94 protein-coding genes, 2 other RNA genes and 2 pseudogenes (1 of these 98 running past the window's edge) are annotated in these 115,343 nt (G+C 65.4%); 54 read left to right on the top strand and 44 right to left on the bottom strand.

The window, feature by feature from the left end:
- On the bottom strand, positions 1-86 hold the 5' end (the start) of the coding sequence (locus tag ACDH77_RS00490) for a TonB-dependent receptor family protein (RefSeq protein WP_372353662.1). Its footprint begins 2,053 nt before the window's first position; the window shows 86 of its 2,139 coding nt (coding positions 1-86); it begins with the start codon at positions 84-86; the stop codon falls past the left edge of the window.
- A 156-nt stretch (positions 87-242) separates the two neighbouring features.
- Between ACDH77_RS00490 and ACDH77_RS00485 the strand changes: the two genes are divergently transcribed.
- From ACDH77_RS00485 to ACDH77_RS00415, 15 genes are all read left to right on the top strand, one after another.
- Entirely contained in the window at positions 243-1,445 is a 1,203-nt protein-coding gene (locus ACDH77_RS00485) for an amino acid aminotransferase (RefSeq protein ID WP_277575496.1), read from the top strand.
- Between the two features lie 267 nt (positions 1,446-1,712).
- Positions 1,713-2,723 carry a class 1 fructose-bisphosphatase gene (locus ACDH77_RS00480; protein ID WP_008573980.1) on the top strand — a complete coding sequence of 337 codons (1,011 nt, stop codon included), beginning with the start codon at positions 1,713-1,715 and terminating at the stop codon, positions 2,721-2,723.
- Positions 2,724-3,045: 322 nt separating this feature from the next.
- A complete protein-coding gene (locus ACDH77_RS00475) occupies positions 3,046-3,513 on the top strand; it encodes a hypothetical protein (RefSeq protein WP_029818163.1) in 468 nt (155 codons plus the stop codon).
- Positions 3,514-3,598: 85 nt separating this feature from the next.
- Complete coding sequence (locus ACDH77_RS00470) at positions 3,599-3,985, top strand: hypothetical protein (RefSeq protein WP_372164839.1); 387 nt, start codon at positions 3,599-3,601, stop codon at positions 3,983-3,985.
- Between the two features lie 147 nt (positions 3,986-4,132).
- Complete coding sequence (locus tag ACDH77_RS00465) at positions 4,133-4,357, top strand: DUF2164 domain-containing protein (RefSeq protein ID WP_011345844.1); 225 nt, start codon at positions 4,133-4,135, stop codon at positions 4,355-4,357.
- 65 nt (positions 4,358-4,422) lie between these two features.
- Positions 4,423-4,812, top strand: a complete 390-nt coding sequence (locus ACDH77_RS00460; RefSeq protein ID WP_011345843.1) for a hypothetical protein — start codon at positions 4,423-4,425, stop codon at positions 4,810-4,812.
- Between the two features lie 376 nt (positions 4,813-5,188).
- Positions 5,189-6,817 (top strand): TldD/PmbA family protein, encoded by a 1,629-nt coding sequence (locus ACDH77_RS00455; protein ID WP_372353661.1) that lies wholly within the window; start codon positions 5,189-5,191, stop codon positions 6,815-6,817.
- Positions 6,818-7,535: 718 nt separating this feature from the next.
- A complete protein-coding gene (locus ACDH77_RS00450) occupies positions 7,536-9,170 on the top strand; it encodes a TldD/PmbA family protein (protein WP_031420524.1) in 1,635 nt (544 codons plus the stop codon).
- Positions 9,171-9,184: 14 nt separating this feature from the next.
- A complete protein-coding gene (locus ACDH77_RS00445) occupies positions 9,185-10,519 on the top strand; it encodes a TldD/PmbA family protein (RefSeq protein WP_008573991.1) in 1,335 nt (444 codons plus the stop codon).
- The gene (locus ACDH77_RS00440; RefSeq protein WP_042841180.1) at positions 10,516-11,334 is read left to right on the top strand and encodes a DUF4159 domain-containing protein; all 819 of its coding nucleotides are present in this window, start codon (positions 10,516-10,518) and stop codon (positions 11,332-11,334) included. The genes ACDH77_RS00445 and ACDH77_RS00440 overlap by 4 nt, the downstream gene beginning before the upstream one ends.
- 112 nt (positions 11,335-11,446) lie before the next feature.
- On the top strand, positions 11,447-12,439 hold the full coding sequence (locus ACDH77_RS00435; protein ID WP_029818155.1) for an AAA family ATPase: 993 nt from the start codon (positions 11,447-11,449) through the stop codon (positions 12,437-12,439).
- A 13-nt stretch (positions 12,440-12,452) separates the two neighbouring features.
- The gene (locus ACDH77_RS00430; RefSeq protein WP_031420521.1) at positions 12,453-13,349 is read left to right on the top strand and encodes a DUF58 domain-containing protein; all 897 of its coding nucleotides are present in this window, start codon (positions 12,453-12,455) and stop codon (positions 13,347-13,349) included.
- A 43-nt stretch (positions 13,350-13,392) separates the two neighbouring features.
- Positions 13,393-14,592: a BatA domain-containing protein gene (locus ACDH77_RS00425; protein WP_372353660.1), complete on the top strand. Its 1,200-nt coding sequence runs from the start codon at positions 13,393-13,395 to the stop codon at positions 14,590-14,592.
- A complete protein-coding gene (locus ACDH77_RS00420) occupies positions 14,589-16,862 on the top strand; it encodes a hypothetical protein (protein WP_031420519.1) in 2,274 nt (757 codons plus the stop codon). The genes ACDH77_RS00425 and ACDH77_RS00420 overlap by 4 nt, the downstream gene beginning before the upstream one ends.
- A gap of 157 nt (positions 16,863-17,019) precedes the next feature.
- A complete protein-coding gene (locus tag ACDH77_RS00415) occupies positions 17,020-18,801 on the top strand; it encodes a carboxypeptidase-like regulatory domain-containing protein (protein ID WP_218488953.1) in 1,782 nt (593 codons plus the stop codon).
- 259 nt (positions 18,802-19,060) lie between these two features.
- Here ACDH77_RS00415 and ACDH77_RS00410 read toward each other — a convergent pair whose 3' ends face one another.
- Together ACDH77_RS00410 and ACDH77_RS00405 are read right to left on the bottom strand one after the other, a co-directional pair.
- A complete protein-coding gene (locus ACDH77_RS00410; protein WP_122272045.1) occupies positions 19,061-19,717 on the bottom strand; it encodes a DUF938 domain-containing protein in 657 nt (218 codons plus the stop codon).
- 190 nt (positions 19,718-19,907) lie between these two features.
- Positions 19,908-20,702: an EcsC family protein gene (locus ACDH77_RS00405; RefSeq protein ID WP_017157982.1), complete on the bottom strand. Its 795-nt coding sequence runs from the start codon at positions 20,700-20,702 to the stop codon at positions 19,908-19,910.
- Positions 20,703-20,872: 170 nt separating this feature from the next.
- Here ACDH77_RS00405 and ACDH77_RS00400 point away from each other — a divergent pair, with 170 nt between their 5' ends.
- Complete coding sequence (locus ACDH77_RS00400) at positions 20,873-21,346, top strand: SRPBCC family protein (protein ID WP_008577858.1); 474 nt, start codon at positions 20,873-20,875, stop codon at positions 21,344-21,346.
- A 342-nt stretch (positions 21,347-21,688) separates the two neighbouring features.
- On the opposite strand, the gene proP is transcribed toward ACDH77_RS00400, so the two are convergent.
- From proP to ACDH77_RS00375, 5 genes are all read right to left on the bottom strand, one after another.
- On the bottom strand, positions 21,689-23,179 hold the full coding sequence (proP, locus tag ACDH77_RS00395; RefSeq protein ID WP_014088919.1) for a glycine betaine/L-proline transporter ProP: 1,491 nt from the start codon (positions 23,177-23,179) through the stop codon (positions 21,689-21,691).
- A 532-nt stretch (positions 23,180-23,711) separates the two neighbouring features.
- Complete coding sequence (locus ACDH77_RS00390) at positions 23,712-24,041, bottom strand: thioredoxin family protein (RefSeq protein WP_008577855.1); 330 nt, start codon at positions 24,039-24,041, stop codon at positions 23,712-23,714.
- Positions 24,042-24,061: 20 nt separating this feature from the next.
- On the bottom strand, positions 24,062-24,460 hold the full coding sequence (locus ACDH77_RS00385; RefSeq protein ID WP_008577854.1) for a host attachment family protein: 399 nt from the start codon (positions 24,458-24,460) through the stop codon (positions 24,062-24,064).
- Between the two features lie 383 nt (positions 24,461-24,843).
- Complete coding sequence (locus ACDH77_RS00380) at positions 24,844-28,587, bottom strand: M48 family metallopeptidase (RefSeq protein ID WP_372353876.1); 3,744 nt, start codon at positions 28,585-28,587, stop codon at positions 24,844-24,846.
- A 283-nt stretch (positions 28,588-28,870) separates the two neighbouring features.
- Positions 28,871-29,314, bottom strand: coding sequence for an NUDIX domain-containing protein (locus ACDH77_RS00375; RefSeq protein WP_008573866.1), 444 nt, complete (start codon positions 29,312-29,314; stop codon positions 28,871-28,873).
- A gap of 258 nt (positions 29,315-29,572) precedes the next feature.
- Here ACDH77_RS00375 and ACDH77_RS00370 point away from each other — a divergent pair, with 258 nt between their 5' ends.
- The 3 genes from ACDH77_RS00370 (at position 29,573) to ACDH77_RS00360 (ending at position 31,717) form a co-directional block, all read left to right on the top strand.
- On the top strand, positions 29,573-30,229 hold the full coding sequence (locus ACDH77_RS00370) for an SDR family oxidoreductase (RefSeq protein WP_011345828.1): 657 nt from the start codon (positions 29,573-29,575) through the stop codon (positions 30,227-30,229).
- A 109-nt stretch (positions 30,230-30,338) separates the two neighbouring features.
- Positions 30,339-31,409, top strand: coding sequence for a M4 family metallopeptidase (locus ACDH77_RS00365; protein WP_218488954.1), 1,071 nt, complete (start codon positions 30,339-30,341; stop codon positions 31,407-31,409).
- Positions 31,406-31,717 carry a protealysin inhibitor emfourin gene (locus tag ACDH77_RS00360; RefSeq protein WP_005917446.1) on the top strand — a complete coding sequence of 104 codons (312 nt, stop codon included), beginning with the start codon at positions 31,406-31,408 and terminating at the stop codon, positions 31,715-31,717. The genes ACDH77_RS00365 and ACDH77_RS00360 overlap by 4 nt, the downstream gene beginning before the upstream one ends.
- A 300-nt stretch (positions 31,718-32,017) precedes the next feature.
- Here the strand turns inward: ACDH77_RS00360 and ACDH77_RS00355 are convergent, their stop codons facing one another.
- On the bottom strand, positions 32,018-32,548 hold the full coding sequence (locus ACDH77_RS00355; RefSeq protein ID WP_031420509.1) for an SRPBCC family protein: 531 nt from the start codon (positions 32,546-32,548) through the stop codon (positions 32,018-32,020).
- Between the two features lie 213 nt (positions 32,549-32,761).
- On the opposite strand from ACDH77_RS00355, the gene ACDH77_RS00350 reads away from it, so the two are divergent.
- The 7 genes from ACDH77_RS00350 (at position 32,762) to ACDH77_RS00320 (ending at position 40,032) form a co-directional block, all read left to right on the top strand.
- Positions 32,762-33,931: an HDOD domain-containing protein gene (locus ACDH77_RS00350; RefSeq protein WP_046935366.1), complete on the top strand. Its 1,170-nt coding sequence runs from the start codon at positions 32,762-32,764 to the stop codon at positions 33,929-33,931.
- Positions 33,932-34,167: 236 nt separating this feature from the next.
- On the top strand, positions 34,168-34,356 hold the full coding sequence (locus tag ACDH77_RS00345; RefSeq protein WP_008575250.1) for a CsbD family protein: 189 nt from the start codon (positions 34,168-34,170) through the stop codon (positions 34,354-34,356).
- 945 nt (positions 34,357-35,301) lie between these two features.
- Entirely contained in the window at positions 35,302-35,949 is a 648-nt protein-coding gene (locus tag ACDH77_RS00340; RefSeq protein WP_228729097.1) for a hypothetical protein, read from the top strand.
- Between the two features lie 117 nt (positions 35,950-36,066).
- Entirely contained in the window at positions 36,067-36,705 is a 639-nt protein-coding gene (locus ACDH77_RS00335; protein ID WP_031420504.1) for a hypothetical protein, read from the top strand.
- A gap of 77 nt (positions 36,706-36,782) precedes the next feature.
- The gene (locus tag ACDH77_RS00330; protein ID WP_372353875.1) at positions 36,783-38,615 is read left to right on the top strand and encodes an XVIPCD domain-containing protein; all 1,833 of its coding nucleotides are present in this window, start codon (positions 36,783-36,785) and stop codon (positions 38,613-38,615) included.
- 398 nt (positions 38,616-39,013) lie between these two features.
- The gene (locus ACDH77_RS00325) at positions 39,014-39,235 is read left to right on the top strand and encodes an XAC0095 family protein (RefSeq protein ID WP_209261964.1); all 222 of its coding nucleotides are present in this window, start codon (positions 39,014-39,016) and stop codon (positions 39,233-39,235) included.
- Between the two features lie 188 nt (positions 39,236-39,423).
- On the top strand, positions 39,424-40,032 hold the full coding sequence (locus ACDH77_RS00320) for an NAD(P)H-dependent oxidoreductase (RefSeq protein WP_014088904.1): 609 nt from the start codon (positions 39,424-39,426) through the stop codon (positions 40,030-40,032).
- Positions 40,033-40,261: 229 nt separating this feature from the next.
- Here the strand turns inward: ACDH77_RS00320 and ACDH77_RS00315 are convergent.
- Positions 40,262-40,940, bottom strand: a pseudogene (locus ACDH77_RS00315) (hypothetical protein).
- Positions 40,941-41,499: 559 nt separating this feature from the next.
- Here ACDH77_RS00315 and ACDH77_RS00310 point away from each other — a divergent pair.
- Positions 41,500-42,594, top strand: a complete 1,095-nt coding sequence (locus tag ACDH77_RS00310; protein ID WP_071117541.1) for an ATP-grasp fold amidoligase family protein — start codon at positions 41,500-41,502, stop codon at positions 42,592-42,594.
- Positions 42,595-42,648: 54 nt separating this feature from the next.
- Here ACDH77_RS00310 and ACDH77_RS00305 read toward each other — a convergent pair whose 3' ends face one another.
- Positions 42,649-43,560: a LysR family transcriptional regulator gene (locus ACDH77_RS00305; protein ID WP_372353659.1), complete on the bottom strand. Its 912-nt coding sequence runs from the start codon at positions 43,558-43,560 to the stop codon at positions 42,649-42,651.
- 125 nt (positions 43,561-43,685) lie between these two features.
- Here ACDH77_RS00305 and ACDH77_RS00300 point away from each other — a divergent pair, with 125 nt between their 5' ends.
- Both ACDH77_RS00300 and ACDH77_RS00295 read left to right on the top strand, forming a co-directional pair.
- Entirely contained in the window at positions 43,686-44,423 is a 738-nt protein-coding gene (locus ACDH77_RS00300; protein ID WP_008574050.1) for an SDR family oxidoreductase, read from the top strand.
- 58 nt (positions 44,424-44,481) lie between these two features.
- Positions 44,482-45,381, top strand: a complete 900-nt coding sequence (locus ACDH77_RS00295; RefSeq protein ID WP_372353658.1) for an SDR family NAD(P)-dependent oxidoreductase — start codon at positions 44,482-44,484, stop codon at positions 45,379-45,381.
- 42 nt (positions 45,382-45,423) lie between these two features.
- On the opposite strand, the gene ACDH77_RS00290 is transcribed toward ACDH77_RS00295, so the two are convergent.
- The 4 genes from ACDH77_RS00290 to trhA form a co-directional block, all read right to left on the bottom strand.
- A non-coding RNA gene (locus ACDH77_RS00290) (sX9 sRNA) lies at positions 45,424-45,500 on the bottom strand.
- Positions 45,501-45,559: 59 nt separating this feature from the next.
- Positions 45,560-45,862, bottom strand: coding sequence for a type II toxin-antitoxin system RelE/ParE family toxin (locus ACDH77_RS00285; protein WP_372353657.1), 303 nt, complete (start codon positions 45,860-45,862; stop codon positions 45,560-45,562).
- Positions 45,850-46,107 (bottom strand): type II toxin-antitoxin system prevent-host-death family antitoxin, encoded by a 258-nt coding sequence (locus tag ACDH77_RS00280; RefSeq protein ID WP_184423124.1) that lies wholly within the window; start codon positions 46,105-46,107, stop codon positions 45,850-45,852. The genes ACDH77_RS00285 and ACDH77_RS00280 overlap by 13 nt, the downstream gene beginning before the upstream one ends.
- Before the next feature lie 65 nt (positions 46,108-46,172).
- Entirely contained in the window at positions 46,173-46,835 is a 663-nt protein-coding gene (trhA, locus tag ACDH77_RS00275) for a PAQR family membrane homeostasis protein TrhA (RefSeq protein WP_011345814.1), read from the bottom strand.
- Positions 46,836-47,012: 177 nt separating this feature from the next.
- Here trhA and ACDH77_RS00270 point away from each other — a divergent pair, with 177 nt between their 5' ends.
- On the top strand, positions 47,013-49,508 hold the full coding sequence (locus ACDH77_RS00270) for a DEAD/DEAH box helicase (protein ID WP_372353656.1): 2,496 nt from the start codon (positions 47,013-47,015) through the stop codon (positions 49,506-49,508).
- Complete coding sequence (locus ACDH77_RS00265) at positions 49,505-51,022, top strand: ribonuclease H-like domain-containing protein (RefSeq protein ID WP_372353655.1); 1,518 nt, start codon at positions 49,505-49,507, stop codon at positions 51,020-51,022. Before ACDH77_RS00270 ends, ACDH77_RS00265 begins: the two co-directional genes overlap by 4 nt.
- Positions 51,023-51,349: 327 nt before the next feature.
- Here the strand turns inward: ACDH77_RS00265 and avrBs2 are convergent, their stop codons facing one another.
- Together avrBs2 and ACDH77_RS00255 are read right to left on the bottom strand one after the other, a co-directional pair.
- The gene (avrBs2, locus tag ACDH77_RS00260) at positions 51,350-53,542 is read right to left on the bottom strand and encodes a type III secretion system effector avirulence protein AvrBs2 (RefSeq protein ID WP_372353654.1); all 2,193 of its coding nucleotides are present in this window, start codon (positions 53,540-53,542) and stop codon (positions 51,350-51,352) included.
- Positions 53,543-53,677: 135 nt separating this feature from the next.
- Complete coding sequence (locus tag ACDH77_RS00255) at positions 53,678-54,835, bottom strand: ROK family protein (protein WP_109290588.1); 1,158 nt, start codon at positions 54,833-54,835, stop codon at positions 53,678-53,680.
- 102 nt (positions 54,836-54,937) lie between these two features.
- Between ACDH77_RS00255 and ACDH77_RS00250 the strand changes: the two genes are divergently transcribed.
- On the top strand, positions 54,938-57,595 hold the full coding sequence (locus ACDH77_RS00250) for a TonB-dependent receptor (RefSeq protein WP_372353653.1): 2,658 nt from the start codon (positions 54,938-54,940) through the stop codon (positions 57,593-57,595).
- A gap of 10 nt (positions 57,596-57,605) precedes the next feature.
- Positions 57,606-58,391: a DUF1868 domain-containing protein gene (locus ACDH77_RS00245; RefSeq protein ID WP_008574064.1), complete on the top strand. Its 786-nt coding sequence runs from the start codon at positions 57,606-57,608 to the stop codon at positions 58,389-58,391.
- A gap of 140 nt (positions 58,392-58,531) precedes the next feature.
- Here the strand turns inward: ACDH77_RS00245 and ACDH77_RS00240 are convergent, their stop codons facing one another.
- Together ACDH77_RS00240 and ACDH77_RS00235 are read right to left on the bottom strand one after the other, a co-directional pair.
- Positions 58,532-59,713: a saccharopine dehydrogenase family protein gene (locus ACDH77_RS00240; protein ID WP_169306447.1), complete on the bottom strand. Its 1,182-nt coding sequence runs from the start codon at positions 59,711-59,713 to the stop codon at positions 58,532-58,534.
- 36 nt (positions 59,714-59,749) lie between these two features.
- Positions 59,750-60,316 carry a hypothetical protein gene (locus ACDH77_RS00235; protein WP_218488963.1) on the bottom strand — a complete coding sequence of 189 codons (567 nt, stop codon included), beginning with the start codon at positions 60,314-60,316 and terminating at the stop codon, positions 59,750-59,752.
- Positions 60,317-61,056: 740 nt separating this feature from the next.
- Between ACDH77_RS00235 and ACDH77_RS00230 the strand changes: the two genes are divergently transcribed.
- Positions 61,057-61,133, top strand: a non-coding RNA gene (locus ACDH77_RS00230) — sX9 sRNA.
- Positions 61,134-61,453: 320 nt separating this feature from the next.
- Here ACDH77_RS00230 and ACDH77_RS00225 read toward each other — a convergent pair.
- From ACDH77_RS00225 to ACDH77_RS00215, 3 genes are all read right to left on the bottom strand, one after another.
- Positions 61,454-63,193: a M56 family metallopeptidase gene (locus tag ACDH77_RS00225; RefSeq protein ID WP_218488964.1), complete on the bottom strand. Its 1,740-nt coding sequence runs from the start codon at positions 63,191-63,193 to the stop codon at positions 61,454-61,456.
- A 3-nt stretch (positions 63,194-63,196) separates the two neighbouring features.
- Entirely contained in the window at positions 63,197-63,595 is a 399-nt protein-coding gene (locus ACDH77_RS00220; RefSeq protein WP_008572904.1) for a BlaI/MecI/CopY family transcriptional regulator, read from the bottom strand.
- Positions 63,596-63,785: 190 nt separating this feature from the next.
- Complete coding sequence (locus tag ACDH77_RS00215; protein ID WP_014088886.1) at positions 63,786-64,661, bottom strand: LysR family transcriptional regulator; 876 nt, start codon at positions 64,659-64,661, stop codon at positions 63,786-63,788.
- 164 nt (positions 64,662-64,825) lie between these two features.
- On the opposite strand from ACDH77_RS00215, the gene ACDH77_RS00210 reads away from it, so the two are divergent.
- Positions 64,826-65,695 carry an NmrA family NAD(P)-binding protein gene (locus ACDH77_RS00210; RefSeq protein ID WP_338338963.1) on the top strand — a complete coding sequence of 290 codons (870 nt, stop codon included), beginning with the start codon at positions 64,826-64,828 and terminating at the stop codon, positions 65,693-65,695.
- Between the two features lie 79 nt (positions 65,696-65,774).
- Here the strand turns inward: ACDH77_RS00210 and ACDH77_RS00205 are convergent, their stop codons facing one another.
- Complete coding sequence (locus ACDH77_RS00205) at positions 65,775-68,174, bottom strand: penicillin acylase family protein (protein ID WP_218488966.1); 2,400 nt, start codon at positions 68,172-68,174, stop codon at positions 65,775-65,777.
- A 248-nt stretch (positions 68,175-68,422) separates the two neighbouring features.
- Here ACDH77_RS00205 and ACDH77_RS00200 point away from each other — a divergent pair, with 248 nt between their 5' ends.
- On the top strand, positions 68,423-68,767 hold the full coding sequence (locus tag ACDH77_RS00200) for a hypothetical protein (RefSeq protein WP_031420473.1): 345 nt from the start codon (positions 68,423-68,425) through the stop codon (positions 68,765-68,767).
- Positions 68,768-68,983: 216 nt separating this feature from the next.
- Here the strand turns inward: ACDH77_RS00200 and ACDH77_RS00195 are convergent, their stop codons facing one another.
- A complete protein-coding gene (locus ACDH77_RS00195; protein ID WP_014088883.1) occupies positions 68,984-70,261 on the bottom strand; it encodes a DNA topoisomerase IB in 1,278 nt (425 codons plus the stop codon).
- Positions 70,262-70,317: 56 nt separating this feature from the next.
- Here ACDH77_RS00195 and ACDH77_RS00190 point away from each other — a divergent pair, with 56 nt between their 5' ends.
- The 4 genes from ACDH77_RS00190 (at position 70,318) to ACDH77_RS00175 (ending at position 77,900) form a co-directional block, all read left to right on the top strand.
- Complete coding sequence (locus ACDH77_RS00190; RefSeq protein WP_011345797.1) at positions 70,318-70,698, top strand: I78 family peptidase inhibitor; 381 nt, start codon at positions 70,318-70,320, stop codon at positions 70,696-70,698.
- 202 nt (positions 70,699-70,900) lie between these two features.
- Entirely contained in the window at positions 70,901-75,373 is a 4,473-nt protein-coding gene (gene gltB, locus ACDH77_RS00185; RefSeq protein ID WP_338338964.1) for a glutamate synthase large subunit, read from the top strand.
- 181 nt (positions 75,374-75,554) lie between these two features.
- On the top strand, positions 75,555-77,036 hold the full coding sequence (locus tag ACDH77_RS00180; RefSeq protein WP_011345795.1) for an FAD-dependent oxidoreductase: 1,482 nt from the start codon (positions 75,555-75,557) through the stop codon (positions 77,034-77,036).
- 462 nt (positions 77,037-77,498) lie between these two features.
- Positions 77,499-77,900 (top strand): hypothetical protein, encoded by a 402-nt coding sequence (locus tag ACDH77_RS00175; RefSeq protein WP_126952716.1) that lies wholly within the window; start codon positions 77,499-77,501, stop codon positions 77,898-77,900.
- An 84-nt stretch (positions 77,901-77,984) separates the two neighbouring features.
- Here ACDH77_RS00175 and ACDH77_RS00170 read toward each other — a convergent pair whose 3' ends face one another.
- Complete coding sequence (locus tag ACDH77_RS00170) at positions 77,985-79,043, bottom strand: NAD(P)-dependent alcohol dehydrogenase (RefSeq protein ID WP_008572924.1); 1,059 nt, start codon at positions 79,041-79,043, stop codon at positions 77,985-77,987.
- A 309-nt stretch (positions 79,044-79,352) separates the two neighbouring features.
- On the opposite strand from ACDH77_RS00170, the gene ACDH77_RS00165 reads away from it, so the two are divergent.
- The 6 genes and pseudogenes from ACDH77_RS00165 (at position 79,353) to ACDH77_RS00140 (ending at position 84,744) form a co-directional block, all read left to right on the top strand.
- Entirely contained in the window at positions 79,353-80,426 is a 1,074-nt protein-coding gene (locus tag ACDH77_RS00165; protein WP_372353652.1) for a glycoside hydrolase family 5 protein, read from the top strand.
- 233 nt (positions 80,427-80,659) lie between these two features.
- Positions 80,660-81,061: pseudogene (locus ACDH77_RS00160) on the top strand (hypothetical protein); the annotation flags it as partial.
- Between the two features lie 132 nt (positions 81,062-81,193).
- Positions 81,194-82,246, top strand: coding sequence for a glycoside hydrolase family 5 protein (locus ACDH77_RS00155; protein ID WP_109290582.1), 1,053 nt, complete (start codon positions 81,194-81,196; stop codon positions 82,244-82,246).
- A gap of 66 nt (positions 82,247-82,312) precedes the next feature.
- Positions 82,313-82,600 carry a hypothetical protein gene (locus tag ACDH77_RS00150; protein ID WP_146200096.1) on the top strand — a complete coding sequence of 96 codons (288 nt, stop codon included), beginning with the start codon at positions 82,313-82,315 and terminating at the stop codon, positions 82,598-82,600.
- 274 nt (positions 82,601-82,874) lie between these two features.
- Positions 82,875-84,008: a glycoside hydrolase family 5 protein gene (locus ACDH77_RS00145; RefSeq protein ID WP_127166456.1), complete on the top strand. Its 1,134-nt coding sequence runs from the start codon at positions 82,875-82,877 to the stop codon at positions 84,006-84,008.
- Positions 84,009-84,300: 292 nt separating this feature from the next.
- Positions 84,301-84,744: a PepSY domain-containing protein gene (locus ACDH77_RS00140; protein WP_014088878.1), complete on the top strand. Its 444-nt coding sequence runs from the start codon at positions 84,301-84,303 to the stop codon at positions 84,742-84,744.
- 313 nt (positions 84,745-85,057) lie between these two features.
- Here the strand turns inward: ACDH77_RS00140 and ACDH77_RS00135 are convergent, their stop codons facing one another.
- Together ACDH77_RS00135 and ACDH77_RS00130 are read right to left on the bottom strand one after the other, a co-directional pair.
- Positions 85,058-86,854 carry a M28 family metallopeptidase gene (locus ACDH77_RS00135; protein ID WP_031420466.1) on the bottom strand — a complete coding sequence of 599 codons (1,797 nt, stop codon included), beginning with the start codon at positions 86,852-86,854 and terminating at the stop codon, positions 85,058-85,060.
- 161 nt (positions 86,855-87,015) lie between these two features.
- Positions 87,016-87,672, bottom strand: coding sequence for a hypothetical protein (locus ACDH77_RS00130; RefSeq protein ID WP_008572935.1), 657 nt, complete (start codon positions 87,670-87,672; stop codon positions 87,016-87,018).
- Positions 87,673-87,769: 97 nt separating this feature from the next.
- On the opposite strand from ACDH77_RS00130, the gene ACDH77_RS00125 reads away from it, so the two are divergent.
- Together ACDH77_RS00125 and ACDH77_RS00120 are read left to right on the top strand one after the other, a co-directional pair.
- Positions 87,770-89,053, top strand: coding sequence for a murein hydrolase activator EnvC family protein (locus tag ACDH77_RS00125; protein WP_031420465.1), 1,284 nt, complete (start codon positions 87,770-87,772; stop codon positions 89,051-89,053).
- A gap of 104 nt (positions 89,054-89,157) precedes the next feature.
- Complete coding sequence (locus ACDH77_RS00120; RefSeq protein ID WP_031420464.1) at positions 89,158-90,687, top strand: S41 family peptidase; 1,530 nt, start codon at positions 89,158-89,160, stop codon at positions 90,685-90,687.
- Positions 90,688-90,856: 169 nt separating this feature from the next.
- Here the strand turns inward: ACDH77_RS00120 and ACDH77_RS00115 are convergent, their stop codons facing one another.
- The 3 genes from ACDH77_RS00115 to ACDH77_RS00105 form a co-directional block, all read right to left on the bottom strand.
- The gene (locus ACDH77_RS00115) at positions 90,857-91,849 is read right to left on the bottom strand and encodes a D-2-hydroxyacid dehydrogenase family protein (protein ID WP_011345784.1); all 993 of its coding nucleotides are present in this window, start codon (positions 91,847-91,849) and stop codon (positions 90,857-90,859) included.
- Complete coding sequence (locus ACDH77_RS00110; protein WP_008572943.1) at positions 91,849-92,169, bottom strand: DUF1820 family protein; 321 nt, start codon at positions 92,167-92,169, stop codon at positions 91,849-91,851. The genes ACDH77_RS00115 and ACDH77_RS00110 overlap by 1 nt, the downstream gene beginning before the upstream one ends.
- Positions 92,170-92,277: 108 nt before the next feature.
- Positions 92,278-92,970 carry a rhomboid family intramembrane serine protease gene (locus ACDH77_RS00105; protein WP_003482177.1) on the bottom strand — a complete coding sequence of 231 codons (693 nt, stop codon included), beginning with the start codon at positions 92,968-92,970 and terminating at the stop codon, positions 92,278-92,280.
- Positions 92,971-93,188: 218 nt separating this feature from the next.
- On the opposite strand from ACDH77_RS00105, the gene ACDH77_RS00100 reads away from it, so the two are divergent.
- The 3 genes from ACDH77_RS00100 (at position 93,189) to ACDH77_RS00090 (ending at position 96,839) form a co-directional block, all read left to right on the top strand.
- The gene (locus ACDH77_RS00100; RefSeq protein ID WP_011345782.1) at positions 93,189-94,529 is read left to right on the top strand and encodes an outer membrane protein transport protein; all 1,341 of its coding nucleotides are present in this window, start codon (positions 93,189-93,191) and stop codon (positions 94,527-94,529) included.
- A gap of 273 nt (positions 94,530-94,802) precedes the next feature.
- Complete coding sequence (locus ACDH77_RS00095) at positions 94,803-95,504, top strand: 2OG-Fe(II) oxygenase (RefSeq protein WP_031420463.1); 702 nt, start codon at positions 94,803-94,805, stop codon at positions 95,502-95,504.
- Between the two features lie 207 nt (positions 95,505-95,711).
- On the top strand, positions 95,712-96,839 hold the full coding sequence (locus ACDH77_RS00090) for a PA0069 family radical SAM protein (RefSeq protein ID WP_031420462.1): 1,128 nt from the start codon (positions 95,712-95,714) through the stop codon (positions 96,837-96,839).
- 117 nt (positions 96,840-96,956) lie between these two features.
- Here the strand turns inward: ACDH77_RS00090 and ACDH77_RS00085 are convergent, their stop codons facing one another.
- Positions 96,957-97,322, bottom strand: a complete 366-nt coding sequence (locus tag ACDH77_RS00085; RefSeq protein WP_003482184.1) for a DUF1330 domain-containing protein — start codon at positions 97,320-97,322, stop codon at positions 96,957-96,959.
- Between the two features lie 49 nt (positions 97,323-97,371).
- The gene (locus tag ACDH77_RS00080; protein WP_029818094.1) at positions 97,372-98,097 is read right to left on the bottom strand and encodes a helix-turn-helix transcriptional regulator; all 726 of its coding nucleotides are present in this window, start codon (positions 98,095-98,097) and stop codon (positions 97,372-97,374) included.
- Between the two features lie 408 nt (positions 98,098-98,505).
- Here ACDH77_RS00080 and cls point away from each other — a divergent pair, with 408 nt between their 5' ends.
- The 3 genes from cls to ACDH77_RS00065 all read left to right on the top strand — a co-directional run bounded on the left by cls (position 98,506) and on the right by ACDH77_RS00065 (position 101,086).
- Positions 98,506-99,966, top strand: a complete 1,461-nt coding sequence (gene cls, locus ACDH77_RS00075; protein WP_011345777.1) for a cardiolipin synthase — start codon at positions 98,506-98,508, stop codon at positions 99,964-99,966.
- Between the two features lie 75 nt (positions 99,967-100,041).
- Positions 100,042-100,311 (top strand): hypothetical protein, encoded by a 270-nt coding sequence (locus ACDH77_RS00070; RefSeq protein WP_008572960.1) that lies wholly within the window; start codon positions 100,042-100,044, stop codon positions 100,309-100,311.
- Between the two features lie 7 nt (positions 100,312-100,318).
- Positions 100,319-101,086, top strand: coding sequence for a pyridoxine 5'-phosphate synthase (locus ACDH77_RS00065; protein WP_218507381.1), 768 nt, complete (start codon positions 100,319-100,321; stop codon positions 101,084-101,086).
- Between the two features lie 280 nt (positions 101,087-101,366).
- On the opposite strand, the gene ACDH77_RS00060 is transcribed toward ACDH77_RS00065, so the two are convergent.
- The 12 genes from ACDH77_RS00060 to dnaA all read right to left on the bottom strand — a co-directional run bounded on the left by ACDH77_RS00060 (position 101,367) and on the right by dnaA (position 115,343).
- A complete protein-coding gene (locus tag ACDH77_RS00060) occupies positions 101,367-101,747 on the bottom strand; it encodes a biopolymer transporter ExbD (RefSeq protein ID WP_029818092.1) in 381 nt (126 codons plus the stop codon).
- A gap of 251 nt (positions 101,748-101,998) precedes the next feature.
- Entirely contained in the window at positions 101,999-102,412 is a 414-nt protein-coding gene (locus ACDH77_RS00055; protein ID WP_005912449.1) for an ExbD/TolR family protein, read from the bottom strand.
- Between the two features lie 3 nt (positions 102,413-102,415).
- The gene (locus tag ACDH77_RS00050; RefSeq protein WP_005912447.1) at positions 102,416-102,838 is read right to left on the bottom strand and encodes an ExbD/TolR family protein; all 423 of its coding nucleotides are present in this window, start codon (positions 102,836-102,838) and stop codon (positions 102,416-102,418) included.
- A 46-nt stretch (positions 102,839-102,884) separates the two neighbouring features.
- The gene (gene exbB, locus ACDH77_RS00045; RefSeq protein ID WP_005912445.1) at positions 102,885-103,646 is read right to left on the bottom strand and encodes a TonB-system energizer ExbB; all 762 of its coding nucleotides are present in this window, start codon (positions 103,644-103,646) and stop codon (positions 102,885-102,887) included.
- Positions 103,647-103,731: 85 nt separating this feature from the next.
- Positions 103,732-104,403 carry an energy transducer TonB gene (locus ACDH77_RS00040; RefSeq protein ID WP_005912443.1) on the bottom strand — a complete coding sequence of 224 codons (672 nt, stop codon included), beginning with the start codon at positions 104,401-104,403 and terminating at the stop codon, positions 103,732-103,734.
- 153 nt (positions 104,404-104,556) lie between these two features.
- The gene (locus tag ACDH77_RS00035) at positions 104,557-105,750 is read right to left on the bottom strand and encodes a tetratricopeptide repeat protein (RefSeq protein ID WP_372353651.1); all 1,194 of its coding nucleotides are present in this window, start codon (positions 105,748-105,750) and stop codon (positions 104,557-104,559) included.
- Positions 105,751-106,027: 277 nt separating this feature from the next.
- Positions 106,028-106,834, bottom strand: coding sequence for a M48 family metallopeptidase (locus tag ACDH77_RS00030; RefSeq protein ID WP_071117765.1), 807 nt, complete (start codon positions 106,832-106,834; stop codon positions 106,028-106,030).
- Positions 106,835-107,017: 183 nt separating this feature from the next.
- Positions 107,018-107,854 (bottom strand): CPBP family intramembrane glutamic endopeptidase, encoded by an 837-nt coding sequence (locus ACDH77_RS00025; RefSeq protein WP_031420453.1) that lies wholly within the window; start codon positions 107,852-107,854, stop codon positions 107,018-107,020.
- Between the two features lie 68 nt (positions 107,855-107,922).
- Positions 107,923-110,367 carry a DNA topoisomerase (ATP-hydrolyzing) subunit B gene (gyrB, locus tag ACDH77_RS00020; RefSeq protein ID WP_029818088.1) on the bottom strand — a complete coding sequence of 815 codons (2,445 nt, stop codon included), beginning with the start codon at positions 110,365-110,367 and terminating at the stop codon, positions 107,923-107,925.
- Between the two features lie 114 nt (positions 110,368-110,481).
- Positions 110,482-111,588, bottom strand: coding sequence for a DNA replication/repair protein RecF (gene recF, locus ACDH77_RS00015; RefSeq protein ID WP_372353650.1), 1,107 nt, complete (start codon positions 111,586-111,588; stop codon positions 110,482-110,484).
- Positions 111,589-112,637: 1,049 nt separating this feature from the next.
- Entirely contained in the window at positions 112,638-113,738 is a 1,101-nt protein-coding gene (gene dnaN, locus ACDH77_RS00010; protein ID WP_372353649.1) for a DNA polymerase III subunit beta, read from the bottom strand.
- A gap of 276 nt (positions 113,739-114,014) precedes the next feature.
- On the bottom strand, positions 114,015-115,343 hold the full coding sequence (dnaA, locus tag ACDH77_RS00005; RefSeq protein ID WP_136733101.1) for a chromosomal replication initiator protein DnaA: 1,329 nt from the start codon (positions 115,341-115,343) through the stop codon (positions 114,015-114,017).

Below are 115,343 nucleotides of genomic sequence, written 5' to 3'. Positions count from 1 at the left end.
GGCGCCGGATCGGCGGCCAGGACGGGCGATGTGGCGCCCGTGGCGAACAGGCCGCAGGCGGCGGCCAACAAGGTGAGTCTGGACATGCAGGTAGTGTCCCTCATCCGTACTGGCAGTGCATTGTTGCGTACGGAACGAAGCATGCTACGCCGGCCATGGGCTGCTACGATGAAGTGGTTTGGCCCAGCAGCGGTCAACGATCCGGAAGTACCCCACTCTTTCGTCCTTCAGCGAGTCATGCCGTGTCCTTCTTTGCAAACGTGGAACAGGTTCCAGGCGACCCCATCCTGGGCCTGACCGAGGCCTACAACGCCGACAGCCGCCCCAACAAGGTCAACCTGGGCGTGGGCATCTATTACGACGAAAACGGACGCATCCCGCTGTTGCGCGCCGTGCACCAGATCGAGCAGCAGCTCGCGCAGGACGCCAAACCGCGCGGTTACCTGCCCATCGACGGCCTGGCCGCGTACGACAAGGCCACCCAGGAGCTGCTGTTCGGCGCCGACTCTGCGCTGGTGACCTCCGGCCGCGTGGCGACCTCGCAGACCGTCGGCGGCAGCGGTGCATTGCGCGTGGGCGCGGACCTGCTCAAGAAGCTGCTGCCCACCGCCACCATCGCCATCAGCAACCCCAGCTGGGAAAACCATCGCGCGGTGTTCGGCGCGGCCGGCTTCGAGGTTGTCGATTACACCTATTTCGATGCCGCCAGCCATGGCCTGAACTTCGACGGCATGCTCGCCGACCTGGCCAAGCTGGAGCCGGGCACCGTGGTGCTGCTGCACGCCTGCTGCCACAACCCCACCGGCGCAGACCTGAGCCGCGAACAGTGGAAGCAGGTGGCGGGGCTGTTGAAGGAACGCAACCTGTTCCCGTTCGTCGACATCGCCTACCAGGGCTTCGACCAGGGCATCGAGGCCGATGCCTATGCGGTGCGCCTGCTGGCTGCCGAAGGCATCGACAGCTACGTGGTCGCCAGCTCCTACTCCAAGTCGTTCTCGCTGTATGGCGAGCGCGTGGGCGCGCTGTCGGTGGTCTCGGCCACCGCCGCCGAAGCCAAGGCCGTGCAGTCGCAGGTCAAGCGCATCATCCGCACGATCTACTCCAGCCCGTCCACGCACGGCGCCGCGCTGGTGGCCGGCGTGCTGACCAGCCCGGAGCTGCGCGATCTGTGGGAGCAGGAACTGACCGAAATGCGCGAGCGCATCCATTCCCTGCGCGCCGGGCTGGTGGAAAAACTCGCCACGCTGGGCGCGCCGGAGTTCGACTTCATCCAGCGCCAGGCCGGCATGTTCTCGTACTCGGGCCTGACCCGGACCCAGGTGGACCGCCTGCGCGACGAGTTCGCGATCTACGCCGTCGGCACCGGCCGCATCTGCGTGGCCGCACTGAGCCAGCGCAACCTGGACTACGTGGCCCAGGCCGTGGCCACTGTCAGCCGGGTGTAATGCAGCGCGGAGCGCCATCGGCGACAGCGGCTGAAGTCATAAGCCGGGAGCGCGCAAGCCTCCCGGCTTTTTCGTGCTTGCTGCTGCTCCCTCGCCCCGACGACGCACGGCGTGCTGGATGCGATGGCGCGGGACAACCCCCCGCTTATCACACGCCATCCGCACATATTCGATCACCGGCGATGCAAACCGCGCATCAAGTGATCGAAATCTAACGCGGCAATGGCGACAATGGCGGCCCACTTCCTACACAGGCTGCCCGTTCCCATGTCGCGTCCCTCGCTGACCCGCTTCCTGATCGAAGAGCAACACGCCGGCCGTATCGATGCGGAATTGCGCCAGCTGATCACCATCGTCTCGCGCGCCTGCAAGCGCATTTCCATCGCCGTGAGCAAGGGCGCCCTGGGCGGCGTGCTCGGCGATGCCGGCACCGGCAACGTACAGGGCGAAGCACAGAAAAAGCTCGATGTGCTCAGCAACGACATCCTGCTCGAAGCCAACGCCTGGGGCGGCCATCTGGCCGCGTGCGCGTCCGAAGAAATGGACCACAGCCAGCCGGTGCCCGACCAATACCCCAGCGGCGATTTCCTGCTGTTGTTCGATCCTTTGGACGGCAGTTCCAACATCGACGTCAATGTCTCGGTCGGCACCATCTTCTCGGTGCTGCGCGCACCCAAGGGCACCGAAAAGCCGGGCGATGAGCACTTCCTGCAGCCGGGCACCCAACAGGTCGCCGCCGGCTACTGTATCTACGGCCCCAGCACCATGCTGGTGCTCACGCTGGGCCACGGTACCCACGCCTTCACCCTGGAGCGCGAAGAAGGCAGCTTCCTGCTGACCCAGGCCAACATGCGCGTGCCCGAAGACACCGCCGAATACGCCATCAACATGTCCAACCAGCGCCACTGGGAACCGGCGATGCAGGCCTACGTGGGCGACCTGCTGGCCGGCAAGGACGGCGCACGCGGCAAGGATTTCAACATGCGCTGGATCGCCAGCATGGTGGCCGACGTGCACCGCATCCTCACCCGCGGCGGCATCTTCATCTACCCCTGGGACAAGAAGGATCCGGGCAAGCCGGGCAAGCTGCGCCTGATGTACGAAGCCAACCCGATGAGCATGCTGGTGGAACAGGCCGGCGGCGCCGCCACCACCGGACGCGAACGCATTCTGGACATCCAGCCGACACAACTGCACCAGCGCGTACCGGTGTTCCTGGGCTCGAAGAACGAAGTGGCCGAAGCGACGCGATATCACCTGGATGCCGATAAGGCGTAAGGCAGCGGGTGCAGCTTGCAAGGCACGCAAACTGGATTCCACAAGACACCCGCCTAGTGCGGGTGTCTTGGTTCATGGCGCCCGCTGATTGCAGCGCTCATTAGACGATGGCAAACGAGGGCCGCCGGCGCGACATGTCTTCATGGGTCGTCATTTGACTCCACGTGTGGCAGCAGTGAGTATCGCCCTCGGGCCGGAGCCGGAGTGGGACGGTCTACGCGAAGTCGATTCCAATCGCACTGCCTTGCACCAGTCGGCCGACTGACCGCAAGGATCACGTCTGGATCAGGGAGTTCTCATGAAGACCGCACGCGTTGCACTGGTGGCTGCCGTCCTGTTGCAGGCCACCCCCGCCTTCTCCGCATCAACCACGCCATCGCCACTGGTCGGAACCTGGCTGCTGGACACCAGCAGCCTGCCGATGCCGGAAGCTGTACGCCCCAAACGTGTCGTCCTGCAGTTCAAGCAGGTTCCGGGTAACAAATGGGCAACCACTGCCGAAATCGTCGAACACGACGACACGAAGTTGCAGGCGCAATCCACGCTACTGCTGGACGGCACACCGGGTCAGGCGTCGGGCACCTACCTGGTGGACCGTGCCGCGGTCAAAATGCCCGAGCCCGGCGTGTTGGTGATGCAGTTGATGTATCAAGGCGTCCCGGCCTCCACCCGCACCTATACGGTCAGTGCCGACGGCAAGGTCATGACCGAAATCGAAGCGTATTTCAAGGACGGCAACCCGATGATGCGCACGGCCTATTTCAAGCGCGCGGCAAGTCAGTCCAAGTAAGCACAATCGAGCCGACGCCGCATCGCGGCGCGGCGCGGCTCGATTTACTTGAGGAGCAACGGCAATTTGAAGGCAGGGAGCCCGTATGCGACATCTTTTGCCGATCGATATTCCAGCCACATTAGGGCGCAGCACGTCGGTCGAGCAATTTCTCGGAAAAAGCCCAGTCGATGCAGCATACGTTCGCCATGTCGAGCTACGGCCGGCAAACGATTGCATCGAGGTATGGATGTATGACGTCGAGGACATTGGCAGCGAAGACTATTCGGATCTGCATGACTTCGCATATTTCGAGCCAGACGGGCCTTGTGCCCCTGCCGCCATCTTTGCGGACGCTGCCGCTGCCGTGAAGTATGCCAGCACATTCCTGGCGGCGGACCCTACTCGCTGGACTAACCTCGGGATTGCCGAGTCCGAATACCTTGACTACATTCGGGCAGGGCGGCCTTCCCGCTGGCCGGTTGCCATCTGACCCTTCATCTCGATGCCGACCAGCAAGTGATTGGGTTCAACCGCCGGCAATCGCCCCAAGTTGCCGGTGTGGCAACGCAAATCGCCCCGATACCGTGGTTGAGCCAACCAGAGCATCCATGACCGAGATCAAATTCAGCGAAGGCGAGTGGGCGGCATCACGCGCAAGATCCAGCTGTATTTCACCGAGGAACTGAAGCAGCAGATAGGACGCTTCGATGCGGAGTTTCTGCTGGATTTCTTCACCGAAGAGGTGGGAGCCTATTTCTACAATCGGGGTATCTGCGATGCGCAGGCCATCGTTGCCAAGAAGCTGGACGACTTGGGCGAATCGATATTCCAGCTGGAACGACCCACCGATTTCATAAGGTAGGACCCTCTCCGGTTCACGCGCATGCGCTAGCGTTTCCTCTTGAACGACAGATAGGGAAGACTGCAATGACTTTAGCGAGTGCCCGCTTCCTGCTCGTGATCGCCGGCGTGGTGCTGCCGTATGCGGCACGCCTGCCATTCGGACTGGGGTGGTTGCGCCAGTACACGGATGTCGGCCTCGGTGGTTGGCTGTTGTTGGGTGGATTCAATGCGATCGCCTGGGGTGCGCTGCTGTGCATCAGCTTTTTGTACCGGCGTCCGATTGCATTGTTGGTGCCGTGCCTGCTTGGCTTTGGTGTGCTCGCCTGGGCGCATGCAACCCTCGATTTACGCGCCGATGCACAGTCGGCATTGGCGCTGATCTTCATTCCGATTTACGCGTTGCTACCGATCACATTGGGCGGCGTACTCGGCTATGTACTGGACCGAAAGCTCCGCCGTAGCGGGACGCCCTGAGACTGCGCTGAAGTGCCGGCTTCAACATCCCGTCCGACACTGTCCGACACTGTCCGGTAGTGCGCCTGCGCCCAGATGCAGTGCAGTGCAGTGATTCGAGGGTGTCGTCGAATTTCCCTGCGTACGATAGACAGCGCACGCCCCGCTGGAGCGCTGGTACATCCGCAGCCGAGTCAAGGTTGCGTCGTCGCGGCCCACCGCCATGCGCACGATTCACGCTTGCTCGCGTTCGCTTATGCGGGCCACGTTCGGTTTGCATTGCAGGGAACTGTTTGGATCGAACACCGCTAGCACTTGACCAAATCGGTGTACGCGGTAACGCTCGGATGCCGGTGTGCGCCTCTCGCGCTGCACGCATCGATTGGAGAGACCGCACGTGGACCGTCGTACCTTCCTCACCCTGTCCGGCATCGGCGCCGCCGGGCTGCTACTCCCCAACACGCGGCTAATCGCCGCCGAGCAGCTGCTTGCCCCAGTGGATGCAGCACGCAACCGGCGCCTTTCAGATGCCGCGCTCACCACCGCCAAGGCGGCCGGTGCCAGCTATTGCGACGTACGCGTGGGGCGCTATCTGCGTCAATTCGTGATCACCCGCGAGGCGCAGGTGGAAAACGTGGTCAATGCCGAATCCATCGGGGTGGGCGTGCGCGTGCTGGCCGATGGCGCCTGGGGGTTTGCGGCCACCAATACGTTGACCAGCGATGGCGTGGCCACCGCCACGCGGCAGGCGGTGGCCATTGCCAAGGCGAATGCGCGCTTGGGCGGCACGCCGGTGCAGCTGGCGCCGGTGACGCCGGCCGGACAGGTCAGCTGGAAGACGCCGATCAGGAAGAACGCCATGGAAGTGCCGCTGCAGGACAAGGTGGCACTGCTGATGGACGTCAATGCAGCTGCGCTCAATGCCGGGGCCACCTTCGTGACCTCGCGCATGTTTGCGATCAATGAGCAAAAATATTTCGCCAGCAGCGATGGCTCCTACATCGATCAGGACGTGCACCGGTTGTGGCTGCCCTTCACCGTCACTGCAGTGGACAAGGCCAGCGGCAAGTTCCGCACCCGCGATGGGCTGTCCTCGCCCATGGGCATGGGCTACGAATACCTGGATGGCGATGCCGGCCAGAAGCACCAGCTGCCAGGCGGGCTGATCGGTTACGGGCACAGCTACGATGCGCGCGAAGATGCGATCGCCGCGGCCAGGCAGGCGCGCGCCAAACTCACCGCGCCGTCGGTGAAGGCAGGCAAGTACGATCTGGTGATCGACCCGAGCAATCTGTTCCTCACCATCCATGAGTCGGTCGGGCACCCGCTGGAGCTCGATCGCGTGCTGGGTTACGAGGCCAACTACGCCGGCACCAGTTTCGCCACCCTGGACAAGCGCGATGCAGGTTACCGCTGGGGCAGCGATGCGGTGACCTTCGTCGCCGACAAGACCCAGCCGGGCAGCCTGGGTGCGGTGGGGTACGACGATGAGGGCGTCAAGACCAAACAATGGGAGCTGGTGAAGGACGGCATCCTGGTCGACTACCAATGCACGCGCGATCAGGCGCACCTGCTCGGCAAGACTGCGTCCGATGGCTGTAGCTACGCCGATTCGTGGTCGAACGTGCAATTCCAGCGCATGCCCAATGTGTCGTTGGCGCCAGGCAGGACGCCGTTGGCGGTTGCCGACATGATCAGGAACGTGGAGCACGGCTTGTACATCCATGGGCGCGGTTCGTATTCGATCGACCAGCAGCGCTACAACGCGCAGTTCGGCGGGCAGCTGTTCTACGAGATCGAAAACGGCCAGGTCACCCGCTTGGTGGAAGACGGCGCCTACCAGATCCGCACGCCGGAATTCTGGAATGCCTGTAGCGCCGTGTGCGACCAGCGCGACTTCCGCCTGGGTGGCTCGTTCTTCGATGGCAAGGGCCAGCCGAGCCAGGTCTCGGCGGTGTCGCATGGCGCGTCCACCGCGCGCTTCGATGGCATCAACGTGATCAATACCGCGCGTTCGTTGGGTTGAGGGTTGGTGGATCGACTGCGTGGTGATTGAGTTGTCTGCGTTGGCTCAGCACATTTAGGCACTGAGATTGTGTTTGTTGCGGTCGCTTAACTATCTTCAAGCTTGGTCAGTCGAGCGCGCGGTGCCCTCACCGCTCGCGGGACACGCCGTGAACCCGTCCATGGGGGCTCGATGGCGGCATCCATGCCGCCAACGGTCCCGCAATCGGCGAGGACACTGCACCAGAAAGTCCGCTGGTTGCTTGTTGAAGAACAGAGAGCACCGCGCGAGACCATTGCTGTTTGCTTGCTGAAAACTTTGCACACCGACCAACTTGACTGGTCCTTGCCTGCTCACCGTCGCGGGACCCTTGGCGGCATGGATGCCGCCACGGAGCTTACAGGGACGTACTTGCAGCGTGTGCTGCGATGGTGGGCGGGCAAGGACCCTGCAGTGAGCGCGCAGAGCATGCGCTCTGCACCTGATTTAAGGAATGGATCTGCGCATCCAACGTACAGCGATAGTCATCGCACACCGCCAGCCGCGCTCGCCATCCACTCGATGCACGCCGGTTGTGCCACGCCATCGGCCTGCGCACAACGTTTGCACACGCACCCCTGCCGAAAGTCATTTGACGCAGCATTCATCGCCCGGCAAGAATCGGCCGATACCGCGCGCAGAGCCATGTGCGTGTCACCACACCACCTGCGCGCCGCGCGGGACTATTGGGGAGTTGCCCGTGCAGCGACGTGATTTCCTGGCCCTCACCGGGCTGACCATGGGCGGGCTGATCGTGCCTGCCTACTTCGGCAAGGCCATTGCCGCCGAGCAGTTGCTCACGCCCTTCGATGTGGGCCGCAAGAAGCGTCTGGCCGATGCCGGCTTGAACGCGGCGCGCCAGGCCGGAGCGAGCTATTGCGATGTGCGCATCGGCCGCTACCTGCGCCAGTTCGTGATCACCCGCGAAGACAAGGTGCAGAACGTGGTCAACACCGAGTCCATCGGCGCCGGCATCCGCGTCATCGTGGGCGGCGCGTGGGGCTTTGCCGCCACCAACGAGCTCACCGAGCAGGGCGTGGCCAAGGCCGCCGCGCAGGCGGCGGCGATCGCCAAGGCCAATGCCAAGGTGCAGGGCACGCCTGTGCAACTGGCGCCGACGCCGGGCGTGGGCGAGGTGAGCTGGAAGACGCCGATCAAGAAAAACGCCATGGAAGTGCCGATCAAGGACAAGGTGGACCTGCTGCTCGGCGTCAATGCCGCCGCCACGGCCGCCGGGGCCAATTTCGTCAACTCGATGCTGTTCGTGGTCAATGAGCAGAAGTATTTCGCCAGCACCGACGGCTCCTACATCGACCAGGACGTGCACCGCATCTGGGCGCCGATGAGCGTGACGGCCATCGACAAGGCCAGCGGCAAGTTCCGCACCCGCGATGGGTTGTCCGCGCCGATGGGGCTGGGCTATGAATATCTCGATGGCGCCGCCTCCGGCAAGTTCGTCTCGCCCAACGGCGTGGTCAATTACGGCCTGTCCTACGACATGAAGGAAGATGCGATTGCGGCAGCCAAGCAGGCGCAGGAAAAGCTCAAGGCGCCGTCGGTCAAACCGGGCAAGTACGACCTGGTGCTGGATCCCTCGCACACCTGGCTCACCATCCACGAGTCGGTGGGCCACCCGCTGGAGCTGGACCGCGTGCTTGGCTACGAAGCCAACTACGCAGGCACCAGTTTCGCCACGCTGGACAAGCTCAAGGCCGGTTTCCAGTACGGCAGCGACAAGGTGCATATCCTCGCCGACAAGACCCAACCCGGTAGCCTCGGTGCGGTGGGCTACGACGATGAAGGCGTCAAGACCAAGCAGTGGGACCTGATCCGCGACGGCAAGCTGGTGGACTACCAGGCCATCCGCGATCAGGCGCATATCCTGGGCAAGACCGCCTCCGATGGCTGCTGCTATGCAGACTCGTGGTCGAGCGTGCAGTTCCAGCGCATGGCCAATGTGTCGCTGGCCGCCGGCAAGACGCCGCTGAGCGTGAGCGATCTGATCAAGAACGTGGAAAACGGCATCTACATCATCGGCGACGGCTCGTTCTCCATCGACCAGCAGCGTTACAACGCGCAGTTCGGTGGCCAGCTGTTCTACGAAATCAAGAACGGCGCCATCACCCGCATGCTCGAGGACGTGGCCTACCAGATCCGCACCCCGGAGTTCTGGAATGCCTGCAGCGCCGTGGCCGATCAACGCGACTACCGGCTGGGCGGCTCGTTCTTCGACGGCAAGGGCCAGCCGAGCCAGGTCTCGGCGGTCTCGCACGGTTCGTCCACCGCCCGCTTCGATGGCATCAACGTCATCAGCACCGCCCGCTCGCTCGGCTGACAGGAGAAACCCACATGAGCATCCTTACCGAAGCGCAGGCCAAGGCCATCCTGGACAAGGTCATCAAGCTGTCCAAGGCCGACGAGTGCACCGCCACGCTCACCGGCTCGATCGACGGCAATATCCGTTTTGCGCTCAACAACGTGTCCACCAGCGGCATCGTCGACAACACCGACCTGCAGGTGCAGGTGGCGTTCGGCAAGCGCGTGGGCGTTGCCACCATCAACGCGTTCGACGACGCCTCGCTGGAGCGCGTGGTGCGCCGTGCCGAAGACCTCGCACGGCTGGCGCCGGAAAACCCGGAATTCATGCCGGCGGTCGACAAGCAGACCTACAGGCCCAGCCCGACCTTCAGCGAATCCACGGCAGCGGTTGATCCGGCGTTCCGCGCGCAGGTGGCGGCCGACTCGATCGCCCCATGCAAGGGCAAGGGGCTGATCGCCGCAGGCTTCCTCGAAGACGGCCAGAGCTTTACCGCATTCGCCAACAGCAAGGGCAACTTCGGCTATCAGCGCGGTGCGCGCTTCGACTACACCTGCACCGTGCGCACCGAAGATGGTCGCGGCTCGGGCTGGGTGGGCCGCAATCTGAAGGATGCAGCCGACTTCAAGGCCGAGCAGGACATCCGCATCGCGATGCGCAAGGCCAGCGATTCGGCCGAAGCCAAGGCGCTGGAGCCGGGCAAATACACGGTGATCCTGGAGCCGGCGGCGGCCGCAGGACTGATCTCGTTCATGATGAATTTCTTCGACGCGCGCATGGCCGATGAGGGGCGCAGCTTCCTGTCCAAGAAAGGTGGCGGCAACAAGCTCGGCGAACAGGTCTACGACCCGCGCGTGAACATCACCGCCGACCCGTGGGACCCGCGTGCGGCAGTGATGCCGTGGGACGAGGAAGGCCTGCCGCGCGAGAAGATGTCCATCGTGGAGAACGGCAAGATCGCCAACCTGCAGTATTCGCGCTTCTGGGCGCAGAAAAACGGCAAGCGTGCGGTCGGCGAGCCGGGCAACCTGCTGATGGCCGGCGGCGACAAGAACATCGCCGAGCTGGTGCGTGGTACCGAGAAGGGCATCCTGGTCACGCGCACCTGGTATATCCGCATGGTCGACCCGCAGACCGTGCTGCTGACCGGGCTCACCCGCGACGGCACGTTCTACATCGAGAACGGCCAGATCAAATACCCGGTGAAGAATTTCCGCTTCAACGAATCGCCGGTGATCATGCTCAACAACATCGACGAGCTGGGCAAGCCGGTGCGCGTGGCTGGCGATGAATCCAACTTCGTGATGATGATTCCGCCGATGCGGCTGCGGGACTTTACGTTTACTTCGTTATCGGATGCGGTGTGAGTAGGAGCCGGGAATCGGGAGTCGGGATTCGAGAATGGGAGAGCACAGCAGGCTCTCTGCATCCTGATACTTTTCCTGCACCTCCCGTTTCCGGTCTATGTCACTTGGCGGCGCCTGCGACGCGCCGCCACTTTCTCGGCCTGTTGCTCGGTAGCGTCGCTGCGTTGGCGCTGCCGCAGCGCGTGCGGGCGGCCGGCAATTACGATTTCTGGTTCACCCGGTTGCGCTACGACTCCGGCGATTGGGATGTGGACGCGCGCATGCCGTCCAATCTGATTACCTCGCTGATCGACTACACCCAGCTGCGGGTGGACCCGCAGGAACATGTGCTGGATCTGGCCGACCCGCGCATGTTGCAGGCGCCGTTCTGCTATCTGTCCGGTCACAAGCTGGTGGAGTTCAACCCGGCCGAGCGGCGCAACTTCGAGCGCTATGTGCGTAACGGCGGCTTCGTGTTCGTGGACGATTGCAACCACGATATCGACGGTTTGTTCGCCACCTCGTTCGAAGCGCAGATGACCTCGATCTTCGGCAAGACGGCGTTGCAGAAACTGCCAAAGAACCATCGACTCTACAGCGCCTTCTTCACCTTCCCCGACGGCCCGCCGGCCACCGGTTTCGAACTCAATGGCTGGGGCGACGACCTGGTGCACGATTATCTCAAAGGCATCAGCATCGATGGCCGGCTCGGGGTGCTCTACAGCAACAAGGATTACGGTTGCGAATGGGATTACGACTGGCGCAACAAGCGTTTTCTGGCCGAAGACAACACCAAGTTCGGCGTCAACATCGTGATGTATGCATTGACCAATTGATCGCCGCAGGGTGCTCGCCATGTCGAACCAGGCTTGCGCAATCAAGAATCACCGCTGAGGCCTCGTGCGCAAGCGCGCCGCGCATCAGCAACCATCCAACGAGAATTCGCGCATGACCTCCCCCAACGACGACATCCTCACCGCGCAGCTCTCCCAGCTGGGCACGTTGCGCGCCGCCCTGGCCCGGGCCGTGGTGGGCCAGGACGCGGTGGTGGAGCAATTGCTGATCGGCCTGCTCGCCGGCGGCCATTGCCTGCTGGAAGGCGCGCCGGGCCTGGGCAAGACGCTGCTGGTGCGCTCGCTGGGGCAGGCGCTGGAACTGCAGTTTCGCCGCGTGCAATTCACCCCCGACCTGATGCCTAGCGACATCCTGGGGACCGAGTTGCTGGAAGAAGACCACGGCACCGGGCATCGGCATTTTCGCTTTCAGCAAGGGCCGATCTTTACCAATCTGCTGCTGGCCGACGAACTCAATCGCACCCCGCCCAAGACCCAGGCCGCATTACTGGAAGCGATGAGCGAACGCACGGTGAGTTATGCCGGCACCACCTATGCGCTGCCGGCGCCGTTCTTCGTGCTGGCCACGCAAAACCCGATCGAACAGGCCGGCACCTACCCGTTGCCCGAGGCGCAGCTGGATCGCTTCCTGCTGCATGTGCGGGTGGATTATCCCAGCGAGCAGGAAGAGCGCGACATCCTTAGCCAGACCACCGGCAGCGCAATCGCGCAGGTACCCAAGGTGATGGACGCGGCCAGCGTGCAGGCGCTGCAACAGCATGTGCGGCAGGTGCATGTGGGCGCGGAGTTGCTGACCTGGATCAACCGTCTGGTGCGTGCCAGCCGTCCTGGCCCGCAGGCCAGCGACGAGGTGCGTCAGTGGATCAAATGGGGCGCCGGCCCGCGCGCCGGGCAGTCGCTGGTGCTGGCGTCCAAGGCGCGCGCACTGCTGCATGGACGCTTTGCAGCCACCCGCGAAGACGTGGTGGCGCTTGCGGCGCCGGTGATGCGCCACCGCCTGTTGCTCTCGTTCGCGGCCGAGGCCGAACAACGCACAGCCGACGACGTGGTCGCCGCATTGCTGCGCGCCGTGCCATTCCCTACCTGAGGCGTCGCGCGGCGTGAGTGTGGACGTGCCGGCATTGATTCCCAGCGACGTACGCAGCCGCCTGCGTGGCCTGCAGCTGCGTGCGCGTCACGCACAGGGTGCGCACGGCATCGGCCAACATGCCAGCCGTAGCCGCGGCGCTGGACTGGAATTTGCGCAATACCGCGCCTACGAACCGGGCGATGCGCTGCGCCAGATCGACTGGAAACTCTACGCGCGCTCGGACCGCTTCTTCGTGCGCGAAGCCGAGCGCGAAAGCCCGCTGACGCTGTGGCTGTTGCTCGATGCCACCGCCTCTGCCGGCCAGGCCGATCACGCGCGGCCCGGCAGTACGCGCCTGCAGGCGATGGCAACCCTGGCCGCCTGCGCTGCAGAAATCGCGCTGCAGCAGGGCGATCAGGTCGGTCTGTTCGCCGTGCATGGCGGCGGGTTGGTGGCAGTGCCGGCCGGCGCCGGGCCGCGGCAACGCGACCGGCTATGGCTGGCCCTGCATGGACTGCGCGCCGGTGGGCGTTGGCCGGGCATGGCCGCCGTGCGCCCGTTGTGGGAACGCATCGCCACACATGCGCTGGTGCTGTCGATCGGCGATGGCTTCGACGAAGACCTCAACGCTGCACTGGAAAAACTCGCCGCCGCACGCCGCCAGGTCATGCAACTGCAGGTGCTGACCTGCGACGAACGCGATTTCAGTTTCAGCGGCGGGCACCGGTTTCGCGACCCGGAAACCGGCGAACAATTGCTGGGCGATGGCGCGGCGATGCGCGCCGATTATCTGCAACGCTTCGGCGCGGCACAGCGCGCGCAGCAGGCGCGCTGGCAGGCCGCCGGCATCGCGCACGCAGTGCAGTATCTGGACGCAGCGCCCGAGGTGGCATTACGCCAGTTGTTCGGGCAAGGCGCGCGGCGATGAGCTGGCAGGTCGGCTGCGCGCATGTCGCCAGGCGGGTACCGCGATGAACCTGCTGTTGCTTTTCCCTGCGGGACTGGCCGCGTTGGCCGCGTTGCTGCTGCCGCTGCTGATCCATCTGGCCCGGCGCAGCGAACACCGGCCGACCGACTTCGCCGCGTTGCGCTGGTTGCGTGCGCTGCCGCGCCCACGCCACCGCGTGCGTCTGGACGAATGGCCGCTGCTGCTGGCGCGCTTGTTGCTGCTGGTTGCGGTGGCGCTGCTGCTGGCCGAACCGGCCGTGCGCGATCACGACGATGCACGCCCACGCATTGCGCTCAGCCCGGGAGTCGATGTGGCCGCCGCACGCCAGCTGCGCCACGTCGCGGACGCGCGGTGGGTATGGCTGGCGCCGGGCTTCCCGCCGGTCGATGCCGATGCCAATGCCAAGACCCCCAAGACTCTCGCCACGCCTGCGGGCGCGACGCAACCGGTCTCCAGCCTGTTGCGCGAGCTCGATGCCAGCCTGCCGCCAGATGCGGCGCTCAGCGTGATCGTGCCGGCCCAGTGGGGCCCGCTGGATGCGCAACGGCTGCAGTTGTCGCATCAGGTGCGCTGGCAGGTCGTGCCCGGTCAGTCGCCGCTTGCGGCGCCCGTTGCTGCCGCGCCGCTACGACTGCAGGCGATTGCCGACGACAGCACCACGCCGGCCCTGCGCTATCTGCGCGCCGTACATGCCGCCTGGGCGCTGCCGGGCAGCTTGCCGATAAGCACGCCGGCCAACGCACAGCCTTCGCGCTGGGGTCCCGGCACCGTGGTGGCGTGGCTGTCGCGCAGTGCCCCGCCGGCGCCGGTGATGGCCTGGGTCGCAGCCGGTGGGCAGTTGCTGGTGGATGCGCAGACACCTCTCCCGCCCAACCTCGCCGCGACGCTGCAGCCCGTGCATCAGACCGCCTCTGGCGCGCCATGGCTCGATGCCGCAGCGCTCGGCCGCGGACGCGTGCTGCGCTGGGCCGCACCATTGCAACCGCAGCAACTGCCGGCACTGCTGGATGCCGGCTTCCCCACCCGTTTGCACGACGCTCTGCAACCAGCACCCACACCGCAGCGCGCACTGGCGCAGACCCAGCACCCGCAGCGCGGTGCCGCCGCCCGCCTGACGACCACCCCGCGACCGCTGGCGCCGTGGCTGATCGGCCTGGTGCTGCTGCTGTTCGCGCTCGAACGCTGGCTGGCCACCGCGCTGCGCCGGGCCACTCCCGCATGAGCACGCCGGCACTGCAGCGGGCGTGGCAGGCGGCACGGCGGCGACAGGCCGCAGGCGTGCTGTTGTTCGGGCTGCCGTGGGCAGCTCTGCCGGCGGCGCTGGCGTGGCGCGCCGGTGCGCAGGTCGCCATCGTGGTGCTGCTGCTTCTGGGCCTGCTGGCACTGGGCGGCGTGGCGCTGCTGGCCGCGCGGCGTCTTGACCAGGCCTGGCTGATCCGCCGGCTGGACCGCGATGCAGATCTGGAGGACAGCAGCGACTTACTGTTCGCGCCGATCGCTCAACTCGGTCCGCTGCAGACCCTGCAACGGCAACGACTGGAGCAGCGCCTGCGCAGCACCTCGCGCGATCTGCGCCCGGCCTGGCCGTGGCGCCGCGCCTGGCCCTGGAGCGTGCTGGGTGCGCTCGCCTGCGGTGCGCTGCTGCTGTGGCCGCAACCGGCCACCCAACGCACTCCGCCAACCGACCGCGTTGCCGCCGCGCGTGCCAGCAGTGGCGCCCCCACGCTGCGGCAGGCGCAGCTACGCAGCAGCCCGCCGGCCTACACCGGTCTGCCGGCCGCGCGCCTGCCCGGCCTGGATGCGAAGGTGCCGGCCGGCACCCGGCTGGACTGGCAACTGCAGGTCAGCCCGGCGCCGCGCAGCGTGGCCCTGCGGCTTACCGACGGCCGCACCGTCGCGCTGGCGCGAGAAGGCAGCAGCGAGACGTGGCAAGGCCATTGGGTCGCCGAGCGCGCCACCCTGTACCGCATCCTCATCGACGGCGCGCCGGCCGACCGCCAGCTGCATCGGCTGGACGTGCTGCCCGACCGCCCACCGCAGGTGCGTGTGCTTGCCCCCGAACAGAGCCTGGTGCTGTGGTCCCCGGCCAACCGCAGCTGGACGCTACGTTTCGAAGCCAGCGACGACTACGCCGTGGCCGCCAGCGCCGAGCTGCGCCTGACCCTGGCCCAGGGCAGCGGCGAGAACATCACCTTCAGCACCCAGCGCCGCACGCTCACCGGCAGCGGCCCGGCCCGGCAACGCGGCTTCGCCGCCACCGTGCAGCCGCAGGCGCTGGGCATGGCCGCGGGCGACGACCTGATTGCCCAGCTCATCGTCCACGACACCCGCCAGCCCGGCCCGCAGGAAGGCCGCAGCGCCAGTGTGATCCTGCGCTGGCCGCCGCCCGAACAGACCATGGCCGCCGGCCTGGAAGCCAGCGTCAAGCAGACCTTGCCGGCCTACTTCCGCAGCCAGCGCCAGATCATCATCGACGCGCAGGCACTGCTGAAGGAGAAACCGCGCCTGGACGCGGCCAGCTTCCTCAAGCGCTCCGATGCCATCGGCGTGGACCAGCGCCTGTTGCGGCTGCGCTATGGCCAATTCCTCGGCGAAGAGAGCGAAGGCGCGCCGCAAGGTCCGCCGACTGCCGACGCGCCACCCACCAGCGACGCCCCGGCCGACGATTTACCCACCGCCGACATGCCCACCGCCGATGCGCCAAGCGCGCCGGCCGCTGCTTCGGACACGCACGCCGCGCATGACCACGACGCTCACGATCACGCTCACGACGCCCACGCCAGCGAGCCCGGCGCCGCCGCACTGGACGACCACGACCATGGCGGCAGCAACGGCCGGCCCGAGCGCAGCAGCTTCGGCCAGGCAGAGAACGTGCTGGCCGAATTCGGCCATACCCACGACCACGCCGAAGCCGCCACCCTGCTCGACCCGCAAACCCGCGCCCTGCTGCGCGCCGCGCTGGACCAGATGTGGCAATCCGAAGGCGAGCTGCGCCAGGGCCACCCCGAGCGCGCGCTGCCGTACGCCAACAAGGCGCTGGGTTTCATCAAACAGGTGCAGCAAGCCGAACGCATCTACCTGGCGCGCGTGGGCACGCAGTTGCCGCCGATCGACCCCGGCCGGCGGCTGAGCGGCGATCGCGCCGGCCTGGGCGACCGTGCCGCCGGGTTGGACACCCGCCCGGCCCCGGACCCGTCCGCGCTGCAGCTGTGGGACGCGTTGGGCGAGGCAGCCCCAGTGCCCGACGCCACCCTGGCCCGCTACGCGCAGTGGCTGCAGACCCAGCACGACCGCCTGCACGACCCGCTGGGCCTGGCCGCCGCCGTGGAAACCCTGCGCGCCGAACCCGATTGCGCCCGCTGCCGCACCCAGCTGCGCGCCCAGGTCTGGCGCACCCTGCTCGCCCCGCCGGCAGCACCGCATCGCCGCGCCGCGCCCGACCCGCGCGGCCAGCGCTACCTGGATGCGCTGCGGCAGGAGATGCAGCCGTGAGTCCCGCCCTGATCCGCCTGCTCCCGGTGCACCGCTCGATCGGACCGAGGTGGTCTGTAGACCTGGCAGCAGGCTGTCCGCCGTCGTGGGCGCGGACCGCATCGACAAGGCTGTACGGCGGGCGCTTTCAGGATGCATCGCGCCCGGAGCACCAACCATGACACCCTCCTTGCCCTGGTTGGTCGGTGCGGCATTGCTGCTGATCGCCGTCATCGGCTGCGTGCGCCTGCTGCGGGCGCACCACCGGCAGCCGTATGCGCGCACCCGGCTCTGGCTGCTGTTCGCCGCCCAACCGTTGCTCGCGGCACTGCTCTATCCGGTGCTGCTGCCCCCGCCGCGCGCCGGTACCGGTGGGGAACTGCATGTCGCCACCGCCGGCACCGCCGCCGGGCAGATCTCCACCGGCGACCTCGCGCGCTGGGTCGCCCTGCCCGAGGCGCCCGCATTACCCGGCGTGATGCGCGTGCCGGACCTGGCCACCGCACTGCGGCGCGCACCCGGCACCACGGCGCTGGTGGTGCATGGCAGCGGCCTGCCCGCGCGCGACCGTGAGGGCCTGAACATTCCGCTGCGGCTGAAGCTCAGCCCCGCCCCACGCGGCGTGGTCGCGGTCTCGCCCCCACCGCCAGTCGCCCCGGGCGACACCATTGCGGTGTCTGCGCAGGTGCAGGGCCTTCCCGACGCGCGCGTGGAACTGCTCGATCCGGCCGGGCAGGTGGTGGACAGCGCCGTGGCCGACCGCGCCGGCCGCGTGCGCCTGCGCGGCCTGGCGCGCGCGCCGGGCCAGGTGCTGTTCGCCGTGCGTGCACGCGATGCCGCCGGTGCAGAACGCAGCCGCGTGGAGGTACCGGTGCTGATCGCTGCCATGGCGCCGATGCGCGTGCTGCTCCTGGCCGGCGCGCCGCAGCCGGAGCTGAAATACCTGCGCCGCTGGGCCAGCGATGCCGGGCTGGACGTGCGTAGCCAGATCGCGGTCGGCGCTGGCGTGCAACTCGGCGAGGGCGCCGCGCTGGATGCGGCCAGCCTGGACCGGCTGGACCTGCTGATCGTCGACCCGCGCCGCCTGGTCGCACTGGGTGCTGCGCAGCGCCAGACCTTACGCGCCGCGATCCAGCGCGGCCTGGGTGTCTTGGTGCGCACCGACGGGCCGCTGGACGCCAACACCCGCGCTGCGCTGGCCGCGCTCGGCCTCGGCGTCAGCGGCGGCAGCACCAGCAGCCCGGTGCCCGCACCGCAGCGACTCTCGCCGCCGGCCGCGCCCGCGAATCCTGCCGGCGGCCCCGGCGACGCCCTGACGCTGGCACCGCTGCAACGTCGCGACCTGCAACCGCAAGCCACCGACGCCCTGGTCACCGCACGCGCCGACGATGGCAGCGCCCTGGGCTGGTGGCGCGCCCAGGGCCGCGGGCGCATCGGCATCGGCCTGGTGGAAGACAGCTTCGCGCTGGTGCTGGCCGGCCGCAGCGATCTGCACGCCGCGCTCTGGGCGCAGTTGTCCGGCGCCGTCGCCCGCCCAGGCGGCGCGCTGCCCACCCCGGTGCAAGAAGGCTGGTCGCAACACCGCATGCCGCTGTGCGACCTGCACGCCGACGCCTTGGTGACCGACCCTGACCGGGCTCGCCACCCACTACTGCCGGAACGCAACGGCAATGGGCCGCGTTGCGCCGGCTACTGGCCGGCAACCCCCGGCTGGCATCGCCTGGAGAGCGGCAACACGCAACGCTGGCTCCATGTCCGCGCGCCCAATGAAGCGCCGGCCCTGTACGCACAGCAAAGCCGCCTCGCCACCATCGCCCTGGCGACCGGCGCTGCCTCCGCACCCGTTGCACACCCTGCTACCCAACCCGGCGCGCGCTGGCCGTGGCTGCTGGTCTGGCTCGGCGCGGCCGCCGCGTTGTGGTGGTTTGAGCGAAAGCGACCTTCGCAACGGGTGCCGTAACAAGCGCTTGAACGACCTAGGAAAGGCGGCGTTGCAGATCGACGTTGCCAAGGGCGGAATGGCCCGCTGCACAGAGTCGCGCGTGGTCTTGAATCCCGCGGTGCGATTCGCAGCAGACGGCTCACCGGTGCGTCATTTGCGCCTCGCGACGCAGCACGCGTTGGATTCCACACGCAAATGCGCAGGCTTGTCGCTACACGGTGAGACTTCGCGCCGAACCAACAACATGCCCATCAAGTCCGCCCAGCAGTGCCGGTGATTAACTCGCCGCCGTCAGGCGCCGCCACACCCGGCAATGATTGTTCGCCGGCAAGGCCACGTCATCGATCAACTGCAACCCCACCGATGCCGCCAACGCATCCACCGCTTCGGCATCGCGAATACCCGAGGCAGGGTCGCGCTCGCGCAGCATGGTGTCGAAGGCGCGATTGCTGTCGCTGGTGAATTGCCCATCGCGGTTGAACGGCCCGTAGATCGCCAGCACCACATCGGGCGCCATCACCGCGGGCAATCCGGCGAACAAGGCCTGCACCTGCAGCCAGCCCATGATGTGCAAGGTATTGGCGCTGTAGATCGCATCGAAGCCGCGCTGGCCGCCACGCAGCACCGGCAGGCTGGGCGGCGGTGCGAGCCCGGGCGTGGGCGTGGGCACGGCCTGCAGTGCAATCGGTGGCGGCGTGTTCGGCAGCGCCGCCTCGTCCAGCCATTGCCGCATGCCGGCAAGATGATCGAGGTGATCGCTGGCCTGCCACTGCAACCATGGCATCGCCGCAGCGAAATGCACTGCGTGTTGCCCGGTGCCCGCACCGATTTCCAGCACCTGCTGCCGGTCGGCGAAATGCGTGCGCAGTACCTCGAGAATGGGGTCGCGGTTGCGTGCGGACGCTGGCGAAAACGGTTTGGGCATCATCGGCATCTGTCGTGGTTGCGGCGATTATCGCGCCCAAGCATCGCTTGGCGGCAACCGTTCGGTGAACCGGATGCCGCGGCCCTTCGCCCGCAGCGCGTTTCGTTGCGTTGCGTTGGGCCAGCGTCACCCGTGGCTGCGACACCTACTGCACGATGACCTTGCAGTCATCTGCGACCTTCGCATGCAGCGGCACGCATCACCGCGGCGGCGGCAATGCCTCGTACGCGCGCCGCACCGCATCTTCGCCGAAGCGACGCTCCAGCCGACGCACGATGAAATGTCCGCGCGCCATCGCCTGGAAGTGGCGCATGAACACGGTATTGAGCGTGGCGCCGCTGACTGCGCCGACCAGCGGCACTGCCTGCACGGCGAGTTTTTCGCCCACGTTGACCGAAAATTTCGCCGCGATGCGCGAGACCAGCGAGACCAACGCCGGTGCGCCCTTGCTGGCAAAACCGTGTGCGGCCACGTAGCTGGCCGCCGCACTCAATTGCTGCGCCATCGCCGCACGTACTGCGAAGTAGCCGGATTCGGCGCCGTCGTCGCTGGCGCTGCGCCCGCCATGCGCCAGCACTTCCAGGCACGCCAGCGCGGTGTCGGGGTCGTGCAGCGATTCACCTTCGGCACGGGCGATATCGGCGATGGAGCGCAGCATCACCGTGGTGGTCACCGGCAGCTCCACCATCAAGCCCGGCAGGCCGAAAAACCCGCCTGCACCGCCGGAAACCGCCACCGCCAGCGTATGCCGCGTCGTGGATGCCGGTTGCTGCGCATCGGCCTTGCCGCGCAGGCTCAGCAACGCCGATTTCATCGCCACCTGAAGTGCGCGACGGGTCACGCCGTCGATGCTGCGGGTCACTACTTTGGGAAGCCGTTTGGTGATCAGGCTCTCGATCGGCGCGCCCAGCGCATTGGCCAGTTGCGCTGCCACGCCGGGGTTTTCCAGCAATGCGTGGGCCGTGGCCAGATCGCGCTGCGCGGCAGCGTCCATCACCGGTATCGGAAGCGTCGTCATGCCTGCTCATCATGGTTGGGACCTGGCCGATGGTACCCAGCGCGATGTGAGTGCCGCACAAGCGAACCGGACCCTGTTGGGCCTGCAGCGCAATTGGCTGTTAAAATGCGGCAATCATCGGCGTCCAAGCAGCGAATGCTCACCAGATGAATTGCGAGATCCGCCACAGCATCGTCATTGCCGCCGCGCCGGAAGTGGTCTGCGCCGCGTTGTCCGAGCCCAGGCAGCTTGCGCGTTGGTGGACCCGTGAAGTGAGCCTGGCCGACGATCTGGTGCGCCTGGACTGGAGCCGGCAGGGCTGGCGTGTGGAACTGAGCATCGACGAAGGCGCCGATCACCAACTGGTGTGCTGGCGCTGCCACGACTCCAACATGCTCGACACCGACGCCTGGAAAGGCACGGTGATGCGCTTTGAGCTGCGCTCCATCAGCCAGGGCACGCAGGTGGATTTCGTGCAGTCCGGGTATCGCGATTCGCCGTGCAAGGAGGCCTGCGCGCGTGGCTGGCGCTTCTTTCTCGGCAGCAGCCTCAAACGCTATGTGGAAACCGGCGAAGGCGCGCCATCGGCCGATATGCGCATGCCCGTGTTGCCAGAGCACAACCCGTACACCGCACGCTAAAGGCAGCAGCGGCGAACTGCAGCATCGTGCAACGCGCTGCGTCGATCACGGGCAACAGCATGTGGACCTGAAACTTGGCGAAGCGAAGTTTCCACCCATCCTGTGCGTGACGAACAAGCACAGCCAACACCGCTACTACGCAAACCGCCAAGCGGTTGCTGGCGACGGTTTGCTAGCCCGCCGACCGTCACCTTCGAAGGTTCCGGCCGTCGCCTGCCTTCACATTGGCGGCGATGCGCAGCGTCATCGCCCGCATCGCCTCTGGCGTGATCTCACCGGTTGCTGCAACAGCACCACATGCGCCTGAAGCCACAAATGCATGCCATGCGAATCGCCGACAACTCACGCCGTGCGCGGTTGGCCCATCGACGCTGTGGTGGTGACCGGCAATTGCGCATCCACCGTCACCGGGCTGTCGGCCTGCAGCAAGGCGCGCGCTTCGGCATCGCTGGCCACCGCCGGCGGCGAGCCGCGTAGCGGCAATCCCGCGGTTTCGCGCACGAACAGCATCGTCAGCAAGCCGATCGCCGCTGCGCCCATCAGGTAGTACGCCGGCACCAGCGGGTCGCCGGTACGCTCCACCAGCCAGGCGGTGACCAGCGGCGTGGTGCCGCCAAACAACGACACCGACACGTTGAAGGCAATCGACAACGCGCTGTAGCGCACCGGCGTGTAGAACAGCGCCGGCAAGGTGGACGGCATCGAGCTGGTGAAGCACACCAGGGCCAGGCCAAGCAGCATCAGCCCGGCGAAAATCAGCCCGTCGTTGCCGCTACCGACCAGCAACAGGCACGGGATCGCCAACGCAAACAACGCGATGCAGGCACCGATGATCATCGGCCGCCGGCCCAGTTTGTCGCTGAACATGCCGCCGACGATGTTGAGCGGCATCATCACCAGCATCACCAGGATGATCAGCAACAAGCCCTTGCTCTCGGCGTAACCCATCGTGACGCTGAGATAGCTGGGCATGTAGGTCAGCAGCATGTAGTCGGTGACGTTGAACACCAGCACCAGGCCCACGCACTTGAGCAGTTGCGGCCAATGCAGGCGCAGCAGCGTGGTCAGGCCCTGCGCGGCGGTCTGCCGTTCGCGCTGCTCGGATTGTTCGGTATAGGCGCGAAATGCCGGGGTCTCTTCCAGCTTCATGCGCATGTACAGGCCCAGCAACCCCAACGGCCCGGCGATCAGGAAGGGCACGCGCCAGCCCCAATCGAGCATCTGCGCCGGAGTCACGCTCATGTGCAAGGCGGTCACGGTGGCGGCGCCGGCGATGTAGCCACCCAGCGTGCCGAACTCCAGCCAGCTGCCCATCAGGCCGCGATTGCGGTCGGTGGCGTATTCGGCAATGAAGGTGGCCGCGCCGCCGTATTCGCCGCCGGTGGAAAATCCCTGCAGCAAACGCGCCAGCAACAGCAGTGCAGGCGCCCATAAGCCAATGCGCTCGTAAGCCGGAATCAGGCCGATACTGAAGGTGCCCAGCGCCATCAGGATCATCGTGGCGGCCAGGACTTTCTGGCGCCCGTAACGGTCGCCGAGCGGTCCGAAGACCATGCCGCCGATCGGCCGCACCAGAAAGGCCACGGTGAAGGTGGCGAAGGTCGCGATCAATTGTGCGGTGGGGTTGCTTGCCGGGAAGAACACCTGGCCCAGCGTCACCGCCAAATAGCCGTATACGCCGAAGTCGAACCACTCCATTGCATTACCGAGCGCCGCAGCGCCGACGGCCTTGCGCAGCATGCTGCGGTCCACCACGGTGACGTCATCCAGTTGCAGCTGGCGGCGGCGTTTGAACCAGCCAAAGTGCGAACGCATCGCGCGGGCATCGTGCATTTATGGTCTCCGTAAGTTGCGCCCGGGATATCTCGTCGGGCGCAGGCCGTCGCTACCCACACGCCCTGGCAACGCACAGGACACGGCACATCACGCAAGTACGGCAACGCATTGCACTTAGATGACACCGGAGGCATTCCCGGACGGCCGCGTGGATTCAACGACGCTGCGGGACAGACGACCAAGGGATGGGCATTGCCCAAGGGCTTGATCAGTGCGCTATGTTACTACAGCCGGCCGATCGATGCAGGCGCGACGGCGCCAGGCGCGCAAAACACCTTGTTTTCTGGCCGATTCATCTGCACTGGTGCGCGATGCGTACGCGCCCGTCCGCTGTGTACGCATCCGCTGCGACGATGTCGCGCACGCCCTGCGTGACGCAGCACCTGCAGCAGCACGATGCATCGCAAGCCCGCTTTTTACAGAGAATGAAAACCTGCTGCGCCTGCGTCAGGCGACCGCACGCCAACGTTCGTCAGCGATGCTCAGCGCCGTGCAAGCGCATCTCAAGGCGATGCGATGTTGCGTGCAATCAGGCTGCATCCAGCAGCGACAACAGGTCTTGCAGGTCCTCACGCGTTTGCGGTCTGACTGCGCGTGCCAGTTCCTGCCCGTCGCGCAGCAGGATAATGGTGGGCCACAGTTTGACGCGAAAAGAGCGGCCCAGCGGCCGCCCTTTCCCGTCTTCGATCTTGCGGTAGTCGATCGCTTCGTATCCGCCCAACAGCTTTTGCAGCAGCGGCTGCGCGGCAATGCAGTGGCCGCACCAGTCGGTACCGAATTCCAGAACCTGCAAACCGGTCTGTGCCTCCACTGCGCTGCGTTCCGGGGCCTGGGAGGCGTACTGGCGAACGAAGCCCATCGTCTGGATGCTCCGCTTGATTACGACAAGGCGCGCTGGATATCTTCCAGCGGCAGGTTGGTCAGATCCTTGGCCAGGTCGCCCACCAGGCGCTGCTGGGTTTCCTTGTGCAGCAACGGGCGCACGCGGCCCAAGGTGGTCGGGTCGGCCACCAGCACCAGGTGCGTGTACTCGTGCTTCAAGGCGCCATCGTTCAAGGCGTGCGAGAGCTGCTTGGCGAATGTCATTTCGTCCAGGTCTGTTTCGGTGAGATCTTGCGGCGCCTTGCCGGCCGGGCCGTCGTCATCGACGTTCTGCACGTCGGTGCGCGCGTGCTGGCGCAACACCACCTTGGATTCGTTGCCGGTGTTGGTGAACCAGCGGGCTTCGCCGCCGTCGGCCACCACTACCAAGGCGCCCTGAGGAATTTGCAGACTCATCCCATTTCTCCTGATCGATGTTGACACTGCCACTGCAGCGCCAGTCGGTCTCAACCTAGGCGAGAAGATGTAAGGATTGCGCCTAGCCGGTGTCAGCAGCGCGTTAGGGCTGCGCGTCGAACTTCGGCAACGGCAGCTGCGCTGCCTGCTGAAAAAAACGCGCGATGGCGCGTAGCGCCTGCTGGCTTTTTCCGTGGGGCGTGGGAAATGGAAGCTGTGCCGCGGCCGGCCCGCACCCGCACGGCGGCGAGCGCAGGTGTTGTTCGTTGCTGGGCATCCGCTCGGCAACGCGGCGTCATCGCGTGCGCTACGCCGGCAGTGTCCGAGCGAGGGACGTGGCGCCCTCACCTGAGCGATTGCATCGTCGTACACCGGGCACTGCATCAGCCCAGATAGGGGCGCTCGCTGGCAAACAACAGCTGCTGGGCGCCACGCCGCCATGCATCCGGGCAGCGCTGGCCCAGTAGGACCGCCGCCATCGTGTAGGCCAGGCCGCGGCCGACCAGGCTCACGCCGCCCAACGCCGCTTCGGCCTGCTGCTGGCTGCCGCCGGCCTGTACCGCGTCGAAGAACCGGGCGATGTAGGCGCCATCTTCGCCGGTCCCTTGCAGGGTTGCCGCACGCAACGCATCCGTCTGCCAGCCCTCGCGCGCGGCCAGTGCCCAGGCGCTCGGTGCAGTGATCGGGTCGAGCCCGGCGCTTTCGGGTAGCACGCGTGCCTGCTGCAGCAATGCGGCGCTGGCGCCATGGGACGCGGCCGCGAGCCGGACGATGCGCGCCTGCACGTCGGCATCGGCGGCCGCCTCTGTCACTGCCGTGTCCAGTTGCCCGTGGGCCAGGGCGTAATAGCTGTGGTACGGCGTGCCCTGGGTGCGCTCACCGCCCTCCAGTGCCACGATCGATGCCAGTGATGGCGACTGCTGCGCCATGCCTGGCAGGTCCGTCGCCAGGCCGCGGTAGCGCTGCAAACGCGCCAGCAGCGGCAGCACTTCATCGGCCAGTGCCGGCGCGCGCGCTGCCTGTTCGTACAGCGCCTGGGCTTGCGGCAGATGCAGCTGACCGACCTGCACGGCCGCTGCAGCGCGCTGCAGCCACGGGTCATTCGGCCAGCGCGCCTGTGCGGCGACAAACGCCTGGTCGCGTTCGGGGGTATCGCTGCGGCAGCGGATCGCCGCGTACTGCAATGCAGGCGCATCCGGATGCGCCTGCGCAGCGGTAGTCTGCTGGCCGCACACCTGCGCCCGTTGCTCGGGCGTGGCGATGTCCTGCTGCATCCGCAGCGCCACCACGTCTTGCCGGTTGCGCTGCAGGCGCTCGGTCAAAATGGCGGGCAAGGCCTGTGGCGCTGCGCTGCGCAATTGCTCCATCCACTGCTCCAGATACGCCGAGTCCGCAGCGTCCCAGCGCGCATGCGCGGTGATCAGCGCCAGATCGCGCTCCGGTCCCAGCTCGCCCAACAGCTCGTGGGGCGAACGCCCGGACACGGCCGTGAGCACGTCGCGGTACTGGCCGCCCTTGCCGCTGACCTTCTGCGGCGGCTCGCTGAAGATGTCCTGCGCCTGGGTGCGTTGCCAGCGTGTGGTGCTCAGGCTGCGCGTGGTGTCTTCGCTGGCCGAGCCGTAGCTGGCACGCCAGTTCAGCAGCAGCGCGGCACCGGCCACGTTGTAGGCGAACTGGCCGCCGTGGCCGCCGCTGGGCGCATCGAAACGTTCGATCGCCGCGCCGTTGGCGGTGCGGGTTTCCACATGATGGGTCGAACGCTCTGACAGGCGAAACACATGGCGCTCATTGGCCGGGATGGTGGCCGACTGCCCGTCGATAGCCACCGTCACGGTCTGCTGCAAACCGTTGTAGGCGACCACTTCGGCCATGCCCACCGCGCCGCCGGCCCACAACACGCCAGCCACGATCGATGCGGCCACCGCCACCCGCGCCACCGACGGAAACACGCCGTCGGCGGCCAGAAAGCGCTGCCACAGGTTCTGCCGCAGATCGCGTTGGCGCATCTCGCCCGGCAGGCGGATCGGGTAGTCGGTCGGTGCCGCCGGAGGGGTGGCGTCGGTTGGCGAGGTGTCGCCGCTGCGCAGTCGCTCGGCCACGGCGTTTTCTGCACGCAGCAACTCTTCCAGGCTGGCATCGCGCAATGTGCCCAGGGCGTCCAGGGTGACTTGCACCCAGCTGCCGGCGGCCTTCATCCAGGCATTGATGTTGTTCTCGTCGGCCTCGACCAGACCAAATTCCGGCAGGCACTGCGACCACTGCGGCTTGCCCAGGGCCTGCGCCAGCGGCGCGTTCATCTGCACCTGGCCGGCTTGCGCATACACCTGGCCGGCTTGCGCATACACCTGACCCAGCGCGCGTTGCACCTGATTGCAGGCCGCCACCAGCTTGCGCAATTCCTTGGACGAGACGCGGCCATCGGCGATCACGCTCTGGAAGGTCTGCAGGTACAGCAGATTGGCGTCTTCCAGATCGGCGATGGTGTGGTCGGTGTAATGCAGCACGGCCAGATAGCCACGCAGCAGCGCCGGCCAGCCGCCGCCGATACGGTTGGCTGCCGCCAGGTGCACGCTGCGGCAACGTTGATCATGGCCGCTGACGCGCGCACGCAGCACCCGCAGCTCGTCGTCCAGCTCGGCGATCACCGCCGGCAGCTGCGTGCGCGACAACGTGGTGCCCTTCCAGGTCACCACCCCGCCGGCGGCGCGCAACCCGCCATCCATCAGGCCTTGCAAGGTGGCGCGTTGGCGCTCGCGCTCGCGCAGTTGTTCGATCGCCTGGCCATCGTCGGGCAGGTACAGGCCGTCCAGCGCCTGCAGCAGGTCGCCGGACGGCAGCGGCGTGGCATACAGCTCGTCCAGGGTGCGCGCGGTACGCGTGCACGAGCGCCCCAGGTACAGCCCTTGGTAGCGCCGCGACAACGACAACGCGGCGAAGTCGCGTTCCAACTGCTCCAGCGAAACGGCAGTGTCCACGCAGGTGGGCGCCTGGCCGTTGAACATGCCCAGCGAGACGCGTTCACGCAGCGCCTGGGCGTCATGCAGCAGCTCCATGGCCGGGCGCGCATCGATGGGGCAGGCGATGTAGCGGCGCTTGAGATTCTCCTCGCGTGCGGCGCTGGGCGGATGCGTGGCCCACATCTGCGAGGGCTGTGCGATTTCGCCATGAAACAGCCGGTGCATCGGCGCTGTCTCGGTCGGTACCGCCGGCACCGCCCCATGGCCGGGGTCGTTCAACACCACGCGCATGTGTTCGATGATGCGCGACTGGATGGCGAACAGATCCTTGACCGGGCGGTCCTGGGCGAATTCGCGCGCGGCAAAGCGCAGCGCGCGCTGGAAGCCGTCATCGGCCGCTTCCAGCTTGTGCAGTGCATGCACCAGCGCATCGCTGCCGGTGAGCGATGCGGCGACCAGGTCGGCCTGGTATTCCATCTCGCGCGAAAGTGCGCGCTGTGCCAGCACCACGCCGCGGAAGGTGATTTCGACCAGCGAGCGGATCGACCACACGATCAACGACAGCCCCCAGCCAATCCACGCCACGCGCAGGTCGATGCGCGACAGCGTGGCCAGTATGCGGTCCAGCGCATCGCGCTTGCCCACGATGTGCGCGGCGATCTGCTGGGCGATATACACCCAACGGCCGACCGCCATGGTGCGCTGGGCGAAATGCCCGAATTCATGGGCCAGCACCGCCTTCAATTCGCCCAGGTTGAGCACATTGACCAGGCCCAGCCCGATATCCAGATTCTTGCGCGAGGGCAGCAGCAGATTGATCAGCGACAGGTCGTAGAACACCCCGGCGTTGACCTGCGCCGACAGGTACACCTTGTGCGGGCGCGGTGCCCCGGCATCGTCGGCCAGCCGGTACAGGAAGGCGAACAGCGCCGGCTGCTCGGCGGGGGTGAGTTCCAGCGCGCGGGTGTCGCGTTCGGCGCGCTTGTTGAACACCAGCGCCTTGGCCATGAACACCGCCAGAAACGCCGCGCCGGCGGCCACCACCCATTGCCAGAATGCCTGCTCGCCACCGGAGCCCTGCAGCAAGCCGGCGACCAGCCGGTAGGCGGTCCAGCCGAACCACACCAGCAAGCCCAGGTACACGGCGATGAAACCGCCCAGGCCGAGCATGGCCAGCCAGGCGTTGCGACGATAGTTGCTGCTGGGCGCAGTGAGCTGTTCCGGCACCACGGCCGGGCCTTGCGGATAGAGCGATTCCATTCGTGTCCCCTGATGAGTGGCCGGGCGCCACGCAGTCGTTCGGCATCCCGGCCGTGCGATTCGATCCGCCGGGCGCGCTGTCCCCTCGCCCCGGCAGCGCAGAAAATAGCCGAGCGCGGCGACAAAATCCATGTGACCTGCGCGGCGCAGCACATGCCCGCCGCACGAGAGCCGCAGCGCGGCTGTCAGGCAGTCATGCCCGGGCTGCGGCGTGCTCGGCCTGCACCTGCTGCACCGCCTGCATGGCCGAGCGGGTCAGTGGCGTGGGCAGGGCATCGAGTGCGAACCAGCCGAGTTCCAGCAGCACCTGCGGTTCGCGCAGCACCGCCTGTTCCGGGCCCTGGATGCTGGCCAGATACACCGGCGCCACCCAATGCTGCGGCGGGTCCATGTCCGGCTCGAAGTGGCTGACCACGCAGAGCACGCGCTGCGGGTGCACCTGCAGGCCGGTCTCTTCGAGCACTTCGCGCACCACCGTGGCTTCCACGGTTTCCATCCAGTCCACCTTGCCGCCGGGCAGCCCCCAATGGCCTTGCTCGGGCGCACGCCCGCGCAGCACCAGCAACAGGCGGCCATCGGCGCGCTGGATGAAGGCACCGCAGCCAACGCGCGGGCGTAACTCGGAAGACATCGGCATCAGCAACTCTCGCAGACTCTGGCCCGTCAGTGTCCTAGATGTGGTGGCTGCGGGGAATGCTGGCCGGAATGTTCGATCGCCACGCCTTGGCACTGAGGAGCACCACCCAGGAAGCAACAGCGGCGGCGAGCAACTGCGGAAGGCATGCGCTTATCGCGGTATGGCAGGGCCGGTGCGCGATTACACCGCCTTAGCACCGCGTTGGCGAGGATGGCCGCCTTTCCGCGCCATGTCGGCGCGCAGCTGTTGGAGAGGTACATGTCTCGAATTCTCGTCATCGGTGGCCACGGCAAGGTGGCGCGCCTGCTCACGCCGCTGTTGGTGCAAGGCGGGCATCAGGTCACCGCGCTGTTCCGCAACCCTGCACACGAAGACGACGTGATGGCCGATGGCGCCACGCCGGTGGTGTTCGATATCGAACACGCACAGACCGATGCCATCGCCGCGCAACTGGCCGGTCACGATGCGGTGGTGTGGTCGGCCGGGGCGGGCGGCGGCGATGCGGCGCGCACCTACGCGGTGGATCGCGATGCGGCCATTCGCTCCATGCATGCGGCCGAGCAGGCGCGCGTGCGTCGCTATGTGATGGTGTCCTATCTCGGCGCCGGGCTGGAACACGGCATCGGGCCGGACGATGCCTTCTTCGCCTATGCGCAGGCCAAGGCCGCTGCCGATGCGCACCTGCGCAGTACCACGCTGGACTGGACCGTGCTCGGCCCCGGCCGGCTCACGCTGGACCCACCCTCGGGCCGCATCACCCGCGACCCGGGCAGCGATGCCGAAGGCGGCGTCTCGCGTGCCAACGTGGCGCAGGTGATCGCCGCCGCACTGGCAACGCCGGGCAGCATCGGCAAAACGATCGGCTTCATCGACGGGCAGACCCCCATTGCGCAGGCGCTGTCGCAGCTGGAATGAACGCAACACCCCATGCGATCCGCACTGCACGCGGCCACCGGCGCCGGCTAACGAATTCCTAAAGCCGGCGCCCGCATAGTCGCTGGCGCAGCCATTGTGGAGGTCGCTTATGTCCGCGTTTGTCAGCGCGCGCCGCGCCGGGATCCTGCCGCCGTATCTGCTCGAACATGTGGCGCAGGCTGCGCCCGCACACGCGCGCCAGTGCGCGCTGCTGTCGCGGCAAATCACCGCCCAGCTACGGCAGCAGCGCGCACTGGGGCTGCTGGCACGCGCCGATGCGCCGGCGGCAGATGCCAAGGCGCAACAGACCGCCCCGGCGGTGCAGCGGCGCATCTACGATGCCCAGCAAGGCACCGCCCTGCCCGGCACCCTGGTGCGTGACGAAGGTGCCGCCGCCACCCAGGACGTGGCGGTGACCGAAGCCTACGACTACCTGGGCGCGACCCACGATTTTTTCCAGACCGTGTACGGGCGCAATTCGATCGACGCGGCGGGCATGCCGCTGATCGGCAGCGTGCATTACGAGCGCGGCTACGACAACGCGTTCTGGAACGGCGAGCAGATGGTGTTCGGCGACGGCGACGGCGAGGTGTTCAACCGCTTCACCATCGCCCTGGATGTGGTCGGGCACGAGCTCACCCACGGCGTCACCGAGCGCACCGCCAACCTGATCTATCAAGGCCAGTCCGGTGCCTTGAACGAATCGATTTCGGACGTGTTCGGCGTGCTGATCAAGCAGTACACGCTGCGCCAGAGCGCCGACCAGGCCGACTGGATCATCGGCGCCGGCTTGCTGATGCCCGGCATCAAGGGCGTGGGCCTGCGCTCGATGCAGGCGCCCGGCAGCGCGTACGATGACCCGGCCCTGGGCAAGGACCCGCAGCCGGCGACCATGGCCGGCTATGTCGACACGCAAGAGGACGATGGCGGCGTGCACTACAACTCCGGCATTCCCAATCACGCGTTCTATCGGGCCGCCGTCGCGATCGGTGGGGCGGCGTGGGAGAAGACCGGGCGCATCTGGTATCGCGCGCTCACCGGTGGCGAGCTGGCCGCCGGCGCGGACTTCGCCACCTTCGCCGCGCTGACCGTCGAGGTGGCCAGCGCCGACTACGGCGCCAACAGCAGCGAAACCGCAGCAGTGCAGCAAGCCTGGCGCGACGTGGGTGTGCTCGCATGAGCCCACAACGGCCACCGGTGGAAACCGGCGTGACCTTGCGGCTGGCGCGCGAAGGCGGGGTGGCGGCGTTTCCGGCCATGCGCCGCGAGCGCCAGTTGGCGATGGATGCGCTTGACGATGCGCAGCGGGTGCGACTGCGCAGCGTGCTGGATCAGTGCATGGCGCACGCGTTGCCGGCGCCGCAGGCCGGCGGTGGCGATCGCCGCTATTTCAGCATCGTCTGGGATGGCGCCAGCGAGCCGCTGCGCATCCCCGAAGAACATGCACCTGCGGAAATCGTGCAGCTGTGGAAGCAGGGCACGCTGTAGCGCAGGTCGATGGCCGCAGTGTGACCTGGAAGGCACCGCCTTACAGCGGCGCGTGCGACGCGCGGCATTGGCTTCTTACCCAAACGAAGACACCGCGCGGTGCGCGGTGTCTGTCGGTGAGCGAATGTGGTCCAACTGCGGATGCCTGCACCCTTTAAGCTGCCTAGATGCTCTAGGGCTGCACAGCTGGTGATGCATAGTGGCGCGCACCGCGTTAGCGCGACGTGCAGCGCAGCGGTCAGTCTGAAGACATGCCCCTCATCGCTGCACTGCACCAAGCACGCGGTGCGCGGCAGCCGATCAATTCTCCGGATGCGCTTCCACCAGATGCGCCAACAGCATCAACGAATCCTGCCAACCCAGGTAGCAGGCGTGTAGCGGAATCTGCTCGGGAATGCCTTCCTGCACCACGTGCAGATCGGTACCGCACGGCAGCGTGTGCAACTGCACCGTGGTGACCATGGTGCCAGGCAGCGAGGGGTCGTCGAACGCATCGTCGTAGCGCAACAGCACGTTGGGTTGCAGCTCGCGGTAGGTGCCGCCGAACGCGTGGCGCTGGCCATTGGCGAAATTGGTGAACGCCATGCGGAAGGTGCCGCCGACATGCGCATGCAAATGCTCCACGGTGCAGGTGAAGCCATTGGGCGGCAGCCACTTGGCCACCGCATCGGCTTGGAGGAAGGCGCGATAGATCCGCTCGGGGCTGGCACGTATGACGCGGTGGAGCGTGACGGTGGACATGGGCACTCGCTTGGGCAGAGAACGTCTCTGCATGCTAGCCATGAACCGGCCGTTGCACATCATCGGCAGGCCATGGCCCGCGTGCGCCACTATCGCGCACGGGCGGCGGCGGCTCGGCGGGGTATGAGCTGCTGCCTGCTGCACGCACTGCGTTGCCCCAGCCCGCAACGACGCGACGGTGGCCTGCTGCATGTGCGCGCCAGCTTGCCCGACCGTCCGACGGCAATGCCCAGCGACACACGCTCGCATTGCCGCCGCGACCGGCTTCGCGGATAGTCGCCGCACTGATCAGACGATTTTTCCATGATGCTCGTCACTGTGTTGCTGCTCGCCGCCGGACTGCTAGGTGCCGTTGTGCTCGCCGGAGGTCTGTGGTGGTTGCTGGCGCGACGCCGCGACGCCAAGGCCGATGACATCGCGACGCCGTCGGCAAGCAATGCGTCCACAGCACATGCGTCGCCCTCGCCGATTGCACCGGCACCATCGCCTGCCGCGCCGCTGCAGCAGCCCGTGCCGCCGCCGGCTGCGCAGACATTGCAGATCGAACCACCGCCGATGCGCCCGCTGTTGCGGCGCATGTATGCGGCGGTGATGGCCACGCCATCGCTGGCCGAGGGCACGCTGCCCGGCGACCCAGCCCAGGCCGAGGTGTTGGCCGCCGTCGCCGCCGCGCTCGAACAAGTCGACCTGCGGCCGCAATTGCTGCCGCGTCGCCCGCACCTGTTGCCGCAGCTGATGCGTGCGGTGAACGATCCCGATGCCTCCGGCCGCGGCATCGCCGCGATCATCGCGCAGGACCCCGCGTTGGCAGCCAACCTGCTGCGCATCGCCAACAGTGCGCTGTACCGCCCGCAAGGCGGCCCGCTGGAAAGCCTGGAGCGCGCGGTCGTGCATATCGGCACCGAAGGCGTGCGCCAGATCGTCGCCGCGGCCGTCATGCAGCCGGTGCTGAGCCTGGATGGCGGGCTGTACTCACGCCTGCCTGCCGCCGTGTGGGATTACGCCCTGCGCACCGCCACCGCCGCTGCCGCCTATCTGCGCGAACGCGGCGGCGACACCTTGTCCGGTCAACTCGCCGGCTTGCTGCAGGGCCTGGGCGCGATCGTGATCCTGCGCGTCCTGCGCGACACCTACGCCGAGCGCCGCGGCGTGCCCTACAACCTGGAGGTAGCCGCCGCCCTGGTCGAACGCCATACCGCCGCCGTGGCCAAGACCATTGCCACCGCCTGGGACCTGCCGCCACAGCTCGGCACCGCGCTGGACGAACAGCGCCCCGAACACGACACCAGCCTGCTCGCCACCCCGCTCGGCCTGGCATTGCGCTACGGCCGCCTCGCCGCCGCCCTGGCCATGCTCGCCCGCCACGGTGCCGAGCACGAAGACCACGCGCTCGGGATCCTGGCCACCCTGCAGCCGGACAGCGACGCCAACGCCGCACTGTGGCAGCGGCTGGTGGCCGCGAGCGTGGAGTGAGTTGCAGTAACGCTACGGCCGTTGCTTACCGCAGCATCCCAGCGTCAATCAGCCGATGACCATGTCCACTGCATGCCTTGAAGATTCGGCTCAGCCAGGCCCTGCTAGCTGCAGCTGGCGCAAATGCACTAACGCAATTAGTGCATTCGCAACTGCGGCATCCGGATGCAAGCGCACATCATGCTCACGCCGGCACGCACAGACTGGACGGGTTCCCCAAACGACGAGAAACATCCATGGATAAGAATCGTATCGACGGTGCCGCCAAGCAGGTCAAGGGCTCGGTCAAGGAAGCCATCGGCCGCGTCACTGGCGACAAGAGCACCGAACTGGAAGGCGCCGCCGAAAAGAATGTTGGCAAGGTGCAGCGCAAGGCCGGCGAAGTTGCCGATGACGTGCGCGACGCTGTCAAATCGAATAAGTAAATCGGGTGCATGATCGGTAGGCGGATGCCTGCCGTGCTGTAAACCGCATCAGGACTATGCGTCGCGTACATCGCACGCAGTGATGTAGCGCAAGCAGCGCTCGATCACCAACGCCCCGACCTGGTCGGGGCGTTGGCGTTTTGGCACGCGGCGCTGACGCTGTATCGCGCGTATAGAACAGCAGGCTGGCGTGCATACCGAACCGGGTCTGAAGGTGGGTATGCATATTGGCGAGCGCCTTGCCAGCACCGGGACTATGGGGGCTACTCACTGATGGCAGCGCCTGGCGTGACGGATGCGAGACGGAAGGTAACCATCTCATCACCCGCGGCCGCAGCTTCGCTGCCTCACGCCAGCTGCTACACGGTGCAGCACGCGGCAATGCGAACCGCACCAATGCAGCAGCCTGGGCGAAGGCTTCCGCATTGCAGAAGACATCGGCACCTGCACCTACAAGCCCATGTACCGATGCCGATGCAGGATTCGTGGCGGCGCTGGAAGCGGCGCAGCGGCATGAGCGCGACAGGCATGCCGTCGAGGCGACGCGATGAGTGGTGACGTCGGCTGCTTTGAAGGGCATGAGTTAGAGCAAGCGATACCGTTTGGAAGCCACGCTTTTCGAAGAATCTGCCTGTTGACAACAAGAGTTAGTATCCCTAACTTCACCAGCATCCGAAAGACATCGGAGCTGTGGTTGATGGAAGACAGCAGAGAGGAACGCGTAGTGTTCCCGCAGGTGACGTGGCTGCTCAAGATCATCGCGACTTCGACCCGGGCCGATGACGTTATGTCAGGACGGATTCGAGATGGTATGCGTGCACCGATCTGCCGCTGAGTCACATGCTCAGTGGAGCAGCGATGCTATGAGTGAATCCTTTGCGCGGAAGTGATCCCGCGACCTGCCTTGCTCAAGTACGATGACCTGCCTACGTGTACGGATCGCGTATGAGACCCACCAAGGTTGCAATGTTCTCAGTTGCCATCCTCTGCGTAACTTCGCTATGTGCATGCGCACATACACTTGGTAAACCTACTTCGCCACTTCCAAAAGAGCCGCGTGCAATGACGACGCCTGATACTTCAATGGTCAACCCTACGCTCAGCGCTGTTGAGATTGGCGAAAGATTTTTGAAACTGCTGGGCGGGTTGGACTCCAGGAAAGATCTGACAGTCGATCGGGTCCGCGAAGTCACTGGCATTTCTCTGAAAAAAGTTTCCTTCCCCTCTGAGGCTCTTGAGTCGTATATCCACGGCCAAGCGCTTAGTAATGGCTGGAGCTACTTATTGGAGCTTACTCCCGAGTCTCGTGCTCTCAAGCAGGGCATTGGTCTGTCTTTTGTCAACGAGGATGAAGGATCTTCAAGTCTTCAAGATAACTGCGTCGATTTTGAGGAATACAAAAGTTCGCTTATTGAGTTGGGATTTGTGGATTCGCCCGTGCATGGTGAGATCGGCCAACTACAAAGCTGGCGGTTTGCTAATTTCGCGAAAGACGGAAGCGGAAACGATATTGTGATTTCGCTCGTTCCTCAAAATGAAGTGCCTGTTTCTCCCGGCAGGCTATGTGTCAAATCAATTGGAACACTGAACTAACCAAGGACGGAAGCTGATGGCAACGCCTAGCCCGCAACTCGAAGCAGCTCTCGCCAGCTTTTCTACGTATGAATTCACACATTGTATGCTGCGTCTGTCACCCCTTAGGATCTGCCAATGCGCTTCCCCCGAGCAGCCCTGCTCTTCCTAACCGCACTCTGCGCACCTGCACTAAGTGCTTGTGCCCATGGACCACTGAAGCCGCTTCCGAAGGAGCACGCTGACATGACTTTGCCAGAGGCTGTCACCGCCAACAAAATTACGCTTAGCGCTGAAGAAATAGGCAATCGGTTCTTGAAACTGATCGAGGGGCTAGAGTCCCGTGATGACCTGAGTCCCGAACGTATTCGGGAAGTTATGGGGATCACTCTTAAGAAACCAGATCCAGCAGAGCTGTCAGTGGCGTACTGGAGCATCGATCTGCAAGATGGGTGGCGCTATGCATTTACCTATGTTCCAGAATCGCCCTCGCTTTTAAAAGGCGTGGACTTGACTTTTCAAAACGATAAAGACGATTGGTCTAATATGTCTGCTGTCTGCGGGCTTGATTTTGATCATTATGACAAGGCACTTAAAGCAATGGGCTTTAATGCCTCACCTACTTACGGACCGATTGGTCAGCTTGAGGATTGGCGTTACACAAAATTTGCAAAAGATGGAGTTGGTGGGGATATCGTTATTTCCGTTGTCCCGAGGAACATTGTGGTCCGTGAGCCTGGTCGACTTTGCGTCAAATCTATCGGTACGTTGAACTAATCAACAAGGAACGAAAGATGGCAGCCGTCAGCCCCCAACTCGAAGCAGCGCTTGCCCGTTTCTCAACTGATCCAAGTGTGACGCGGGATCAAGCACAGCAACTGCGCACGGCAATTATCTCCAACACAACGCTTCTTAAAGAGTTCGAGAAAGAGGCTAAACAAGGGCATTTGCAGGGATTTTCCTTACAGTCATCAGCTAATAGAGCCCCAAATTTAGTGGGCAGTTACGACATGCAAAGCGGAGTTATCACGCTCCCGACGGCAAGCTTTCAGCCAGCAGGCACAACTCCTAGTAGTGATTTAAAGGCTACGCTGCAAGTCCAACATATGACTCTGGTGTTTGCTCGGAGCACGTATCAAGATGTGGCCAGAGTCAGTCATCCTGTGACGCAGGATATGGTGGACAACTTGCAGTCCACGCTAAACAGATCACCGTTCCTTGCTGATCGGCTTAAGAAAGCGGCAACCACCGTCGATCCTTCGGATACATCAAGCCCGAAACGTGCACAACTTGAGAGCTTTGGATTTGTTGGACCGGGTGTCTCCGCCAGCGGGACCTATGATGGCAACAACAAGGTTATGAATTTGCCGCCGATTGGCTTGCAGACAGCATCTGCCAACAACCCTCAGGGCAGATTCTCTGAGAAAGATATGGTGTTCGTACTTGGGCATGAAATTCAACACAGCTTTAATCATGCGGATAAAACAAAAGCTACCGCCAACTTTCTGAATGATGTAAGGAGTCAGGCAATCGCCAAGACTCCTGTGCACGACTACACCAACGAGCTGCGTTCATATATCCAGTCGGGACGCGAGGACGAAGCGAAAGCAGAAATCGCGGGTTGGAATGCGTTAATCAGCCACGAAAGACAGTCTAATCCGACTGCCAATGGCCTTGATCTCATGTTAAACACCAAGAATGCGAGGACGCTAGATTTCGTACACAGGGATCCGCTTACCACTAAGGCAGTGGCAAATCCTGGCCTCGGCTTCAATCAGGATGGCAGTTTGTCTCCAACGGTCAGCAACATCGCCGCAATGGGCCAGCATTACTTCGACCGTCCATCTCCCCTCTACGCGCAGCCAGGCCAGCACCCGGTAGGCCTCGGCGAGCACCGCAATCAAGCTGGCCAGCTGCAGCCCACTGCGGATTACACCAATTACTACGGCACCTGGGCTGTCGAGCAGATCCTGCAGGCCGAAGATCGCGCGAACGTGATGTATCAAGGTGCCCGGCCGCAAGTGACCATCGATATGGCAGCGCTGGGGCTCAAAGAACATTTGATCGAGAACGAAGGGCTGGACCGAGGCGTCAACAAGTCACCGTTTCCGTATCAGGACACAAGTACCCGGCCGCCCACGCTGCATCATTTCGACCATACCCAGGATGGAAGCGTGAATCCCGCGCACGACCATACCTATGTTCCGGTTGTGCCCAGTGCGCCTGCTGCAACGGGCTCGCTCGGGCCGGACGATCCTGCGCACCCGGATCACCGCATGCTGGAGCAGATTCGCAGTGGCGTCCGCAAGATCGACGAAAGCGTGGGCAAGCCGTACGACGACATGAGCGAGCGCGTCAGCCGTAGCCTGCTGGCGGTGTGCAAAGACAACCGCGAGGCCTACCCGGCTGCGGGGGATCGCTCGCTGGCAGACAATGCGTTGAGCCGCGTGGACCATGTTGTGATGGGCAAGACCGGCAACGTGTTTGCGGTAGAAGGGCGGCTGGATGATCCTGCGCACAAGCGTGTGCACGTGGAGATCGACCAGGCAATCCGCACCCCGGTGGAACAGTCGGACCAGAAACTCCTGGCGGCCAACCAAGCCATTGCGCAGGAAAGGGCGCTGACGCAGCAGCAAGAGCTGGCGCGTGGAATGAACGAGCCTAGCCAGGGCAGCCTGTCCCGCTAGATCGCACGCTTGCGGAGCGCTATGACACCATCGGAGCCCGATGGCGGTCTGCGTTGCATTACCTCACACCGCTCGATACACGCCCAACACGCGGTACGCATATGCCGTTGCGCACCCGCGCTGGGCGAGCGCTGTAACTTGACCCTAGCCACCACCGCCCGCACACTCCCGCTCGGAGCCTAGAAACTCCACACAGACAGCGGCACCCACCTCCGAGAATTTGGTGGGTTTTTTGTGTCTGGCCGAAAGGCCTGGCACGGCTCGGCGTTCTTGCGCCGGGAGGGCGGCGAATACAACACCCGCAAGGGGAATAAGCCCGCCGGCTGTCTGCGGTTTCTAGCCTCCCGGCATCCCGCTGCGTTGTGCAGCGGGAGCCAGCCCATGGCAAGGAGAGCGGCATGCACGACGAACCCGGCTACTGGATGTCCGAAGGCACGCAATACCGCCTGCTATGCGTATGCGACCAGCTGCGCCTGCTCGCTACCTTGGCCACACCGCGTTCGTGCGACGAAAGCACCATGGGCGTGCCGGCCATTCCACTACGGCAGTGGGCGCATTGCATGCAGCAGTTGGCTAAGCAGGTGGACGACGTATTGGACGCCTTGGGCACTGCTGGATAGTGCGCCTCCTTCGACGCACGCGAGGCGCCATGTGAGCGTGGTCGGGCGACGTCGCTGGCTTTGCTCGCTGACTGACCACATAACCTTTCGTGTTGACAGCGCTTTTGCAACGGGTCGTTAGCATTCTGTCGCGTTGATGCGGCTGCAGGTAAAGCCGTGCTTGTCTTCTCCCTGGAGTGATTACCTACATGCATGCCCTGATTGTTGTTGCACATCCCGAGCCGCGCTCGCTGACGCACGCCATTGCCGCGCAGGTGAGCGCTGGGCTGGAGGCGGCCGGCGGCGGCCACACGGTCGAGGTTGCTGACCTGGCGCAGGAAGGTTTCGACCCGCGCTTCAACCAGGCTGACATCGCGCTCTTTCAGCAGCGCGCGGCACCTGCGCCAGATGTAGCGGCCGAACACGCGCGGCTGGACCGGGCCAATGCGCTGGTGCTGGTGTTCCCGATTTACTGGTGGTCGTTTCCGGCGCTGCTGAAAGGTTGGATCGACCGGGTGTTTACGCTGGGCTGGGCGTTCGACGAAAGCGCCGACGGCAAGATCATGAAGAAGCTGCAGCACCTGGACGTCCACATGCTGGCCATCGGCGGCGCAGACGAGCGCACCTACGCGCGGCACGGCTACTTCGGTGCGATGAAGACACAGATCAATCACGGCATCTTCGATTTCTGCGGTGCGCCGGTACGCACCTCGGAACTGCTGACAGTGCCGGATGCGGGCTTTCCGCAATCGCACTTCGACACAGCGCGCGCAATTGGTGCGCGGTTGTTTGCCGCAAAAGCAGCTGCATGTAGATGACCCGGCGCACTCCAGGCTACGGCTGCCGCGTCATTGTGATTGGCAGGTCTGCAAGCTGCCTGCGTGCCTGCGTGCCTGCGTGCCGATGATGCGCGCGCGTCATGACCTCGCTTGCATGATGCCGCGCTGGTCATGACGTGCAACCGCACCAGCGTTTGCTGGCCGCGCATGCACCCTGCGCGGCCGCGCGTCCGGGGTCGTGCAGCAACCTGTCGCCCGCCATCACGCATCACTCAAACGGCCGCGGAGACGGGCGCGAGGAGTTGACAAAGGTCTGGTACAGCGCTGCCGCACGCTCATCTGCAACGACGCTTTCGATACCGCTCAAACCTCTTTGTGCGATGGCCGCCGATGCCTTGCGATCGCCGAGCAGATAGGCGAGCCGCAGATACGCTGCGCTCTCGACCAGGCTCTTTTGCAGGGTGTCGCCGTTGTAGACCTCGGACAGCCCATAGTAGGCGTAGATATTTCCGGTGGCTGCGGCCTTGCGCAATGTGGCCACGCCGCTCTCGAAACGGCCGCCAAGTGCGGTCTTGCTGCCGTAGAGCACAGTGGCCGCCGGATTGCCCGCCTGCGATTCGGCCTGCAACTGGGCCAGATCCAGCTTGCTCAAGCGTGCGTGCTCGGTCGGCGACGGGTAGCCGTGGGCAATCAGCCAGTGCGCTTCTGCCTGCGAGCTGGCCAGCAATGGGCCGCCAGCGATGCAGGCGCCTGAGCCGGGATTGCAGAGATACGGCGTTGTGGCGGCATGGGTCTGCGCTACACGCGTAGCCGGTGACCGCGAGACGTTGTTCGGTGCGGCACTGGCGGTGCGCGCGTGGGCCGTGGGCGCGATGGCCCGGGGGTGTGTGCACTGGCGGCGGCGCGTCGGTGCAGCTGCTGAGTGCCACGACGGGGAGCGCGATCAGTGCGGTGCTAACGACGTTCATAGGGCTGTCCTGATGCATGCAAGATGTGCGGGGTGCACATGCCGCAGCTGCGTTGCTCCTTGAGCCTGCACCTTGCGCGGCAGCGATGGCGCGGTCAAGTCCGCTGCACGCTGCTGCCGCTTTTTATCTCAGCCATGCCATTGACCCGCTGCGCGTGGCGAAGGCGCAGCAAATACATGCCTGCATAGCAGCGTTCGCTGGCGGCGAGGCGGGCTGGCAGCAGACGGGCGCATGGCATTGCACTGGCAGGCGTTTGGACTTTGGCCGCGCGCAATGCATGGCTCATGGCTTTGGGTCTGATCGACCGCCGGTGGATGTCCCCAGGTTTTGGCGGTGGCGCCTGCACCTGCTTCCGCAACGCATCAAAGCAGACCCAACAGCCGGCAATTTCGGCATTTCTGGACCGAAAACACAGCGATGTTTGCGTAATTGGGCTGCTTGAGACAATGCGTGACGTTTGTCGTTCTTTTCTCGTATACCGTGGCTAACAACACACAAAAGTGTGATAGGTGTCTCATATTCGAGGAGGGAGCTGGCCATGGGCGAGAACGGAACGGGGCTGCACACGCGGCCGGTGGGTGCAGAGCGGGCGTCGGCCCAGCCATGGGCTGCACTGCTGCCGGGGTTGGCACGGCCAGCAGGGATTGGCCCCCCGGCCGCGCCGACGCGCACCACGGCAGACGCAGCCAACCTCAAGCGTCTGCTACGCAAGGGCGCGCGCAGCCTTGTACGCACCTTGCCCTGGCGGCACCAGGACCGGCTGTACTTCCTGCATACGTTTGGACGCCTGCCCGATCTGTACGCACCGAAATGCTTCAACGAGAAGATCCTCTACCGCAAGTGTGTGCACGGTGATTACCCGCAATACCAGCGGCTGGCCGACAAGTTCGCGGTGCGGCCGTATGTGGCGGCCAGGATCGGCCAGGCGCATTTGATCCCGCTATTGCTGGATACCACCGACCCGCAAGATTTGCTGCGCTTGCCGCAGTGGCAGCAGACGGTGATCAAGGCCAACCACGGCGCGGCCATGGTGGAGGTAGTGCGCGATGAGCCGGACGCGCAGCAGAAACGCCGCATCATCGCGCGTTGCGGCCAATGGATGCGCACCGATTTTTCCGACATGGTGCGCGAGATCCATTACCGCGATATTCCGCCGCGCATTCTGGTGGAAAAATATATCGGCGATGCGCAGCAGGTGCCGGTGGACTACAAGTTCCACATGTTTGGCCAGGCCGATGGCACGTTCAAATACGTGTTGCAGGTGATCTACGGCCGCTTCGACACGCCGAAATTGTCGATGACGTTTTTCGTCGGCAACTTGCACGATGCGTTCCATCGCATCCGCGACGACGGCCGCGCACCGCCATGTGCGCCGGAGTTGCTTGAGCAAGCGCTGGAACTGAGCAAGGTGCTGGCCAGCGACTTCGATTACGTGCGGGTGGATTGGTATATCCAGCACGGGCAGGTGTATTTCGGCGAACTCACCTTTACCCCAGGCGCCGGGTTGGTGACCGGATTGGGCCGCGGGCTGGACCGCATGATGGGCGATATGTGGGTGCAGCGGCGCGCGCCTGAAGAGCCGGGTCTGCCGATGCAGGGGTTTGGTGTGGGTGTGCGCGTGCCACAGCGGTGAAGCGTCAACGCAGGTGCCCTGCCCAGCCCATGCCGATGCAGCGCTCCAGCGCGACTACCCGACTGGCTGCGCCACGCCGGCCTGTTTGGCAAATTCGCCAGCGGCCCAGTCCAGAAACACGCGCACGCGTGGCGACAGCTGGCGGGCGCGGGAATACAGCAGCGACACCGGGTTGGACGGCGGCGGGGTATCGCGCAGGATCTCCACCAGCGTGCCTTGCTGCAGGTCGTGCGCCACATGGAAGCGCGGCACCTGCGCGATGCCCAGGCCAAGCCGGATGCCGGCCAGATAGCTTTCGGTCCCGGTGACGCTGAGCGGGCTGGGCAATGCGAAGGTGCGCAGCCCCTGGGCGGTCTGGAATTCCAGCGGTGTGACCACACCGGTGGTGATCGAACGCAAGCCAACCATGCGGTGGTGGTCCAGCGCTTCCAGCTGCGCAGGCATGCCGAAACGTTGCAGGTATTGCGGCGTGGCGCAGGTGAGGCGTTCGAGCATGGCCACGCGGCGTGCAACCAGTTCGCTGTCGCGCAGCGGGCCATAGCGCAGTACGCAGTCGATGCCTTCTTCCACCAGATCCACCCAGCGGTCGCTCTCGCTCATCACCAGCTGGATCTGCGGGTAGTGCGCAAAAAACGCCGGCAATCCGGGCAGCAGGAAGTGCCGCGCCAGCGTGCCCTGCACTTCCACCCGCAGCAGCCCCTTGGGTGCCACGCCACGGAAGCTGCCTTCGGCATCGTCCACGTCGTCGAGGATGCGCATGCAGCGTTGATGGAAGAGCTCGCCATCGAGCGTGGGCCGCACCACGCGCGTGGTGCGCTGTAACAGGCGCACGCCCAGGCGCGCTTCCATCTCGGCGATGACCTTGGTGGCGGTGGAGCGCGGAATTTCCACGTCGTTGGCCGCTGCAGTGAAGCTACGCCGCTCCACGATCCGCACGAACAACCGCATGGCGTCGAACCGATCCATGACACTCCTTGCCCACTGTTCGGGCGCTGGAAACAGTGCTGTGCAGTTTAGTGTGATGATTATCCTGTCATTGCATTGGATAGTTTCCGCAACGCCGCAGCCCGCGGCATAACGGAAGAACATGCATGACTCAGCAGCACACTGTTGCAGTGATTACCGGGGCCTCTCGCGGTATTGGCGCTGCCATCGCGCAGCGATTGGCCGGCGATGGCTTTGCCGTCGTGCTCAACTACGCCGGCCATGCGGATGAGGCCGATCAACTGGTGCGCAGCATCGAAGCGGCCGGTGGCCGCGCGATCAGCGTGCAGGCCGATGTCAGCGACCCGGTCGCCGTCGAGCGCCTGTTTGCCGCGGCCGAGACTGCGTTCGGCGGCGTGGATGTGCTGGTCAACAACGCCGGCATCATGCAGCTGGCCACGCTGGCCGACAGCGACGATGCCTTGTTCGACAAACACATCGCGATCAATCTGAAAGGCACCTTCAACACGCTGCGCCAGGCCGCACGACGGCTGCGCGACGGCGGCCGCATCGTCAACCTGTCCACCAGCGTGGTCGGCCTGAAGCTGGAAACCTACGGGGTGTATGCGGCCACCAAGGCGGCGGTGGAAACACTGACGGCGATCCTGTCCAAGGAATTGCGCGGGCGTGCCATCACCGTCAATGCGGTGGCGCCTGGCCCGACCGGCACGGCGCTGTTCCTGGACGGCAAGTCGCCGGAATTGATCGAACGCTTGTCCAAGGCCAACCCGCTGGAACGTCTTGGCTGCCCGGACGACATCGCGGCAGCGGTGGCGTTCCTGGTCGGCCCGGATGGCGGCTGGATCAACGGCCAGGTCCTGCGCGCCAACGGCGGCATGGTCTGACCCGCTGCGGCGCGCGGCAGTGCGCACGCTGCTGGTTTCCCCCTCGAGGAGCAATGACATGCGCAAACGCATTCTGGTGACTGGCGCGTCCAGCGGCTTTGGCCGATTGGCCGCGCAAGCGCTGGCCGCCGCCGGCCACACCGTCTACGCCTCCATGCGCGATACCGCCGGCCGCAATGCCGGCGTGGCGCAGGAGATGGCCGACTTGGCGGGCAAGCAGCAGCTGGCCTTGCACGCGCTAGAGCTGGACGTGCAATCGCAGGCCTCGGCCGACGCGGCGGTGGCATCCATCGTGGCGCAGGCCGGTGGGCTGGACGTGGTGGTGCACAACGCCGGGCACATGGTGTTCGGCCCGGCCGAGGCGTTCACCGCCGAACAGCTGGCGCAGGTCTACGACATCAACGTGCTGGGCACCCAGCGGGTCAACCGCGCGGCATTGCCGCACTTGCGGGCACAGCAGCAGGGCCTGTTGGTGTGGGTGTCCAGCAGCAGCTCGGCAGGCGGCACCCCGCCGTATCTGGGCCCTTACTTCGCGGCCAAGGCGGCGATGGATGCCTTGGCGGTGCAGTACGCACGCGAGTTGGCACGCTGGGGCGTCGAGACCTCGATCGTCGTGCCCGGCGCCTTCACCAAGGGCACCAACCACTTTGCCCATGCCGGTATGCCCGACGCCGCCGCGCGCGCCGCTGCGTACGAGGCCGGCCCGTATGCGGGCTTTGGCGAACAGGTGCAGCAGGCATTTGCGCGCCTGGTGCCCGAAGACGCCGACGTGGCCGAGGTGGCGCAGGCGATCGTGCAGGTGGTGAACGCACCGTTCGGCAAGCGGCCGTTCCGGGTGCATATCGACCCGGCGGGCGATGGCGCGGACGTGGGCTTTGCGGTCCTCGATCGCCTGCGCGCAGAGATGCTGCACCGTGTGGGATTGGATGATCTGTTGGCACCGCGCGTGGTGGAATGATGGGATGCGGCAGTCGCTTGGAGTGCCTGCCGGCCGTAGAGCGGCTAACAGACGGTGGCGAGCAGTCGTCAGCTGGATGTGGACGGCGCACTCACAACCGACGTGTCGGCGCGGTGCATGCCGCACCGAGCACCGGCCGCGCCCGCCTGGTGGCTGTGCCGTGGTTTTGTGGCCGCTCTTAGCGTGAAAGACGGTTCCTGCGAAGCGCGCGCTCCCACCGCATGACGTGCACCAGCACGATGCGCTGCCCATCCACGCGGTAGAACACGCGGCAAGGTGGTTCGACAATCTGGCGATAGCGCGAGCGCTTGAGTTCCTGTGGCCGGCTTCCGCTATCAGGGTGTTCAATCAATCGCTCGACCTGCGGCAACACCCATTTGACCAGCGCCGCCGCTGCAGCGGGTGCGTCATCGATTGCGATGTCGTCGGCAATCGCGTCCAGATCAGCCAATGCCGGCACCGACCAGATTATTTCAGCCATCGCGCCATGCGTTGCTGTGCCTGTTCATGGCGCAGCGTACGGCCTTGCGCGACTGCCATTTCTCCACGGGCGATTCCTTCCAGGAGCGCAATGCGCTGCTGCATGCGCTCATCGCTGGCAACATCCACCAGATAGGCATTGGATAAACCGTGCTGTGTGATCAGGATTGGCTCCTTGTCGCGCTCTGCAGCTGCAAGGGGTTCGGTCGCCTGACGCTTGAGCGTGGTGACAAGTTCGGTGCGCATGCAGTGACATTAAGTATCACTTCGGGCGGGGCAAGCGGCCGGCCCGAGGACGCCACACTGCGTGGTCACCCCTCGCCCAACGGCCGCAGGCACAGCCAGATGGCGCACCAGTGCGACAGCGCGCCGCCCAGCACATGGGCGTGCCAGATGGCGCGGTTGTAGACCATGGATTTGCGCACGTAGAACGCCACGCCCACGGTGTAGAAGGCGCCGCCGGCAACGATGAGCCACAGCACCGCGCTGTCCAGCCCGGCGATCATCTGGTTGATCACCACGATGCCGGCCCAGCCCAGCAGCAGATAGATCGCCACCCAGAAGCCCTTGGCGATGCCGGGCAGGCACAACTTGGCGAACACGCCGAACAGGGCCACGCACCAGACGCTGAGGATCATCACCCAGCGCCAGGTGCCGTCCAGCGCCACCAGGAAAAACGGCGTGTAGGAGCCGGCAATCATGACGAAGATGCCGGCGTGGTCGAACTTGCGCAGCATCGGCTGGCGCTGCGGCGGTGCGAAGTTGTAGGCCGCCGAACAGGCGAACATCACCAGCAGCCCCAGCGCGTAGATGCAGGTGGCCAGCAGCATGGTCTGGTTGGCGTGCGCGCGCACCACCATCCAGGCGCCGCCGACGATGGCCAGCAACAGGCCGGCAGCATGCACCGCGATATCGGCGCGGCGGGCAGAAACGGACTTGTAATGCGGAGCAGTGACGTTGGCAGGCACGGGCACGGCGTTTCTTCGGTGTGGGGGATCCCACAGCGTGCAAGGCAGCCGTGACGCTGTGGGGGCGACAGGATACCCGGCTTGCTGAATCCGCTCAGTGAGGCAGGCTGGGCGCGGGCGCGCCGGTCTCATACCCTGAGACATCCTTTTCGTTTGATCTCCCTCTTTGGGAGCCCTTGCCGTATGCCTCCGTTTGCCCTCGCTCCCCGCACCGAAACCGCCGAACGCGCGCTGGCCACCACCGACGGCCGGCCCAGCCGCGACGGCGCGTTGCTCACGCAGCGCCTGGAACGGCGTTACCACGACCGCATCACCGGCAGCTTCACCATCCCCGGGCGCGACGGCAGTTACGCGCCGATCCCGGAGGATGTGCCGGCCGCATTGGCAGATGCGCTGCAGGCGCGCGGCATCAGCCAGCTCTACAGCCACCAGGCCGATGCCTGGGCAGCGACACAGCGCGGCGAGCATGTGGCGATCGTGACGCCCACCGCCTCGGGCAAATCGCTGTGCTACACGCTGCCGGTGGTGAGCGCGGCGATGACCAGCGGCGCCAAGGCCTTGTACCTGTTCCCGACCAAGGCGCTGGCGCAGGACCAGGTGGCCGAGCTGCTGGAGTTGAACCGCGCCGGCGAGCTGGGGGTCAAGGCCTTCACCTTCGACGGCGACACGCCCGGCGATGCGCGCCAGGCGATCCGGCTGCATGGCGACATCGTGGTGAGCAACCCGGACATGCTGCATCAGGCGATCCTGCCGCATCACACCAAGTGGGCGCAGTTCTTCGAGAACCTGCGCTATGTGGTGATCGACGAGATCCACACCTATCGCGGCGTGTTCGGCAGCCACGTCACCAATGTGCTGCGCCGGCTCAAGCGCATCTGCGCGTTCTATGGCGCCACCCCGCGATTCATCCTGTGCTCGGCCACCATCGGCAACCCGCATGCGCACGCGCAGGCCTTGATCGAAGAGCAAGTGCATGCCATCACCGAATCGGGCGCGCCCACCGGCGACAAGCACGTGCTGCTGTGGAACCCGCCGGTGGTCAATGCGGATCTGGGCCTGCGCGCCTCGGCGCGTTCGCAGAGCAACCGCATCGCGCGCATTGCCATCAAGAGCGGCCTGAAGACGCTGGTGTTCGCGCAGACGCGCCTGATGGTGGAAGTGCTGACCAAGTATCTGAAGGACATCTTCGACCACGACCCGCGCAAGCCGGCACGCATTCGCGCCTACCGCGGCGGCTATCTGCCCACCGAGCGGCGCGAGGTGGAGCGTGCGATGCGTGCCGGCACGATCGACGGCATCATTTCCACCTCGGCGCTGGAACTGGGCGTGGATATCGGCGCACTGGACGTGGTGATCCTCAACGGCTACCCCGGCAGCGTGGCGGCCACCTGGCAGCGCTTCGGCCGTGCCGGGCGTCGCCAGCAACCGGCGCTGGGCGTGCTGGTGGCCAGCTCGCAACCGCTGGACCAATACGTGGTGCGACACCCGGATTTCTTTGCCGATGCCTCGCCCGAACATGCGCGTATCGCGCCGGACCAACCGCTGATCCTGTTCGATCACATCCGTTGCGCGGCCTTCGAGCTGCCGTTCATTGCCGACGAGCCATTCGGCCCGATCGACCCGGTGGTGTTCCTGGAAGCGCTGGCCGAAAGCGAGGTGATCCACCAGGAAGGCGACCGCTGGGAATGGATCGCCGACAGCTACCCGGCCAATGCGGTGAGCCTGCGCTCGGTGGCCGACGGCAACTTCGTGGTGGTGGACAAAAGCGACGGCAAGCAGCAGATCATCGCCGAGGTGGATTATTCCGCCGCCGCGCTCACCCTGTACGAAGGCGCCATCCACATGGTGCAGAGCACGCCCTACCAGGTGGAGCGGCTGGACTGGGAAGGCCGCAAGGCCTACGTGACGCGCACGCACGTGGACTACTACACCGACAGCATCGACTACACCAAGTTGAAGGTGCTGGACCGTTTCGACGGCGGCGTGGCCGGCCGTGGCGACTCGCATCATGGCGAGGTGCATGTGGTGCGGCGCGTGTCCGGCTACAAGAAGATCCGCTACTACACGCATGAAAACATCGGCTACGGCCCGGTCAATCTGCCCGACCAGGAGCTGCACACCACCGCGGTGTGGTGGCAGCTGCCGCAGGCCACCCTGGGCAAGGCGTTCGCGTCCAAGCAGGATGCGCTGGATGGATTTTTAGGCGCCGCCTACGCGCTGCACGTGGTGGCCACGGTGGCGGTGATGGCCGATGCGCGCGACCTGCAGAAGGCGGTAGGCAATGGCGACGGCGCCTGGTTTGCGGTGGCCGACCAGACCGGGCGTGGGCAACTGCGCGGCGTGGAAGAAGGCGAGCACGACGCGGTGGAACTGCAGCAGGCCTTCGTGCCCACGGTGTATCTGTACGACAACTTCCCCGGCGGCGTGGGCTTGAGCGAGCCGCTGTGGCTGCGGCAGGCCGAGCTGCTGCAGCGCGCGGACGAGCTGGTGCGGCGGTGCGACTGCATGGCTGGCTGCCCGGCCTGCGTCGGCCCCGTACTGGCCGCGCATGAGGAAGGCAAGGGCGAGTCGCCCAAGTCGCTGGCGTTGACCGTGCTGGCGCTATTGTTCGATGCGGATGCGCCGTTGCGGCATGCCACGCAGGTGGATGACGACCTGGCGCTGGACGTGCTTGCATGAGTGTGAGTGCGGACCGGCTGCGCTTGCTGCGGCGTCAGGCCGGGCATGCGGATGTGCGTGCGCCGGCAACGGGTGCGCATGACGGTGCAGTGGATGATGCGAATGGGTTAGCTGCAGTAAATGCACAGGCCGATGCGCGCCAGCTGCACGCGGCAGTGGTCAGGCGAACGGCTGGTGATGCAGTTGGTCCGGGCGGTGTAGTTGATGCGGCAGGCGATGCGCACCGGCGTGCCACAGGTGACATGCCTGCAACGGCGCAACCGGCACGTGCGCCGACAGCACCGGTGCCTGGCAGCGACCCTGGAGTGAGCGCAGAACGTTTGCGCCTGCTACGCCGTCAGGTGGGCGGGCTGACGCCCACGACACGCAAGGACGATGCGATGATGCTGACGCGTGCGCAACGCCAGCCTGCACCGGGTCCCGCTGGGTCTGCGTCGCACACGTTGCCGCGCGAGGCTGTTGCGCGAAGCGCGCAGCCCGGCAGCGCAGATGCTGTCAGTGCGCTGCGTACCCCGCACACCACACCGGCCATGACGCGCCGCGCCTTGCAGGCGCCGGTTGCCACAGCGCCTGCGCGCGATAGCTCGGCGTTTGCCTGGGTGGACCACGATGTGCGCCACAAGCCGGCAGGTGCGGCGGCCGATGCGCCAGCGCGCGCGGTGGCTGTGCGCGCGACACCTGCTGTGCCCACGTCCAACCCGGCACCGCCGCGAGGTACCGACATCGCCGGCCTGCGCAGGATGATCGGCCTGCGCGAGCGCGCGGTGCTGGCGCATACGCCGGTCCGTGCGCCATCCACCGACCGTCATCTCCCTGGCAACGAGATCGCACCCGGCCTGCATCTGATCGAAGCGTTCCTTCCGCAAGCGATTCCCTCCCAGGCGCTCTCGCTGGCCTTCGCCAAGCGCGAGGATGCGGTCGACCCGCTGGACCTGCTGTTCTTCGACACCGAAACCACGGGCCTGGCCGGCGGTACCGGTACCCGCGCCTTCATGATCGGCGTGGCCGATTGGTGTGTCGATGCCGTGCAAGGCAGCGGCCTGCGCGTGCGTCAATTGATGATGTCGACGATGGCGGCCGAAAGCGCGATGCTCGATCTGTTCCGCACCTGGCTGACACCGCGCACCGTCCTGTCCAGCTACAACGGCCGCTGCTACGACGCGCCGCTGCTGAAGACGCGCTACCGCCTGGCCCGACGCGGCGACCCGATTTCCGCGCTGGACCATGTGGATCTGCTGTTCCCCACCCGCCGCCGCTATCGCGGCACCTGGGAGAACTGCAAGCTGTCCACCATCGAGCGGCAGCTGCTGCGCGTGGTGCGCGAAGACGACCTGCCCGGCTCCGAGGCCCCGGCCGCCTGGTTGAGTTACCTGCGCGGCGGCAGCGCGCGCAACCTGCGCCGCGTGGCCGAGCACAATCACCAGGACGTGGTGACCTTGTCGCTGCTGATGCAACGGCTGGTGGCGGCGGACGCGCAGGAGCGGGAGGTGATTCCACTGCTAGAAGCGCCGTAGCGCGACAGGACGCAAAGGTGCAGGCGGGCAGTGGGCGGCGCGACGAACGCCACAGTCGTTGCGCACGACCAAGCACACCGCAACAGCGGGACTGCCAAGCGATGGCAACCCACTGGACCACCGGCTCCCGCGCATCGGCATTGCAATGCGCGTCGGCGCGGATGTCGCGGTTGTTGCTGGACGGGCGCCCAAGAGAAAGCGTCGCATTTGCAGCTGTCGGTGACGCCGCCTTCTCCGCCGCCACGGCTGCCTTTTGTATCCGGTCTGCCGCCCGGGCGAAGCCAGCGACGGGACCGCACGTGTCAGCAACGCATCATTGCGCCGCCATCATTCCTCCGGCTTGGCATCCTTGTCATGCTCGTTGAGGTAATGACTCACGGGCGCACCGCGATAGCGCTCGGTGAGCATGCCGAGCGATTCCGCACGCGTGTCGATGGCCGCGCGTGCTTCCGGCGTCAGCTGCGCAGCGGCACCGCGATCCAGGCGCGCACCCTCGCGCACTGCATCGACGCTCTGCTTGTCCAGCGTCCGCTTCCTCGCGGCGAACTCCTGGCGACGCAAGTTTGCAATCGCCGCATCGCGCTTTGTGTCGATGGTCGTTCCGGGCAGAGCATTCAACTCCACGCCGGTGTGTCCGCGTGGCAACGTGCGGTCTTCGCGCAATGCCAGCACTTCTTCGTTCGGCTCATCGGTGAGCACGCTCTCGCCCTGGTCCCGAAATGTCCCGGCGGTGCCGCGTTTCGGCTCGAATCCGTCTTCGGTCACCGGATTGATCTCGCCGAACATCCCCCACGTGAAGTATTGCCGCCCTCCATCAGACTTCGCCACCGAAAAGTCTTCGAAACGGTAGGCAGCACTGAACGCGGCCTCCTCGTAGCCGGAGCCCGGCTGCCGCAGACGTGCGCGGGCTTCCTGCATGGCCTTGCCGGCGTTGCTGTCCGGGTGAGCAACCATGGCCTCTGCGATCACCGGATGCATGCCGTTCCAGCTTTGCATCCAGCCGGTCGCGGTATCGGCCAAGCCGCTGACGCTGTCGCCGCCGGGGAAGGCAGCGCGCATCTGCGGGTTCTCGATGTGGGACTGGTCCAGGATCGGCACAACCTTGACCTTGCTGAGATCGTTTCTGAGCTTGCGCCGCCGCGGTTCGTCGCTGGAATGCAGCGGGTTGATCTGCAGACGCTTGCAGAGATTGGCAAACAGTTGATCGAATCCGCCCTTGTAGGCGCTCGAATACACCTTGATTGCCGTGAACGGAAGAACCTGCGGTTGACTCAACAGCATCAAGGCGACGTCTTCGGGCGTGTTCTCCTTGCAGTCCAGCACGACCGACATGCCAGGTTTGGTCCCGCTCACATGGCGCAGCACCTGATCGATGCTGGCCAGACGTTGATCGGTCTTGACGAAATTACCGTCCACGGGATTACGAATCACGATGGGTTGATCGCGTAGTTCGGCGTACGGCATGTCGGCGACCAGGCGATTATCGGGCTGATCCAGCGTTCGCCCCACCGTGAAGTCGTGGAGCAGCATCGGTACGCCGTCGGCGCTCACCTCGACATCCAGCTCCACGGTACGGTAGCCCTTCGCATACGCGTTATCGATCGCAGAAAGCGAATTTTCCGGAATGCCATGGTGAAAGTCGTACAACCCACGATGCACCATGACGTCTTTGCCGATCGCCTTGGTGCTGTCGGCACTCAGATAGTTCGCGTGCACGATGGTCTTGAGGTGCTCCTGCATTTCCTTGGTCTTGCCTTCAAGCAGACGATGATCGTCTGGCTTGTAGAACCCGGCGCCACCTTCCTGGGCGGGGATCTGGTGGCCCCGATACTGCGGAACCGCCAAGGGTTTGCGTCGCGTCGGCGTACGTGCGGCAGGCTGCAGCCAGTTCGGCGTCGCCAGCCCGTGGCCGGCAAGATTCAGCTGTTTGCCGAGTGCGGCAAGCGCTGCGTCGCTGAAGGTGTCGCCAGGCGCAAACGCGCGTTGCAGGTTGAAGATGATGCGCCCTTGTTGCGCATCGATCAGCACGGGGCCTGCGGCCGCACGTGCGCGTGCGGGCAGCCCGCGCGACATGGCAGTGAATGCGGCGGTATCCAGATACACCGGCTCCAGTGTCCCGGCGGCGAAGCGTGCCGCAATGCTGTCGGATTTGAGCGCCGTGCCGGCCTGCGCAAGATGCGTGGCAAGCTTGCCTTGCAGTGTCTGCACGGTGATCTGCCGCGCCTGCACTTCGGCCAGACGCTGCTCGGAGAATTCGCTGTCGAGCGCCACCAAGGCCGGCTTGCCTGTCATCGCGCTGTCGTTCAGCGGCACGAGCGGAGGTGCAGTGCCGGCGCGGCGACGCGGCCTTTCTCGCAGTGGCGGGGTGTCGCCCGGCATGTGCGGCACCTGCATCGGGCTGTTCGCACTGGTGTGCGTCGGTAGTGCCGGCACAGCAGTGTGCGCGACAGAAGGTTGCAGAGGACCGATACGCATGATGACCTCGAAAACGCGGCGGGCGGCCAGTAAAGCGCGTGGCATATGACAATTCGCAAATTTGGCGAAAAGTACCGCCGGGATGCGAAACGATGCCTGCGTTGTGCGGGTGTCCAGCGCATGCTTTGTCTGGATGCGTTGCACAGCACTTGGCGCGCACATCGCCGCGCATGACGCACGCTAGAACAGCGTTTCCTTGAACGGCAGCATGGCCGCGCCCAGCACGGTGGCATGCGCCGTCACCTGCCCGACCTGCAGCGTGGGATACGGCAATGCAACGCCACGCCGCGGCGCAGGTTCGAAGGCGATGCGGGCGATCAGCCGTTGCGCAAGATCGGTGGGCAGGCGCGCGCCAAAAACAATCACACGCGGATCGATCAACGCAATGATCGCCGCCACCGCAAGCGTCACGGTCGGCTCCACTGCATCCAGCCACGCGTCGATCTGCGGCCAGGCCGCATCGTAGTGCTGCAGCATGGTGTGCAGGTCCGGCAGCGCGTGGCCATCGGCGGCCAGCGCCTGGCGCAGGCTTTCCAGGGTTGGCCGGGCCATGCCGGTGATGGCCGAGATGCGCCCCAGTTCGCCCACATTGCCGTGCGCGCCGCGGCGCACGTTGCCGGCCGCAATCACGCCGGCAGCAAAGCCGTCGGAGATCGACAGATACACCAGGTCCGGCGATTGGCGGCCAATGCCGTACACGGCCTCGGCCAGGGCGGCGCAATGGGCGTCGTTGTCCATCCACACCGGTAGCTGCAGGCAATCGGCGACAAACCGATCCAGCTCCACCTGCATCCATTCCGCTGCCAGCGACAATGGCGGATTGACCCGGGTGCCATCGCCGATGCGCGGGCCGGTCATGCTCAGGCCGACGCCGAACACATGCTGCCGATCCACGCCGGCCGCCGTTAGCAGCGCCTCCACCAGGGTCGGCAGTTGTGCACGCACCACCGCCAGCGTCAGCGGGAAGGCCGTGAGCTGGCGCATGCCGCGGACCTGGCCGGCGAAGTCGATCAGCACCACCGCAAAGCCATCGACCATCACCGACACCCCCACGCTGTATGCATACCCCGGCACCAGGCTCACCTGCGCGCTCGGTTGGCCACGGCCACGCCGCAGCGAGGGCCGCAGCTGCAGCAGGCCGTGCGCCACCAGCGGGTCGACGATGCCCTTGATGCCGGGCACGCTGAGCCCGCTGGCGCGCGGCAGATCCGCACGCTCGAATTGCCCTTCCCTGCGGATCAGATCCAGCAGCAGGCGCTCGCTGGAACCGGCGGCCTGCCCATCGCTGCGACGACGGTAATGCGAACGAATGGCTGCGTTTGCGAACAAAGAGGGCATGCAGGGCGAAACGTTCGTCGTTGTCATAATTGCTTTAATTAAGCAGCTTAATTTAATCCGTCCGCGGCCCTGCGCTGGGGCCACCGACGTTGATATCGTGCCATGCGCCTGTTGCATCCCCCTTCCCGCCCCACTCGCATTGCCCCGTCTTGGCCACAGCCTCCGCATGCGCTGTCGCTTGCGCTGGGGCTGGCCTTGATCGGCTGGCTTCCCTCGCACGCCACCGCCGCCGACATGTCCGGCGGAGGCGACGCGCTGACCATGGACGCGGTGCAGGTGCGCAACCCGTTCCAGTCGCAGAACACGCGCGCCATCGCCACCAAGCAGGCGGCGCCCACCATCGTCGATTCGGTTGCCGCCGACAGCATCGGGCAATTGCCGGACTTCAATGTGGGCGATGCGCTGCGCCGGGTCACCGGCGTGAGCACGGTCGAGTACCAGGGCGAACCACGCTATGTGACGGTGCGCGGCCTCAACGGCAACTACAACAGCATGTTGATCGACGGCTTTGCCTTCGCCAGCAACGACATCGGTAGCCGCCAGGCGCTGATGGATGTGCTGCCGGCCAACTTCGTGGACCGCATCGATGTGGTGAAGTCGCTGCTGCCGGAGAACGATGGCGGCGCGATCGGTGGTGTCACCAATCTGGTCACCGCCACCGGCTTTGCCCGGCCCGATGGCCTGCTGACCGCCTCGGCCAAGGGCGGCGCCAATCTCATGGGAAGCCGCTATGGCGGCCGCACGCCGGTGGGCGAAGGCGAGCTGAAATGGGGCAAGCGCTTCGGGCGTGACGGCCAGTTCGCGTTTTTGGGGGCGGCCAGCGTCTGGCGCCGTGAGATTTCGGTGCCGCAGCAGGAAAATGGCGGCGCCCTCAATTGGTACAACGCCGACGGCACGCGCGCGGCGTCGGCCTATGGCGGCACCGGCGCGGCGGTGCCCAGCGAACGGCGCTGGTACAACTACGACAACACCCGCGAACGGCGCGGCGTCACCGCACGCGTGGATTGGCAGCCGGATGGTCCGCTCAGCGGCCATGTGTCCGGCTACACGTTCAACCAGCACGAATCTTCCGACCGCAATGCCCAGGTCGCCCAGGTGCAGAACAGCGCGCGCCTGACCCGCAGCGGCCCGCAAAGCGGCACGCTGGACAATCTCAACCAGCTCGTCGAGTTGGGGCAGCTGCGCTGGAAGCGCGGGCTGTCCGGCATCAACGGCGAATTGCTGGCCGAGCTGCCTGACCAGTGGCGCGGCGCGCTGCGCGCAAGCACCTCGCGCGCCACGGTGGACAACCCGCAGACCTGGGACCGCTTCCAGCAGAATGGCCTGGCTTACGGCTTCGATTGGAATGGCACCCTGCCGGCATTCACGGCCCTGGACCCGGCCCTGGCCGAGGACCCGACCCGTTACGCCAACCTCAACCACCAGCAGGAGCGCACGACCTACGCCGAACGGGTGAGCGACCTGCAACTGGAGCTCCGTCGCAACATGGACGAAGACAGCCAGGGGCTGGGACTGGCCTTTGGCCTGCGACAGGTGCGCACGCACATGCAGACCGCGTTCCAGCGCACGACCTGGAGCGGGTTGCCTTATTCGCTGGCCGATGTGCTGGGCAACCCCACCTGCGCCCTGGGTTGCAATGGGCCCATGTTGATCATCGACCCGGACCTGGCCGACGCGCGCTGGGATGCGGTGTCCGGCCAGGCGCGCGGCGTGGCGGACATCACCGCGCAGAACAGCGGCACCTACAGCGTGGATGAGCAGGTGCGCGCCGGCTTTGCACAAGCACAGTGGCGCGGCGAGCGCTGGCGGTTGGCCGGCGGCGTGCGCCTGGAGCAGACCCGCTTCGGCAGCAGCGGCCAGCAATTGAGCGGCACCGTCTGGGCGCCTGTCAGTGCGCAACGCACCTACCGCAACTGGTTGCCATCGCTGGCCGGCCAGGTGCAGACCAGTGCCAACGGCACGTTACGCTTCGGCGCCTCGCGCTCGATCGGGCGACCGCGCCTGGACCAGATGGCGTTGAACGGCGGCGTGCTCACGCTGGGCAGCAACCCGCCCACGCTCAACCAGGGCAACCCGGACCTGCAGCCGCGTCGCTCGCAGAATCTGGACCTTGGCCACGACTGGACGTTCGACGACGGTGGCAGCCTGCTGTCGATCGCGCTGTTCCACAAGACCATCGACAACGAGATTTTCCGTTACGGCCAGCTGCAGAGCATCGACGGCGAGCAGGTGCTGGTCACCCAACCGCGCAATACCGACCGGCCGGTCCGCATGCGCGGCGCCGAACTCGGCGCGATCAAGGAACTGGGCCCGTGGCTGCCCGCGCTGGCCGGACTGTCGGTCGGTGCCAATGTCACCTTCCTGGACGTGGACTACCCGGTGGTGCTCGGCGATGGCAGCCGCACCACCTTGTCGGTGCTGCCGCAGCAGCCCAAGCAGCTGTGGAATCTGACCCTGAACTACGCCCGTGGGCCGCTGCGCAGCACCCTGGCCTGGAGCCGTACCGGCGAGCTGTGGGACGACCGCTACCCCAACTACAGCAACCAGCAGGAGTTCTATCGCAACCGCTACCAACAACCGCTGGACCGTCTCGACCTGAAACTGGCCTGGGATGTCTCGCCGGCAGTGGCAGTGAGCCTGGATGTGCTCAACCTGACCGGCCAGGGCTACGAATACCGCATCGGCCGCCATCAGGAATACGTGCAATCGGCCTGGAAAATGGCACCCACCGTGATGCTCGGCGTCAACGTCAAACTCTGAGGGTTTTCCCATGTCGTCGTTTCTGGACACACGCATCAGCCGCCGTCGCCTGATGGCTGCCGCCGGCACCTCGCTGCTGGCCACCAGTCTCGCCACACCGGCCATGACGCCACCGCCCTCGGATGTGGGCCGCAAGTTTCTGCGCTCGCGACGGCCGATGCCGTTTGCCGGCAATACCTTCGTGGGTCATCTGGAACAACAGGGCGATGGCTACGACAGCTTCGACCGCGTGCTGAACATCTACCGCCAATTCCCCGAGCAGCGCTTTGCCCACAAGTTCGCCGTGCTGCCGCCGAGCAGCTACCACGTGACCTTGCTGGGCGGGGTCAACGAGATCGATCGTGCGCGTGGGCCCTGGCCGAGCGATCTGCCGCGCGACCATGCCTTGGCAGATATCAACGCGGCCTATCTGGCGCGGTTGAAGGAGCGCGCCGCACCGCCGCTGGGCGCTTGCCGCTTCCTGGTCAACCCCACCGCAGCCAGGACCGGCAATAACGACAATCTGCTGATTCCGTTGAAGCCGGCCGACACGCAAACCGCGCAGCGCCTGGAAGCTGCGCGCCAGGCGCTGATGCAACTGACACGCTTGCAGCGCCCCGACTACACCAACTTCCAGTTTCATATTTCGCTGGCCTACCTGTGCGACACGCTGGATGCGGCAGAACAGACGGCGTATCGCTCCGCGGTGCGCGGCTGGCTCACACAGCTGGCAGCCGCGGGGCCGATCACGGTGCCACGCTTTCATTTTTGTACGTTCAACGACATGGACGCGTTTCGCACGGTGCAAGAGGTCTGAGGTTGCGTGGAGTCGGCGACGCAGCGATGTGCGCCGGCCACGTGGTTTCAGAACTCCCCGCCGCGCGCGCAGAGCGCTTGGTTTTCCGCCTGGCGTGCTCGGCAAAGGCCTGGCGCTGCGCTCGTCTTGCGCATCGCCCGCTACCGGTGCGCTTGCGTCACCGCCGTGGTCATCTGCCACGCGGCACACTCCTGCTCGAACTCGGCCAGCGTCAGCAGCCCCATGCAGGCATGCGCACCGATCGGCAACCGATGCCCGGCGGCAAGTTTGCGTATCAGCAAGACCGCGGCGAAACACGGAATTTCCGGGCCGTGCAGCATCGCGGCGGTGAGGTCCCAGTGCAGCACCAGCGGGCGGCTTGCCCCGTCCGTGCCATCGCAGGTGCCGCGCAGCTCCACGCGCATGCCGCCCAGATCGGTGCCGAAGCGGTCGAACCAGCGCCCGGCGTTGGCAAACACATCGGCCAGGCGCTGCATCGGTAGCGGCACGCCGCGTCGACGTAGCCAGGCGACGCCGGCCAGGCAGCGCTGCAGGAACGGCACTTCCAGCGCCGCACGAAATTGCACGGTCTGCACGCCGGGATAGCGCTGCGGCAAGAGGTCGTGATCGGGCACATCGCACGGCGAGGCCAGGCGTGGGGCGAGCTGCGCGAAGCGCACGCGCGTGGGGCGCGCCCAGCCCACCACCTGCTGCCAGCGGCCGGCCTGCCACCAGTGGAAGGGCGTGCCGCAATACGACAGCACCGCACGCACCGTGGCCAGGCCCAATGGCGTGCCCTGTGCGGGCGCGATGACGATGCCGATCTCGTGCAATGCCGAAAAGCGCGGCAACAGCGCATCGATCACCGCGCTGGACAACGCCGGCAAGGTACTGGCGCCGCTGATCGCCACGCGCTGGGCCTGCCGCGCGGCGGCATCCATCGCCGCGGGGAAATCGCGGACGAAGGCGCGGCCATCGGCCAGATCGATGTAGTGCATGCCGGCCTGCAGGCAGCAGCGGGCCACCGCGTACTCCTGTCCCTGGAACGGCCCGGCGGTATGCACCACCGCATCGGCACCGGTGGCCGCCAGCTGCGCAGGGAAGTCGCTGGCATCGATATCCAGGCGACAGGTGGAGATGCGACCGGGTGCGGCACCCGGCCATTTGGTCGCGACATCGCCCGGATGCCGCCCTGCCGCGATGACATGGATCTGCGCCGTTGCCGCCAGCGCACGCACGATGCGTGCGCCGAAATGACCGAAGCCGCCCAACACCACTACCCGATACGTCATGGCCTGCCCGCCGCCTGTGTCTGTGCACAGTATCGGCGCGCGCACCGTCATCTGCGCTTGTGCTGTTGCGCGGCCGGCACTCTGCCACTAACCGTCGATACGCGTCGCGCGCCCGCTTCTCAGTGCTTCGCGCAATACCTTCAATGCCTGCTGCGTGGCCAGGCGGGATGCACCGGCCTGCTTGCTCGCCAACTCGGCCTGCCGTTGCGCCAGTGCCTGTTGCTGCCTGGACAACGCCTGCAGCGCATCCGGGGTTGCAGGCGGCTGCGCCGAGGTGGAGGTCGTGGCCGATGCGGTGCGTGTCGAGGCCTGCAGCAGGCGCGGCGCGGCATGCGCAGACAGCTGCGCGGCGAGTGCGGCCTGCCGTTCGCTCAAGGCCTGCTGACGTGCGGCCAACCCGGCTTGCGCGTCGGCCAATTGCCGGCTGCGCAGATGCGCCACGGCCAGCTGATGGAGCAAGGTCGGGTCGCGCACCAGGTACTGCTTGCCATCGGCGCGAAACCACAACACCCGTCTTCCATCGCCAGCGTAGCGGCGCGCCGTCTGCAGATCATCGGGCGTGCCGTGCATCACTTCGCGATCGCCATGTATCAGCACGTAGGCATCGCCTTGGCTCTGCGTGTTTGCAATGGCATGGCCGCAGGATGTCGGCATGCCCATGCGCGGCCGTGCCGGCACAGTAACTGCAGTCGGTGCAGCGGGAGCGACCGGTGGCGCTGGAGAAATGGCAGGCGCAGCGGGCGCTGCTGGTGCCGTCCGGGCACCGGCGACGGCAAGCGCAGGCGTCATCGAGACGGCCGGCGCTAGCGGAGCGATCGCAGGCGCGCGCGGTGCAGCGACAACCGGCGCTATTCGCGCAACGGTACTCTCCGGTGTGACTGGCGCAACCGTTGCGATGCCACCCACAGGCAACACATCGGCAATGGATGCAAGCTGCGTTGTTGCTGACGCAGCAGAACCAGCAAATACCGGTGCAGCAGGTGAGCTGCGCACACCGGCAACTGCAGGCACGGCAGAGGCGTGTGCGATGGCCGCGCCGCCGGCAACTGCGGCAAGGGCCAACAGCAACGCCGAGCGCAGGCACAGCACGGGGGAAGTGGTCTGGATCATGTGAGATCTCCACGAAAGGCACAGCGAGTTGAGTGCCGCCTGCGCAGGGCACGCAGGCGGATGGAAACAGCGATCACGCGGCCACGGCGTTGCCGACGCTGCAGGCGTCGTGACGCAGGAGTGCCGGGCTGTGGCGGGCCCGTGGTGATGCAGGTGCTGCCGTTACCCAGGCGATGCCAATGCAGTGCGCCGGCCGCTGCTTGGCGTCGGGACCTGCGCCGAAAAGCAGCGAAAGGTGACTCCACTCACCGCCCGGTGGGTGCCGGGCGGTGCTCTGAAACGGCATGTACCGCGCCTACACTGCGATTCCGATCGCGCTGGCCACGCCCACCCGACGACTGCTCGCGACGCTCTGTTCTCCGCTGTTACTGCGGCCGCGCGTGTGCCGGCCGTGCACGGCCGGATGTGCAGCGGGCTGCATGCCATGCGTTGCTGCTCCGTGGCCAACGGAACCCCATCGCCGCGGTAACGTGCGGTCTACCGCGAGCCGCGCTGGTTCTCCTTACTGGACTGCTGCGGCAGCCGGCAAACCGGTGCGAACAGCTGTCGGCGATGGCGATCGGCTGGCGTAATGCGCGCGCCAAGAAGCGATGCGTTCCCGAACCTGCACGTGGTGCATGCCAACTGCTGGTACCGACCATGCGCCCCTGACGGTGAGCGCAGCCGTCTGGTCGATCGCGCCTAGTTGTTCTTCGCCCGCTCTGCTTCTGCTTGCGCTTGGTCTGCCTCTGCTTGCGCTTTTTCGGCCTCGACCTGCGCTTGCGCTGCCTCGCGTTGCGCTTGCGCCGCTTCCCGTTGCCCACGTTCGGCCTCGGCGCGGCCCTGAAGAGCGGCCTGCTTGGCCATTTCGACCTGGTGCCGCGACAGCGCGTCCGCCTGGCGCACCGCGGCCGCATACGCGTATTGCGCCTGACGATGCTGTTGCGTCATTTCGCGAATCTGCTGCTCGGCTTGCCGCGCTTGCTGTTGCGCTTCCTGTTTGGCCTGCGCCAGTTCTGGGCCTAGCGAGGCCAGTTGTTCGCGTGCGTCCTGCAATGCGTCCTGCGCGGCCTGCATGCGGTCTTGCTGCAGTTCAAGGTCGTGGTTGTCGGCAGCGAGCGCATCGTGCACGGCGGCTTGCGCGTCACGGCTGGCATCGCGGCGGATGCGGTCCAGGTCGAGATTCCAGCCGCTGTCTATCGGGTCTGCGTCCTCGTCATGCAGCGGTTCGGCGCCCAGCACATCGGCGATGACACCGTGCGTGGCAGGGGCGGCCACTTGCGCCGGCGCAGCTGGCAGCGCCGGCAACGCGCGCATCGGCGCTGCGACGTCGGCAGGCTCCGCCGTGCTGCTGACCTGTGCACGCGGCGCTGCCGGGGCCGTCACCACGACCGGCTGCATGCCGGCAGACGTCACCGGTGCCGGCACCGGCATGGCCACCAGGCGCAGCGGCAGCACACCGCAGACCGCCACCGCGGCCAGAATCATCGCGGCAGCCAGCCGCGGAAACGCGTGGGTGTCCTGCAACATCGACAGCCTGCGCTTCAAGCTGATGAACGAAGGCGAGGCACTTGCCACGCCACCGCGCGGGCGCGGCGCCACACCCAGTTGCAGCAACAAGCGGCCGTAGTCGTGGCGGCAATGGCGGTGCCCGGCGACCACGGCGGCATCGCAGGCGGCTTCGCGGGCGATTGCATATTCGCGCGCGGCCAGATGCACCAGCGGGTGGAAGAAGAACAGGTGCTGCGCCAGCGCCGGCAGCAAGCCCCACCACAGATCGCCACGACGCAGATGGATCAGCTCATGGGTCAGCGCCATGTCCAGATCGTCATCGGCCATGTGCGGCAAGCGTGCAGCGGGCAACAGCAACACCGGTTGCCACGGGCCGATCAACTGGGGCGAATCGATCTGCGCCGACAGCCGCAGCGCCGGCGGGCGCGACAAGCCATGCGCTTCAGCAGCCATCTGCAACGCCTGCACCAGGGCGCGGTCGTTGCAGGGCTGCGCGGTGCGCACCAATGCACGGCTGCGCAGATAGGCGCGCGCCGTGCCGGCAGCCAGCACCAGCACGCCGGCCGCCCACAGTGCCAGCAATGCCACCGGCCAGGTCGACCAGGCGCCAACCTGCATGGCCTGCGCGGTGACGCCTGCATGCGCGGCCGTGGATGCCGCGGCGGTGGCGTTTGCCAGTGGCGCCAGGCTGTCGGCCGAGCCCAGCGCCGTGGTCACGCTGTGCGCCGGCAGCACCGGCAACTGCACCGGGTTGCTCCACACCAGGCCCACCACCGCCTGCACGCCCACCAGCCACCACAACCAGGTCTGCGTGGCTGCCGGCAGGCGGCGCACGCCGCGGCACAGCGCCCACACCACCAACACCAGCACCGCGGTCTGCACGCTGGTGGCGCCAAGCTTCCATAACACCGCTTCGATTAGGGGCGACATGACTCAATCCTCCTTGCGCTGCGATTGCAGCTTGGCAACCAATGCTTCGAGTTCGGCCAGTTCGGTATCGCTGACTTCGGCGCGTTGCGACATCCACGCCACGAACGGCGACACCGAGCCCTGCAGGGTCTTCTCGACGAACTGCCCCACCGCCCCGCGCACCACATCGTCCTGGCCGGCGGTGGCGCTGTAGCGGTACACACCCTCGACCTGCTTGCGGCGCAGGAAGCCCTTGGCCCGCAGCCGCTCCATCATGGTCAGCACGGTGGAGCGGGCGAGCCCGCGCGGCTCGCCGAACGCCCCCGCCACTTCGCCCACGCTGGCATGCCGCTGTTCTTCGATGTATTGCAGCAGGGCCAGCTCCTGGTCCCCGATGGTCTTGCCGCGCATGGCGCTCTCCATGACTACAGTTGTCGCTACCGTAGGCCTGACGACAGCTGTAGTCAATAGGTCGGATGGCAGGGGGGCGTGTGGGTGGCCGTGGTGTCTGTGTGCCTTTGCCAAGGCCCGATGGCACGGCAACCGCTTGCGCGCAGAAGTTCGCCACGCGCTGGCGGACCTGGCGCACGTTCAACAGAACGGCGCCACCGCCCTACCCCTTCAACACCAACGACGCGTCCGGATAGCGGGCGCAGATGAAATCCACGAAGGCGCGTACCTTCGGCGCTGCCAGGCGCCGGGAGGTGTGCAATACCCACAATGCCGGCGCCACGCCGGAGATCGTTCCCCACTGCAGCAATTGGCCGCGTGCGAGTTGCTGCCACGCGATCGACTGCGGAATCAACGCAACGCCGCCACCGGCAATCACCGCATCGCGCACCATCAGGAACGAGGAAAACCGCATCCGCGGAATCGGCTCCAGGACCAGGCGCCCACCATCCAGCGTCCAGGTCGTGGGCTCGAAGCTGGACATCACCACGCCCGGCACCGGATGCACCGCATCGCCAGACGGCATGGCGATGGACGGTGCGGCCACCACCACCAACCGGTCCTTGGCAAAGCAACGCCCGACCAGGCGGCTGTCCGGGCTTGGGTTGATGCGGATGGCGACATCGAACTGCTCTTCCATCAGATCGACAGTGCGGTCCTCGGCCACCACCTCCAGCGTGATCTCCGGATAGGCCGCACAGAAGTCGGCGCCGATGTGCCCCATCGCCAGTTGGGAGAACAACACCGGGGACGCCACGCGCAAGCGGCCGCGCGGCGATGACAACCCCTCGCGCGCGGCTGTCATCGCCTCGGCCACCTCGCTCAGCGGCACCTGGGTGCGCTCCATCAACTGCTGTCCTGCCTCGGTGAGCTTGAGTCCACGGGCACTGCGCTCGACCAGGCGCACCCCCAGCTGTTCCTCCAGCTCGGTGATGCGCCGCGACAAGGTCGCCTTCGATCTGCCGCTCGCGCGGCTGGCCTTGCCCAGCCCCTGGTTGGCGGCCACCAGCGAGAAATCGATCAGGGCATTGAGGTCCATGCTGTTGCACATCTGAAACGGGATGTCTACATCCTGGCGTCTTCGTACTGGCAGTGCAACGGCATATCGTTGCCCCACCCACCAAGCGGCCGCACCGGCAGCAGCACCACCGCACCGGCCGCTTCGCTCCGATCCAACCGTCCATCCAACGCAGGAGATTCACCATGAGCATTCTCGTCACCGGTGCCACCGGCACCGTCGGTTCCCTGGTCACCCAAGGCCTTGCCGACGCCGGCGCGCAGGTCAAGGCGCTGGTCCGCCAGCAAGGCAAACGCTCCTTTCCGGCAGGTGTCACCGAAGTGGTGGCCGACCTCACCGACGTCGCATCGATGCGCGCCGCACTGGCATCGGTGCGCACGCTGTTCCTGTTGAATGCGGTCACCCCCGACGAAGTGACCCAGGCGCTGATCGCATTGAATCTGGCCAAGGAAGCCGGCATCGAGCGCATCGTGTATCTGTCGGTGATCCATGCCGACACGTACACCAACGTGCCGCACTTCACCGGCAAGCACACCGTCGAGCGCATGATCGAAAGCCTGGAAATTCCGGCAACGATCCTGCGGCCGGCGTACTTCATGCAGAACGAAGGCATGGTGCAGCAGACGATCACCGAATACGGCCTGTACCCGATGCCGATCGGCGCACAGGGCATCGCGATGATCGATGCGCGCGACATCGCCGATATCGCGGTCGTCGAGCTGCTGCGCCGCGACCGTGCGGACGGTCCGTTGCCACCCGTCACGCTCGACTTGGTCGGCCCGCAGGCACTGACCGGGGTGGATGCGGCCAAGGTCTGGAGCGCAGCGCTTGGGCGCGAGATCGCCTACGCCGGCGATGACGTGGCCGCCTTCGAAGCACAGCTGGCGACGTACGGCCCGTCGTGGCTGGCCTATGACATGCGCCTGATGATGGCCGGCATCCAGCGCCTGGGCATGCACGCGGCAGAGGGCACGGTGGCGCAGTTGCAGGCGCTGCTGGGACGTCCGCTGCGCACCTATGAAGCCTTCGTGCGCGAGGCGACTGCGCCGGCGTGAGCGCAGGCGGCGTAGCAAACGCCGGGATTCTCGCGCTTGCTACGCGATGTGCGCGGCGTCAGGTCGGTTCGCGGTTGCGTTAGTGCGCCTGCGCAGGCACCAGGTCGAAGATCTGTTCGGTTGCCGCATCTACCGCAGCGCGCGTGTACAGCAGCGGGAAATAGCGTCCCTTGAGCCATAGCGGTGCGAGGTCGCGGTAATGCGGGCTGGCCGGGTCGCCGGACTGGCCGGGGTAATTCATGGCGCGAGAGTTATCCCAATTGCCCAGGTCGATGATCAATCGTGCAGAAGGACCGATCGTCTGGCGAAAATCGGCAGGGTCGTAGCTGGACTGATTCGGCGTATAAGGGCTGCCGCCCTTGGCGAACGGACCGACATCAAGCAGCGCGCGATCGGCCCCGGCCACCGCGCTCATCGCATGCGAGATCTTGTTGGTATGCAGCTTGCCCCATTGCCACTGCGAGGCATCGGGGCCTTGCAGCGAGACAAGCGCCTGGTACGCACTGCGCAACGACTGCAGCAGCAACTGGTCGCGGCGTGCGGCCGGCGCTGCGCCGAACGCGGCGCCAGGATGTTCCAGCGCATCCAGCATGGCCGCGGCATCGGGCGCGCCGAAGCTGTCGGCCTCCGACGGCTGTAATCGCAACGCTTTGTATGCATTGCCCAGATAGCGACTGAACCAGACCTCTTCCAGCGCTGCGGCGGGGGACGTAGCGCTGACCTCGCCATTCCATGGCCGCAGCAACGTCAGTGCGGCGCTGATATCAGGGTCCTGCGAACGCAGCGGTCGCAACAATGCGGCCAGGCGTTGCGCGGGCAACGAGACCTGATCGTTCTGCAGTTTTTCCGAGTCCTCCAGCGTCACCTTGGGCAGCTGCGAGAGCACCTGGGTGATACGGGCATGGCGAGCCTCATTGGCCCACTCGAAGCCGAGTTTGCGCTGCGCAACCGGGTAGCCGGCGGGCAGGTTCATCTCGTTGGAGGTGGTGATGAAGCCGGCTTTGGGATTCTTCGACCAGGGCAACACCGTGCCGTCCCAGAAGCCGTTCCATTCGTAGCGGCCATCGCCGGGCACGGGCAGCAATCCATCGCCGTGATCGCGGCGCGGGGTCATGCCGGCGGTGGCCCAGCCGATGGTTCCGCCGACATCTGCATAGACCTGGTTGACCGACGGCGCTCCCCAATGGGCGAGTGCGGCCTTGAACTGCACGAACGCGTTGCTGCGCAGGTAGCGTAGCGAGCCCAGATAGGGCGCCGCGCCGGGCTGGCTCCATACCGACCGCAGCGCATACGCCACATGTTTTTCGACATCGACATAGATCACCGGCCCGTGACGGGTGAATTGCAGCTCTGTTGTCACCGGCGCGGCGCCGCGCACGGCGATCTGTTCGTGCTCGCTGCGCAGCGGCTCCCATTTGCCCTGGTACCAGTACGCCGCGTTGTCGTCTGGACGCAACCGATACACGTATAAATCTTCCTGATCGATGTTGAAGATGGTCAGGCCGAACGCGCTGGTTCGGTTATGCCCGATCGCGATGCCAGGCGCGGTGGGCTCGCCGGCACCGATGATGTCCAGACCAGGGCTGTTGAGATGCACGAAGTAGCGAAGACTGGGCACGTTGTAGGCCCGATGCGGGTCGTCCGCCAGCACCGCGTGACCGGTGGCGGATTTCTGCGACGCGATGACCCAGTTGTTGCTGCCTTCGGCAGAGGCGTCATCGTCAATGGCCGATAACGTCGATGCGATTGCCGCAAGTTGCGTGCTTGCGCTCAGCTTGGGGCTTTGCGTCGCCAGCTCGTAGACCTTCAGCACGTCTTTCGGCAGACACGGGTCCAGCCCGTCCGGCAGCGTGGTGGTCCAGGCCGGCTGCAGTCTCAGGCGTATCGCATCGACAGCCAGCGAGGCCTTGCAGGCGACGTTCGCACGCGCGACTTCGCTTTTGACATTGCGGCTCAGGCCGGTGGTGCGGATGCGCAGCACATCCTCCGGCGCCCAGCGTTCGGGGCGATACCCCAGCTTGTCGAATTCGTAGGGCAGTGCCTGCGGGTGACTGTCCAGCCATGCGATATACGCATTGATGCCGGCGACGAATCGGCCCACGTCGCGCCGGGCAGTGGGCCCGTAACTGCTCCATTCCTGTGCCATGTCGCCGCGATACAGAAACAGCCGCGCGGCACGGTCCTGTTCCACATAGGTTGGCCCGAACGCATCGGAGAGATGGCCCAGCCCTTTGCGGCGAAGTAGATCCAGCTGAAACAAACGGTCTCGCGCCACATTGAAACCCTGCACGAAGAACGCGTCGTCGTCGGTCTGCGCGTAGATATGTGCCAGGCCCCACCTGTCCACGCGGATCTGCGCCGGCCGTTGGAGACCTGCCACCGTCATGGTGGCCTGGCTGGGCGCGGGCGCTGCACGTGCAACCGAAGGCGGCAGCGCCGCGCAGGCAACCAATGCAAGCAGCAGCGGTTTGATGGTCATGCTACTGATCGTCTGGGTTGGAAGCAGGAGTCTGCACCTCTCGCGCTGCTGGGCGAGGCGCTGTCCGGAAACACTGGATTGGCAAGCGAATCCAGGTAGCCCAGCGTTGGCGCAGCGTGTCCGGCGCGCTGACGATCACCGGCAGACACGGGTGAGGCCCGTCTCTGACACGGTGCCGCGCAGCATCTTCATGCCATCCCGACAACGCCACCTTCACGCTTGCGGCATTCTTGCCCTGGAGCTTCCCGATGATCCGTATCCTCGCCCCACTCGCTGCCGCTGCGTTGTTGTCGGCCTGTGCCTCCAACCAGGTGGCGCAGGTGCAGCCCATCGACGGCGCCATCTCCGGCCAGTGCCATAGCGACAAGGTGCGTGGTGCGGTGGGTCTGGCGGCGGCCGCGCAGACCATCGAACGTGCACGCGTGGATAGCGACAGCCAGCGCGTCATCGTGCGCCGCGGCGAGCGCGCCAGCGGCGGCACCACCGCCAGCGGCCTGGCCGACCCGGCCCAGGGCGCCAGCGAAAGCGGCGGCGATCAGCTCACCATCGAAACCGGCCCGAACAACAGCATCACGGCCATCTATTGCGGCTGAGGATTCGGGATTCGGGAATCGAAATTCGGGATTCGGTACGGCACTCGCTGCTGTCTGCGTCCCGAGGCGGCCACCTGGAATGGTTGACACCGCGTCGCTGATCGTCGCCAGGCGGACATGAGCGACGCGCAGGAACCGGCGTGCGCGCGGTACGTGATGCCCGCACACGCCGACACCCTGGCTGTGGCGAATGCCGTGGGTGTCAGCCTCGGGCGCTTAGGCCGACTTGCGCCTTGCCGCAGACGTCGACTGCGTCTTGAGCCTGCTGCGCGAAGCGCTCAAAAACTTCAGCGTGGCCGCTTCCCACTGGCGCTCGCCACGCACACCGGTTGCCATGGCCTGCAGCTGGCCCGCACGCCAGCCTTCGAAGACGCATGGGTCGATGTAGGCCTTGCGACACACCGAGGGCGTGTTGCCCAAGGCATCGGCCACTTCGCGGATGACATCGTTCTGCACTTGCTTGAGCGCACGTTCGCTGCTGCGCTCCGGCAGCGGCAGCCGGGCCAGGCGTTGCAGCGCGGCCAATGTGCCGCCCCAGGTGCGGAAATCCTTGGCGGTGAAGTCTTCGCCCATGGCCTCGCGCAGATAGTCGTTGACCTGCCCCGAATCCACCGGCTGCAATTGGCCATCGTCGTCGCGGTACTGGAACAGCGACTGCCCCGGCAGCTGCTGGCATTGCCGGATCAGTTTGACCAGTTGCTTGTCGTCCACTTCGATATCGTGGTCCTGGCCGCTCTTGCCACGGAATTTCAGCCGCGCGCGTCCGCCCTTCAGAAATTCCATGTGCCGGTTGCGCAGCGTGGTCAGCCCGTACGAGCGATTGCTGCGCGCGTATTCGGCATTGCCGACGCGTACCAGGGTGTCGGCCAGCAACGCCACCACGATCGCCAGCACCTTTTCGCGCGGGAATCCCGGCAGCACCAGATCGCGACGCAACCGCCGCCGCAACTTGGGCAGCGCAGTACCGAAGGCGATCACGCGTTCGAACTTGCCTTCGCCGCGGACCTGCGCCCAGTCGGCGTGATAACGGTATTGCTTGCGCCGCCGCGCATCGCGCCCGGTCGCCTGCAGGTGGCCATTGGGCTTGGCGCAGATCCACACATCGGTATAGGCCGGCGGAATCGCCAGCGAACGGATGCGCTGCAAGGTGTCGGCATCGGCGATGCGTTGCCCGTCGGCATCGCGGTAACTGAAGCTCTTGCCGGCCTTGCGGCGACTGATGCCGGGCTGTTGGTCGTTGACATAGGTCAGCCCGGCCGCACGCGCGGTCGCCTTGGCCTGCGCCACAGCGGCTGCGCTTGCCACAGCGGCCGTGGCGACGGCGGCGCCGGTGGCGACCGCCGCGAGCTTGCCGGCCGTACTGACGGCGACTGCGGCATTGCGAACAACACGTTTGGCTTTCATTGCGCACAGGTCGAGGGACTGGCCGCGATTGTTGGCCGCAGCAAGACTAGGCTGCGTCAACGCTACGACAACGCCGTGTGCGCAAGCCATGCCCGTCGCGTGACTTTGTGCTTATGCTTGGGCATCCCCCTTTGCTGGAGTGATCGATGCGCGCTGTTCTACCTGTTGCTCGCCTGACCTGCACCCTGGTGATGCTGGCTGCATTGACTGCCTGCAACAAACCGCAACCCGATGAGCAGGAAGCCGTCACCGCCAAGGCCCAGCACGCGGCCGAACAAGCCGCTGCGCCCGCACCGGATGCAGCGCCGGAAGCGCCGCCGATCGGCACTTGCGATGCCACCCAGGTGCAATCGCTGGTGGGCCAGCCGTTGACCGATGCGGTGGGCGAACAGGCACGCAGCGATGCCGGCGCCAAGTCGGTGCGTGTGCTCAAACCCGGCCAGATGACCACCATGGAATTCAATGGCGAACGGCTCAATCTGGAAGTGGACGCCAAGAACGTGATCACCTCGGTGCGCTGCGGCTGAGACGGCCTTGGCGCCTGTCGCAAGACCGGCGCCAAGCCTGCTGGCACAAGGGGTTGCAGCGGTTCTCGTTGCAGCTGTAACGGTGTATTGCGGCACCGCATCAACTGTGGTCTAGTCGATCATCCGGTGACCTCTTCGAACGCTCCACGGATCGAGCGCTGCGACGTCGTCGCCGCTCTCCTAAGATCGCAAAGAGGCAGACATGGCCCCCCGCACTCGCCAAGGGCTCAACGACTACGGTCTCTACAACAGCGTGCGCGACGAGCGCGACGCGTGTGGTTTTGGCATGGTCGCCCAGTTGGACGACCAACCCTCCCGCGCGCTGGTGGATACCGCGATTGCGGCGCTCTCGCGCATGACCCACCGCGGCGGTGTCGCCGCCGACGGGCTCACCGGCGATGGCTGCGGCCTGCTGATTCGCAAACCCGATGCATTCCTGCGCGGGCTCGCGCGCGATGCCGGCATCCCCCTGGGCACGCGCTACGCGGCCGGTGTGGTGTTCCTGCCGCTGGACGAAAGTGAGGCCGCGCGATGTCGCGCCGAACTGGAAGCGCAGCTGCAGGCCGCCGGCGTGCAGCTGCGCGGCTGGCGCGTGGTGCCCACCGACGACAGCGTGTGCGGCCAGCTGGCGCGCGACACCTTGCCGCGCATCGAGCAGGTATTCGTCGATGCCGGTGCGGAGCAGACCGAAGACGGCTTTACCCTGGCGCTGTTCCTGGCACGCCGTCGCGCCGAGCAGCAGCTGCAGGGCGTGCCGGACTTCTACGTCACCACCCTCTCGCCCAACGGCATCAGCTACAAGGGCATGGTGCTGCCGGACAAGCTGAGCACGTTCTACCCGGACCTGCAGCGCAGCGACCTGTCCTCCAGCGCAATTGTCTTTCACCAGCGTTTTTCCACCAACACGCTGCCGCGCTGGCCGTTGGCGCACCCGTTCCGGCTGCTCGCGCACAACGGGGAAATCAACACCATCGAAGGCAACCGGCGCTGGGCGCAGGCGCGCAGCAAGGTGTGGCAGACCCCGCGCTTCGACATTGCCGAATTCGATCCGGTGATCTCCATGCACGGCTCCGATTCGCAGAGCCTGGACAACATGCTGGAGCTGCTGATCGCCGGTGGCATGGACCTGCTGCAGGCGCTGCGCATCCTGGTGCCGCCGGCGACCCAGTCGCTGGAGTTCAAGGACGCCGACCTGGCCGCGTTCTACGAGTTCTACGGCCTCAATACCGAACCCTGGGACGGCCCGGCCGGCATCGTGGCCTGCGACAGCCGCTACGCGGCCTGCATGCTCGACCGCAACGGCCTGCGCCCGGCGCGCTGGATGCTGACCTCCGACCGCCACTTCCTGGTCGCTTCCGAAGCCGGCGTGTGGGAATTGCCGGCCGAGCGCATCACCCGCAAGGGCAAGCTGGGCCCGGGCGAGATGATGGCCATCGACCTCAAGCGCGGCGACCTGCTCGATTCCGATGCCATCGACCGCATCAACCGCGCGCGCGCCCCGTACAAGCAATGGCTGCAGCAGGGCGTGACCTACCTGCAGACCGAGTTGATCGACCCCTCGCTGGTGGAAGAACCCTTCAGCGAGCAGACCCTGCGCAGCTATCACAAGCTGTTCCAGCTCAGCACCGAGGAAGTGGAACAGGTGCTGCGCCCGCTGGCCGAGACCGAGCAGGAAGCCACCGGCTCGATGGGCGACGACACCCCGATGGCGGTGCTCAGCCGCCAGACCCGGCCACTGTACGACTACTTCCGCCAGGCGTTCGCGCAGGTCACCAACCCGCCGATCGACCCGCTGCGCGAAGGCATCGCGATGTCGCTCACCACCCAGCTCGGCAGGGAGACCAATATCTTCCACGCCGGTGCGGAGACGGTGAACCACGTCATCCTCAATTCGCCGGTGCTCAGCCAGCGCAAGCTGCGCCAGCTGCTGAAGATGGAGCAGTACGTCGAGCGCAACCGCCTGATCGACCTGTCCTACAGCCTGGAAGAAGGCCTCAAGGCCGGGCTGGAGCGCATCTGCCAGGAGGTGGAAGCCGCCGCGCGCGACGGCGCGGTGATGCTGCTGCTGTCGGACCGTTACCCGGTGCCGGACCGGCCGATGGCGCATGCGCTGCTGGCCACCGGCGCGGTGCATCACCACCTGTGCAAGGTGGGCCTGCGCTGCGACGTCAACCTGATCATCGAGACCGGCACCGCGCGCGACCCGCACCACATGGCCTGCCTGCTCGGCGTCGGCGCCACCGCGGTGTATCCGTACCTGGCTTACCAGACGCTGTTCGACCTGGGCCGGCGCGGCATCCTGCAACTGAGCAAGGGTGGCGAGCAGTCGCAGATCGGCCGCCGCTACCGCAAAGGCATCTACAAGGGCCTGTCCAAGATCATCTCCAAGATGGGTATCTGCACCATCGCCAGCTATCGCGGTGCGCAGCTGTTCGAGATCGTCGGGCTGGACCCGGACGTGGTGGACCTGTGCTTTGCCGACACCCCGGCGCGTATCGGCGGCGTGGATCTGGCACGGCTGGACACCGAGGCGCGCGAGCTGACCGTGCGCGCCTGGAACGACCAGCTCAAGCCGGAAGTGGGCGGGCTGCTGAAGTACGTGCACGGCGGCGAGTACCACATGTACAACCCCGACGTGGTCATGACGCTGCAGCGTGCCACCCGCACCGGCGATGCCGGCGACTGGCAGAAGTACGTGGACGCGGTGCATGCGCGCCCGGCCTCCACGCTGCGCGACCTGGTGCAGCTCAAGCGTGCCGACACCCCGACGCCACTGGATCAGGTGGCCCCGGCCGAAGATGTGCTGCGGCGCTTCGACAGCGCCGCAATCAGCCTGGGCGCGTTGTCGCCCGAGGCGCACGAAGCGCTGGCCATTGCGATGAACCGCCTGGGCGGGCGCAGCAACTCCGGCGAAGGCGGCGAAGATCCGGCCCGCTACGGCACCGAGAAGCGCTCCAAGATCAAGCAGGTGGCCTCCGGCCGCTTCGGCGTCACCCCGGAATACCTGGTCAATGCCGAGGTGCTGCAGATCAAGGTCGCCCAGGGCGCCAAGCCCGGCGAGGGCGGCCAGCTGCCCGGCCACAAGGTCAACGAACTGATCGCCCGGCTGCGCTACGCCAAGCCCGGCATCGGCCTGATCAGCCCGCCGCCGCATCACGACATCTATTCCATCGAAGACCTGGCGCAGCTGATCTACGACCTCAAGCAGGTCAACCCGACCGCGCTGGTCTCGGTGAAGCTGGTGGCGCATGCCGGCGTCGGCACGATTGCCGCCGGCGTGGTCAAGGCCGGCGCCGACCTGATCACCGTGTCCGGCCATGACGGCGGCACCGGTGCCAGCCCGGTCAGTTCGATCCGCTATGCCGGCGTGCCGTGGGAACTGGGCGTGGCCGAGTCGCACCAGGCGCTGGTGGCCAACGATCTGCGCGAGCGCACCATTCTGCAGACCGATGGCGGCCTGAAGACCGGCCTGGACGTGGTCAAGGCCGCGCTGCTCGGCGCCGACAGCTTCGGCTTCGGCACCGCGCCGATGATCGTGCTGGGCTGCAAGTACCTGCGCATCTGCCACCTCAACAACTGCGCCACCGGCGTGGCCACCCAGGACGAGCGCCTGCGCGCCGGCTACTTCACCGGCCTGCCGGAGCGGGTGGAGCACTTCTTCCGCCTGCTGGCCGAAGAAGTGCGCCAGTGGCTGTCGTACCTGGGCGTGCGCTCGCTGGACGAGATCGTCGGCCGCACCGACCTGCTGGAACAGCTGGAGGTTTCGCCGCGCCCCGGCGTCAAGGTCGACCTCTCGCGCCTGCTGACGCATGCCCGCTACGACGGCAGCCACTGCGCCGCCCAGCGCCTGTACGAATCGCCCGACAGCCTGGCCACGCAGATGGATGGCCTGCTCGCCGGTGCGATCGCGCACAAGAGCGGTGGCGACCATCGCTTCCTGATCCACAACACCGACCGCTCGATCGGCGCACGCCTGTCCGGCGCCATCGCGCGCGCGCACGGCAACCACGGCATGAGCGATGCGCCCTTGAACCTGCGCTTCCGCGGCACCGCCGGGCAGAGCTTCGGCGCGTTCAACGCCGGTGGCCTGCAGCTGGAGCTGGAAGGCGAAGCCAACGACTACGTCGGCAAGGGCATGGCCGGCGGGCGATTGGTGGTGCGTCCGCCGCGCGGCGCGCGCTTCGAGGCACGCAACACGCCGATCGTCGGCAACACCTGCCTGTACGGCGCCACCGGCGGCGAGCTGTTCGCGGCCGGGCGGGCGGGCGAGCGCTTTGCGGTGCGCAACTCCGGCGCGCTGGCGGTGGTGGAAGGCGCCGGCGACCACTGCTGCGAATACATGACCGATGGCATCGTGCTGGTGCTGGGCAAGGTGGGCCTGAACTTCGGCGCCGGCTTCACCGGTGGCCTGGCCTACGTGCTGGATATCGAACGCGACTTCGTGGACCGCTACAACCACGAGCTGATCGACATCCACCGCGTCTCGGCCGAAGGCTTCGAGAACCATCGCCAGCATCTGCATACGCTGATCAGCCGCCACCGCGAGCTGACCGGCAGCATCTGGGCGCAGCAGATCCTGGACGAGTTCCGCGACTACATCGGCAAGTTCTGGCTGGTCAAACCCAAGGCCGCCAGCATCGAGTCGCTGACGGAGTCGCTCAGGCGTGCCGCCTGAGTGACGGGATTGGGGATTCGCTCAAGCCATGCGACCTGTCGTCGCCTTGGCAAATCCCGATGTCCGAATCTCCACTCCCTGCTCTCACGCATCGAGATTGCCTGTTCGAGATTCGCACTGCGTCAGACCCATGTCGCCCGCTGTTGCGAATCCCCAATCCCAACTCCCGAATCCCCCCCCTATGAGCCGCAAGCAAGCCTTCCAATTCCTCGACCTGCCCCGGACCATGCCCACGCGCATTCCGGTGGAACTGCGCACCTCCGGCGACTGGGGCGAGTTGTACGGCAAGTTCGACAAGGCCGATGCGCAATACCAAGCCGGCCGTTGCCTGGACTGCGGTAACCCGTATTGCAGCTGGAAATGCCCGGTACACAACGCCATCCCGCAGTGGCTGCAGCTGGTGCAGGAAAACCGCATCGAGGAAGCCGCCGCGCTATGCCATTCCACCAACCCGCTGCCGGAAGTGTGCGGGCGGGTGTGTCCGCAGGACCGCCTGTGCGAAGGCAGCTGCACGCTGGAGGAATTCGGCGCAGTCACCATCGGCGCGGTGGAGAAGTACATCGTCGACACCGCCTTCAAGATGGGCTGGCGCCCGGACCTGGGCAACGTGCAGCCGACCGGCCACCGCGTGGCGGTGATCGGCGCCGGCCCGGCTGGGCTGGCGTGTGCGGACCGGCTGGCGCGTGCCGGCATCGAGGCGGTGGTCTACGACCGCTATGAGCAGATCGGCGGGCTGCTGCAGTTCGGCATCCCCAGCTTCAAGCTGGACAAGTCGGTGATCGGCAAGCGCCGCGAGATCCTCGAAGGCATGGGCGTGCAGTTCCGCCTGGGCGTGGAGATCGGTAAGGACGTCAGCATCGAGCAGTTGCTGGGCGAATACGATGCGGTGTTCTTAGGGACCGGCGCCTATCGCTACACCGACGGCGGCCTGCCCGGGCAAGACCTGAAGAACGTGCTGCCGGCGCTGCCGTTCCTGGTGCAGAACAGCCGCATCGTCAGCGGCAACGACCCGCACGGCCGGCCGATCGCCGGCTGGGAAGACCAGCTCGCCCTGCCCGACCTCAGCGGCAAGCGCGTGGTGGTGCTGGGCGGCGGCGATACCGGCATGGACTGCGTGCGCAGCGCCATTCGCCTGGGCGCGGCCAAGGTCACCTGCGCCTACCGCCGCGACGAAGCCAGCATGCCCGGCTCGGCGCGCGAGGTGGCCAACGCGCGCGAAGAAGGCGTGCGCTTTTTGTTCAACCGCCAGCCGCTGTCGATCGAATCCGGCGCCGACGACGAAGCCATCGGCGTGACCGTGGTGGAAACCAGATTAGGTGAGCCCGATGCCAGCGGCCGCCGCAATGCCGTGCCGGTGGAAGGCAGCGAATCGCTGCTGGAAGCGGACGTGGTGATCATCGCCTTCGGCTTCTCGCCCACCCTGCCCGATTGGTTGGCCTCGCAAGGCGTGGAAGCCGGCAGCAACGGCCGCATTGTCGCCCCGGCCGACTGCAACGGCCGCCTGCCCTACCAGACCAGCAACCCCCGCCTGTTCGCCGGCGGCGACTGCGTGCGCGGTGCGGACCTGGTGGTCACCGCAGTGGCCGAAGGCCGCGATGCGGCGGGAAGCATCGTGCAGCTGCTGGGGGTGAACGCGCAGGTCAAGGAGCCGGCTGCGGCATGAGGGTGATGAGGAGCATATGGATCGCGCCTAGCTCAGCAAGGCGAAGAATCTTTCCTACAGAGACCCCGAAGTCGCGCCTCAAGAGCTACGTGAGATAGAACTAGCAATACCTGAGCTGGACGTTGCGCCTCGCATTCGACATCTAAAGATCAACGAACTCAATGATGCCCGAGGGTACAGGCAAGCTGCGCTCTTAGCTTGGGCATGTCACATAACCTTGCGCTGCCCGTACGCTTCTCTCCGTCGAAGCGTGTGGCAGCCTGGTGAGAGAGAAGTGCACGGCACTTTGCATCGATTCATCTGAAGGAACTCGTTTCGGAATCACTCAACAGCCCGACCACTATTCAGGCGATTATTGCTGGTTTTGCGAAATCAACGTCTTGTTTTGCCGGGTTCTACACGTTCGGCTTCAACGAGAATCACTACAAGCCAAACCGAGACTCGGGTCGATTAGACGTAGACATGAAGAAATTAACCTTGCGGAGCCTGCCTAGCTCAGTTTTACCTGAGTACACATCAGTTTCGAAAATCGTTTATGAAAAAAACTGCTGCGTCGTACACTTGACCGCCCATGCCTCTAATAGGACTGTCCAAATCATTTTTAGCGATGTGGTCGGCGTAAAGATACTGGACGAACGCGATTTCTCTGAATTCTGGCGCTGCAATATGGAATCATTTGATGAGATAGAGGGAGCAACCGTCTCACAGGTTCTCTTTGGCGGTTGGAGCCAGCACGATGAAGTACTTGAGTCGTATATTCCAACAGGATTCTACGGCGAAGTTATGGAGTTTTTCATCGCTGACCACTCTGAGTGCATCAACGTTCTATGCACAAAGGAACCCTCTATCCACATCGTTGATTAGCTCGCCAGCAGAGTAGCGAGGTGTATTACCGTCCGCATCGACAGCGACGCAGACGGCAACATTACAGCGTGACGTAACAACTACTCAGGCCGCCTTATCCAGCGTGGCCATATCGATCACAAAGCGGTACTTCACGTCGCTCTTGAGCATGCGCTCGTAGGCCTCGTTGATCTGGTCGGCGCGGATGGTTTCGATGTCCGAGACGATGTTGTGCTTGGCGCAGAAATCCAGCATTTCCTGGGTCTGGCGGATGCCGCCAATCAGCGAGCCGGCCAGGGTGCGGCGCTTCATCACCAGGTTGAACACCGCCGGCGACGGGTGCGACTGCTCGGGCACGCCCACCAGCACCATGGCGCCGTCGCGCTTGAGCGCGTTGAGGAACGGGTCCAGGTTGTGCGGCGCGGCCACGGTGTTGAGGATGAAGTCCAGGGTGTTGTACTGCGCGGCCATCTGCGCTTCGTCCTTGGAGATCACCACTTCGCTGGCGCCCAGGCGCATCGCATCGGCGCGCTTGCTCTCGGAGGTGGTGAACAACACCACGGTGGCGCCCATCGCCTTGGCGATCTTCACCGCCATGTGGCCCAGGCCGCCCAGGCCGACCACGCCCACCTTCTGGCCCGGACCCACCTTCCAGTGTGCCAGCGGCGAATAGGTGGTGATGCCGGCGCACAGCAACGGTGCCACCGCGGCCAGGTTGTCGCTGTGGGTGATGCGCAGCACGTATTTCTGGTCGACCACGATATGGTCGGAATAGCCGCCGTAGGTGTTCTCGCCGCCGCCGAACATCGGCCCGTTGTAGGTGCCGGTGAACCCCTGTTCGCAATACTGTTCTTCGCCTTCCTGGCAGGAGGCGCAGCTGCGGCAGCTGTCGACCATGCAGCCGACACCGGCCAGGTCGCCGACCTTGAAGCCGGTGACCGCATTGCCGACGGCGGTCACGCGGCCGACGATCTCGTGGCCGGGCACCGAGGGGTACAGCGTGTTGTGCCATTCGTTGCGTGCGGTATGCAGGTCCGAGTGACACACGCCGCAGTAGGCGATGTCGATCTGCACGTCGTTGGGGCCGGGCGCGCGGCGTTCGAACACGAACGGGGCAAGTGGTTGATCGGCGGCCTGGGCAGCGTAGGCGTGGGCTGTGCTCATGGGAAAACTCCGGGGGGTGTTGCGTCGTCGGCAAGGCGCGCCAACAACGGGAAGAAAGGGTCGGTAGCTTAAAACGCGCAGATGTCGCACTCCTGCGACAGTGCGTCTTACCTGGTCTCTTGCGAACGCGAGCGCAGCGGCATGATGCGCCTTGCGCGTGTTCGCAGGCGGTCAAATCCGCGCCATGCGCGTGAATGGCGCACTAACGTGCGAGCTCCCAGACTCACGCAGCAGCAGATGGCGCTGCACCATCTGCGCTGGCCGTGCCCTCCCCCGCGGCCGCCCACGTCGATGCCGAAGGAGACTTCCATGTTCCGCACTCCCCCGCACTTTCCCCGCTTGCGCATCGCCGCGCTCGCGTTGACCTTGCTCGCCGCCGCCCCACTGGTCCAGGCCAAGGAGCCGCCCGGCCCGAAGAAGGACACCGCTGGCCTGAAGTATGTCGGCGTCAATCTGTCCGGCGCCGAGTTCAACTCGCGCAAGAAGCCCGGCACCTTGTTCAAGGATTACACCTACCCTGCCGCCTCGGATTTCAGCTATTTCGCCGGCAAGGGCATGAATACGATCCGCCTGCCGTTCCTGTGGGAACGCGTGCAGCCCGAGCTCAATGGCCCGCTGGACCAGGCCCAATTGGGGCTGATCAAGAAGTCGCTTGAAGCAGCCAAGGCCAACAAGCAGTCCCTGATCCTGGATCTGCACAACTACGCCACGTACAACGGCAAGCGCATCGGCACCAGCGATGTGCCGGCCGGCGCGTTGGCCGATCTGTGGCGCCGGCTGGCGCTGGAGTTCAAGGACGACAAGGCGGTGATCTTCGGGCTGATGAACGAGCCCAATGGCATTTCCGCACCCGACTGGGCCAATGCCGCGCAGGGGGCGATCAACGCGATCCGCAAGACCGGCGCGAATAACCTGATCCTGGTGCCGGGCACCGCCTACACCGGCGCACACAGCTGGCGCAGCACCAGCTACGGCGTCTCCAACGCAAAGGCGCTGGAAATCCTCAAGGACCCGGGCAACAACCTGGCCTTCGAAGCGCATCAGTACCTGGACAAGGACTACAGCGGCACCAAGCCGGTGTGCACCAGCGACTCGGTAGGCCAAGAAAAGCTGCAGGGCTTCACTTCGTGGTTGCGCGAGAACAAGCAGAAGGGCTTTCTGGGCGAATTCGCCACGGCCAACAATCCGGTCTGCGACAAGGCGCTGGAAGGCATGCTGACCTACATGGAAAAGAACAGCGACGTGTGGCTGGGCTGGACCTGGTGGGCGGCGGGCGCGTGGTGGAAGCCGGACTATCCCTTCAACGTGCAACCGGGCAAGGACGGCAGCGACAAGCCGCAGATGGCGATCCTGAGCAAGTACGCACGCCGCGCCGGCAAGTAAGCAGCGGCGCAGCCAGAGGTGGTCGCAACCAGTGTTGCGGCCACTTTTTTGTCATTGCCGCAGCGCGTGGGGCCGCCTGCTTCGGAGAAGGGCAGACCGCCGCTGGCTCGCTGCGGGCAGCAGAAGGCAGAGGCAATCGCGCGCCAGCTCACGCGCTGCGTGTTGCCGATGTGCGCTGTTCGATGGCATGCAACAGCCCGGTATCGAGCGCTGGCCATATCGTCCATGCGCTGGTGCAACTTGCAGTGCGAGGCTGCCGTCTCGGCGACGCCCTGATGCGACGCCTGCGCGCCACGATGCATGGACGACGCGCGAGCGATCTCATCCAATCCGCGCTATCGCGTCGACGTCCGCACTACACCTGCGCACTGTCTGCCGCTGTGGCTGGCATTGCCCGGCGACAGCATCGCCAATCAGGCAACCCATCGTGATGGACAGATAGGCGCTGCAGCGCAGAGGCATTGCACGAATGCAGCTGCATTCGCCCGCGATGTACAGCACGCCATCGCGCAGGCGATGCGCGCCACTGTTCGAAGCGTGTGCAAACGGTGCGGTACGTTCGCGCCATGCGTGCGCGCTCTAACACAAGAACTGCGGGTCACTGCACAGCTTGGCCGATTGATCCCTCTCAACCGTGGTTTGTGCGGGCGTATACGCCTAGTCTGGTGATGGACGCGTTGCTGTCTTACATCGAACGAGCTCATACCCGCATCAGCGCGCCGTCCTTGCACAGGTCTTTCGCACGCAGAAGTCTCAGGAGTTCCCCCATGAAATCCCTCACCACGCGTACGCGCCGGCCGCGTTGCCGCGCGCTGTCTTTGCTATTGCTTGCCGTCATGCCGCTCGCGCAGGCGCAAAGCACTTCCGGCCTGAAGTATGCAGGCATCAATCTATCCGGCGCCGAGATCAAATCCTCACAAAAACCCGGCGTGCTCAACATCGATTATCACTATCCGGCGGCCGACGAATACGCCTACTTCGCCGGCAAGCACATGAACACGGTTCGCCTGCCGATCCTGTGGGAACGGCTGCAGCCAAAAGCGGGCGGCGAGCTGGATCCGGCGCAGCTGGCGTTGATCCGGCAGGCGGTCGCCAACGCCAAGGCGGCCAACATGTACGTGATCGTGGATGTGCACAACTACGCCAAGTATTACGGCCACACCATCGGCAGCACGAAAGTGCCGATCAGCACCTTCAACGATCTATGGCGACGGCTGGCGATCGCCTTCAAGAGCGACAACGCCGTGATCTTCGGGCTGATGAACGAGCCTTACGACATCGATCCGCAAGCGTGGGCAAGAGCCGCGCAGGCGTCGATCGACACCATTCGTAAAACCGGTGCAAACAATCTGATTCTGGTGCCGGGTGCGTTATGGACAGGCGCGCATAGCTGGTACTCCACAGTGGCCGGGCAATCCAATGCAGTGGCGATGGCATCCATTCGCGACCCGCTCAATCGGTATGCCATCGAAGCGCATCAATATCTGGATGCCGATTCCAGCGGCACCAGCGGCGGGTGCGTCAGTGCCACGATCGGAGTCGAGCGCCTGCGCAGTTTCACCGAATGGCTGCGCCTGAACAAAAAACGCGGGTTTCTTGCCGAGTTCGGTACCGGCAACACGGTCACCTGCAATCTCGCGCTCAACGGCATGCTGGGCTACATGGAATCCAACAGCGATGTGTGGATGGGCTGGTCCTGGTGGGCGGCAGGCGCGTGGTGGAGCAGGGCGTATCCGTTCAACGTGCAACCGGATGCGCAGGGGCGCGACAAGCCGCAAATGTCGATATTGAGCCCACGTGCGCGCCGGATTACCGATTAAGCGCGACCAACGCGCCCAGCAAATAGTCGTCAGCTGGGCGCGGATGGCACGCAAACCACACCGTAGGTGATCCACGCCAAGCGCCTGCCGCGCCCGCCTGACGCCTGCACGCGGGTGCTGTCGCTGCTGTTGGCAACGATAGCGCCAGTGCAGGCACGTGCGGGCGCCGCAGGCAATCGTCATCACACGTCGCTCTTCCATCCGGTAGCGAGCGCGCTTTCTACCGGGCTGAGCATTATCGCGATCGGACACTTTTCCTGGTCTTTTCGCGGAAAGATCGAGGCAGCCTATGCCTGCAACCTCGGTTGCACTTCAATGCGGCATGGCGTCATGGACATGACGTCATGCCACTGACGGCAGGCGCTTCTATACGACGCAAAGTCGACAGCACGGACGAACCCACGCCGCACTTGCGCAAATACCGGCCCATATCTGGCGCTTTTGTGCGGCCTATCAATCTCGACAACGCACTTTGCAGAGTGTGACTGCGATGCAGTTCGCATATTGGCGCTGAACTGGCCACCGGCAGCAATTGGGCACGGCTGATGCATTGACTTAGACCGATGCAGTGCATCGCACGTAACGCGCATGCACTTACCCGCATCGCCCCCGTCTGAGGAGTTGTGTCATGTCTGCTGTCTGCTTTTCGTTGCGCGCGCTACTGCGCTCTACGCTGCTTTTCATCGTGTTCGGTAGCCTGTCGCTGGCCCACGCGCAGACGCGCGCGCTCACCTATGCCGGCGTCAATCTTTCAGGTGCCGAGTACGCATCGTCCAAGAAGCCTGGAGTCCTCAACAAGGACTATATGTACCCCGCGACCAACGATTACACCTATTTCGCCGGTGTCGGCATGAATACCATCCGCCTGCCGATCCTGTGGGAGCGGCTGCAGCCCACCGCGAACGGCGAACTGGACCCGGCACAGCTCGCGTTGCTGCAGCAGGCGGTGGCACGCGCCAAGGCAGCCGGTATGTATCTGCTCATCGATATCCACAACTACGCCAAGTATTACGGCTACAAGATCGGCGGCCCGGAAGTACCGGTGGCCACGTTTACCGATCTCTGGCGTCGTCTGGCACTGGCATTCAACAGCGACAACGCGGTGATGTTCGGGCTGATGAATGAGCCCAACAATATTTCGGCCAGCGAATGGGCCGGCGCAGCGCAGGCCGCCATCGATGCCATCCGCAGGACCGGTGCCAATAACCTGATTCTGGTGCCCGGCGCATTGTGGACCGGCGCGCACAGTTGGTATTCCCCCACGAGCGATGGCTATTCCAACGCCACCGCGCTGACCGCCATCTACGACCCGCTCAATCGCTACGCCTTCGAAGTGCACCAGTATCTGGATGCCGATTCCAGCGGCACCAGCAGCACCTGTGTCAGCAGCACCATCGGCGCCGAGCGCCTGCGCAACTTCACGCAGTGGCTGCGCACCAACCGCAAGCGCGGCTTTCTGGGCGAATTCGGCACCGCCAACAATGCGGTGTGCAACCAGGCGCTGCAAGGCATGTTGGCACACATGGAAACCAATGCAGACGTGTGGCTGGGCTGGACCTGGTGGGCGGCCGGTTCGTGGTGGAACCTCAGCTACGCGTACAACGTGCACCCCAACAAGGACGGCACCGACAAGCCGCAGATGGCGATCCTGTCGCCACAGGCCGCACTCGCCACGCGTGCGCCGGTTGCGACTGCCGCAGCGCGCAGCTCCGCTGCATCGACCTCGGCAACAAGCACATCCGCTGCACGCACGACACGCTGATGCCAAGCAAAGCCGCCGCAAGGCGGCTTTTCCAGCGCACGCAGCGCGCGGGCACACGGCGTTGGCAAGGTGAGAAGCACACGCACGTTGCTGCGATTGCGATCGTGGATAACACACGATGCGTGCTCAGCCGCGACATCCGCGTCGATGTAAACATCGCGTGCATCGCAGGTGAGCAAGCACCTCGGCGTTTCAGCTAACTGAACTTTCGTTGCGGCCGCTTGCCCGTTTTTCACCTGATGGCGATAGGCCGCCCTCCAGCATGAGCGCACTTCACTGCAGGAGCATTCCCATGACACAGCCATTGATGAAGACCGCACTCATCGGCGCCCTTGCCTTGCTGTCGCAGGGTGCGTTGGCACAGGCGGCCGACAAGCCGGCCAAGGCGCTTACCTCCGGTGAGGTCACCAGCATGCTCACCGCAAAGGGCTACACCAAGGTGCACGACGTCAAGTTCGAGCATGGCGTCTGGACGGCAGACGCGCGTAGCGGCGACGGCAAGGACGTGGACGTGCACATCGATCCGGTGACCGGCCGCGTCTATGGCGACCAGACCACCTCCAAGCTCAGCGAAGCCGACGTGCGCGCGTCGCTCTCCACCGGCGGCTATGCCGATGTGCACGACCTCAAGTTCAAGGATGGCCTGTGGAAGGCCGATGCCAAGCGCAACGGGCAAAAAGTCGAACTGCACGTGGATCCGGAAGACGGTCACGTGGTGAGCGTGGAGAACGATTGAGTGGCGCACGTCTCGTTCGCCTGCCAGGCGGGTAGGGTAGATCGAGCGTCGCAGAGCATGCGCGATTGCCGCATGGCCATGCGTCCCATCCATGGGCTGAGATGTAAGGTCAGTGCAGCAGGCCCCTGATCGCGCAAGATCGCAGCTGCACGATGTGGCGTGGCTGATCGCCAGAGGCCTCACATGAGGCAACAATGCAAAAGGCCTCCGGTGGGAGGCCTTTTGCGTAACAGCTGGTTTCCGGCGATGGTCGCGCAAGGCAGGTCGCTGATGCAGTCGTGCCACACCGTGCGGCAGTGACGGCGCGGCGGCCTCAGCGTGGAGATTGGGCCTTGTGCGTTTGCGTGGCCGCGCTGTCAGCGTCGGCCGGCTGCGCGCTCGCCGCGCTCGCGCCAGGCTTGCCGGCCATCATGCGATCGCGCGCGGCCTTGAACGGGTTGCCGGGGTACCAGTTGGGCCAACGTTCGCCGGCAGCGACCTCCTTGCCCACGCCATAGACCACCTGCAGGTCTTCGATGGTGCCATCGAGCTTCCAGGTGGCGGCGTCGTATTCGTCGCCCGGGGCGTGATAACGATGGCGTCCGTAGTCCTCGGCCGCGGCACGTCCGGCGGCAGTGCCGCCCTCGCGCAGGTCTTCGCCGCCATCGGCATACAACGCCGGCACGCCGGCCTTGGCGAAGTTGAAGTGATCCGAGCGGAAGTACGAGCCGCTTTGCGGGGTGGCTTCTGCGTGCAGGGTGCGCCCCTGCATGGCGGCGATCGGCTTGAGGATGTCCTCCAGCTCCGAGCTGCCCATGCCCACCACGGTGACATCGCGTGCGCGCCCGGCCACCGACATCGCATCCAGATTGATCACCGCCGCGATCTTGTCCAGCGGGAAGCTCGGGTTGGCCACGTAATACTTGGAACCGAGCAGGCCCGATTCTTCCAGCGTGACCGCCAGGAACACCACCGAGCGCGCCGGCTTGGGATCCTGGTGCGCGAATGCATCGGCAATTTCCAGGATGCCGGCCACGCCGGTGGCGTTGTCCACCGCGCCGTTGTAGATGTTGTCGCCGCGTTCGCCCGGATGCTTGCCCAGGTGGTCCCAGTGCGCCATGTACAGCACCGCCTCGTCGGCGTGGCTGGTGCCCGGCAGCACGCCGACCACATTACGCGAGGTCTTGGCCGCGATGGTGCTCTTGAGATCGACCGACCAGCTGGCCTTCAACGGCACCGGCTTGAAGCCGCGCTTGCTGGCGTCCTTGTAGGCCTGCGCCAGGTCCAACCCGGCGTTGGCGAACAATTGCTTGGCGGTTTCGGCGCTGATCCAGCCCTGCACCGGCAGGCGCGGGTCGGGGTCGTCCTTGGCCGGCAAGTCGTATTGCGGGCCGGACCAGGAATTTTTCACTACGTCCCAGCCGTAGCTGGCGCCGGGCGTGTCGTGCACGATCAACGCCGCAGCCGCGCCCTTGCGTGCGGCTTCTTCGAACTTGTAGGTCCAGCGCCCGTAGTAGGTCATGCGCTTGCCATCGAACAACTTGGCATCGTCGGTGTGGAAGCCCGGGTCGTTGACGAACATCACCACCGTCTTGCCCTTCCACTCCTGGCCGGCATAGTCGTTCCACTGCTGCTCGGGTGCGTCCACGCCATATCCGACGAACACCAGCTCGCTGTTGTCCAGCTTGACCTCGGCCTGGCCGGTGCGCGTGCCGACCACGATGTCGGTGCCGAAGGCGAGGGTGCGGGTCTGCTCGCCGCTGCGCAGGCTGGGCGCGGTGGATGCATCGGCGGTGGTTTCCACCATCGGCACTTCCTGGAACCAGCTGTCGCCATTGCCCGGCTGCAGCCCGATGCGCTGCATCTGGTCGCGGATGTAGGTCACGGTCTTTTCTTCGCCCGGCGTCCCCGGGCCGCGGCCTTCGAAGTCGTCCGACGCCAGTGTCTTGACCAGTTCGGCGAAGTCGCCCGTGGTCATTTCCGGGGAGAAGGTGTGGCGGCTGACCGGCGCGGTGGGCGCGCTCTCGGTCGGCGTCTGCGCGGCAGGCGCACCGGGCGCAGCGGCGGGTTCGCGTTTGCAGCCGGCCAGGGCCAGCGTCGCGGCCAGGCACAACAGGATCTTGCGGGGCATCGGAACTCCTCGTGCGGCGGAATCCCGATCTTAGAGCGTGCGTCGGACGGCGGGGTGAGCGCGCGGCTGCGTGTGCTGCGGTTGCATGGCGGGCCGGGCAGGGCGCCTGGAGCGGGCGCCCTGGATCCGGCGCACGCACCGGCAGGTGCGTGCTGCGTCGGTCAGTCCTTCGGTGCGACGTCGCTATCGAAGCTGCGCGCGGTGGCGCCGCTCACCGCGCCGATCTTGGCGCTGCGGTGCACGTACAGGTTGACCTCGCGCTCGAAGTGCAACGGCCCATCGACCACCGCATCCGGGCCGATCACCACGCGCGGCTTGCGCGAGGGCTGGAACGAAAAACCGAAGCTCGGCTTGCTCACTTCGATGCCGCCGCGCACGTGCGAGCCCACCCCGACAGTGATGTCGCCGTTGACCGTTTCGATGCCCTTGCCGAGCTCGGTTCCCACCAGCCCGATGCTGCCATTGACCGTTTCCACGCCGCCGCTGATCTGGCTGCCACGCTCGGCCAGGATGCTGCCGTTGACCGTCTCCAGCCCGCCGGACACGGTGACTTTCTGGCCCAGCGTGATCGAGCCATTGACCGTTTCCACGCCACCGGTGCGCGCGTTGTCGCCGATGCGGATGCCGCCATTGACGGTTTCCACGTTCTTGGTCTGCGCACCGGCACCGATCTCGATGGAGCCGTTGACCGTTTCCAGGGCGCCGTAGGTCTTGCCGGCATCTGCGCTGATCTTGCCGTTGACCTTGCTGACGTCCTCCTCGGCCCAGGCGCTCGTGCAGACCAGGGACAGTGCCAGGAGGAGAATTTGGGGCTTCATGCTGAACCTCGCGCGGCGGCGGTAGTCTGGGGCGTGGCGGCGATCACATCATGCTTGGCTACAATCGCGCACCTGCCTGAAGTCACTGGATCTTTCGTTGCCCCCTTCGTCCGCACCGCTGCCGCGCCTGCCGCTCGCTCCCGCCACCGGCCGTGGGCGGATGTGGCTGGCGGCGGGTGTGCTGGCCTGCACGTTGCTGGGCAGCGTGGGCGCAAGCGCGCAGAGCCAGCGCGAGACCGAGCGCAAACTGCAGCAGCTGCGCGATGAGCTCAAGACCATCAGCGCCGATCGGCGCGAACTGGAAGGCAAACGCGGCACTGCTGCGCAACAGCTACGCCAGGCCGACGAGAAAGTGGCCAAGACCGCACGCGCCTTGAGCGAAACCGAAGCGGCGATGCGCGCGCAGGAACAGCATCTGTCCACCCTGCAGCAGGAACGCGCGCAGTTGCAGCGCGGCCTGCAGAGCCAGCGCACGCAGCTGGCGGCATTGTTGCGCGCTGCCGATCAGGTGGGCCGCAATGCACCGTTGAAGGTGCTGCTGTCGCAGGACACGGTGGGCGATGCCACGCGCATGCTGGCCGATCACCGCTATGTGCAAAACGCACGTGCGCAACGCATCCACGCCCTGACCACGCAACTGGATGCCCTGGCGAAAGTGGAACAGGACATCGTCACCCGGCGCCAGGCGCTGGATGCCGCACGCGCGCAGCAGAAGGCGCAGGCGGCCACGCTACAGAAGGACCGCTCGCAACAGGCGGCCACCGTCGCGCAGCTGGACGATCGCTACAAGCAGCGCGCCGAGCGCGAAAAGGCAATCGGCCAGGACGCCAAGGCGCTGGAACAACTGCTCGCCAATCTGCGCGCGGCGGCCGCCAAGGCCGAAGCCGAACGGCGCGCTGCCGCCGAAGCCGCCGCGCAGGCCAAACGCAGCAAAACCGAGCGTTCCGATCGCCCCGGCAAGACCCCGCCCAAGGTGGTCGCCAACGCACCGGCCCCCAAGGTCGGTGGGCTCAGCTGGCCAGTGGCGGGCAACCTGCTGGCGCGCTTCAACGCCACCTTGCCCGATGGCCACACCAGCAAGGGCGTGCTGATCGGCGCGCCCAAGGGCACCACCGTGACCGCAGTGGCCGATGGCACGGTGGTGTTTTCCGACTGGATGACCGGCTACGGCATGATCCTGATCGTGGACCACGGCAACGGCTACATGAGCCTGTACGCGCATAACGACACCTTGCTGCGCGATGCCGGCGCATCGATCAAACGTGGCGACGCGGTCGCCAAGGTCGGCAGTTCGGGCGGGCAGGGCGTGCCGGCGCTGTACTTCGAATTGCGACGCAACGGGCAGCCGGTGGATCCATCGAGCTGGCTGCAACGCCGCTGAGCGCCGCGCACCGCCCGCGATTCAACGCGGATTTACCGCTGCTTCGCGCATAATCCGGTCAGCTCCGCGCTGCGGGGCGCCTTATCTCTTTGTCGGAGTGCTTCATGCGCGTAGCCGTCCTGTCCGTTGCCCTGTCGCTGGCCCTGTTCGCGTCGCCTGGTTGGGCGCAGAAGGCCGGCCCCGCCGCCGCCCAGGCCAGCGCGGACGATCCGGAAGCCAATGAAGCCGCTGTTTCCAAGGTGCCGCTGGATGAGATCCGCCGTTTCGTGGCGGTCTACAACGCGGTCAAGCAGGCCTACGTCGACCCGGTCGAAGACAAGAAGCTGATGCACTCCGCCGTGCGCGGCCTGCTCTCGGACCTGGACCCGCACAGCACCTATTTCGACAAGGAAGATGCCGAAGCCTTCGACGAACAGGCCACCGGCGCCTACGACGGCATCGGCGTGGAATTGCTACAGCAGCAGGACAACACCCTCAAGGTGATCGCGCCGATCGACGACACCCCGGCCGCGCGCGCCGGCATCCGCGCCGGCGATGTGATCGTGGCCATCGACGGCAAGCCGATCGATGCCAGCAAGGCGATGGAGCCGCTGCGCGGCGAATCCGGCAGCAAGGTCGTGTTGACCATCATGCGCGACAAGACGCCCAAGCCGTTCGATGTGACCCTTCAGCGCGAAACCATCCGCGTGGCCAGCGTGCGCAGCAAGCTGCTGGAGCCGGGCTACGGCTACATCCGCATCAGCACCTTCCAGGCCGACACCGGTGCCGATTTCCAGAAGAACCTCAAGCAGCTGCAGGCCGGCGGCAAGTTGCGCGGGCTGGTGCTGGACCTGCGCAGCAACCCCGGCGGTCTGCTGACCTCGGCGGTGCAGGTGGCCGACGATCTGCTGGACAAGGGCAATATCGTCAGCACGCGCGGGCGCATCTCGATCAGCGATGCCAAGTTCGACGCCACTCCGGGCGATCTGCTGAGCGGCGCACCGGTCGTGGTGCTGGTGGATGCCGGTTCGGCCAGTGCGTCGGAAGTGCTGGCCGGCGCGCTGCGCGACAACAAGCGCGCACGCATCATCGGTAGCCGCACCTTCGGCAAGGGCTCGGTGCAGACCGTGCTGCCGCTGGATAACGGCGACTCGGTCAAGCTCACCACCGCGCGCTATTACACGCCCAGCGGCAAGTCGATCCAGGCCAGCGGCATCGTGCCGGACGTACTGCTCACCCCCGAACCGCAGCCCGGCGATGCCGATGTGCCGGCCAGCCTGACCGACTACAGCGAAGCCACCTTGCCGGGCCACCTGCGCGGCGACGACGAAGGCGAAGAGGGCTACAGCGCCGGCGACGTGCTGCCGGGCGACGGCCCGATCGCCGAAGCCCTGGCCGAACTCAAGCAACCCGGCTCCGTCGCCAAGGCGCAGGCTGCACGCAAAGCCAAGGCGCAGGCCGCGCAGAAGGCCAAGCCAGCCAAGACCGGTGCCGATCCCAAGCCCGCCGCAGCGCGCCCGGCGACCACGGACAAGCCCACATCGGCCGAACCGGCAGGCAAGGCCAAGCCGGCCACTGCACCCGCAGCGCCAGCCGAACCGGTGCAGCCGGCGCCGCCAAAGGACACGCCAGCGTCCACCGAACCGGGCAACTAAGAGCGGCCCATGCAACGTCGTGGCCCGTCGTCAGGCGGCGGGTTGGGTCGTCTCGCAGAGGATTGGTGTGGGAGCGGTGCATGCGGCACCCAACATCAATCGCCGCTCACCTGGCAGCAGCGCGCGCGGCTGGTCGGCTGCTTCCAGGCCGCGCTCACCCAGCGGGGAATCACACCCGCTGCGTTGTGGCCAACACCTCAGGATTGACCAGGTTGCGCGGTGTGCCCGCCGCGAACGCCAGCACGTTGTCGAACGCCGCGGCGAAATACAGCGCGTAGCTGTCGCGCTCCACGTACCCCAGATGCGGTGTCGCCAGCACGCGCGCATGCCGCAGCAGCGGATCGCGCGGGTCCAGCACCGGCTCGTGCTCGAACACATCCAGCGCGGCCTGCGCCGGCCGGCCCGCGTCCAACGCAGCGAGCAGGGCGCCAGGGGCGATCAACTCGGCACGACTGGTGTTGACCAGCAACGCGTCGGCGCGCATGCGCGCCAGATCCTGTGCGGTGATGTCATGACGTGTCTGCGCAGTCAGGCGCCGATGCAGCGACAGCACGTCGCTGCGTTCGAACAGTTCCTCGCGGCTGCCCGCAACCGCGAACCCATCGCGCGCTGCCTGCGCACAGGATGCCGGCCCGCCCCACACCAGCACCTGCATGCCGAACGCGCGCCCGAAGCTGGCCACGCGTTGGCCAATCCGCCCATAACTCCAGATCCCCAGCGTGCGCCCATGCAGCACGCGGCCCAGGCCGGGATCGCCAAGCGCCTGCCAGCGTCCCTGCTGCAATGCATGCTGGTAGTCGGTCAGCCGACGGCTGGCCGACAGGATCAGCGCCCAGGTCAGCTCGGCCGGCGCCACCGGCGAGCCGACGCCTTCGGCCACCGCCACACCCGATGCGGTGCACGCCGCCACATCCACATGCGCGCCAACGCGCCCGGTCTGGCTGATCAGTTTCAACCGCGGCAGCCGTTGCAGCAGCGCCGCATCCACGCGCGTGCGTTCGCGGATCAATACCAATGCGTCGGCGTCGGCCAGAGATGCGGCACGCGCGTCGAGCTCCGCGCCCAACGCGCCCAGCACCTGCACCGGGTGGCCCTGCATCTGCTGCAGGCAGGGCAGCTGAGCGACGGCGCCCTGGTAGTCGTCGGGCACCACAATGCGCATCAGCGTGGCTTGATCGGCGAGGGGAACGGGGTGACCACCTTGTCGCCGGTGGTGGCATCGCGAATCACCGACTGGCCTTTTTTCTCCACTTCTTCGATCCGCACGATGCTCTGCATCGGCAGGTGCAAGGTCTTGGTATTGCCGAATTCCTCGCGCAGGCGTTCTTCGGTGGGGTCCACCACCAGCCCGTCGTGCACGTCGAACACTAGCTCGCCGATCTGGTTGAAGCCCCACAGATGGCTGCCGGTGACCTCACGCGCGTAGAGCTCGTACACCTTGCCGTGATTGAGGAAGGTGACTTTGTACAGAGACTTGGACATGCACACGATTATAGGCGCGCGCCTGGACAGCGACGTGCGCGGCATCGTGCCGGTACCTCGGCCACGCATGGGGTGCGGCCTGCCGCTACAGCCCGGATGCTGCGCGGCTCAGAAACCGTGGCGCTTGCGCAGCCGCCGCGCGATCGCCGCGCGCACGTACAGGCCGTACACGATGCCGAACACGAAGCCGGCGATGTGTGCCGACCACGCCACCATGCCGAACGCCGGGCCGATATAGGCGAACACCACCTGCAGCAGTGCCCAGGCGCCGATCAATAGCGGCGCCGGCACACGAATGAATTCCAGAAACACGCCCAGCGGCAGCACCACGCCCAGCTTGGCGCCCGGAAACAGCGCCAGGTACGTGCCGATCAACGCCGACACCGCACCCGAGGCGCCGATGATCACCCGGTCCGGCGTGCCGATGGCAAAGATCGCCGCCAGGTTGGAGGCCGCGCCGCCGACCAGAAACAGCAGCAACAACCGCCACGGGCCCAGGATGCGTTCGGCCGGCAGCCCGAAGATCAGCAGGAACACCAGGTTGCCGAGCAGATGCGACCAGTCCGCGTGCAGGAACAGCGCCGTGAACAGGCGCAGCACGCTGCCGTCGCGCAAGGTGGCCCACCAGTCGCCCAGATTGGAGACCCCGCTGGAGAGCGCGCCCCAGTCCAGCCACAACGTATTGCGCGCCTCGCCCGGCCGGCTGATCGACCACAGATACGCCAGCCACACCGTGGCGAACAGCAACGGCACTGCCCAGCGCGGGGTGGGTTTCTTGCGGGAAGGAAGAGAGACGAACATCGGACGGCGACAATAGCCGGTCCACGCTGCTGAACCCAGCCCTAACCTGACGGCACGTTCAGCGCGCGCCTCGTTATTGTTCGGTTAATCGTCATGGGTATACTGCGTACGGCGTCGTATGTCGGGGGGGGGTCTCCGGCGCGCTCCGTGCACTGGATTGGTGCTGGACGCGGGCGCTGAACCGACCATTGCAGTCCTTATCCGGAGAGCTACAACTTATGTCTACCGCTTCCACTCTCAGCCGCGCCACCCTGTTGGCCGTCGGTATCGCTGGCGTGCTGGCCGTTGGTCAGGCGCACGGCGCCGCGTTCCAGCTGAAGGAAAACAGCGCCAAGGGCCTTGGCCGCGCATTCGCAGGTTCGGGCAGCGCCCCGGATGATGCCTCCATCATCGCCAACAACCCGGCAGGCATGCGCCAGCTGGACGGTCGCCTGTTCCAGGCCGACGTCAGCGCCATCAGCTTCTCGGCCAAGTTCCAGCCCGACACCGCGGCCTACGCCAACGGCGCTCCGGTCTCCGGCGGCAACGGCGGCGACGCCGGCATGATCGCGCCGGTCCCGGCGATGTACTTCCACGTGCCGTTCGGCGAGAACGACAACATGCACCTGGGCACCTCGCTGACCGTGCCGTTCGGCTTCAAGACCGAATACGACCGCGACTGGGTCGGCCGCTACCACGGCACCAAGACCGAGCTGCAGGCGATCGACTTCAACGTCGCGTTCTCCTATGACGTGAACCCGTACGTGTCCTTCGGTGCCTCGGTGTTCGCCGAGCGTCTGGATATCGACCTGGCCAACGCCGTGGATTTCGGCAGCGTGCTGGCTGCGCGCCGCGTGCCGGGCTTCGCGCCGGGCAGCGCCGATGGCTACTCGCGCATCAAGGGCGACAGCACCGAAGTGGGCTTCACCCTGGGCGGCTTGTTCAGCATCGACGAGAACACCCACATCGGCTTCAGCTACCGCTCGCAGGTGGAACACAAGATCACCGACGGCACCGCCGACTTCACCGTGCCGGGCAGTGCTGCCGCCGTGCTGGGCGTAGCCGCGCCGGGTACCTTCGTCGACACCAAGGGCCGCGCCACCGTCAAGCTGCCGGCCAGCGCCACCGCCAGCTTCACGCATAACGTGAACGAGCAGTGGTCGATCATGGCCGACGTCACCCGCACCGCCTGGAGCAAGTTCGACCAGGTGACCGTGGACTTCGCCTCCAACCAGCCCGACAGCGTGCTGGACTTCTCCTACCGCGACACCACCTTCGCCTCGATCGGTGCCGACTACCGCATGAGCGACACGGTGACCCTGCGCGGCGGCCTGGCGTACGACCAGACCCCGACCACGGCCGAACACCGCGACGTGCGCGTGCCGGACGCGAGCCGCAAGTGGGTTTCGCTGGGCATGAGCTGGCGTCCGTCGGCGCAGACCGAGTACAACTTCGGCTACACCCACCTGTTCACCAGCGACCCGACCAGCGACACCCGCAGCGCCACCGGCGACCGTCTGGCCGGCAGCTACGACGTGAAGGGCGACGTGCTGGCCGCTTCGATCAACTACAAGTTCTGATCGCCGCAGCACGCGTTGCGTGACGAAAAACCCCGCTTCGGCGGGGTTTTTCTTTGGCGCCTTGCATGCTCCACCCACGATACGGGCAACGGGCAACAAGCAACAAGCAAAGCAGGCAGGACACATCGCCTCGGCACCGCGCTTGCCCACCGTGCGCGGTGGCGCCACCTGGCCACGCACGGGTGATCCCGACAACCTCGCGTGCTGATCCCGCCGGCACGCACCGCCTGTCGAACGCTGCAGCCGGCGCGCCAGATTGCTATGGTCAGGCGCATGAGCCAACCCGACTTCATCCAGATCACCGACAACGCCATCGCGCGCGAAGAGTGCGTGGCCATCGTGCAGCGCATGCGCCAGAGCCAGCAGCTGCATCCCGGCCGCATCGGTGGCGGCGTCTTTCCCGACCTCAAACACAGCCGCGACCTGCGCATCAGTGGGATGGCCGAATGGGCGGAAGTGGAAAACCGCCTGCAACAGGCCGTGTTCGATGGCGTGCTCACGTATCTGCGGCAGTATCCGCAGGCGTTGATTTCACCGCTGATGCTGCAGGTCACCACCGCCGATGGCACAGCGCATCGCCTGGTGGCCGAGGATATCGTGCAGATGAGCGACCAGGCGCTGGGCGATCTGGCACGCACCTGCCTGCGCCCGGGTGCGATCAATCTGCAGTGGTATACCGCCGACCAGGGCGGCTACCCGTACTGGCATTGCGAGCTGTATCCGCGCGATGCCAATGCCGACACGCTGCATCGGCATCTGCTGTGGACGCTGTATCTCAACGAGGAATTCGAGCAGGGCGAAACCGAATTCCTGTTCCAGCAACGCAAGGCGCGCCCACGCACCGGCAGCCTGCTGATCGCTCCCACCGCCTTCACCCACACCCACCGCGGCAACCGCCCGGTCGGCGGCGACAAGTTCATTGCCACCAGCTGGATTCTGTTTCAGTCGGCGCAGGCGCTTTACGGCGGGGATTAGGGAATCGGGAATAGGGAATGGGGAATCGCAACGGCGGCGCTTTCTGCTGTTGCTGTTGCTGTTGCTTTCCCGTTTCCGTTTCCCGTTTCCCGATTCTCCATTCCCCCGCTGCGACTGCGCCCTGCACTGCGTCGTAGCGGTTGTGCTCGTTCCTCGGACCGGTGCACGTCGCTTGCACCAGGCTTCGTTAGTAAGAATACTAACGGCATGCAGAAGAACTCTTTCCCCGGCACGAGCGCGGCAGCTGAGCGCGATGTCCGCAGCTCGCGTACGGTCATCAAGGGGCGCGGCACCACCGCCTACGTGCCCGGCCGCTTCGCGGTCACCACCGCCGTCGAGATAGACGATGGCTGGGGCGCGCTCGATGCCGACGGCGAGGCCGCCATGCGTCCCAAGACCGTGGTGGCCGAGGAAATCGCGCGCAGCATCATCAGCCGCAACAACTCGCCCGACATCGGCTTCTCGCAGTCGGTGAACCCGTACCGGGGATGTGAGCACGGCTGCGTGTACTGCTTTGCCAGGCCCTCGCACGCGTATCTGGATCTGTCGCCAGGGCTGGATTTCGAAACGCGGATCTTCGCCAAGCCGAATGCGGCAGCGCTGCTGCGCGCAGAGATCGCACGCCCGTCCTACCAGTGCTCGCCGATCGCGTTGGGGATCAATACCGACGCCTACCAGCCCACCGAGCGGCGCCTGCACATTTCCCGTCAATGCCTGCAAGTGCTTGCGCAGGCCCGTCACCCGGTCAGCTTCGTGACCAAGGCAGCGTTGATCGAACGCGACATCGATGTGCTGGCCGAGATGGCGCAGCACAACCTGGTGTCGGTGTATTTCTCGGTCACCACGCTCGACAATCGCCTCGCGGCCAAGATGGAGCCGCGCGCCGCCGCGCCGCACGCGCGACTGCGCGCGATGCAGGCGCTGCACGCTGCCGGCGTACCGGTGGGCGTGCTGGTCGCTCCGGTCATCCCGATGATCAACGACAAGGAACTGGAGCGCATCCTGGACGCAGCCGCAGCCCACGGCGCACGTTCGGCCGGCTACGTGTTGCTGCGCCTGCCGCACGAGCTCACCCAGTTATGGCGCGAGTGGCTCGAGCTGCACTATCCCGATCGTGCCAAGCATGTCATGAGCCTGATCCAGCAGATGCGCGGCGGCAAGGACTACGACAGCCGCTTCGGCAAGCGCATGGTCGGCGAAGGCCCGTTTGCAGAACTGATCGCGCAGCGGTTTTCCATCGCGTATCGGCGCCTTGGATTCGGGCGGCTGCCCAGGCTCGATACCACGCAGTTCCGTCCACCCAGACCGGACACGCCGCAGCTGGACTTGTTTTGATCCTGCCGGGTCCGCGCTGCCTGCAGTGGCCCTGGCCCCGACGCGCAGGCAACGCGTTCGGCAGCAGGACCAATGCGCCAGCGCCGGCAAACGCGCTGCAACGCGTCCAGCAGAGGGCTACAGCGTGATGCCGTGGAAGGGTTGCAGCACGATCTCGGCAATTGCCGAACGTCCCACCTCGAAGGCGTGCTGATACTCCGCATCGGCAATCATCTGCTTGAAGGCGGATCGACCCGGATACTGCACCAGCGTGACCGCATCCCACGGCTGTGCCTGGCCCGCGGTCAGCACCGGCAGGCCATCGCCACTGAAGACAATGTGCGCGCCGAACCGGGCCAGGATGGGTGTGGCCAACCGCAGATACTGGTGATAGCGCTCGCGGCCACCATCGGCCTGGAAGCGAATCAGGTTCAACATGACGATTGCCGAGGTGTCCTCGTCATCCAGGAACGCACCGAGCGCATCGGGTAAAAACGCAACCATGTCAGTCTCCTTGGTCTGGCTTCCTCGCAGTGGAAGCGGCCAACACACGCTAGCGTTGCGGCCTGTCAGAAACTGTCAGTAGCGAACGCCAGTCGCGGTCCTGCTCTCGCCATTGCTTCACCAACGCCTGGCGCGACTGCGGGTAACGCGTTTGCAGCAGTGCCTGCACCTGCAACCGATCGACACGAAAATGCCGGAACGCGCAGCGGCGCTCGCACCAGGCCGCCAGGACGCGTACGTCGTCGAAATACACCAGGGCGATCGGCCAGACGATGCGCTCGGAGGGCGTGTCGTGCGCATCGACATAGCCGATCGCCAGTTTGCATTGCCGCCGAATGGCCTCGCGCAACACGGCGGTCTGCGGATGATCGACCGACTCGGATGTGGAAGCGGCGGTCAGAATCGCCGCTGGCGCCATGTCTGTGCCGACGCCATCGCCGTGCCTTCTGGCAGACAAGATCTTCGCCAGGGCGCTTTCACCACATCTGGCCAAGGCAGGATCGGCGCGTTGTTTGACCCAATCCAGGCCCAGCATGACCGCATCCAGTTCCTCCTGCGAAAACGCCAGCGATGGCAGGAAGAATCCCGGCTTCAGGTAATAGCCAACGCCGGCTTGGCCCTCCAACGGCGCACCGAGCGCGCGCAAGGTGTCGATATCCCGGTAGACGCTTCGCTGCGATACCCCCAACTCGGACGCCAGCGCAGCTGCCGACACCGGCCGTCTGTGCGCGCGCAGCAGGCCAAGCAGTTCAAACAGGCGGGTTGTCCTGGACATCCATCAGCCTTCGCGCGACAGCCTTGCATTCCGGCGCTCATCCTAGAGCGTGTCATGTACTTTGAGGTGAGTGCGAAGCGTCCGATGGCGCGTGGAGACACCGCGTGCGCTGCGGCCCAGGCTTGCCGCCTGGGGCACGGCGCGCAACGTGGTATCGGCGCCCACACAGCGCGCTTCCCCGGCAGGTTGGCCGCCAGCGCTGCAGCGCGCTCTGGCGAATGCCATCCAGGGCTGGAAGCGCCCGGGCACGCGACCGACGCCTGCAGAGCGGGCAGGTCTTGCCGGCTCGAGGGCACCGGCGCGTGCAGGCCGGTATCGGCAGCGTTTGCGTAACGCCGCCGCCATCGCCACTTCGCTCACGCGGGCAGTGATCATCGCAACACCGCATGCGCCCCGTAGAATCCGCGCATGCTCGCACTTGCACAGGGCGCGTGGGAGTGGCTGGCCACCATTCCCCACCTCGAAGCGCTCCTCCTGGCCGCCTATGTGCTGTATCTGCTGTGGATCGCCGGCTGGATCGTGCTGCAGAAGCGCGAACCGGTGGCCACGCTGAGCTGGGTGTTGTCGCTGGCGGCGCTGCCGTACCTGGGGCTGCTGATCTACTACTGGCTGGGCCCGCAAAAGGTCAAACGGCAGCGGCTGCGGCGCGGGCGCTCGCGCTCGGGCATGGAGAGCTACAGCAGCGTCTGCCCGCCGGATGCCGACTGTACCGAGCTGGCCAAGATCGCCCAGTCCACCACCGGGCTGGCGCCCAGCAGCGCCACCGAAGTGCACTGGCTGGTGGATGGCGCTGCCACGTATGCCGCCATCATCGAAGCGATCCGGGGCGCACGCGACCATATCCATCTGGAGTACTACATCTTCCAGCCCGACCACAGCGGTACCGCGATCTGCGCTGCGCTGATGGAACGTGCCCGTGCCGGAGTCAAGGTGCGGCTGCTGATGGATGCGATCGGCTCATCGGCAATGACCCGACGCGCCCTGCGCACGCTGCGCGAGGCCGGGGTGGAAACCGCCTGGTTCCATCCCTCGCAATTGCTCAAGCCATTCAAGCGGCCGTGGTTGAACCTGCGCACCCACCGCAAGGTGATCGTCATCGATGGCCGCGTGGGTTTCACCGGCGGCATCAACGTCACCGACGACGAGAACGAGCAGGTGCGCAAGCAGGCGTATCGCGATCTGCACGTGCGCCTGCAAGGCCATGTGGTGCGCAGTCTGCAGCTGGTGTTCCTGGAGGACTGGCTCTATGCCACCGGCCAGGGCCGCGCGGCCTTCCACGGCCAGCAGCTGTGGCCGGACGATGTGCCCACCCGCGCGCAAGGCACGGTGGATGCGCAGGTGCTGGTGTCCGGCCCGGATTCGTCGTGGGAAGCGATCCACCGCCTGATGGTCGCCGCCATCCATGAAGCCAAGCACCGCGTGTGGCTGGTCACTCCGTACTTCGTGCCCGGCGAAGCAGCGCGCATGGCGCTGACCTCGGCCGCGCTCGGCGGGCTGGACGTGCGCCTGCTGGTGCCGCGGGTCAGCGATTCGCGCCTGGTCACCTACGCGGCACGCTCGTATTTCGACGAGTTGCTGGAAGCCGGTGTCCGCATCTACGAGTACGGCCCGCGCATGCTGCACACCAAGGCGCTGCTGGCCGACGACGATGTCTGCATCGTCGGCAGCGCCAATTTCGACAGCCGCAGCTTCCGGCTGAATTTCGAGTTGTCGATGCTGTTCCGCGACCAGGCCGTGGCAGCAGAGATGGCCGGGCTGATCGGCACCGATCTGCAGCAGGCGCAGGAAGTGCAATTCGCGCGGCATCGGCCGTTATGGCGCTCGCGCCTGCCGGAGGCCTTCGCCCGGCTGTTGTCGCCGCTGCTCTGACCAACGGTGAGGCGCCCACGTGGAACCGCGCCGGGCGCGGCGCTACACTGCCGCCACTCAACGGGGGAGCGCGTCATGCACTGGCTGTTTCTGCTTATGGCACTGGGTGCGCTGGTGCTGGCTTTCAGCACGCCGCACGTGTGGTTGCTGGTGGTCTCGCTGCTGGTGGCGTTGGTGCTGCTGCTGTTGTGGACGCGCGGTTGGTTCGCCTCGCGCATGGGCGACACCCAACGCGATACCAGCAGCATGATCGACCCGGCCGAGCTGCGCCGCCTGCGCGAGCTGGCAGAAGCACGCAAGTCGGCCGCCCTGGCCGCCGCACGCGACAGCGAGCCGCAGGCCTGATCACCGCATGACCACCCAGCTCAGCGTCAACGTCAACAAGATTGCAGTCCTGCGCAACTCGCGCGGCGGCACCGACCCGGACGTGGTGCAGGCCGCACGCGCCTGCATTGCCGCCGGCGCGCATGGCATCACCGTGCATCCGCGCCCGGACCAGCGGCATATCCGCGCCGACGACGTGCTGGCGCTCAGTGCATTCACGCGCGCGCAGGCGGTGGAATTCAATATCGAAGGCAACCCCTTCGCGCCGCCGCGCGCAGGCTACCCGGGGTTGCTGGAATTGTGCCGTGCCACGCGCCCGCAACAGATCACCCTGGTGCCGGACGGCGACGGGCAGCTGACCTCCGATCACGGCTTCGATTTTGCGCAGGACACCGCGCAGCTCGCCGAGCTGATCACCGCGTTCAAGCAGCTGGGCAGCCGGGTCAGCCTGTTCGTCGATGCGGGTAACCCGGACATCGCCCGCGCAGCCGCGCTCGGTGCGGACCGTATCGAGTTGTACACCGGCCCCTATGCGCACGCGCACGCCAGCGGCCAGGCCGATGCCACGTTGGCGCTGTTCGCCGATGCCGCGCAGCGCGCCAGTGCCGCAGGCCTGGGCATCAATGCCGGGCACGATTTGTCGCAAGCCAACCTGGGCGATTTTCTCGCCGCTGTGCCGGGGGTGCTGGAAGTATCCATCGGCCACGCCTTGATCAGCGAGGCCTTGTACCAGGGATTGGATGCAAGCGTGCGCGCGTACGTCGACATCCTGCGTGGCAGCCACGTTAGCGCTTGAGTCCATGCGCTAACGTCGGCATCGATGATCGATGCCCGGGTTGGCGACAACCACGTTCGCGTGGTGGATGCTACGCAGGAACATCACGACGAGCGCCTGGTTAGCGACGGCCAGCTGCTGCCGGTGAGAAACAACCTCGATTAACTCCCCATACCTGTCGCGTCCGAAGCCGCGATGCGGCGCCTGGGCGACCGCATCGTGCGTTGTTGCATGCACTGCACGTGGCCAAGCGCAATACGCGCTTGCAGAAACACTACTGCACAAAGGCGATGCGCTGCACTTACGCGTTCTTCGCTGCCGCCAGCACGCTGGCCATCACGGCATACTCGGCGTCCACACTGGCGGCGATGCGCAGTTCCGGCTGATGTCCTGCAGTTGCCTGCATCTGCTCGATCAACCTGGACTGGAGTTGCTGCAAGGTCACCGGGTTGGCGTTCCAGAACAGCTGTGCGTCGGCATCCACACGCAAGGCGATTGGTGCAGGCGGCTCCGGCCGTGTGGTCACTTGCGAAATGTGCTGCGGCAGATCCACCGCGATTGTCCGCGTCACCATCGGTGCGGTGACGATGAAGATAATCAACAACACCAACATGACATCCACCAGCGGCGTGACATTGATCTCCGCCAGCGGTCCCCGATCCCCTGTCGTACTGAAAGCCATGACTGCCTCCCGTGCTGTGATCGTGGGTGCTGCACGGCCGAGCACACACCTGCGACCTGCACCGGCAACTCGACGCGGGTACGGGCGCGCTGGCGGCACGGCATCGGCTCGGCAATGGGTGCTTGACGCTGAAGGGTCTACAAGCGCTGCCATTAACGCGCTTGGGTCGAAGCACACATAAAAAAACGCCACCGTTTCCGGTGGCGTTGCAGTCGCGTCATGACTGTTGTGTTGCGGTCTTGCAGATACGTTTACTGCTGCATGAAGCCGATTTTCTTCATCTGCGAGTTCTTCGCAGCGGCCAGCACCTTGGCCATCACCTCGTACTCCGCATCCGGATTTGCATCGATGCGCAGTTCCGGCTGATTGGTCGGATCGGCCTGCACCACTTCTTCCATCTTCTGTTGCAACACATCGACCGGAGTCGGGCTGTTGTTCCAGAACACCTGGTTGCTGGCGTCGATACGCAACTCGATCGGCGGCGGCGGTTCGGTCGTCTGCGGTGGCGGGTTGAGCACCCGCTGCGGCAGATCCACGGCGATCGGGTAGGTCATGATCGGCGCGGTGACGATGAAGATGATCAGCAGCACCAGCATCACGTCCACGAGGGGCGTGACGTTGATGTCGGCCATCGGCCCACGGCTTCCACCAGTACTAAATGCCATGGCTTACTGCCCCTTCACTTTGGTTGCAACGAAACCGACGTCCAGCATGCCCTGACCTTGCGCGATCTTGGTGATCTCGTTGATCGTACGCATCTTGGTCGTGCGGTCGCCACGCAGGTTGAGCGGCGGCTGCGGTGTCTGCTGTGCAGCGGTGGACAGGCGCGACTCCAGGGCTTCCTTGGAAATCGGCTCGTCGTTCCAGTACAGCGACCCATCTTCCTTGACGGCCAGAGTGATCGGCGCGGCGCGTTTCTCCGCATCTTCCTTCTGGATCAAGTTGGCCTCTGGCAGCTCCACCTTGACCTTATGGGACATCAGCGGTGCCGTAATGATGAAGATGATCAGCAGCACCAGCATGACGTCCACGAGGGGCGTCACGTTGATGTCGGCCATCGGGCCACCGCTGTTTCCACTACTGAAGGCCATAACGGGCTCCGTCTAAATCGTTGCGAAGGCGTTCTTGACGACCGGATTAGCGAACGCGCGAACCGGTGGCGAAGAAGTCGTGCAGGTCGTGGGCAAAGGTGTCGAACTTGGCGATCACCGAGCTGTTGACCTTGGAGAAGAAGTTGAACGCGAACACGGCCGGGATTGCGACGAACAGGCCGATCGCGGTCATGATCAGCGCTTCACCCACCGGACCGGCAACGGCGTCGATGGAGGCCGAACCGGTCGCACCGATCTTGATCAGCGCACCGTAGATGCCCCACACGGTACCGAGCAGACCGACGAACGGCGCGGTCGCACCGACGGTGGCTAGCAGGGTCATGCCCGACTGCAGCTTGGTGCTTTCGCGGGTCACGGCCTGACGCAGGGCGCGGTCGACGAACTCCGAACGGCTCAGGCTCTCGCCCAGGCCACCGGTGCTGCCTTCGGCACGCTGGTGGTGCGCAGCAGCCTGGGCCGCGTCCAGCGCGATCTTCGAGAACGGCTCGGAAGCCGGCTGTTCTTCCATGGCGCGGATGGCGTCCTGTGCATTCGGGGCATCCCAGAACGCGGTGGTGACGCGGTCAGCCGCGCTCTTCAGGCGGGTGGCACGGAAGATGTTGATGACAGTCCAGTACCAGGAGGCAGCGGACATGGCGATCAGGGTGATCAACACGACCCAGGACACGGCGAAGTCGCCGGGGCTGGAGGTCATTTCGGTGATCAAGTGCTCGAAGCCCATCTGCGACAGAGCGGCCGACGGATTGGAGCCCCCTGCAGCGGCGGCGATAAAGAATTCCTGCAGCATGACGCTTACCTTTGTTGTGTGTGGTGATGAAGGGTGGAGCGAAAGGAAGACAGGATCCTGGGCCGACCGTAGCCGGCCCGTGGGATCAGTTCAGAGCAAAGTTGACCGGGACGCGGACACGTCCGGCGGCTTTCTGCCCGTTGACGGTGGAGGCGTTGAACTTCCACTTGCGTGCTGCGTCCATCGCGGCACGGTCAAGGTCGCGGTTGCGGCTGGACTTTTCGACCGACACGTTGGTCACGTTGCCGCTAGCATCCACATCCACGATCAGGATGACCTCACCTTGGACACCGGCACGGAATGCAGCCGGCGGGTACTTCGGCGGGTTCATGTTCTTGGACGAGATATCGACGCTGGCGCCAATGTCACTCGGCGGAGCCGGCGGGCTCGGCGGGCTCGGCGGCGTGACGATATCGCTCGGACGCGGTTCGGGAACGTCGACCACCGGAGCTTCCGGCGGCGGCGGAACCGGTGACGGCTTCGGCGGCGACAGATTCTTGACCGGCGGCGGCGGCTTGTCTTCCGGCGGCGGCGGCGGCGGCGGCGGCGGGGGAGGAGGCGGTGCATCCACCAAGGTGACCATGGTGGTGCGCTCCTTCTCTGCCGGAGCCTTCGGCGCCACTGCAGGGATCAGCAACATCATCAGTGCAGTGAGGTGCAAAGCAATTACAAAAGCAATGCCGATAATGCGGGCCCAGCTCAGACCCTGGTTCCCGGCATCGTAGTCATGCCTGTGGATAACGAGTTGTTCCGTCATGCGCCAATGGCTCTTTCAGTGGGGGCCCGGATCACTGTGATGATCCCCAGGTTTTCGGACGGCTTTGACACCGCAGGAACTCCCAAGCTTATACCAATCCCGAGTCCTGTAACCACTAAAAACACAGGGATTTCGGGGGTTTATTTTCTTTTTTTACTTCAGGTTGATGATCTTCTTGGCGTCTTCGGGTTTTTTAACACCCTTGGCGATCGCCTGCTGTGCGGCCTGCTTGGCCTCGGGGATGCGACCTTCCGAATGCAGCACCTTGGCCAGATTCAAATAGGTCTCGCCATCCTTGGAAAGCGGTGCGGCCTTCTGCCAGTTTTCGATCGCCTTCGGGACATCGTCGCTGTAGTAATACGACTGGGCCAGGGCAAGGTATGTCTGATAATCGGGCTTGAGGATGCCTTTTTGCATACCCTCATTGATGACGGCAATGACGTCCTTTTCTTTGTTCTCGGTGTTGGCGTAGATGGAATACAACTGCTTGTATTCCTTTTCTTCGGTCAACTGGCCGGAGGCACGCAGCTTGTCCATCACGCCTGCGGCCTTGTCCATCTGGTCGGCCTGCATGTACATGTTGGCCAGGTTGAGCTGCGCCTTTTTGTCGTTGGGCGTCTTGGCGGCCAGCGCCTCGGCGGCCGCAACGGCCTCACCGGTCTGGCCAGCTTCGGCGTAGGACGCCATCAGCAGCTGGTTCCAGCTGTCCTTGGGCTCGGGCGAGGCAGCGATGGCCTGCTTCAACACCGGAATGGCTTCCTTGTAGCGCTCGGTCTGGTACAGCGCCTGGCCCTTGAGGATCAGGTCTTCCGGACGCTGCGACTTGCTCTCTTCCAGATATTTGTCCAGCGTGGCCAGACCCTCGGCCTGCTGGTCGTCCTGCATCTGCAACTGCGCCAGCATCAGCATCGACTGGAACTGGCCGTTGTTGTCCAGCGCGTTCAGGCCGATGGCCTGCTGCAGGTACTTCTTGGCAGCGGCGGTGTCGTCCAGGTTGTAGGCAGCCTGCGCGGCCAGCTGGGCCGCCAGCGCCTTGTCGGCGTCGTTGGCAGCGCTGTTGGCCAGGATCTCATCGGCCTGGGTGCGCACGCCTTGGTAGTCCTCGCCCTTGTTGAAGGTTTCGATCAGCTTCTGCAGCTTGCTGCTCAACTTGGAGGACGGCTTGCTCGTCGGTGCCTGGCGGGTCGACTGCGGGTACAGCTCCTCGGCCTTGCCGCTTTTGGATTTGCGGCTGGCGCGTTCGGAGGAACGGTCCGACTGCGCGACCGCATCGGTGACGACAGCCCCACCCAGCGACGCGGCGATGAACAGGGACAACAGGGCTTGCTTGCGGTTGAGCAGTTTCATGTTTCACCTCGGACGATCCGCCGTCGGGCGGTACGAAAAGCGGAATGGGCGCTGTACGAAAAATCTGAGCCGGCAAACTTAGCAGAAAGTCTCAGTTCCCGAAAACGGTTTCCATGTTGTGTTGCGGCAATCAGAAGCAGGGAACCGATGTCTTAGCGTCGCTAACAGACCTTGACCGGTGTAGCGGCGCGTACGCCACCAGGGGAGGCAAGCAAGCGTCGCATCGAATCGGTGTTCGTCCAGGTTGACGGCGGCCGCACGGATGTCGTTAGCAGCACTAGCCACAACGCGGCACGCGCCCGCTCTGCCTGGCCTGCTGGTACACCGGTTCGAGCTGGGCAACGTCGGCCTGCAGTTCGCGGATGCGGTTGGCAGGGTCGGGGTGGGTCGACAGCCACTGCGGTTGGCGATTGCCGCTGGCGGCCATCATGTTCTGCCACAGCGTCACCGCCTGCGCCGGATCGAAGCCGGCCTGGGCCATCAGACGTTGGCCGACCACATCGGCTTCGCTTTCCTGGGTACGCGAGCCGGGCAGCAGGAACACTGTCTGGGCAGTCATACCGCCGACCTGATTGACTGCGCTGGCCGCCCCGTCGCCATAGGCAGCGCCGGCGAGTGCGCCGATGATGCCCAGGCCCGTCTGCGCGCCGAGCTGACGGGTGATGCGCTCTTCGTGATGGCGCGAAATGACATGGCCGATCTCATGCCCGAGCACGGCGGCGAGTTGATCCTGGGTCTTGGCGACAGTGAAAATGCCCGTGTTGACACCGACCTTGCCGCCGGGCAGGGCGAAGGCATTGGCTTCGTTGTCCACGAACAGCGCGGTTTCCCACTTAGTTTCGCGCCATTGCGGCGGCAGTTGTGCCACCAGCGCATTGACCACGCACTGCACGTAGGCGTTCTGCTTGCCATCGGTGCTGACTTTTTCCTTGGCCTTGGTCTGCGCAAAGGATTGCGCGCCCAACTGGTCCAATTGCTGTTGCGATACCCCGCCCACCACCTGTCGGCGGCCGGTTGGCGAAGTTGTGGTGGCACACGCCGTCAGTGCAAGCACGGCAACAACGATCAACAGCCTAGCTTTCATTCGATCCCCCTAGAACCATGGGGGCATTCTGGCAGGCTCGTCTTAACTTTTCGTCAAACGGTTCCGTGCGGCCGATGACGCGTGCCCAGCCGGGGCGATCGGCTGTCCAAAGCGTGCGGATCCATTCGGTGCCCAGGCGCCGCGCCGCTGCGGCTGGGTTCTCGCATGTGACCGCTTGTGGACTCAGCCAAGCCCGAAAAAGTACAGCGCTGCCAGGGCCGTGGTGTTGTTGATGCCATGCGCGGCAATGGGCGCCCATAACGTACCGGTGCGCCAGTACAGCCATGCGAACGCCGCGCCCATGCTGCCGTACACCAGCCACAGCTGCGCGATCGCGGCCGGGCCGTTGCCGCTGATGCCGGGTACTTCGTGCACCAGCGCGAAAATCGCCCCGCTCAGCACGATGCCCAGCCAGGGGCGGCCGGCAGCGAGCAGGCGCCCGAACAGCACGCGACGAAACAGCAGTTCTTCGTAAGCCGGCGCGATGACCACCGCAAACAGCGTCAGTGCCAGCGGCCACTGCTGGAGCGCGTCTTCCATCAACGGCAGGTTGGTGGGCACCGGCTTGATGCCTAACGCCGAAGCCGCCACGCTGACCAGGTTGCTGAGCAGGAACACTGCGGCGGCGACCAGCGCGGTCCAGCCCCAGGTGGAGGCGCGACGCGCGGCAGCCCGCGAGGCGGTCTGTTCGGCAGCGGTGGCGCGGCGGCGCCAGTAGTACAACAGCAGCGCCGGCGTGGCCGTGCTGACCAAGGCGGTGAGCAGCTGCACCATCACGCCGGGTTGGCCAATGGCGGCCATGACCTCGGTGGGCGAGGGGGTCAGCCCCTGCGCCTTGGCCGCCTGTACGTGGCCAAAGCCACGCACTGCGCCCCACAACGCAAAGCCGGCCACGCTGAGGGTCAACAGCAGGCCGGCGGCGATGAGCACGTCGACCCAGAAACCCACGAGCACGGGCAGCAGCGGCGGCTTGCCGGCAACCGTGCGTGGTGCCGGGGGCGGTGGAAGATCGGTGCGCATCATCAATCCTGCGAACACCGCACCGGCCACCACGCCGCGGTTGCGACGTGCCGGCCGATGCGGGTGCCTCAGATATCCAGGTTGGACACCTTCAGCGCGTTGTCCTCGATGAAGTCGCGGCGTGGCTCGACCACATCGCCCATCAAGGTGCTGAAGATCTGGTCGGCGGCCACCGCGTCCTCGATGCGCACCTGCAACAGGCGACGCGTATCGGGGTTGACCGTGGTTTCCCACAGCTGCTCGGCATTCATTTCGCCCAGGCCCTTGAAGCGCTGCACCTGGCGGCCCTTCTTGGCCTCGTCCAGCAACCAGGCATGGGCCTGCGCGAAGCTGGTGATCGGGTGGCTCTTGTTGCCGCGCACGATCTGGGCACCTTCGCGCACCAGGTCGTGCAAGGCCAGCGAGACCTCACGCAGCGGACGCAGCTCGCCGCTTTCGAACGCACCCATCGGCAGCACCTGGGTGAACTCTTCGCCCATGTGGCGGCGGATGGCCACCAGGGTGGCAGGCGCGTTCTCGCTGCCGGGGTCGAAGCGCAACTGGTAGCGCGCGGTACCCAGGGTGCCGCGGTTGAGCACTGCCTGCAGTGCATCCAGGGTCGGATGCTGGTCGCCTTCTGCCTGCAGTTTTTCCACATCCAGTGGCGGCAGGTCGATCAGCGCGGTGAGCAGGGCCGGGTCGTAGCGGTGTGCGTTGCGCGCGATCGCTTCGTTGGCGCTGGTGAACAGCATCAACAATTTCTCCAGCGCTTCGCCGGTGATCGGCGGTTCGTCGGTAGCCGGAATCAGCGCCGCGCCCTCGACCGCATTGCTGGCCAGGTAGGCGTTGAGCGCCGCGTCGTCCTTCAGATACAGCTCGCTCTTGCCCTGCTTGAGCTTGTACAGCGGCGGCAGGCCGATGTAGATGTAGCCGCGCTCGATCAACTCCGGCATCTGCCGGTAGAAGAAGGTCAGCAGCAGGGTGCGGATGTGCGAGCCGTCCACGTCGGCGTCGGTCATCAGGATGATGCGGTGGTAGCGCAGCTTGTCCGGGTTGTACTCGTCGCGGCCGATGCCGGTGCCCAGCGCAGTGATCAGCGTGCCGACCTGGTCGGAGGCCAGCATGCGGTCGAAGCGGGCGCGTTCGACATTGAGGATCTTGCCGCGCAGCGGCAGCACGGCCTGGTTCTTGCGGTTGCGTCCCTGCTTGGCCGAACCGCCCGCCGAGTCACCCTCGACGATGAACAGTTCCGACAGCGCCGGGTCCTTTTCCTGGCAGTCGGCCAGCTTGCCCGGCAGGCCGGCGATGTCCAGCGCACCCTTGCGGCGGGTCAGGTCGCGCGCCTTGCGGGCGGCTTCGCGCGCGCGCGCGGCATCGACGATCTTGCCGGTGATGGCCTTGGCTTCGTTCGGGTTCTCCTGCAGGAACTCCTGCAGGCGCGCGCCGAAGGCGTTCTCCACTGCCGGGCGCACATCCGAGCTGACCAGCTTTTCCTTGGTCTGCGAAGAGAAGCTGGGGTCGGGCACCTTGACCGAAAGCACCGCGATCATGCCTTCGCGCATGTCGTCGCCGGTCAGCGCGACCTTGGCCTGCTTGGCGATGCCGTTCTGTTCGATGTAGGTGCTGAGCACGCGCGTCAGCGCCGCACGGAAACCGGCCAGGTGGGTGCCGCCGTCCTTCTGCGGAATATTGTTGGTGAAGCAGTACATGGTTTCCTGGTAGGCGTCGGTCCATTGCAGGGCCACGTCCACCATGATGCCGTTGTGCTCGCCGGTCACCGAGATCACATTCGGGTGCAGCGGCGACTTCAACTGCGCCAGATGCTCCACGAAGCTGCGGATGCCGCCTTCGTAATGGAAATCGTCGCGACGGCCTTCGCCGCGCTCGTCGATCAAGGTGATCTTGACGCCGGAATTGAGGAAGGACAGCTCGCGCAGGCGCCGCGCCAGGATGTCGTAATGGAACTCGACGTCGCTGAAGATGGCCACGGACGGCTTGAAGCGCAGCGTGGTGCCGCGCTTGGTCGAGGCTTCCAGCTGCTTGAGCGGGTACTGCGGCTCACCCAGCGCGTACTCCTGCTGGTAGTGGAAGCCGTCGCGCCAGATATCCAGCCACAAGTGCTCGGACAATGCATTGACCACCGAGACGCCCACGCCGTGCAGGCCGCCGGAGACCTTGTAGCTGTTGTCGTCGAACTTGCCGCCGGCGTGCAGCACGGTGAGGATCACCTCGGCCGCCGAGACGCCTTCTTCCTTGTGGATGTCGACCGGCACGCCGCGCCCGTTGTCGGAGACCGCCACCGAGCCATCGGCCAGGATCTTCACCACGATGTCGTCCGCATGCCCGGCCAGGGCTTCGTCGACCGAGTTGTCGACCACCTCGAACACCATGTGATGCAGACCGGTGCCGTCATGGACGTCGCCGATATACATGCCGGGGCGCTTGCGGACGGCCTCCAGGCCACGCAGCACGGTGATCTTGCTGGAGTCGTAGGTGCCGTTGGGTGTTGGCGGGGTGTTTTGTTCGTCGGTCATGCGCGTGCCGTTGGCTCCACAACACGGGCGAAGGCGGCGATAGCCGCTCCGCACCGTGGGAAAAGGGGGATAGCGAGCAAATTATACCAGCCGGCACGAGCCGGCCGTCGCGGCTCAGTGGGCCGCTGCCTGTCGCGTAATGTGGCCGTGTTCCACGTGGAACTGCTGCAATCGTGCGCCGGCATCTGCAAGGCCAGGCGGGGTTTCGGTTGCCGTGATGAGCACCTGCGCGGGCGCGGACGCGAGCCGCTGCAGCACACGCCCCTGATGGTGCCGGTCCAGCTCCGAGCCCAGATCATCCAGGGCGATGACCGGCCACTCGCCGCGTTCGTAGGCGAAGTCCTCCGCCTGTGCGAGCAGGCAGGCGAGGGCGGTGAGCTTGGCCTGTCCCCGGGAAAGCGCGTCCCGTCCAGGGAGTGCCTGAAAGCTGGGCACCCAATCTGCCCGGTGCGGGCCTTGCGAGGTGTAGCCATTCTGGCGATCGCGTTCGCGCGCAAGCAGCAGGGCGTCTGCCAGCGAGACCTCGTGGCGCTTCCAGCCGGGAGCGAACATCAGCGCAGACAGTTCCAGCGCGGGCGCGATCGCGTCTGCCACGGGAACCAGCCGCTCCTGCAGGCGTTCCAGGTAGCGCGTGCGCCGAGACGTCAGGCTCTCGCCGGATTCGGCGAGTTCGTGGTCCCAGGCGTCCAACATGCGTGGCTGCGCGCCCTGCTTCAGCAACGCATTACGTTGCTTGAGCGCCCGGGCGTAGCGGCGCCACATGGTGAGGAAATCGGGTTCCACGTGGAACAGGCCCCAATCCAGGAAGCGGCGGCGAGGTTCGCCACCGCCACTGATCAGCACGTGGCTGCCGGGCTCGAACGTCACCACTGCCAGCGCAGCGCAAAGCGCGCCAAGCTGCGCCACGTCTTCACCATCCAGACGTCCCGTCCATTCCTGCCCGCTATGACGCAGGCCGGCTCGACGCGTCCGTTCGCCCGCAGCGCCGTTGCCTTCTTTCCATTCCACGAAAACTTCAAGGTCGTTGGCGCCTTGTTGGATCAAGCCGTCACGGACGCGCCCGCGGAAGCTGCGGCCGTAGGCCATCAGATGCAGCGCTTCGAGCACGCTGGTCTTCCCCGCACCGTTGTCGCCGGTCAGCAGATTCAAGGTACTGGAGGGATGAAGCTCGACCGTGTGAAACCGGCGAAGCCGATGAATGGACAACCGCACTACATGCATCGATCGGTGTGCTCTGGGCTGTAATCCGGCATGCCGGTCGGGTCGAAGGATACGGGATCGGCACGAAACGCGCGCAGTCGTGGCCGGCGACAATGGCGGGACAGGCGGGGGATAACATGTGGATAAAAAGGGGGCGGAGGGCGGTATCCTTGCTTATCCACAGCTTGTAAGCCGGAAAACAGGCCGATAAGCACAGGGTTTCGACCCGCTAATTCCCTTCATAAACAATTACTTGAGGTGTTTTTACGCGAAATCTGCGTCTACCATCACCACAAAGCTCTTAAGTTATTTATAGATTTAAAAGCAAAGCGCTATGTGCATAAGTCAAAAATCGTGGGGAGCTGAACAGCTGAACGCTAGGTCTCGCCGGCAAGGGGCGGTAGCAAAGCAGTTGATTCACCTTTAGCTGAATTTGTTCAGTTTGAACGAACGTAGTTTCAAACCCGACGGCGCATGAGAAAGGAGACGTCTTGTTCTCTGCTTGCTTTCGCTGTGTCTCGGACCAGGCCAGCTCGACGGCCAAAGACAGGGCGCATGAATCAGGCTCGGCTCCGGCCACGTTGAGACTTTCGAACCTCGCTGAGTCGCCAGGTGCCAGGCCCGTCCAAATTTTCGGGACACTGCAGACGTAACGCGAAGATGCGTGGCGACGGTAATAGTCCGTAGAGGTCCTACTTACGCGCCGTGGTGAATCTTGTCCTGACGTTTGACCGAGTCGGAGCTGGGTCCGCAGCCGCTCATGTAGATTTTGAAACTCGATGTGTACCGCGTCTCAACCCTGGCGCCGATGTCCAGCCAACACAGCAGCGCGGTGGCAAGCGCGTGGAGCGCGTTTGGTCGATCGATCGGATCGAAGGCATAGCTCCCACGCTTACGTCAGGGCTTATCCCTTCAGATCATGCACAGGCGCCATAGCTCGGCCCACGTCCCATTTGGTCGCCACAGACGACTTGGCCACGATGCTTAGCTAGAAACAACAAGCCCCCGAATGGCGCAAACAAAAAGCCCGGCAGATGCCGAGCTTAGCGTGTTCCACGTGGAACGGAGCGTTAGAGACGCAACGGCATCACCACATGGCGCGACTTTTCGCTGCTGGCCTCACGCACCAATGCAGACGAATTGGCATCACGCAGCTGGATCACCACGTGCTCATCGCGCAATGCCGACAGCGCGTCGAGCAAATAGTTGACGTTGAAGCCGATAGCCAGGTCGTCGACCTTGGTATCGGCCTCGATCTCTTCCTGCGCCTCTTCCTGCTCGGGGTTATGCGCGCTGATCTTCAGCTGACCCGGCGACACTTCCACACGGACGCCGCGGTACTTCTCGTTGGACAGGATGGCGGCACGCTGTAGCGACGCGCGCAGCGCTTCACGATCCACCTTGACCTCACGATCGGCACCGATCGGAATCACTGCCTCGTAATCCGGGAACCGCCCGTCGATCAGCTTCGACGTAAAGGTCACGTCGCCGCGCTTGACGCGGATATGGCTACGTCCCACTTCCAGCTCGACCTCGCGATCGACACCTTCCAGCAGACGCTGCAGCTCGGTCACGCCCTTGCGCGGCACGATGATCTGGCGCTTGGCGCCGCCGGCTTTCTCCAGCTCCATCTCGCACAGCGCCAGACGATGACCGTCGGTGGCCACGCAGCGCAGCAAGCCGTCGCGCAGGTCGAACAACAGGCCATTGAGGTAGTAGCGCACGTCCTGCTGGGCCATGGCGAACGCGGTGCGCTCGATCAGCTCCTTGAGGCCGGCTTCGGGCACCACGACGCGCTCGGTCGCCTCGACCTCGTCCACGGACGGGAAGTCATTGGACGGCAACGTCGCCAGGGTGAAGCGGCTTCGCCCGGCCTGCACGGTGACCTTGTCGCCGGTCTGCGAAATGGTGACGCGGCTGCCGTCGGGCAGGGCGCGCAGGATGTCGAACAGCTTGCGCGCCGGAATCGTGGTTTCGCCGTCCTGCGCGTCCTCCACCAGCGTGCGCGAGATCATTTCCACTTCCAGGTCGGTGCCGGTCAACGAGACCTGTCCGTCCTTGACCTGGACCAGCAAGTTGGCCAGGACGGGCAGGGTTTGACGGCGTTCGACCACATTGACCACTTGTGCCAATGGTTTGAGGAAGGCTTCGCGCTGCAGTGTAAAACGCATGTGGTTCCGTGCCCCTATGCTTTAAAAGATATGGAATAAATCAAAAGCTTGGTGGTGATGGTAGGGCCGTTTTCAGCGGATAACCACCGTAACTATTTGTTTCCAAAGACATTTCAGCATCTGAAACGCGTTGGACTAGTGCGCCTGAGCTGGTCGGAAAACCTGTGGATAGTTTCCCAGCCGGACTGCGGTGCAACGTTATCCACAGATTCTCCCGCATTTGACCCCAACGTTTCCACGCTTTTTTCCAGCCTGGCGCCGATGGCAGCCGATGGCCTACTCGCTGAGCTTGCGAATCAGCTTTTCCCAGTCCTCGCGGAGCTTGCCGTCGGCCTCCATCAACGTGCGGATCTGCCGGCAGGCATGCAGCACGGTGGTGTGGTCGCGGCCGGCGAACGCGTCGCCGATCTCCGGCAGGCTGTGCTCGGTGAGCTCCTTGGCCAACGCCATTGCCACCTGGCGCGGGCGCGCCAGCGAGCGGGTGCGCCGCTTGGACAGCAGGTCCTTCATCTGCAGGCCGTAGTAATCGGCCACGGTCTTCTGGATATTGGGAATGCCGATCGCCTGTTGCTGGGCGCGCAGCAAATCGCGCAGCGTCTCCTGGGCAAATTCCACCGTGATCGAGCGGCCGGTGAAGTTGGCACGCGCCACCAGGGTGTTGAGCGCGCCTTCCAGGTCGCGCACGTTGGAGCGCATCTTCTTGGCGATCAGGAATGCCACGTCGTCGGGAATTTCGGCGCCGCGCTCGCGTGCCTTGGCCAGCACGATGGCCGCGCGGGTTTCAAAGTCCGGCGGATCGATCGCCACCGACAGGCCCCAGGCCAGGCGCGACTTCAGGCGCGGCTCCAGGCCTTCCACTTCGCGCGGGTAGCGGTCGCAGGTCAGGATGATCTGCTGGCGGCCATCGAACAGCGCGTTGAAGGTGTGGAAGAACTCTTCCTGGGTGCGGTCCTTGCCGGCGAAGAACTGGATGTCGTCGATCAGCAGCGCATCGATCTGCTGGAACTGGCGCTTGAACTGGTCCATCGCCTTGTCCTGCAGCGCCCGGATCATCGCGCTGAAGAACTGTTCCGAACGCAGGTACATCACCTTGGCGGCCGGATTGGCCTGACGCAGCGCATTGCCGGCCGCGAACATCAGGTGGGTCTTGCCCAGACCGGTGCTGCCGTACAGCAGCAACGGGTTGTGCGCACGGTCGCCGGGCTTCTGCGCCGCCTGGATCGCGGCGGCCAGACCCAGCTGGTTGCTGCGGCCTTCGACGAAGTTGGCGAAGGTGTAATGCGAATCCAGGTTGCCGGCGAACGGCACCATCGGTGCAGACTGCGGCGCACTTGGCACCGCCGCCGCTGCGGGGGCCGGCTCGGGTGCACGTGGACGCGAACCGACCGCCAGCGCGACTTCGCCGTTGCCGGCGAAATACGCCAGCAATTCGCGGATGCGCGGCAGGTACCGTTCGCGAACCTGGTCGACGATGAAGGCGTTCGGGGCGTACAGCACGATGCTGTCGCCGCGATCTTCGGCTTGCAGGGGTTTCAACCAGGTGTGGACATCTTCGGGCGGGAATTCGGCTTCGAGACGTTCCAGACAGCGGGGCCAAGCATCCAT

This window comes from Xanthomonas axonopodis pv. maculifoliigardeniae (assembly GCF_041519315.1).
Lineage (GTDB): Bacteria > Pseudomonadota > Gammaproteobacteria > Xanthomonadales > Xanthomonadaceae > Xanthomonas > Xanthomonas euvesicatoria.
This window is presented reverse-complemented; position numbering and strand designations above follow the sequence as displayed.

Bases quoted from the DNA above. Each gene is read 5' to 3' on its own strand.
- recF (WP_372353650.1), bottom strand. From the start codon at position 111,588: ATGCATGTAGTGCGGTTGTCCATTCATCGGCTTCGCCGGTTTCACACG.
- ACDH77_RS00240 (WP_169306447.1), bottom strand. From the start codon at position 59,713: ATGACGGTGCGCGCGCCGATACTGTGCACAGACACAGGCGGCGGGCAG.
- ACDH77_RS00445 (WP_008573991.1), top strand. From the start codon at position 9,185: ATGAGCATCCTTACCGAAGCGCAGGCCAAGGCCATCCTGGACAAGGTC.
- ACDH77_RS00210 (WP_338338963.1), top strand. From the start codon at position 64,826: ATGAGCATTCTCGTCACCGGTGCCACCGGCACCGTCGGTTCCCTGGTC.
- dnaN (WP_372353649.1), bottom strand. From the start codon at position 113,738: ATGCGTTTTACACTGCAGCGCGAAGCCTTCCTCAAACCATTGGCACAA.
- ACDH77_RS00180 (WP_011345795.1), top strand. From the start codon at position 75,555: ATGAGCCGCAAGCAAGCCTTCCAATTCCTCGACCTGCCCCGGACCATG.
- ACDH77_RS00265 (WP_372353655.1), top strand. From the start codon at position 49,505: ATGAGTGTGAGTGCGGACCGGCTGCGCTTGCTGCGGCGTCAGGCCGGG.
- ACDH77_RS00250 (WP_372353653.1), top strand. From the start codon at position 54,938: ATGCGCCTGTTGCATCCCCCTTCCCGCCCCACTCGCATTGCCCCGTCT.
- proP (WP_014088919.1), bottom strand. From the start codon at position 23,179: ATGCACGATGCCCGCGCGATGCGTTCGCACTTTGGCTGGTTCAAACGC.
- ACDH77_RS00085 (WP_003482184.1), bottom strand. From the start codon at position 97,322: ATGGTTGCGTTTTTACCCGATGCGCTCGGTGCGTTCCTGGATGACGAG.
- ACDH77_RS00320 (WP_014088904.1), top strand. From the start codon at position 39,424: ATGCATGCCCTGATTGTTGTTGCACATCCCGAGCCGCGCTCGCTGACG.
- ACDH77_RS00170 (WP_008572924.1), bottom strand. From the start codon at position 79,043: ATGAGCACAGCCCACGCCTACGCTGCCCAGGCCGCCGATCAACCACTT.
- gyrB (WP_029818088.1), bottom strand. From the start codon at position 110,367: ATGACCGACGAACAAAACACCCCGCCAACACCCAACGGCACCTACGAC.
- ACDH77_RS00335 (WP_031420504.1), top strand. From the start codon at position 36,067: ATGCGCTTCCCCCGAGCAGCCCTGCTCTTCCTAACCGCACTCTGCGCA.
- avrBs2 (WP_372353654.1), bottom strand. From the start codon at position 53,542: ATGCCACGCGCTTTACTGGCCGCCCGCCGCGTTTTCGAGGTCATCATG.
- ACDH77_RS00040 (WP_005912443.1), bottom strand. From the start codon at position 104,403: ATGACGGAACAACTCGTTATCCACAGGCATGACTACGATGCCGGGAAC.
- ACDH77_RS00435 (WP_029818155.1), top strand. From the start codon at position 11,447: ATGACCTCCCCCAACGACGACATCCTCACCGCGCAGCTCTCCCAGCTG.
- cls (WP_011345777.1), top strand. From the start codon at position 98,506: ATGCTCGCACTTGCACAGGGCGCGTGGGAGTGGCTGGCCACCATTCCC.
- ACDH77_RS00405 (WP_017157982.1), bottom strand. From the start codon at position 20,702: ATGGACGCTGCCGCGCAGCGCGATCTGGCCACGGCCCACGCATTGCTG.
- ACDH77_RS00200 (WP_031420473.1), top strand. From the start codon at position 68,423: ATGATCCGTATCCTCGCCCCACTCGCTGCCGCTGCGTTGTTGTCGGCC.
- ACDH77_RS00340 (WP_228729097.1), top strand. From the start codon at position 35,302: ATGAGACCCACCAAGGTTGCAATGTTCTCAGTTGCCATCCTCTGCGTA.
- ACDH77_RS00400 (WP_008577858.1), top strand. From the start codon at position 20,873: ATGAATTGCGAGATCCGCCACAGCATCGTCATTGCCGCCGCGCCGGAA.
- ACDH77_RS00305 (WP_372353659.1), bottom strand. From the start codon at position 43,560: ATGGATCGGTTCGACGCCATGCGGTTGTTCGTGCGGATCGTGGAGCGG.
- ACDH77_RS00385 (WP_008577854.1), bottom strand. From the start codon at position 24,460: ATGAGTCTGCAAATTCCTCAGGGCGCCTTGGTAGTGGTGGCCGACGGC.
- ACDH77_RS00050 (WP_005912447.1), bottom strand. From the start codon at position 102,838: ATGGCCTTCAGTAGTGGAAACAGCGGTGGCCCGATGGCCGACATCAAC.
- ACDH77_RS00470 (WP_372164839.1), top strand. From the start codon at position 3,599: ATGCGACATCTTTTGCCGATCGATATTCCAGCCACATTAGGGCGCAGC.
- ACDH77_RS00460 (WP_011345843.1), top strand. From the start codon at position 4,423: ATGACTTTAGCGAGTGCCCGCTTCCTGCTCGTGATCGCCGGCGTGGTG.
- ACDH77_RS00030 (WP_071117765.1), bottom strand. From the start codon at position 106,834: ATGAAAGCTAGGCTGTTGATCGTTGTTGCCGTGCTTGCACTGACGGCG.
- ACDH77_RS00120 (WP_031420464.1), top strand. From the start codon at position 89,158: ATGCGCGTAGCCGTCCTGTCCGTTGCCCTGTCGCTGGCCCTGTTCGCG.
- ACDH77_RS00055 (WP_005912449.1), bottom strand. From the start codon at position 102,412: ATGGCATTTAGTACTGGTGGAAGCCGTGGGCCGATGGCCGACATCAAC.
- ACDH77_RS00420 (WP_031420519.1), top strand. From the start codon at position 14,589: ATGAGCACGCCGGCACTGCAGCGGGCGTGGCAGGCGGCACGGCGGCGA.
- ACDH77_RS00235 (WP_218488963.1), bottom strand. From the start codon at position 60,316: ATGCCGACATCCTGCGGCCATGCCATTGCAAACACGCAGAGCCAAGGC.
- ACDH77_RS00145 (WP_127166456.1), top strand. From the start codon at position 82,875: ATGTCTGCTGTCTGCTTTTCGTTGCGCGCGCTACTGCGCTCTACGCTG.
- ACDH77_RS00280 (WP_184423124.1), bottom strand. From the start codon at position 46,107: ATGCGCACCGAACTTGTCACCACGCTCAAGCGTCAGGCGACCGAACCC.
- ACDH77_RS00100 (WP_011345782.1), top strand. From the start codon at position 93,189: ATGTCTACCGCTTCCACTCTCAGCCGCGCCACCCTGTTGGCCGTCGGT.
- ACDH77_RS00370 (WP_011345828.1), top strand. From the start codon at position 29,573: ATGTCTCGAATTCTCGTCATCGGTGGCCACGGCAAGGTGGCGCGCCTG.
- ACDH77_RS00425 (WP_372353660.1), top strand. From the start codon at position 13,393: ATGAACCTGCTGTTGCTTTTCCCTGCGGGACTGGCCGCGTTGGCCGCG.
- ACDH77_RS00065 (WP_218507381.1), top strand. From the start codon at position 100,319: ATGACCACCCAGCTCAGCGTCAACGTCAACAAGATTGCAGTCCTGCGC.
- ACDH77_RS00190 (WP_011345797.1), top strand. From the start codon at position 70,318: ATGCGCGCTGTTCTACCTGTTGCTCGCCTGACCTGCACCCTGGTGATG.
- ACDH77_RS00130 (WP_008572935.1), bottom strand. From the start codon at position 87,672: ATGAAGCCCCAAATTCTCCTCCTGGCACTGTCCCTGGTCTGCACGAGC.
- ACDH77_RS00310 (WP_071117541.1), top strand. From the start codon at position 41,500: ATGGGCGAGAACGGAACGGGGCTGCACACGCGGCCGGTGGGTGCAGAG.
- ACDH77_RS00080 (WP_029818094.1), bottom strand. From the start codon at position 98,097: ATGTCCAGGACAACCCGCCTGTTTGAACTGCTTGGCCTGCTGCGCGCG.
- ACDH77_RS00115 (WP_011345784.1), bottom strand. From the start codon at position 91,849: ATGCGCATTGTGGTGCCCGACGACTACCAGGGCGCCGTCGCTCAGCTG.
- ACDH77_RS00380 (WP_372353876.1), bottom strand. From the start codon at position 28,587: ATGCTCGGCCTGGGCGGTTTCATCGCCGTGTACCTGGGCTTGCTGGTG.
- ACDH77_RS00095 (WP_031420463.1), top strand. From the start codon at position 94,803: ATGAGCCAACCCGACTTCATCCAGATCACCGACAACGCCATCGCGCGC.
- ACDH77_RS00300 (WP_008574050.1), top strand. From the start codon at position 43,686: ATGACTCAGCAGCACACTGTTGCAGTGATTACCGGGGCCTCTCGCGGT.
- exbB (WP_005912445.1), bottom strand. From the start codon at position 103,646: ATGCTGCAGGAATTCTTTATCGCCGCCGCTGCAGGGGGCTCCAATCCG.
- ACDH77_RS00025 (WP_031420453.1), bottom strand. From the start codon at position 107,854: ATGCGCACCGATCTTCCACCGCCCCCGGCACCACGCACGGTTGCCGGC.
- ACDH77_RS00090 (WP_031420462.1), top strand. From the start codon at position 95,712: ATGCAGAAGAACTCTTTCCCCGGCACGAGCGCGGCAGCTGAGCGCGAT.
- ACDH77_RS00205 (WP_218488966.1), bottom strand. From the start codon at position 68,174: ATGACCATCAAACCGCTGCTGCTTGCATTGGTTGCCTGCGCGGCGCTG.
- ACDH77_RS00285 (WP_372353657.1), bottom strand. From the start codon at position 45,862: ATGGCTGAAATAATCTGGTCGGTGCCGGCATTGGCTGATCTGGACGCG.
- ACDH77_RS00135 (WP_031420466.1), bottom strand. From the start codon at position 86,854: ATGCCCCGCAAGATCCTGTTGTGCCTGGCCGCGACGCTGGCCCTGGCC.
- ACDH77_RS00105 (WP_003482177.1), bottom strand. From the start codon at position 92,970: ATGTTCGTCTCTCTTCCTTCCCGCAAGAAACCCACCCCGCGCTGGGCA.
- ACDH77_RS00390 (WP_008577855.1), bottom strand. From the start codon at position 24,041: ATGGGCTTCGTTCGCCAGTACGCCTCCCAGGCCCCGGAACGCAGCGCA.
- ACDH77_RS00070 (WP_008572960.1), top strand. From the start codon at position 100,042: ATGCACTGGCTGTTTCTGCTTATGGCACTGGGTGCGCTGGTGCTGGCT.
- ACDH77_RS00155 (WP_109290582.1), top strand. From the start codon at position 81,194: ATGAAATCCCTCACCACGCGTACGCGCCGGCCGCGTTGCCGCGCGCTG.
- ACDH77_RS00325 (WP_209261964.1), top strand. From the start codon at position 39,014: ATGCACGACGAACCCGGCTACTGGATGTCCGAAGGCACGCAATACCGC.
- ACDH77_RS00140 (WP_014088878.1), top strand. From the start codon at position 84,301: ATGACACAGCCATTGATGAAGACCGCACTCATCGGCGCCCTTGCCTTG.
- ACDH77_RS00480 (WP_008573980.1), top strand. From the start codon at position 1,713: ATGTCGCGTCCCTCGCTGACCCGCTTCCTGATCGAAGAGCAACACGCC.
- ACDH77_RS00375 (WP_008573866.1), bottom strand. From the start codon at position 29,314: ATGCCGATGTCTTCCGAGTTACGCCCGCGCGTTGGCTGCGGTGCCTTC.
- ACDH77_RS00220 (WP_008572904.1), bottom strand. From the start codon at position 63,595: ATGGAGAGCGCCATGCGCGGCAAGACCATCGGGGACCAGGAGCTGGCC.
- ACDH77_RS00415 (WP_218488953.1), top strand. From the start codon at position 17,020: ATGACACCCTCCTTGCCCTGGTTGGTCGGTGCGGCATTGCTGCTGATC.
- ACDH77_RS00215 (WP_014088886.1), bottom strand. From the start codon at position 64,661: ATGGACCTCAATGCCCTGATCGATTTCTCGCTGGTGGCCGCCAACCAG.
- ACDH77_RS00035 (WP_372353651.1), bottom strand. From the start codon at position 105,750: ATGAAACTGCTCAACCGCAAGCAAGCCCTGTTGTCCCTGTTCATCGCC.
- ACDH77_RS00345 (WP_008575250.1), top strand. From the start codon at position 34,168: ATGGATAAGAATCGTATCGACGGTGCCGCCAAGCAGGTCAAGGGCTCG.
- ACDH77_RS00410 (WP_122272045.1), bottom strand. From the start codon at position 19,717: ATGCCGATGATGCCCAAACCGTTTTCGCCAGCGTCCGCACGCAACCGC.
- ACDH77_RS00350 (WP_046935366.1), top strand. From the start codon at position 32,762: ATGATGCTCGTCACTGTGTTGCTGCTCGCCGCCGGACTGCTAGGTGCC.
- ACDH77_RS00295 (WP_372353658.1), top strand. From the start codon at position 44,482: ATGCGCAAACGCATTCTGGTGACTGGCGCGTCCAGCGGCTTTGGCCGA.
- ACDH77_RS00195 (WP_014088883.1), bottom strand. From the start codon at position 70,261: ATGGCTTGCGCACACGGCGTTGTCGTAGCGTTGACGCAGCCTAGTCTT.
- ACDH77_RS00165 (WP_372353652.1), top strand. From the start codon at position 79,353: ATGTTCCGCACTCCCCCGCACTTTCCCCGCTTGCGCATCGCCGCGCTC.
- ACDH77_RS00270 (WP_372353656.1), top strand. From the start codon at position 47,013: ATGCCTCCGTTTGCCCTCGCTCCCCGCACCGAAACCGCCGAACGCGCG.
- ACDH77_RS00175 (WP_126952716.1), top strand. From the start codon at position 77,499: ATGAAGAAATTAACCTTGCGGAGCCTGCCTAGCTCAGTTTTACCTGAG.
- ACDH77_RS00245 (WP_008574064.1), top strand. From the start codon at position 57,606: ATGTCGTCGTTTCTGGACACACGCATCAGCCGCCGTCGCCTGATGGCT.
- ACDH77_RS00060 (WP_029818092.1), bottom strand. From the start codon at position 101,747: ATGGCTTTCAGTACGACAGGGGATCGGGGACCGCTGGCGGAGATCAAT.
- ACDH77_RS00360 (WP_005917446.1), top strand. From the start codon at position 31,406: ATGAGCCCACAACGGCCACCGGTGGAAACCGGCGTGACCTTGCGGCTG.
- dnaA (WP_136733101.1), bottom strand. From the start codon at position 115,343: ATGGATGCTTGGCCCCGCTGTCTGGAACGTCTCGAAGCCGAATTCCCG.
- gltB (WP_338338964.1), top strand. From the start codon at position 70,901: ATGGCCCCCCGCACTCGCCAAGGGCTCAACGACTACGGTCTCTACAAC.
- ACDH77_RS00110 (WP_008572943.1), bottom strand. From the start codon at position 92,169: ATGTCCAAGTCTCTGTACAAAGTCACCTTCCTCAATCACGGCAAGGTG.
- ACDH77_RS00365 (WP_218488954.1), top strand. From the start codon at position 30,339: ATGTCCGCGTTTGTCAGCGCGCGCCGCGCCGGGATCCTGCCGCCGTAT.
- ACDH77_RS00225 (WP_218488964.1), bottom strand. From the start codon at position 63,193: ATGTCGCCCCTAATCGAAGCGGTGTTATGGAAGCTTGGCGCCACCAGC.
- ACDH77_RS00255 (WP_109290588.1), bottom strand. From the start codon at position 54,835: ATGCCCTCTTTGTTCGCAAACGCAGCCATTCGTTCGCATTACCGTCGT.